This window comes from Vibrio sp. ES.051 (genome assembly GCF_002563795.1).
Taxonomy (GTDB): Bacteria; Pseudomonadota; Gammaproteobacteria; order Enterobacterales; family Vibrionaceae; genus Vibrio.
In genome coordinates, this window is sequence record NZ_PDJL01000003.1 from 691,920 (window position 1) to 807,262 (window position 115,343).

Consider the following 115,343-nt stretch of genomic DNA (forward strand, 5'->3'; position numbering starts at 1 on the left):
GCAAATGCAGACGTGTTGGCTTACTTAAACCTTTCTAATTTGACGGTCGCTCGTGATAACTTGCGTCAGAGTGTACTGGATGTACTAGGTTTACGCGCTAGCTTAGTGGTATCAGCGCAAGGTGGTCTGTTGGCTGACAGTCCTCTTCAAGGCTTCAACCCTGCTACTTCTAAAGTCAAAATGCTCGGTCACTCACTGGGCGGTATTGTTGCCACCTCAGCCGTTGCGGCTGCAAACAACACGCTTGGCAGCCCTACCGCAGATGCGCTTTACACGTTTAGCTCTGCATCCGTACATAACTCAGGTGGCCAAATTGGCAACTTACTCTTGGGATCGGACAATTATGGTCCTCAGATCAAGCATAATTTAGCTTACGCCGCGTCTTCAGACTACGCGAGTTACGCTGATTCCACGTGTACTAAATTGGCGTTAGAAGATAAAGCTTGTTACGAAGCATTTGAATCTGCGGCAACAGAAGCGCAATTGGCGGCATTAGAAACAGGGTTCTCACAATTTATCTATGCAGCACAAACCACGCTAGATACGGTTGACCCGTTTACAAATTCGGCTGATTTAATTGCTTCTGGTTCGCTAACAACCCCATTCCTGATGACGGAAGTGGATGGTGATGCAACGGTGCCAAATAACGTCACCACTGCGCCATTTGCGGGAACTGAACCACTGGCTGAGAAGCTGGGGCTGAAGAAAGTTCACAGCTCAGATACCGCTGTGAACGCGACTGCAAGCTTTGTACAGTTTAACGCAACGGCATCGCACAGTACCTTTGCTTCTCCTGCTGGATCATTGAACGATCTTGCCCATCATATTGAGATGCAAATGGAAAACTCTGACTTCTTAATGGATGATGCATTAACAGGTGTCACAGACACCTCTGTTCTGAAGTGATCGCCTAATCAATCCCCCGATGCCCAGTTTCGACTGGGCTTTTTTGTTCTATAGAATTCAACTCCCTTCATATTTCTTCTACTATGAAAAGTCGTTGCGTTCTCACTTTGTTATCGCGAGTATCTACTGCTTCTTTTGGATGTATCGGCAACTAAATCATCATTCTAGATAACGTCTATTCCTATTTACCTTTTAGGTCTTATTTGTTTAGCGAATATTTTACACCTTCCGTCTAATCAGGTTGGAGTGTTGTAAAATCTCAGCTTTAATTCGATAACACCCTTTTATTTCTCAGGATAAAGTGGATAATATCGCCACAAAATAACACTTCTAAGGTGAGTCCTTATGTCTATTGAAGCTACTCTGCTTGCGCGCTGCGAGTCAAAATGTGAACTGTGTTCTTCTGAATCTCAATTAACGGCTTACGCTGTACCACCACACAGTAACATAACCGTCGATACCGCGATCATGGTATGTGACAAATGCCACGGTGAGATTGAAGAACCTAAAGACATTAATCACTGGCGCTGTCTAAATGACAGCATGTGGAGTCAGGTTCCTGCAGTACAAGTGACGGCATGGCGCCAACTAACTCGCCTAAACACTGAAAGCTGGGCTCAAGATGCTCTTGACATGATGTACATGGAAGAAGAGCAAATGAACTGGGCAATGAAAGGTATGTCTGACGATGACAAAACCTTAGATTGCAACGGCACTGAGCTCAAAAAAGGTGACGATGTCACTGTAATCAAAGATCTGCCAATCAAAGGCACAAGCCAAGTGATTAAACAAGGTACTGTTATTCGTGGTATCAGCCTTGGTAACGACCCAAAACTGGTTTCAGGCAAGGTAAATGGTGGTCAATCTATGTACGTGATCGCTGAATACTGTCGTAAAAAATAATATCGAATTACTTTCGAAGTTAAAACGGGGCTCCACTTGGAGCCCCGTTTTTTTGTTGCTTAAGCACGCTCATTGCTCTCATCACTCACATAACACACTTAATCTTCTCTTTTTCTCACGATTGTTTTCTATTAAGGTTTCATTAACTCGAACAAAAATGGATTGTTGTATGAAGAAGTTGACCATTCTTGATGGTGGCATGGGACGAGAGCTGAAACGTATGGGAGCCCCTTTTTCCCAACCACATTGGAGCGCCCAAGCTTTAATTGAATCTCCTGAGTTCGTGTATCAAGCGCATCGTAACTTTATCCAAGCCGGGGCAGAAATCATCATTGCCAATAGCTACGCATGCGTCCCATTTCATCTTGGGCAAGCGCTCTACGAGCAGCAAGGTGCTAAATTAGCATGCAAGGCAGCTAAAATTGCACGTGAGTGTGCAGATGAGCATGGAGATAAAGTCCAGGTCGCTGGCTGCATTCCTCCTGCATTCGGAAGTTATCGCCCTGACTTATTTGAATCAAAAAAAGGAGAAGCCATTTTTCGTGCTCTGTTCGAAGCTCAAGATGCGCATATCGACCTTTGGATAGCAGAAACTGTGACTAGTTTAGAAGAGCTCATGTGTTTACAAAAGGTCTTTGCGACAAGTACCAAGCCCGTTTGTTACGCGTTCTCTCTGCTTGACGAATTAAATCATAGCGCCCAGCTTCGCTCTAGAGAAAGTGTCATCTTGGCCATTAAACAGTTAATCACTGGATCAAATAAAAGTAATACTGCCGGTATCTACTTCAACTGCTCTATTCCAGAAGTGATGGGGCAAGCCGTGATGGAGACTAAGTCAATCTTAACCAGTCATCACAGTGACATCGAGATCGGAGTTTACGCGAATAGCTTCACGGCGATAAAAGCGAATCACGAAGCCAACAACACCATTCAAGAGACCCGTGAACTCTCTCCCGAAGAATATTTAAGTTTTGCTAAACAATGGTATGCCAACGGGGCGAACGTCATTGGAGGTTGCTGCGGAATTGGCCCAGAGCACCTCCAATTACTCACCCACTGGAAACACTCTTAGTAAATAGTCATTGATTAGCAAAATACCTAGATAAAAAAATACCGGCTCTAAGCCGGTATTTGAATTCAAACTGTTAAGATTAGCGGTATATCCCGACATCTTTTTGCATGTGTGCAGACAAGTCTTCTGTGCTGTAACGGTGTGGTGCCGTATTATCAACAAAAAGAATGTCTAGTAAGTGAGCAATCAATCCTTTGAAGTTAACCGCGTAGGTTTTCTGTTCCATAGAGGTTGGTAAAGCTACATTTGTCATTTGCATTGCTTGTGCCATGATTGCCTCTCTTTAAAGCAGTAATATATTTTATTGGTCATATATTAGTCACTCTATCGTAGTTTAAAAAGTGACAAAATTTACTCATTCAAATTACTTTTTCTAATAAAACAATTTCATTACAACCCATAAAAATACAAATGAATATATTACGTATAATTATTCAAAAATATCAAAAAATATTGAATACCCTCACTTTAAATGTACAGCCTAACCTCAAATTGCAACATTTTATTAACCATGACATTCATAGTCACGACATGATCCTTCTCAAAATTTAAAGTTTTTGATTAGTAATAGTAACGCTAGTTTGACTAAGTTGATTGTCTAATCTGTTTTTATACATCGAAGCAATGGTTGCTGACGTCATAACAACAATCAAAAATGTCAGTGACCAAATTGTCGGGATTTCATACTCTGTTCCGACCAATAACATCTTTACACCGATGAACATCATGATCACCGATAATGCTGGCTTTAAGTACACGAACTTATCCAGCATCGCTTGAAGTACAAAGTACAGAGAGCGTAAGCCTAATAAAGCGAATACATTCGCTGCAAGCACTAGAAATGGCTCACGTGTTACCGCAAAAATTGCAGGAATAGAGTCCAATGCGAACATCACATCCATTACGGCTATCACACCAACAACTATCAGCATAGGAGTTGCTACCCACTTACCGGCTTGCTTCAGGATCAAGTGGTTGTCTTGGTACTCTTCAGTTACTGGTAAAAACTTACGGATGAATTGTTCTGGGTATGGGTTTACTTCCTCTTCACCTTTGTCCCGTGCCAGCTTGATCCCCGTCCAAATGAGGAATGCCGCGAACAAGTAAAGTACCCAATGATATTGAGCCAGTAATTGGGCCCCCACAGCAATCATCATGGCACGAAGTACCAATGCGCCAATCACACCCCATAACAACGCGCGTGGGCGTAAATGTTCCGGTACTTTGTATTGCGCAAAGATAATAGCAAACACAAACAAGTTATCCACGCTAAGCGACTTCTCTAGCAAGTAACCTGTCAAGAATGAAATCGTAGCTTTGTCGTTTGTGTAAGTGCTATGTGGGGCGTAAAAATCCCAGAAAAAATAGATTGATCCTGCAAAGACAAACGCAAGTAAGAACCAAAAAACACTCCAAACCATGGCTTTTTTCATGGTAATGATGCCACCGCGAGTTTGGTAAATGTCGAGCGCCACCAACGCGAGTGTAAACAGACCAAAGGCACCATACATAGTGAGTGATTCTTGAAATTGGGTAGTATTTTCGATAAGAGACATGCTTCCTCCCTAAGCGGAAGGACATGACTTGGGTGACCTTCCGCATATAATATCAACAGCGGTCACATAACAATGTATCCGCCAGTCATAAATGCGTTGGTCTCGTTGAAGTGAAGCGTGACTAAACCACACGACACCTTTACTTACCGGATAAGCTGCTGCTTAACGAGATGACGATAAGTAAACTTGCGCTAACTACTCCCCAAACGCCGCCATACTAACGCCGACCGAAACGGTGTCAAACAAAAAAGATTTATCATTCCGAATTGGAATTTTTATTAACAATCAAAAGAGAAAGTCGACTGGGAATAAAAACATTGGATGGAACTTAATGGATATTTGATGCGCCTCGGAAATCAAAAAAGGAGCGAAGTCGCTCCTTTTGAAACATCCTTATTGCTAGCAATTACAATCCACTGGAAGGTACAAAGTACACTAACGTTGACCATACAGCGACCCATGCAACAACCACAGCAGCATCCGCCCAACCTTTCTTCCACATCCTTCCATCCTCTCATCACATCTAGCGTAGAGATGAAAGCAAAATCGATACCAACTGATTTTATTTATGTTGCTGCTTGTAAAGTTTGTGACTTTGGTTCAAACAGTTTGGCTCATCCGTTAGTAATTCGATGAAACAATCCGCCATTGATAAGTTGGTTATACGTCCTTCACCTTTCATTTCCAGTAACGCATCGTAACCTTCTTTGCCTTTCATCGTATAGGCGGAAGAAGTGCCGCGGTACCAAGTATTATCTTCAACATCAACCCACTGGCTACCATCAAAAATCTCTAAAGATTTTATTCTTTCACCTTTTGCTGAATCGGCATGGTACTCAAAGCTCAAGTTATACGTATAGGGGTAGCTGCCCGATCCCGTCCCCTCAACACCATTATTTAATGCGTTATTGATTGCCCCCTCAAGAGCACGACGAATCGCACTGCCTTGTACATCATAAAAACCAATAGGAACGGCAAAAGGCAATAACCGTCCGGCAACATCTGCCACCGTAATATATCCAGGGTTTAATGATGTTCTTACACCGCCAGCATTGTGAATGGCAAATTGAACCTTATGACCACGCTTATTCAAACTGTGTAAGAATGATCGCGCAACTGAGGGCGCTAATTCACTCTCACCAAACTCATCAGGGATGCGAACATGGCGTTTTTTTGCATCCACATTCGCAATCACTTGCGACTGCAGCTGCCTTACACGAGGGATATACTTTTCGTTTAGGATTGCTTGCGTCTCTAGGTGTTTTTTACAAACAACAACATTAGGTTGACCATGAATAAAATCACATGCCGTTTCAAATACACCTTGGTCTAATTGCTGGTTTAACTTCGAATCCCAAAAAATACGGCGCCCTAGTAATAACTCATTTTGACCATTCAGCATGGTCGCTTTGCCGTCTTGATCAAACTCGATCACACAATGTCCCATGGTTAATGCGTGATACCCCGCCTGCACAACGTAAGTGTCCTTCACTTTAACCCCGTAAGGGTCATCCTGACCTAGCCCGATAGAAGAGAAATCCCCTTGGAGTCTGTGGCTATGTCCTCCGACAATAATACCGATCCCTTGGACCTTTTCAGCTAGTTCCAAATCGCCCTCATAGCCCAAATGACTAAGAAGAATGATATTGTTAATACCAGCGGAATGGATTTGCTCTATCGTTGCCCTAGCCGTATCGATTGCAGTCATGAAAGGGGTGTCTGCATCAGGGTTAGCAATATCGCTCATTTTATCTATAGATAGGCCGAAAATCGCAACCTGTTCACCTTGAAATTCTTTCACGATGTATTGTGCGCTCTGTGTCTCTTTTTGAAAGCTATAAACATTATTACAGTCGCTGATACGGTGCTGTTTGGACAGAGACTCGCTTGATAAGTCCCAGTTACCAGCAAGTAATGGGAATTGAGTACGTTGACAAAATAGCGCGACAGGCTCATTGCCCATATCCAGTTCATGATTTCCCAAAGCCATAGCATCGATGTTCAACGCATTCAACAAATCCGCGTTCGCTTTTCCCTTAAATAAAGAGAAATAAAGCGTGCCTTGAAAGCAGTCGCCCGCATGAAGGAAGAGCATTCCTTGACGTTGGCGTTTTGCATCTTCCCGCAACTGATCCACACGTGTTGCAATACGCGAGAAGCCACCAGCACTCACATAAGGTTCCAGTATGAGATCGTTATTAATTTTTAATTTTAGCTGTAATGACGTTGGCTCAAAATAGGAATGAGTGTCATTGATGTGTGCCAGTTTTATTCTTACTGGCTTATGATTTTTATTCATTTTCATCGTCTCTCTTTTCATTCCTTATAATAATAAGAAGGGAATCATGACAGAATCATGAATTTTATGAAACATTGAATTTTTTATTTCATATTTACGTGATCCCGATGTTTCTAGGTTGTCGATGAAAGCGCTTCAAGCTTATTACGGTCTCTATTCATAAGGAGGTTGGTGGTGATTTTGTGAACTGAGGTGAATTCGATAAACCTGAATTCATATATGCTTAGAGATAGCAAAATAACGCTCTATAATTCAAACAATTGCAAGGAGGATTGAGATGAGACTAGAACGCATCGAAATCTCCGGATTTAGAGGCATCAAACGCCTTTCGCTCTCTTTTGATGAGCTCACCACACTCATTGGTGAGAACACTTGGGGCAAATCTTCATTATTGGACGCCCTTTCAATCGCACTGCCTGCTGATGGTTCGCTGTATCAATTTGAACTGAAGGACTTTCATGTCGATTACTCCATCTCTCACCCGCAGTCTCAACACCTACAAATTATTGTTTGCTTTAAAGCACAAGATAAACACGAAGTAAAAGCGGGCCGTTATCGCCGCATTAAGCCAACATGGTGCACGAATAACAATGGTGAGCACGTCATTTATTACCGCATTAGCGCGTCACGTAATGGGCATGATATTGAAACCAAATATGCGTTTCTGGACCAGAATGGTATTCCTAAGCTTCTCCATCATTCAGAAAAACTGGCGATAGAGTTAATGACGCTTCACCCTGTCATCCGTTTACGAGACTCTCGACGCTTCCCTCACTTAAATCACGTTAATGGCAATAGCATCAATGCCCGGATTGAGAAACGAATTAACAATACATGCCGACGCTTATTAGCGATGCCAGGTCATGTAAACAAAGGAGAAATCCGCAGCAGTCTTGACTCGATGCAAACCTTAGTCGAGCACTATTTTGCTTTTCGAAGCGTCAGTAAAGGTAGCCCGAGAAAACCAAGAGACGGACTTTTTTACACGAGCCCATCCTCTGACAAAGGGTTGAGTCAGTTTCTTAAAGAGACGAATGACAAACAAAGTCGCTTATTATTGATGGGGCTACTGAACGCTTACCTTCAAGCAAAAGGACCTACCGACTTAAGACGCTGCGCAAGGCCGATACTGATCATTGAAGACCCTGAAGGTCGTCTGCATCCAACTCACCTTGCGAGAGCATGGTCCTTATTACAACTTTTACCAATGCAGAAGATTTTAACAACGAATAGTGGGAGCATGTTAGGTTCTGTTCCTTTGTATTCTATTCGACGTTTAATTCGTTTATCAGACCGTACGATCGCTAAAAGCCTAAATACTTCAAAATTTGGGATTGATGAGTTAAGGAGAATCGGCTTTCACATTCGTTTCCACCGTTCAGGTGCTTTATTTGCACGCTGTTGGCTATTAGTAGAGGGTGAAACAGAGGTTTGGCTGTTCAATGAACTCGCGCGCCAGTGCGGTTATGATTTAGCGGCTGAAGGCGTTCAGATAGTGGAGTTTGCGCAGTCAGGGCTAAAGTCACTGGTCAAAGTAGCAAAAGAGTTTGGAATCGACTGGCATGTCGTGACGGATGGCGACCCAGCGGGGAAAAAATACGCTCACGCGGTTAGATCACAACTCGGGCATGATCAAGAAAGACATAGACTGACCGAGTTGCCCGATCGCGACATCGAGCACTTTCTGTATAACCATGGTTTTGAACTTTTCTTTAAAGACATTATCAAAGTTCCTCATGATCACCCTATCCCAGCCAAAAAAGTCGTTAACCGCGTGCTAAAAAAACATGCAAAACCTGATCTGGCGTTAGCCATTGTTTCTTATTGTGAATCACAAGGGGTCGAATGCATTCCAGTATTACTCCGCTGGACACTAAAGCGGATCGTGACGATGGCAAACGGCAATACCTAAGGCAGTAAGCGCCAACGTTTAGTTCTGGAAACAAAAAAAGCACACCAACTTGGTGTGCTCGTATCAAACATCACTAATTTTGATTAACGGTATGAGCGGAGTAAACTCAATACACAGCGGATACAAATAAGATTGGGGGCCACTACTGAGCTTGCTCGGCAAGCGAAGATGTCGTGGTTGATTTCGTATGTAACCAAAGTCCGGTTGCTTTCATCAGGTAACCAAATATTCCCCCCACCAACAAGGATGGGATGACAAGTTGCCAGTTTCCATCAGCGGCAAAGGTCGCGCATGCTCCGATGAAAGTACCAGGAATGTACGCTAACCAAGCTTGCTTGGCTTGAATACACATGAAAAATGCCACAATAGCGGTAATGACATAACCTAGAATTTCAAGCCCCACATAAGTCGAAGCATAAATTATTACCATTGCCCAAAACACACCGGTCATATTGGTAACTAGGCTAGTCCCTAACCCTCTCAATCCGCCAGTCGGGATCGCAAAATAACTCGTGCAGCCAAGGAAACCAGCCCAAGACAGCAGACCTAAAGAAATGGCAATCCAACCCCATACGCCAGATAAAATTCCAGTAGTGATAGAGATAGCTAAAAGTGTCGTCATGTTAGTCGTACCTACTTGGCTATTACCGCACTCTTTTGGTTCGATAACTGCCTTCATACATTGAAATCAAGGACACATATTAGAGATATCAGCCCAACTTATCGGTGACATTGATCACAATAAGATGTCGTACATTTCACCCCTTGCATTAAAAGTTTGACGCAACCGATAAATCAACAGGTTTAGGGAGTAATGAACGTAGCAAGTAAAGAGTGTTAGTGGCAATAAACGAGACTTTGCTATACAAAACTGATTAACCTAACGGTTAGAAGACCGATGGTTTACCCTTCATCATTCGCAAGCCCTCACGCTTAATGCAGTCAACCAATGGATTCTCTGCCATATCTGCACGCCATATAAATGACAGCGTTCTCTCCATTTTCAATTCAGGTACATTTAATGCGACAAGATGACCAACTTCGATGTAACGCTCTACGTCTAAATACGGTAAGCAAGTAAGATATTGACCGTTTGCAACGAGACTGCGTAATACAGGAACGTGCTCGTACTCGCGCCACACATCCAAATCTTCGATAAGATGGTGAATAGAGCTATCAAATGTTTTGCGAGTACCAGACCCATGCTCTCTAAGCACCCATTTTGCCTGTTCTAATTGCGCGAGACTCACCGATTGATTTCGAGCAAAAGGATGGTGGGAAGATGCAACAACCGTAAGGTGATCTCGACACCATACTTCTTGGTGCAGACGATTATCATCACAACGGCCTTCAATGATACCTAAATCATATTTATAACCTAAAACACCATCAATAACGCCTTTCGTACTCTGTACTCCAAGGGAGATTCTCATCTCCGGAAAGTCATTATCAATGATACTGATAAGGTCTGGCACCAAATGTTCAGCTGGGGTTTGACTTGCCCCCATGCGAATCTCTCCACTCAACAAATGTTGCTCATAAAATCCCATTTCGATCTGCAATGCGTCTTGTAATAAGCGCTTCGCTTTCGGCCTTAGCCACATTCCCCAATGAGTCAACGCCATTTGCTTGCCTTGCCTTTCAAACAAAGGCCTGCCGAGCATTTTTTCTAATTGCGCGAGCGACATACTTGTCGCCGATTGTGTCAGTGCCAATTTATCTGCGGCCTGGCTTACACTGCCGGTATCTGCAACTGCGTCAAAAACCGCCAGTTGCTTTAGTGAGTAGCGCAAAGTGTCCTCCTTCATCGGCGAGTATTTTCATACTCTCACAATCTTAAAAAACATGCCTTTATAAGCAATAGAGTTCATTTTACCGAGTCTCATAAAGTTATCAATTTATTTGATGAAACTTCTAAATATTATCAATTTTACCTAGCTATTACTTCCCTCTTATTCTGGATGTGCGGTTCGGGAACACCGCATGCCCAAACCATGTCATCGAGATTGACACTATTTGGGGCATAGATAAAAACGACAATTTCATTTTTGAATTAATAACCAAGGAGTTTTTATGGGACGACAAATTAAGGAGTCGATATGGCGGTGACCAGCACTCAACATCACCAGTACTTTTCTCCTAAAGAAATGATGTCAGAAGCTGAAAAGTTTGCGCTAAGTAAAGCCAACAAAACCAGCGGTATGACATTAAGCCTTGCCGTAATGGCTGGAGCATTTATCGGGCTAGCATTCTTGTTTTACATCACAGTGACGACCGGCAGTGCTGGCGCAGGTTGGGGGTTAAGCCGCCTTGCTGGTGGGGTGGTGTTCAGTATGGGATTAATTCTTATCGTCATATGTGGCGGTGAATTATTTACCAGCTCGGTACTTTCCAGTATCTCGTGGGCAAACAAGCAAATCTCTTTCGGCAAAATGCTATCAATTTGGGGAAAAGTTTACATTGGTAACTTTATCGGAGCCATGCTCTTACTGGCACTTGTTACCGCCGCGGGTCTTTATCAAATGGATAGCGGTCAGTGGGGACTGAATGCGCTGAACATCGCGCAGCATAAACTTCACCACACATTCCTTCAGGCATTTGCGCTCGGCATACTCTGTAACCTATTAGTTTGTCTTGCCATTTGGTTAACGTTTAGCTCTGCAAATGCCATGACCAAAGCAGCCATGACAATTATGCCTGTCGCCATGTTTGTCAGCAGCGGTTTTGAACACTGTGTGGCAAATATGTTTATGGTTCCGCTTGGCATTGTTATCGCAAACTTCGCCCCAGAATCATTTTGGACAGCGGTCGGTGTACCCGCTTCGCAGTACGCAGACTTGAATATAGGACACTTTGTCACTGCCAACTTAATCCCTGTCACCCTTGGCAATATCGTCGGGGGAGCCGTGTTAGTTGGCCTCGCAAACTGGTGTATTTTTCGTCGACCAGAACTAAAAGCAGCGAATATTTCTTCTATCACAACAACGACAACACTCTCGTCAGTTAAGGATTTCACCATGAAAAACGCATCTTGTGTTAAAGACATCATGAACCCAGCCCCGGTTACTATCAGCGCTGAAACTCCGGTTGCCGCCGCACTTGATACGTTAATCGATCACAACGCAACCAGCGCGCCTGTTGTTGATGTTCACAACCGCTTAGTGGGTTTCTTTTCTGCTCACGATATGATGGTGGAACTATGGTGTGAGGACTACATTCCCGTTAAGGAGCAAAAAGTCGTTGATATTATGAGCCGCGATGTCGTCGCAATCGATGCGGGCGATCGCTTAGTCGACGTAGTGGAGTTCTTATGTATCGATAAAGAACAGCTCTACCCAACCAGCAGCATGGGCATTGCAACTCGTATGACGTCTTTATCTGTTGAAGAGCGTGCGAAAAGCATCAGAGTAAGTAAACCACAAGTACTTCCTGTACTTGAAAATGGTCAGCTGATCGGTGTGGTCACACGTACAGAAGTTTTAAAAGCACTTCGCCCAATTTTCGGTGAGCGCTTAAACCTCGTTGAGAAAAACGCGTTGGAAACAGCGTAACGATTTTTGTAGTTCTATTATTAATATAAACAACGTCTGTTGGCTGTTATAAAAAAGCGCTCTTAATCGTAAGAGCGCTTTTCATATTTTTTAAAGGGGTGAATTATTGCTTAACACCTTCGATATGAAGCTCCATATCAACATAGCTTGATGCCCCCATAACTGGGATATCGAAATCAGCCAGCTCAAGACGAGTTTGACCGACAAAGCCTGCTCGCTCTCCCCCCCACGGGTCACTGCCAGCACCAACAAATTCCGCTTCAATAGTGATTGGTTTTGTTACGCCATGAAGTGTTAGATCCCCTGTCACGTCCAGCTTACCATTGCCTTTATCGACAACCTTTGTACTCTTGAACGTGGCTTGGCTGTATTTGCTCGCATCGATAAAATCACCACTACGAATATGTTTATCACGCTCTGCGTGGTTCGAATCCAAACTGGTGGTATCCACGACAACATTAACTTTTGAATCTGTGATGTTATTTTCATCGAACGAAAAGTCACCAGAAAAAGTATTAAAACGACCTTTGATGAAGCTATAACCAAGGTGACTTACTTTAAAGTTAACGGAAGCATGTGCGCCTTTCGTATCGATGACATAATCTGCAGCTTGAGCACCAACCGGCAGTGCCATAGCGATTGCTAATCCTGTAGCGAAGAGTGACTTTTTCATTATGAAGCTCCTAACATTTTTTTTAATGTGTTGTCTTTATCGATAAAGTGATGTTTGAGTGCTGCAGCAGCATGTAAGCCTGCAATGAGGATCACCGCCCAAGCTGCGTAAAAGTGAATTTCACCTGCAAGGTCTGATTGTCCAGGAAACAACTCACCCGCTCCCGGTACGATAAACCAGTTAAACACTTCGATACCGCGACCATCAGACGTTGAAATGAGGTAGCCTGAACCAAAGATAGTGAATAACAGCAGATACATCACACCATGTGCTGCTTTTGCGGCAACAATCTCGTAAGGTTTGCCTTCGACCCTTGGTGCTGCAGTAACATGTTTCCACACGATGCGTACCAAAGTTAAGATGGCGAGTAAAATACCGACAGAGCGGTGGTAGTGTGGTGCAGTTTGGTACCATTCACTGTAATAACTCAGATCGACCATCCACAAACCCACTGCAAATAGACCAATAATGCACAGTGCAGATACCCAATGCATCATGCGTGCAGGAAAGTTGTACTTCTTTACCAGTGAATCCATCTCACGTTCCTAGATATATGCCTAAGTTAATGTTGAGCAAGAAACACTACATTAACCTATTTGCCTCAAATGAAACAGATTATTTACCATCCTTTACACCCAGCCAATACCACCGTCTCTACCAACTTATTCGATTTTTTCGATGGAGACTTACATTATTTTTAAAACTGGCACTTACAGTTGTACTGGTTGTTCTATTTCGTACAGTTCATCGGAGGCTTCAAGCAGGCGGCGTTCAATCACAAATTTTGCATCCTCAATGCCTTTGTTGTAATAAATCGCACCAAGTTTTTCTGTAATAAAATCAACAAGAAATTCACTATCAAACTGACCAATTTCAACACTAAGTTCATCCTGCATGTAATCTTGTATTGCTACTGCGAGTGTTTCTTTTTGTGCACGTTCTAATTTTATCATCCCTATCCCTTTTAAGCGTATTGTTCATATGACCACCGGGTAACTCCTCTCATTCTCATCAGCTTAAAATCAATAGAGTGAAATTGAGAGCGCCACCAATGAGAGTAAGAACGACGATGCCTAACAATTTTGATTTTTAGATCAAGAAGTTGCTGAACTAAATTAGTCCATCCCCATAAACTATGCTAACCTTTCTCGGTTCGTTTTGTTAATGATTAAGGGATATTCTTTGCTACTCGATCTAGTAATTCAAAGTGTCAATGATTTTCAAGACGATTGCCTTAAACTGTGCGAAAAGCATTATCCTGCGGTCCATAACCAAGGCATGAGTGAGCACCACTTAGGGCTCGCATTTTCTAGGCGTATGGAGCACACTTTTCGTCACTTTGGATACCATAGTGTTACCAAACCCATCGAGGTATTAGAGGCACCAGCGCTTCCACATCACTACCGCATCTCTTCGGAACTCGGCACCGTGTGGGTTTTAACTCATCATATGGTCAGTGCCGGTACGTCCTGCCGCGAAAATTTACTCTCTTCGATTACCGAATGGCAAAGCGAGTACGGTTACGCATTACAACCCAACGACCTACTCTTTTTGGTTTCTGATCATTGGATTAGTCGTAGTAAAACAAGCAGGGAATTACTCCATTGGTGGATGGGAGAATTACCAGATCCGATAAATGAATATACCGAACAAGGCATCACGCTATACACCAGCGAGTCGCTGCTGACTCAATCTCTTGACACCCGCTTTGGTATTAGCCCTTGCTATATTAAGTTTGGTCACCCTCTCCGACGTTCTAACAAGCAGCAATTGGTCAGGAAATACTTACAGCTGTACGCCGTATTGCAGTGGTAACATCAAATTAATGATAAAAAGCTCTGTTTCAATAGGTGTCAAGGTTATCGGTTCGCTATACCTCCAAACTTAGAGGTATATGCAGAAGTAAAACAACCCTCTCGGTTCGAGGAGTTTGGGTCAGCGAGAGCGTCTTGATTTACCACGGTTTTTGTGGATAGCGAGTTTGGCTTTTAGCTTACGCTTTTCTGAGGAACGACTCTTTCGACAAGCGCCGCCGTTGCTCTCTACTTCTCTTGCTTCGACCAAGCTTGGTTCAAAACCTGCTAGCCATTCTTGTGGCAAACGTTGATCAAGTAAGTTCTCGATTGCATGTAGCAAATATTCTTCATCTCGGCTCATCAAAGACACCGCTAAACCAGACTTTCCAGCGCGTCCTGTCCGTCCAATACGATGAACATAATCTTCAGCTTTAAACGGCATATCAAAATTAATCACTTGCTCGAGCTCTTGGATATCGAGACCACGCGCTGCAACATCGGTCGCGATCAACGCACGAACCTTACCTTGTTTAAACTCGTTCAAAGCTCGCTGACGAGCGCCTTGCGACTTATCTCCATTGATGGAGACAGCTTTAATACCATCCAATTTTAGCTCTTTGGCAAGTTCGTCGCTGCCTTGCTTTGTTTTCGTAAAAACGAGGACTTGCTGCCAATTACGCGAGCCGATTAAATATGCCAGTAATTCACGTTTACGCTTTTTATCTACGGGATAAACAATCTGCTTGACGGTTTCAGCCGTTGTATTAGCAGGAGAAACTTCGACCTCGACGGGCGTGTCCATCAATTTATAAGCGATGGTTTTAATGCGTTTTTCAAATGTTGCAGAAAACAGCATAACCTGTTTCTCTGTCGGCAAGCGTCGCAAGATGCGTTGTAAGTCCGGCCAAAATCCCATATCTAACATACGATCTGCTTCATCTAGAACTAACGTGGCTGTCTTTGAGATGTTTACATTGCCATTAAACAAGTGATCCAACAGTCGACCAGGCGTCGCAATCAGAATATCTGCACCTTCTTCGAGCTTTTTCTTTTGGACACTCATACTCGTACCGCCATACACACAGACAAGGCGCAGCTCAGTTTGAGCTGAGTATTGCACCAAGTGGTCAAATACCTGCTGTGCCAACTCGCGGGTCGGAACCAAAATCAATGCTTGAGGAGTTCCGTTACGTTTCTTTTGCTGAACGGCTTGGATAATCGGCAAACCAAATGCCGCCGTCTTCCCCGTTCCCGTTTGCGCTGCAGCGAGAAGGTTCTTTCCTTCTAGAACATGTGGGATAGACTTTTCTTGTACAGGTGTCGGCGTCACGATATTCAGACTACTCAGCGTCTCTATTAGCTTTTGTTCGATGCCTAGATCAGCAAAATTCACGGACATGTTAAACCTCATAATTTTTGGATCGCAGAGTTTAACAGAGCCCTCAGGGCCATACTACCTTTCTATCTCAGCGACTCTTTACCGTTTAACTGTTGTTGATACTCATACGACTGGCGCAAAACGTCTTGATAAAGTGAAGAAAACTTATCCTCCAAGAACAAGTATTCTTGCTCAATGACTGAAAATGTCGTTGTGAGGTCGGCCATTCTAGGACTTCTTTGCGACATTCGATGTAGCGCAAATTCGATATTGTTAAGATCTTGATATGACTGCAGCCAATGACCGCTCCACATGCGGTTGTGTAGTAATAAGAATCGTGACGGTAAGCTGTCGTGAACATCTCGATCCACTCGTAGGTAAGCGGAATGCACAAAACTGTCGAGGGAAAGAGTATGAAAATCTTGCCAATGTTTCGCTAAGCAATGATCCCAAAACATATCTAGAGCAATAGGGGCAAAACGGCGCGCAACCCCCGTGAAATGAGGTTTGCACTCATCGACAATAGAGTGGTGGTCAGTAATACGATCCACAAAACGATGCAGTTTGATGCCATTCGAGATATCAGCGCTATACTGTTTGCTTGGATCTCCTTTGACGAAGTCTCCAAGCAAGTTTCCCAATAAATGACTTTTACAATGTTCTGCGATATGCAGGTGGGCTAGAAAGTTCATTCGACGTTTAGGCTTGGTGTGACATGCCTTATTATAACGTTAATTAAGCCGCGATGAGAGTACTCTCCTATTCGGCTTCGTTGTCTGAGCCAACGTACTCCGACAAGGTAATGCCAATTTCAAGCGCATCTAGCAGCTCAAGGCTCTCGTCGTTTTGGTATTGGTCGCTCATTGTGACCTCCTGTATTTAAGCTATCTTGCTTTAACTTACTGATGCTCTGTCTTTCTATCTCCGCACCAGCACTCCTTTTTATAATCTTTATATGACATATTCATGACGGCGAGAAGCCTAGATTTAAAAACCTATGAGCAAAATCAAAAGTAAACGATTGCACGAAAATTTCACTCCTACCGCATCTTTTTTATAGGGGTAGATTTTTCAAAAAACTGGTCACTCAAAAGGCATGGCGCTTTGCCATAACCTACCCTACCTCACATTTTTTAAAATAAACACATTCTTCGTTACATATTTTGCTGATTAACATCGCATATTTTGTTTCGATAGAACCATAGATTGGTTCAATATTTTTTATCTCAAATGGAGCTTTAAATGAGAGAAGTTGAGTTTAGAACGATAGACAGGTTGTTTATCAAGATGTCTATCAACGACAAAATGTGGGTTATTTTCCTCCTGTTTATGGTGGCGCTCACTTCTGTGGCAGGAAGCCGTTATATGAATGAAATGCAACAATTTGAACAACAGGCGATTGCAACAACCCAAGCACGGCTGTCTGGGCTTATCGATGCGCAGACAAAGGATGTGTTAAAAATTGATGGCATATCTAAAGTGAGCGCATTAAAAACAAGCGAATTTATGCAAGGCGCTGCAACCGCTTACGCCACTTTACAATCCGGTGAGATTGTAAAGCTCACTCATAACATGTCAGCACAATACCAATCGGCCAAATCAGCCGCCCTCACCTCTTTGTTGCTGAGCTTTTTATGGGCAGTGCCATTTGCAATTTTCTCATACTGGGTGGCTACATTTATCGGTGGCGCGCTGTGGGTTTTATACACAACCACTGAGAAGATTGGTGCTGGCGATTTAACGTCTCGTCTGGGGTTTCATCCGGGTAGAGACGAGTTTGGAACCATTGGCTGTGCGTTAGATAACTCTATGGATACCCTGACGGAATTGGTCAACAGCGTGAAAGATAACGCAAATACATTAAGTGAAACCTCAGCAGCATTTGAAAAAGATATGCAGCTAAGTGAGACGCAAATATCGCATCAATACCAAACTCTGGATTCAGTCGCGACAGCGATGGAAGAAATGACAGCATCAGCGAAAGAAGTTTCAAGTATTTCAGAACAAGCCACGACTCAGTCTGATCAAGATGCTAAAAAAATCGAATTGAGCCGTAATCGCGTTCAAAACGTGATTGGCGAAATCGAAACCTTATCGGGTTATATTGAGCAAGCGTCTACATCTGTAACGAACTTAAATGTGAACACGACTCAAATTAATGACGTTATTACCACAATTAACGCGATATCAGAACAAACCAATCTGCTCGCACTGAATGCAGCTATTGAGGCGGCTCGAGCAGGTGAACAAGGACGTGGCTTTGCTGTCGTGGCGGACGAAGTTCGTACCCTTGCAAGTCGAACCCAACAAGCAACGGTAGAAATTCAATCAATGATTGAGAAGCTGCAAACAGAAAGTCAAAGCATCGCTTCAATAACCGATCGCACCGTACAACAAGCTCAAGCAAGCAGTCAGCTTATTAATGAGGTTGGCCATGACGTCACGGCGATTGCAGAATCTGCGCGCTCATTGATGGACATGAGTATTCAAATTTCTACTTCAGCAGAAGAACAAAGTGCAGTGGCGAATGATATTGCGTCTGAGCTCTCAGAGATCCGAACCCAATCAAGCAAAATCCGTGAAGTGGCAGAGCAATCCACCTCTGGCGTTACAAACCTAACTAAAGCATCACTCTCGCTTGGAGAAGTGTTAAAACGCTACCGAACCGCTTAACTCAGTAAATATCGATACACAAAGGGCTCCTAAAGAGCCCTTTTTTGTTATTTTTAAACGTCGACATTCTTGGCTTCGAACAACTGGATATTTGAAGTGAATCTCAAGTTCTCGTTGTACCTGATGAAATAATATTCATAAACAAGACGTTCCGCTATGCTTAATCTGCTAGTTCCAATTTGCTGCTGGAAAATAATATGAATAATAACAAAGATACAAAAGACATTGAAAACTTGAGTTGTCCACTCTGTCAGGGAGACGAATATTTAATCTCATCAGATGGCGAAAAATTTACTTGTGCTGCTTGCGGGTTCCACACGAAAAATTTCTCATCCATTCAATGCTTACACCAAACTCCATATTTACAGTCTAAATGTAAACATATTCATAGTCTAAGTAGGGTTTGCCATTAAAAGTTAAACAGAGCAGCTAAATAGCTGCTCTTTTAATTCATCTAGATGTTGAATACGGATAACACGCTCATCATCAACACGGTTAATCGCTTCGCCATTAAATAACTGTATCGTCTTAATACCTGCATTTATTCCTGCTTCTACGCCTTTCGGCGTGTCATCGATATACAGACAGTCACTTGGTAAAAAGCCCATACTCATTGCACTGTACATCAGCAAATCTGGCTCTGGTTTCCAACTGTTTGCATCAAAAGCCGAAAACACTTTTCCTTGAAACGCATCCAATAAACCTGTTAGCTCAAGTGCATATTCGATTTTATCTTTTGGTCCATTTGACGCAACGCAGTACTCGATATTGTGAGAGTCAAGCAACTGAATTAAGCGCTTTACACCATCCATCGGTTGTAAGTGGCGAACAAAAAGAGATTGTACTTCTTCTCGATATTGCGGCTCTAATTCATCAATAGGGACTTCGATTTTTTTTAATTCTTTGGTATCTAAGAGAATATCCGCTAGCTTCCCACCTTTAAAATGAGAAACACATTCTTCTATGGTTAACTCAGCGCCATGTTGGTTAAATACATTCACTAATGCCTGACAACACAAACGCTCACTATCGACCAACGTTCCATCACAATCAAAGATCACGCACTTAATATTGGTAATTGCCATAGCCGTCCCCCAAGCACATTATAAATGTCGCTGACCAAACTGAGTTTATTCAAAAATATTTAGTTTAATCATATTTGAGTTTGGGATTGTTTAAACGACGAGCTTGGCATTTCGCAGAAATGAAGGTGAGGAATTACAGTTTTTCTAAGCAAGATCACCGATTGTTATCTTGCTTGACTCTTTATGCATCTGAACACTCAATCTAGTTTTCAATTATGATTGCATCACACAATTTATGTTCTCTCGCTAATTTTTTCGCAAGATCGATGACAAATTGGCTCTTTTCAGAATTAGAAACCGCCACATCAGATATCAGCGTGCTACTTTCAAAATGACTGATAATAGCGACACCAGCCGGACTACCGTCCTTAAAACCGACATACAATTCAAAGTCAGGTGTTAAAATAATTTGAGTCAGATACTCTACCACCATGTCTTGATCGTATTTTTCTTCCCAGCGTTGCGCTTGCAAAATAGAAAACATGATGGTTAACCGATGAAAGTCGACCAGAAAGATCTCGTCAGGTTCAATCTCTGAGTTACCGTCAAGTAAGCTGGTTTTTTTGATCACTCGATAAGTGTGTTCATCTAATGCTTTGAAGTAGACGTCTCGTCCTATCAAGCTTTCTGGTGTAGGGAATTCTACTTCAACCAAATTATATAGCCACGCATTTTTACGCTCTATACTGGCTCGCTGTTGTTCGTTCATTTGAGTACCTTAATCACAAGCTACAAAGTAGTAGCAAAACAAAAATTTATGCCGAGTAGCCTACTCATTTAAGAGAATGCATCGGCTCCAGTCTCCTTAAGAAACCTAACACTTCAACATCGTTTGGCCAGCAGGCAAGATCACGAATAGAAACACGGTGTTTTGAGTCAAAGGTCTTAAAACACACGCGGCAAGACCTATTTTTGTTTGGAGCCGTACATTAGCATGAATGCCTATTACAAACCTAGAACATGTAAACCTTAGAGGCTAAATTTTGTTTTAGTGGCAAACGTCTGATAGATTTCATCAATATCTTTCCTAGTTAAGGACAAAATAATGAAAAAAATGCTGTTAAGTGCATTACTTGTAACTGCGTTGGCGGGTTGCTCAGATAATGACGTGGCTGACGTAGGGCTTGGCTGGTTTACACTGAAAGACATAAAAGTAGGTGAATTAAAGGACGATACTGTTACTGGTGTCACTTGTCATATTGCGTCTATAGAAGATGATTTCAGCTTAGCCGACCCAAGTGACAGCTCTATCTCTTGTCGTCAGACGGGTGAAATCACATCTGAAATGATTGCACAAATAGATAAAAGTAAGTCCGGCGAAATCGTATTTAAGAAATCGAAAAGTATTTTCTTCAAAACAATGAAGGTAAGACGCATCTACGATCCAGAGAATCAAACCCTACTCTACCTTTCTTACACCACAAAAGAGACCGAAGGTAGCTTCAAGCACAGTTTATCAACCGTACCTCTTTGGGGCACCAAGGCTTATGTACAACCGACTGAGATAAAATAGCGATTCCGCTATTGGGTTACAATTACCACCGCCCGCTGCATTTTTAGCGGGCGAACTTCGTGTAATAAACACCACGAGTTGCATTTTTTTGTGATATAATCACGCCTCTTTTTTTCCTCAATCAAGAACAAGCATGAAGTTTCCTGGTCAGCGTACATCTAAACACTACTTCCCAACTCACGCTCGTGATCCATTAGTTAACCAAATCCGACAAGCGCCCAAACTATACCGCCCAACGATTGTTGGCGTTGGTCAAACCATCGTAGATATCGAAGCTCGTGTAGATGATGCGTTTTTAGAAAAATACAATCTAAGCAAAGGGCACTCTCTCGTTCTTGAAGAAAGCAAAGCTGATGCACTCTATGAAGAGCTTGTTGAACAAGGCTTGATCACTCACCAGTATCCTGGTGACACCATTGGCAACACACTGCATAACTACTCTGTGTTAGCTGATAGCAAATCGGTATTGTTGGGGGTAATGTCAAAGAACATCCAAGTTGGTTCATTTGCGTATCGCTACCTTTGTCGTACCTCTTCACGCATGAACTTGAACCACCTTCAAATCGTTGATGGTCCAATTGGTCGCTGTTACACCTTAATTACTCAAGACGGTGAGCGCACATTTGCGATCAACGAAGGTCATATGAATCAATTACTTCCAGAAAGTATTCCTGAAGAAGTTTTTGAGAAAGCCTCTGCTCTCGTGGTCTCATCTTACCTTATGCGTGGTAATGAAGAAGATCCGATGCCTAAAGCGGTTCAGAAGGCAATTGACTTTGCGAAGAAGCATGATGTTCCTGTCGTACTCACCTTAGGAACAAAATATGTCATCGAAGGCAATGTCGAATGGTGGCAAGAGTACATTCGCGAAAATATTTCTGTGGTTGCGATGAATGAGGAAGAAGGCGCAGCATTAACGGGAGAAACGAACCCGCTAACAGCAGCAGACAAAGCCTTAGAATGGGTTGACCTCGTACTGTGTACCGCTGGTCCAAACGGGCTATACATGGCTGGGTACACCGACGAAAAAGTAAAACGTGAAACCACACACGGCATTCTAGAAGGCTCGATTAAAGCATTCAACCAATACGAATTTAGTCGTGCCATGCGCAAAGCTGATTGTAAAAAGCCAATGAAGGTTTATTCGTATATTGGCCCTTACCTTGGTGGCCCTTTGGAAATTAAAAATACCAACGGCGCTGGTGATGCTGCACTCTCTGCCCTTTTACATGACATGGCAGCAAACTCTTTCCATCAAAAAGAAGTACCAAATTCAGAAAAGCACCAAGTACGCTGCCTGACCTACTCGTCACTTTCGCAGATCTGTAAATATGCGAACCGAGTGAGTTACGAAGTGCTAACACAACACTCTCCTCGCCTTTCTCGTGCTCTCCCAGAACGCGAAGATAGCTTGGAAGAAGCCTATTGGGATCGTTAAGATCAATAGCTTAAGAGCAAGAAATATACTGAGGTCACCATTTGGTGGCCTTTTTATTTTGATATGGCGCAGTATTTAGTAGATTCTGTTAATCTCTAGCACACTATGACGCACGAACGCCTTTACACTTCAAACGTAAACAAGGTTACTTGTGCGCAAACCTTTACTCAAAGGCAGTATAGCTCGCTACTCGCAGCTCAATATTGAAACGCCATTTGTAAGTCATTTCGGGGAATATCCATGCGGTCTGATATTGAAATTTGTCGACACACACCATTGTCATCTATTGATGTTATCGCGAATAGAGCGGGTTTGTTACCTCAAGAGTACGATACTCATGGAAGGCATAAAGCGAAGGTTCATCCCAAATGCCTCGATCGTCTTCGTACAAATAAAGACGGCAAACTTGTTCTCGTTACCGCGATTACTCCGACCCCTCTAGGGGAAGGAAAAACCGTGACAACCGTCGGGTTAGCGCAAGGGTTAGCAAAACTAAATCAGTCAGTGTTTGCTTGTATTAGACAGCCTTCAATGGGACCTGTGTTTGGCATTAAAGGCGGTGCAGCTGGGGGCGGCTACTCTCAAGTTGCCCCAATGGAAGAGCTCAACTTACATCTCACTGGTGATATTCATGCCGTCACGGCAGCTCACAACCTAGCCTCGGCAGCGTTAGACGCACGTTTGTTTCATGAGCAACGCGAAGGATACGATGCCTTTGAGGCACGAACCGGATTGAAAGCACTTAAAATCGCCGTAGAAAGCATTACTTGGAAACGGGTGATGGACCATAATGACCGAGCACTACGCAAGGTCAAGATTGGTTTGAATGAACCAGGAAAAATCATTAATGGCTATGAACGCAATGAAGGTTTCGACATTTCGGCCGCTTCTGAGTTGATGGCAATTATTGCTTTGGCTAAAAACTTAAAAGATCTTCGTCAGCGAATCGGGAAAATAGTCGTTGCTTACGATTTAGCAGGCAATCCTATCACGACTGAGCATCTGCAAGTTGCAGGCGCAATGGCGGTAACGCTCAAAGAGGCTATTGCCCCTACTCTGATGCAAACCTTAGAAGGTGTGCCGACTCTTATTCATGCGGGCCCTTTTGCGAACATCGCCCATGGTAATTCATCCATCATCGCTGACAAAATTGCATTAAAACTATCAAGTTACACGGTCACTGAAGCCGGGTTCGGATCCGATATGGGGTTTGAGAAAGCGTGTAATATTAAAGCTGAAGCTGCAAACAAGGCGCCAGATTGCGTGGTCATTGTTGCAACTTTGCGAGGCTTAAAAGCCAATTCAGGTCACTACGATTTACGCCCTGGTGCGACGTTCCCAGAGTCCATTTTCGATCCAGCCCCCAAAGCACTAGAAGCAGGGTTCGAAAATTTAAAATGGCATATTAATAACGTCCACAAGTATGGGGTTCCAGCGGTTGTGGCTATTAATCAATTTCCCCAAGATAGTGCAACGGAATTGAAAGCGCTCCAAACGCTGATTCACGAATTCAACCCTGACGTTAAAGTGGCGATTAGTACGGCTTTTACCAATGGTGGAGAAGGTAGCGCAACATTGGCACAACAGGTTATTGATGCCTGTGAAAACCGCTCCGACTTCCGGCCTCTTTACCAAAAGCAACATGCTCTGAAAGAAAAACTGATGGCCGTTTGTGAAGCTGGTTATGGCGCAGCAAATATTGAAATGAGCGAACTGGCTAAAGAGCAACTTGCGCACTTTGAAAGGCTTGGCTTTAACGACTTGGCGGTTTGTATCGCGAAAACACCACTATCAATCACCACTGACTCATCCATCAAAGGGGCCCCAACAGGATTCACGATCCCTATCCGAGAATTACGCTTATGCGCCGGAGCTGGGTTTATTTACGCCTTATCAGGCAACGTAATGACAATGCCGGGGCTTCCTGACAAACCCGCTTTTATGAACCTCGATCTTGATGATGACGGTAATATTATTGGTCTCTCCTAATCAAACCCGTTAGTAGCTTGTATCACCACTTATATATTTTAGGGAGCGAGTTCGCTCCTTTTATCTTATTGTTTTAGATTAACTTTACATTGTAAATTCACTTTACTCCCTCACTTAAACCACTTTGCTTTGCGCCAATATAAAGCAATGTTTCTCTACCACCTCCCCAATATGGTGCATGTATTAACTAATCATAGTTTAATCTCCTTGATTTATAAGGATATATTCTATGGAACGATTTTTGTACTACAGTTGGCAGTAATAAACACACCAGCACATGTCGTTCAAAACCTCTGCGTTGTATACCTCCTCCTCCGGATAAGCACTGTTTTGAGGCATGCAAGATAAGGAAAAGGGAAGACTATGGAAGATGCACTCGCCGTAATTTTAGCCGGAGGGATGGGCTCAAGGCTCAGTCCACTGACCGACGATAGAACCAAGCCTGCTGTACCATTTGGTGGAAAGTATAGAATCATCGATTTTACTTTGACTAACTGCCTGCATTCTGGCTTGCGGAAAATATTGGTTTTAACTCAATACAAATCCCACTCATTACAAAAACACTTACGAGACGGCTGGTCAATATTCAATCCCGAACTTGGTGAATATATTACTGCCGTTCCCCCACAAATGCGCAAAGGTGGTGCCTGGTATGAAGGCACCGCAGACGCGATTTACCACAACATGTGGTTGTTATCTCGCAATGATGCCAAATACGTCGTTGTATTGTCCGGTGATCATATCTACCGGATGGATTACGCAGCAATGCTTGAGGAACACAAAGAGAAAGGAGCGAAACTCACTGTTGCCTGTATGGATGTCCCAGTAGAGGATGCATCGGCATTCGGTGTCATGGATACAGCCGAAAATGGCCTAGTCACCTCTTTTATCGAAAAGCCAGAGCACCCACCCACTCTTCCTGAAAATAAAGCAAGAAGTCTCGTATCCATGGGCATTTACATTTTTGATATGGATGTACTTCAAGACGCTCTCGAAGAAGACGCAAAGCTCGACTCATCGAGCCATGATTTCGGCAAAGACATCATCCCTAAATTAATTGATACAGAATCTGTGTACGCTTATCAGTTCTGCGGCAGTAAAGGCCGGGTAGATAAAGATTGTTACTGGCGTGACGTAGGGACGATTGACTCTTTCTATGAAGCAAATATGGATTTGCTAGAACCTATTCCTTCAATGAACCTCTACCAACCTAACTGGGCCATTCGTACTTATGAGCCTCAGTTCCCACCAGCTCGTACCGTATCTTCTGCGACTGGCAATGAAGGGATTTTTATCAACTCTCTTATCGCAAACGGGGTGATTAATTCTGGCGGTTCTGTACAGCACTCCGTCATCGCTTCAAATGTGCGCATTCATGACAGTGCAACCGTGGTTGATAGTATTATTTTTGATGACGTAGAAGTAGGAGAAGGCAGCCAGTTAATCAACTGTATCGTCGATAAGCACGTCCGTATTCCTCCCAACACTCAAGTTGGAATAAATAAACTTGAAGACGAAAAACGCTTTCATATTTCAGATAAAGGCATCGTCGTTATTCCAGAAAGCTATCAATTTTAAGTAAACTCTGCCAACTAACACAAAAAAGCGCACGATGAACATCGTGCGCTTTGGTTTCGTCGTGATAACTATTTTACTAGTATGTTCACTCTTAGATATTACAAACTGTCGCCCAGCTACCATCACTGCCTGGCTCAGAAGACGTCCACCAGTTCGCTTGGTAAACCACACCATTATGGATCACTTTGTCACCTTGGTTTGCGTGGCTTGCATTACCCGCCCAGTCTGTTTGTGGCAAGTCTGGGTATGTGGCTAAACCAGTCGTATCACAAGAACTAGGCTCCGTTGTACCGCTATCACCAGTGTTTAGGTCACCAATTGGTAGATCTGGTTGTTCAAATTTAAACGCAAACTCTTTACCACCAGAGATGACTGAGTAGTTAGCTGGACCAGATATTGGTAGGTAGTAAACCATATCAAGTTCGTAAACTCCGCCCGCTGGTAGGTCTTTCCACGCTGGTAAAGAGAAAGAGACACGATGCATCACTCCGTCTAAACCCCCAATGTTGTCTGCACGAGTATGACCTGATGCAATAACTGTCAGACCACCACCCGACTGATCTTTCGCGTTATCCGGCGCTGATACTGGAATATCGAACTGGAACTCCGTACCGCCAGGGATGGATTGACCCGTGTTGTTCGTGAACGTGATCTTAGGGTTAATTGGGTAGTTTTGGTCACCCACTTTAAAGCCGCCAACACTGACCGTAATATCAACGGCTTCCGTTGGTGTTGCACCCATCGCTACTTTGTTACCGTAAGGTGTTGCAGACTTAAACTTGTCGTAGATAGCTTTGGTCATGGTGTTACCCATGTGGTACTCACCATTGCCTGCTGCACAAGCTTGCTCAGTAGCATCAACCGCCGTACGGTTACCATTTGCATCGAGTACGTAACAGTTGTAGTCACCTGCTAACTCCCAGAACATGATACCGCCAATTTCTTTGTCGATAACGTAATCCGCTTTCACCTCAATAGACGCTTTATCTTCCGTGGATAAGAATACGCTCTTCTCTGCATTCCACAGCCAAGGGGCGACTGCAACATCATCATAATGGCGCGTGTACGTACCGACAAACTTATCCGAGGGATCATTTACAGGATCAAGACCGTAGGCTGCAGCGTAAGAGCCCCAAATGCCATTTTCTAAGTTCTTCGCGTGCCACATTGGGTTTGAGCCTGCGCCCATTTCAGTGCCTTTAGGGTCAGTATCATGCCACATATTGTCGATACCGATAGCACCGTAACCACAATTATTCTTTTCACCTTCACCAGTTCCTGGCTGGCAATCAGCTTGGTTTGGTAATGCTGCTCGCCCCCAAAGACCATTATCACCACCAGTTACACCTTGCCAGCCACGGGTGTAATAAGGGACACCAATGTTGATACGACCTGCAGGCATAGAACCACGGAAGTAATGATAAGCCCAGTCCGTATTCAAGTAACCAATACCACCGTATGCAGCCGTACCATAAACATTCCACTGTGTTAGCTCAGAGTCTTTGCCTGTGTCAAACAGCGCAGCGTTATGACCAACGTGGTCATTCCATGCTCCGTGTAAATCGTAAGACATGATGTTTACGTAATCGAGGTATTTGGTCACATCGAAGGTTTCCATACCACGTAACAAGTAGCCTGAAGATGGTGCGGCGATGGTCAACATGTAATGGGTACCATCTTGTGCAGATGCTACATCCACTTTTTCGCGCAGTACTTTCATTAGCTCTTGATAAGACGCCCATAGGTACTCGCGACGAGGCTCCATAAACTCTTTATCGTATGGGTTACCTGCACCAGCCATTGACGTTGGGTATTCGTAGTCGATATCTAAGCCATCGAATTTATACGTACGCATCATTTCTACTGCAGACACCGCGAATTTCTCGATACCTGCATGGTTGATAGAACCGTCAGCGTTGGTCGTCATGGTATAGAAACCACCGTCAGCAACGCGATCACCGTTCGTACCGAAATGACCACCCGTTTCTGCCCAACCACCGATTGAGATTAACGTTTTAACATCGTGTTTTTGTTTATACGTTGCAAGCGCACCGAAGTGCCCTTTAAAGCCTAATGTCGGGTCAACTTCTACGCCAGGCCAAGTTTTGCCTGTCGCCGGGTTGTTTGGATCATTAACGTCGCCAACATTCACTTTACCGTCAGAGCCAATGCTGACAAAAGCGTAGTTAATATGAGTCAACTGCTCCCAAGGAATATCTTTTACAAGGTAGGTCGATTGTGGGTCTTCGCCCGCACGCCAACTTGTAAAGTAACCAATCACTCGTCGTGGATGATCCGCCCCCATCTTCTCACGACCTTCTTCGTCGTAAACTGAACAATAAGGAACATCTACACCTGTTGTTTGATATAAACCGTCAGGACGGCAGTTCGATGTCATCGCGCCATCATTGACGGTTAAAGTAACCAGCGCAGAGTCTGCCGTTGCACCCGCATCATCCGTTGCTTTTGCGTATACAGCTAAAGAACCTACTTGAGCAGGCGTAATATCAAGCGTGTAAGGTGCTGTTGTAGCCGTACCTGCAAGCACACCCGCAACATAGAAGTCGACTTTCGCAACGCTACCGTCAGCGTCCGATGCATTTGCAGTCAACACGACAGCGCCACCGAGATCGATTGAAGTAGCAGAGAGCGCAACATCTACTGTCGGCGCTTCATTGCCAGGCTGAGCAGGCACTACGGTTAAAGTCACAGAGCTTGCCGTGCTGACTGCACCTACGTCATCATGCGCTTTTGTAGAGAATTCGTGCTGACCTTCTGTTGCAGTCCATGAAGCCGCATAAGGCGCCGAAGTTGCCTGACCAACTAATTCGCCATCCACAAAGAATTCAACTTTACTGACAGTTCCATCTGTATCCGTCGCATCTGCGGTTAGGTTTACCACTTCACCCGCAGTAACTGAAGCCGACGAAGAAGGTGATGTAAGAGTAATCGTCGGGATCTCGTTTTGTGGTGGGTCAACAGGGCCAGTACTGTCACAAGCACCAAGCGTTTCCCACTCCCCCCATTCACCGGATTGTGCTGGGTTACTATTTTGCGTCCAGTAACGCGCTTTATAGGCACTACCTTCGTACTGAATTTGATCACCACCGTTATAAACTTTTGATGATTCCCAAACTTCTAGAGGGGCACAATCAACTGCTGCGTAGCTGCTGAAGGCCATAAGACAAGATGCCGTGAGTGTGCTTAATGTAAACACATTTTTCACTGCGTTCCCGTTTTTAAGGTGCATAATTGCTCTTCCTTAAGTTATTGTTAAAACAATATTAAACACGCTAGGTTAAGCGCGTTTATACTTTTATTTCGACGTAAAATAACTTAAGCTCAAGTTGGAATTTTCACACTACCTATTTAGGTTTTTTCGAAACCACCTCTCAACAATCCACCAAATGATTGCAACGACATACCGCTTATTTGGCACCGGCAACTCACTTTATAAATCGAAAAAATACGTCACTCGCAAATTAGTAAAAAGGTCAAAAAAAGCACTATTTTGATATAAAAGTCACTAGGCTTTTGTTGACCTTGGGGTTTCATTAAAATGTCGTTTGTACTCGCGACTAAATTGTGACGGACTGGTATAGCCAACCAGTCGAGCGGCATCATTTACTCGTCTTCCCTCTAACTGAATGAGTTCACGAGCTTTATTAAGCCTAACTTTTTTGATGTATTGCAAAGGCGACTCGAGCGTCACACTACGAAATGCTTGATGAAACGCCGATACACTCATGTTTGCTTCTTCGGCTAAAGTTTGCACATTGAGCTGCTCATAATATGCCTGATGTACACGGTTTAACGCTTTAGCGACTCTGGCATAAGAGCCCTCTTGGTGGGCCAATTCAAATAAAACGTACCCTTCCTTACTCACTAAGGTTCGGTAGACTATTTCTTCAAGCAACAACTCACCTAACATTGCAGCATCGAGATCGTTACATAACACACTCATTAACCTCTTACAGACATCGAGCATGTTGTCATTCATTCGCACAGATTTAAGCCCACAACGCGTTGAGTCTGAACAAATATTACTGAATTTTGCTTCTTCCAGTTTTTTTACGAGTTTATGAAGTAAAGTGGGTGAAATATCGATCGAGATACCAAGCAAGGGTTCATTATTCGTCGCGAACGCTTCGCACTCTAACGGCATTGGTACGCCGACAACCAGATAATCATCAGGGCCATATTGGACGGGTGTATCTCCGATATGAATATTCTTATGTCCTTGCCCTAAAACAATAATGCCGGACTGATAAACGAATGGCTGACGGTTATTTCCTTTACTACTACGGTAAAACCATACTCCTTCTATCGCCGTTTTCTTCATCCCTTCTAAATCATGCAATCCATGTTTGTCTACGTACTGCTGCATAATGTTAGCGAGTGAGTTCATTTGAATACTCCATTCATGCCTCATTAATTTTTAGGTCTTTATGTTCTTTTGCGCACTATACTTGCTCTTTACTTTAACTTTCTAGTTTTAAAAGCAGAGTTTTGTAGGAATAGGCAAACAATTTGCACAAATCGACCTGTTACAGATTAAAAAGTAAGACTAATATGTACGTATTCAATCTCCTTCACTGGAAGCAAGAGGTCTAATAATGAACTTTTCTTATGTAAACCCAACTAAAATTTTCTTTGGTCAGAAACAAATCGCTGCAATCAAAGACGCTATCCCTGCCGATCAAAAAGTCTTGGTCGTTTACGGTGGTGGCTCAATCAAAAAAAATGGCGTGTATGACCAAGTAGCAGAAGCACTTGAAGGCCGTGAATGGTTAGAGTTTTCTGGCGTTGAGCCAAATCCAACCAAAGAAACACTCGATAAAGCAGTCGCAATGGTAAAAGAGCATGGCATTGACTTTATTCTTGCTGTTGGCGGTGGCTCAGTTATTGATGGCTCTAAATACGTTGCAGCAGCATCTAAATACGATGGTGACGGTTGGGATATCATGATTGGTAAACATCAAGTTATTGAAGCCACGCCTCTGGCTGCAATTTTGACACTGCCAGCAACAGGATCAGAGTCGAACATGGGTGCCGTTATCACCAAAAAAGAAACGCAAGATAAACTTCCGTTCATGTCGCCTGCAGTGCAACCAAAGTTTGCAGTTCTTGACCCTGACGTGATGAAAACATTGCCTGAGCGCCAGCTGATCAACGGCATCGTTGATGCGTGGGTGCATGTGTGTGAACAATACTTGACGCTTCCTACTGGTGCAATGGTTCAAGACGGCTACGCAGAAACCCTGTTAAAGACGCTGAAAACCCTCGGTGAACAGTTTGATCAACGAGATGACGATCTTTGGCGTGCGAACCTAATGTGGTCTGCCAACCAAGCACTAAATGGTCTGATTGGTAGTGGTGTTCCTCAGGATTGGGCGACACACATGATTGGTCACGAGCTCACAGCACTTTGGAGCGTTGACCACGCCCGCTCTCTAGCCATCATTCAACCATCTTTACTGCGCAATCAAATGCAATTTAAGCGCCCGAAATTGGAACAAATGGGCCGTAATGTATTTGGTCTTGAAGCGAGTGATGATCTTGCAGAACGCACAATTGAAGCGATTGAAACGTTTTATCACCAACTTGGTGTGGCAACCAAACTTGAAGACTTTGGTGACAACCGCGACAAGGCGATTGATGCTGTTATCGATCAACTTAATAAACATGGAATGACAGTACTTGGCGAAAACCAAACAATCAGTCTAGAACGTAGCCGCGAAATCCTTGAATTAGCCGTCGCATAACGTAATAACCACTACATAGCCTCTTCTTAGGTTTACGGTATTGTGCCCTATCGGTCACAATACCGTTTTTTTTGATTAGTAATGCTCTTGATCAGACGGCCTGAATTCTGAGTTTTGGTATTTGAATATTAGGCTTTTCTTAATGAAATCATATTCACAACTTGCTATTGTAGAAGTACATTTTCCTTTTTAGCGTGCACTTTTTGAAAGAGAATAGCCCTATCGTTGAATTCAGCAACGTGAACAAGTGGTACGGTGATTACCACGCTCTAAAAGATATTAACTTTTCTGTACACTCTGGCGAAATTGTTGTCGTTTGTGGCCCTTCTGGCTCAGGTAAATCAACGCTCATTCGTTGCATTAACCACCTAGAGTCGATTCAAGAAGGTCAACTCACTGTGTTCGAACAACCAGCTCAAGCAAAGTCTCTTAAGCCCGGTAAAATCGGCATGGTATTCCAACACTTTCATCTTTTCCCTCATTTGACGGTATTGGAAAACCTGACATTGGCTCCGATTCGTACGCTCAAGTTATCCAAGCAAGAAGCAGAAAAGCGCGCCAAACATTATCTCAAACGCGTCAACATTGAAGAACAAGCCCACAAATACCCAATTCAGCTCTCTGGCGGACAACAGCAGCGTGTTGCGATTGCCCGTTCCCTATGTATGGAGCCGGCTCTGCTACTCTTTGATGAGCCAACCTCTGCTCTGGACCCCGAGATGATCAATGAGGTTCTGGATGTGATGGTGGAACTGGCACAAAGTGGGATGACCATGATTTGTGTGACTCACGAGATGGGGTTTGCAAAGAAAGTCGCTAACCGCGTGGTGTTTATGGATGAAGGGAAAATTGTGGAAATGAACGCCCCCATCGCCTTGTTTGAAACGCCGCAACATCCTCGAACCCAAGCCTTTTTGAACCAAATTTTAAGCTACTGATGATAGTTCGAGTACTCAAACCTATATTCCAAGCATTATTGCAAATGACGATTCTATTTCTCGCGATTGTGTGGGTATTGGACTCAGGAGCACAAGCCATGGGTTATCAATGGCAATGGGAACGTGTACCCGATTACATCGCTTTTTATGAAGATGGTGAATGGTGGTCAGCTGAACTCATCGATGGGTTGTTGATCACACTTAAAATCTCTGTCATTAGTCTATTCTTTACCTTAGTGCTGGGCTTGCTTACTGCGTTACTCAGGCTCAGCGATTCAAAAGTAGGCAACATCATCGGTACCACGTACGTCGAGGTGATTCGCAATACGCCATTGTTGGTGCAAATCTATTTGCTCTACTTTGTGTTTGGCCCGGTGATCGGCTTGGACCGATTCAGCACCGCTGTTTTGGCGTTATCACTGTTCCAAGGCGCATACACCGCGGAGATATTCCGCGCGGGTTTGAACAGTATCCCCAAAGGGCAATTTGAAGCAGCGCAAACACTTGGGCTATCGCCATTTTATACTTACAAAGACGTGGTGTTACCTCAAGTTTTACAACGTACATTGCCGCCATTAACCAATGAAGTGGTTTCGCTGATTAAAAACTCTTCTATTGTCAGTGTGATGGCGATTTTTGACTTAACGACACAAGCGCGGAATATCGTATCAGAGACCGCCATGCCATTTGAAATTTGGTTTACCGTGGCAGCAATTTATCTTGCTCTCACACTATCACTTTCTGGCTTATCTGCATGGCTAGAACACAAACTCGGAGCCAGTTGGCGCAAATTATAAGGAAATAATATGAAGTTATTCAAAGCGACCACCACTGCATTGTTGGGGCTAGCCATCGCTATGCCCTCGCTCGCGAAAGACACTTCTGCCACCCCCAATTTAGATCAAATCAAAGACAGAGGGACATTACGCGTTGGCATGTCAACATTTGTTCCTTGGGCTATGCGCAACAAACAAGGCGAGCTGATCGGCTTTGAAATAGACGTGGCGAAACGCTTAGCACAAGATTCAGGATTAGAAGTGGAATTTGTACCTACGGCGTGGGACGGCATTATCCCAGCACTGTTGGCGAAAAAGTTTGATGTAATCATCGGGGGAATGTCGATCACACCTGAACGTTCCAAGAGCGTGCAGTTTACCCAGCCGTATTCTCACTCCGGCGTTCAAATTGCGGCTAACAAACAGCTTGCCGCTGGCTTTAGCACATTCTCGGACTTTAACTCTCGACGTATAAAAATCGCTGCACGTCGCGGCGCATTCACGGTTCAGGTAGCGCGAGAAACGTTCCCAAAAGCTAAGATCCTGCAATTTGACGACGATGCACAAGCCTTTCAAGAAGTACTCAACGGCAACGCTCACGCGGTCATCGCTTCCAGTCCAAAACCCGAACATGAAACCGTAAAACACGATAACAAACTGTTCCTTCCATTCTCTGAGCGTTTATCAAAAGGTAATGAAGCCTTTGCAGTACGCCTAGGTGAAGACGATAAAAAAGCCTTCTTCAATAAGTGGATTGAAGCACGCACACAAGACGGTTGGTTAACACAGCGTTACGAATACTGGTTTTCAACGCTAGATTGGCAAGATCAAATCGCACAAGGTCAATAATGTTAAAGGCTCGCTGTAGGTGCGAGCCTTTGCTTAGTTCAACATGGAGTTAAACTTTGAACGAACACACGACAACTTGTATTGCCCCTAACAAAACCAAGACAGGGGCTCTTCTATCTCGGCTGAACCTGCTTGACTGGGCTCTGTTGGTTATCTGTGGGGTTGTCGGCATTTGGTTATATCATCGCTCTACTGCTGGCGTACATTATATCTGGCACTGGACTTCTGCTTTGGACTTGCTATTTACACCTCGCGCCGATGGCAGTTTACCTTATTTTTTTCAAGGTTTACTTTCTACGCTCAGATTAAGCTTGTGGGGGATCTCTTTTGCACTTATTTGGGGGACTTTACTCGGTTTAGCCCGTTTTTCGACAAAAGTCTGGTTACGGACACCAGCTAATGCTTTTATCCAGTTAATAAGAAACATTCCGCCGTTAGTGTTTGTTTTTATATTCTATTTTTTCATTTCAAACCAATTGATCCCATTATTGGGATTAGAAGACCTCCTACGTAACTATCGTAGTGAACCAAATGCATTGCAGCATTTCCTCTTTGGCCCAGCCAATTTATGGGAAAACCTCGCCTCCGGCGTTTTATGTGTTGGCTTGCTTTCTTCCGCCTACATCGCCGAGGTGGTGCGTGCGGGTTTGCAAGGCATCGAACAAGGCCAATGGGAAGCCGCAGATTCTCTCGGTTTGTCACGCTGGGTAAAATATCGATTTGTCATCGCACCACAAGTGCTGAAAGCCATTACCCCAGCACTGGCTGGTCAAACGATTTCTTTGGTCAAAGACACCTCGATTGTCTCCTTAATTTCTATTCAAGAGATGACTTTTGTCGGAACAGAAATGGCAAATTCATCAGGTTACATCTTTGAAGTTTGGTTAATTGTAGGGTTTGCCTACTTTTTGCTTTGTTTTGCCCTGTCACTTTTTTTTCGCTATGTTGAAGCAAAATCGGAATCCATTCCAAATTGACAAAACTCTGAGCTATTTATCAGAATTTGACCCCATACATATAAAAACTTTGCACAGTATAGACATTCGCAGTCATCTCAACCTCCTATAATACGCGCCGATATAAATAGAGGTTATTGTTATGCATCTAAAAACAGTGTCAGTTTGTGCGCTTTTGGTTTTGCTTGCTGGTTGTCAGCAGGAAACCCCAAACGACTCGACACAATCAAAAACCTCGGTAGCGGTATGCACGACACAAGACAACATACCTGGTGGGTGGAACGAATTTCATGTGACCCCAGACGCAGAGAAGGCGATGGATTTTGTTCTGAAAAAGATGAATTCTCTTGCATCATTTCAACAAATACTCAATGTTTATGCGCAGATCGTCAGCGGCGTAAACTACGCCATTGAGTTTGAACTCGATGATGGGTCGGTTTGGAATACTGTGGTTTATCGTAACCTCGACGGAGATTATGCAATAACGCAATCACCAAAAAAGGGCCTCTTTTGCGAACAGTGATGACCAAACGAAAAAGCCCCGGTTAAAGGGCTTTGGTATTTTAAAAACTGAATCGCACACACTAACTAACGAAAGTTCCTTGGGACTTCACCGACACAGTAGAACCAAGCCTTGAAGGTTCCACATCAATTCGCTGTGCCATTTGCTCTTTTAGTTCAGATACGTGAGATATGACCCCGATCATACGTCCTGTCTGCTGTAGATCGACCAAGGTTTGAATAGCCAGCTCCAAAGATTCTGGATCTAAGCTACCGAAACCTTCATCGATGAATAAGGTGTCCAAACGAATGCCGCCACTGTACGACTGCACAACATCAGACAAGCCGAGCGCCAACGCCAGTGCAGCCATAAAAGACTCGCCACCAGAGAGTGTCGCAACATCTCGAGTTTTCCCTGTATAACCATCTTCTACCATCAAATCGAGACCACGACCTGCAGCGCCTTTGAATCCGTCCGTTTTACGGACCAGAATATACCGTCCTTTACTCATAAGACTTAAGCGCTGAGAAGCTTGAATCAAGACATCATCTAGCAGAACACCTAAGACAAAGCGATGCAGACTGACACGACTGCCCGTTTTGCCGCTGGCCACGTCGTATAATGTACCAAAGACTTTGTATTCATCTTCCAGTTTGCTGTTTTTCTCGTGCAAACTAGCAATATCTTTGCGAACTTTATCAATGCGCTCAAATGTTGAACGTGTCGTATCGAGTTGATTTCTTACTTCGACATAATGTTTCTGATGAATATTTAAATTGTCGTTAAGCGAGTTTAGATCGGGTTTTTCAAGGTTTTTCAAGGTTTGGTTCAAGTCATATAATGTTTGCTCTAACTTGGTTTGAGTCTGTTTGAACTGTTCAACTTCTTGTTGCCAAGCTTGAGTGTCTTGTTCCGCCACTCGGCTGTTGAGGTAGCTGTTTTCATCCGAAAAATGACTTGTTTCTAACGCTTTTTGCCAATTCAATTCCGCTTGTTTCAGTTTTTGTTCTGATTCAACCAACCACTGCTTATTAGTAGTTAATTGACTCTCAACATTCGACTTCGCCAATAGTGCATGTTGTAACTCTTTTTGCGCATTCTCCAAACCACTATTTAGGCTCTTAATTTGGTCTTGTGTAACCGTCACTTCTCGTTCAAGTACTTCAACCGAGCTGTATTTCGGCTCAATGGCAGTCTGCAATTGCGTCAGTTGTTCTTGATTGGCCTTGGTTGTCGACTCATTCGCCGCCATTTGGTTTTGCAGATCATGGATTTTATTTTCGCCGACTGAGCAACGCTGATTCAATTGCTCGACGTTTTTTTCTAACAATCCAATATCAATCGCCTTCAAGCGTTGCAACTGTTCGTTTAATGACTGCAAGTCGGCTTGAATCTGTTTCTCATCCGTTGTCGCATGCTCGCCAAGCTCTGCTTGCAACTGGTTGATCTGAGATTGATATTGCCCTATCACAACATAATGTTGCTCCAGCTGGTTGTTTAGCTGGTTACAGGATACTTGGGCTTCTCTTTCCTTTGCGCGTTCTGCTTGAACTTGCTCTTTGGTGACTTCTTCTTCAATAAACTGAGCAGGATAAGGGTGCGCTTGGCTACCACATACCGGACAAGCTTCACCCGTTTTCAACCGCTGCGCCAATACTGCCGCTTGTGCATTGTGCCACTTGAGTTCGACCGAATCTGCGGCCTGTTGACACTGTTGGTATAACTTGTGCGCCTGCTCAAGCGCTTGCTGTTTACTCGAGGTCAACGCTGTCAGTTTTGTATGCTCTTGCTTTAATCCAAGTAGCTTTTGAACATCTTGTAACAAACGTTGTTTTTGTTTTATTTCAGCATCAACACTACCGATCAGAGCAACATCGATACGCGCTTTATCCAGAGACTTTTGCCCTTGTTGCGCTTCTAACGTCAGCTTATCTTTCAACGTGACATATTGCTGTAAAGTCGCTTCTAATTGCTGTTTTTGTTGAATCCCAGCCGCCACTTTTCGTTCTAAGTTCGCTTTTTCAACTAACTTATCTTTCATGCCTTCTAACTGATACTGATACTGCGTTAGTTGGGGGATTTTCCCAGCACTCTCTTTCGCTGTGTGCAGTAACGCTTCTTTTTCTTTTACAACCAAGCCAGCCTTACTAAGGCTTTCTGTTAGCACCGTAATTTTTTGATTGAGCTCTTGCGCCTGCTCTTTTGCATTCTGTAGTGAGACATATTGAAGTTCAATTTTGCTCGCACTTTTAGCGTTCTTCAATTGCTCCTGGCGCACTCTTATCGCATCTGAATGTTCTAAATGTCGTTTAAGCGCAGTCTCTGCGTTATCTCGCTTAATAAACTCTTCATTGAGTGCTTCAGCTTTTTGTAACTTAGATTTGGCGTTATTGAGATTATCTAGTGACGCTTTTTCGGATTGTTGGTCAGACTCAAACTGTTTTGCAACCTCATCACGTTGTTGTGAAAGCTCTTCTTCCGAACTGGCTCCTGCCACTTGTAACGCCCCACGAATTTGATTATCAAATTCGTTCTTCGCTTTACTGATCGCGCTCGCCCTATCTTTTAGGGCGTACTCAATTTTTTTGTAGATATCGGTTTGAAAGAGTTGGCCAAAAATCTCTTCACGCTCTTTAGAACTGGCTAACAATAGTTCACGAAATTTGCCTTGGGGCAAGACCATGACTTGGCGAAATTGAGTTTCGTTTAAACCAATAATGTTCGTGACTTCTGTTTTAACTTGAGTGGTTTTGCTGGTAATGAGTTTTTCTGCTTCCCCCAATTCATAAAGTGATGCGGTATGTTTTCTTGTCGTCATCCCTTCACCGCGAGCTTTTGGTGCCTCTTGCTCTGGAGCACGAATCACACGGTATTGCTTCTGATGTAAGGAAAATTCTAGCGTGACTTCCGTTGGTAAGTCGGGTGCCGACAAATCACATCTCATTTGGATGCCTTGGCGCTCATTTCCCGTCGTTTCACCATACAGGGCGAAACAAATAGCATCTAAAATTGATGTCTTTCCCGAACCAGTCGGGCCATTGATCAAAAACAGTGGATTACGACCAAGCTTTTCGAACTCAATAGTCTCTGTTCTCGCAAACGGACCAAAGGCTTGCATTGTTAGTTTGATTGGTTTCATCTCTGGCCTCTATTGCTGTGATAATTGCTTGATAATATCGGTGATCGCGTGCTCTTGTTCTTGCGAAAGCTGGCTATCTTGCGCTTCTATAAAAAAATCACGAAACATATCAATTTCACTTCGAGCTAGCTTTGCTTTTGCCATCTCTTGCTCAACACCAATTAGCATTCCTGGTTTTTCTAAGTGCAGTACATTGGGATAAACCGCTCGAAGCTTTTCCATTGGATTTAAAATGGCGTGCTTATCCATCAAACGTACTAACAAATAATCTTCTTTTTTGGGATCGGTCTTACCCAATTCGATGACTTTATCCAGCTCCCCTTCGACAATGCGCATTTCATGAGGGGCGCTGAGATTAACGTGCTCGGCTGAGATAAATCCACTTTGATCAATCTCCACCACCGTAAACCCTTTCTTTTGGTTCTGTTCGCCAAAGCTGTACTTCATCAGTGAGCCTGAATAGCGAATATACTCTTCGCCTTTCTTTTGCGGCTGATGCAAATGACCAAGAGCTACGTAATCGAAATCTAAAAAATGTTCATGACTCACACGATCAGATCCCCCGATTGAAAGCGGTCGCTCAGAATCAGATTCAATCGCGCCATCAACTAAGCAATGGCTGATAAGCACTTGTTTTTGCTCAGGCTGAAAAGACTCTTTGATTTTATCAATGAGTAAGCGATGCGCTTCATCGTGCGTCGATACCGAGGTTTTATAGGCAAATCTAACTTGTTCAGGGTCGTGATACGGCATACCATAAAATGCCACCTCGCCAGCTGACTCTGTTTTGATAATGATAGGAGTCAACATATCTTCAAAATTACTGACGATATGCAAGCCAGCATTTTTCATTTGTTCTGAGCCAAAGCCTAATCGCTCTGCACCATCATGGTTACCTGATATAAGAATCATTGGTGTTTTTAACTCAGTGCAAATGCGTTTTACGACTTGGTTTAGTAACTCAATCGCAATGGTTGGTGGCACAGAACGGTCGTAAATATCACCAGCAACAACAACAGCATCAACAGGATTAAGCTTAATATAGTTGATGAGCTGCTCTAGCACAGCCTGTTGATCTTCCAGTAATGATACGTTGTGGAATTGTCGGCCAAGGTGCCAATCAGAGGTGTGGATAAACTTCATTCGACTTCACTTTCTACCATATCAATAATTATGCATGTACCAGCATAAGCTCAGGTGACTTTATTAACCTGTTAGGATATCGTGAGTAGGTGAGCTTTTCATGTTGTTTGTGTTTTATGATCGATTATTTCATCGGAAATCACTAAGGGTGACACTGATACTGGCATAGACAGTAGCCACGCGCTCGTTATCGGCGTCATGCTCCTTAGGCGGCAATGAGATGTTTTAATGCAGTATGTTACTCACTGACGTCTCATTTCTAAAACGATTATAATCTTCGGCTAACAGTTGGTGTTGATAACGAGTATAAGACAACGCCTCATTGGAGATTAATATCTGACGTTCTTTTTCTATTAATTGGCTTTGAAGTTTTTCAATCTGTTTATTCTGTTGCTTGTCATTAAGGTACAGCGTAACCACTCCAAAGATCGAGACCATTAACAGTGCTATTAGAACGTTATTGATAGTTTTGACTTGCATTTTCATCACCTCTCCTGTCTTGTGCTCGACTCCGCCAGAATGAAAAAACGCCTACAAACGAAGAGCTCTCGCCCTAAAACGCATCGAAGCCAATTGAGGTTATTGTTTAACCAATTATAGGTGATGAGTGAGAAAATAAGAACAAATGTGAAGTGTTTGAATATCTTTCACGGAGTTCACAGCAGACAAACCTGTTCTCTGCTTAATGATTTAAGGTTGAAATGCTGGTCGAGCTGCGAGTTGTTTATACCATCGAGCGATATTAGGTGTCGTTGAAAACACATCCACTTCTAAACCATTCATCGCAAAACCAATCAAGATAAAACCTGTTATATCAACAATAGTAAAATGGTCAATTGCAATGAATTCACTCTCAGCAAGTCGCTCATCAAGACGCGGCAAAAACTCAAGAACACGTTTTTTAGACTCTTCCCCCCACGCTTTAATGCAACGTTCACGATCTTCATAAATAGCCGTGATGTTTCTGAATGCCTGAAAAGCAGCGTAGAGCCCTTGAAACTCAACCACACGATGCCACATTTCAATTTGGGCACGCTCTAATGGACTTCCTCCAAAAAGATTTAAATCGTTAGTGAATACCTCATCTAAATAACGACAAATCGCCACGCTTTCACAAATTGTCGTACCATCTTCAAGCTCGAGTACAGGGACTTTACCATTTACGCTTTTTTGCTTGAACGTATCCGACAAATTATCACCATCACGTACATTTAATGCGACCCGTTCAATTCCACCACCGATTTCCTTCAAAAAAATGCTAACCCTTTTGCAGCTTGGCGTCATTGCCGTTTCGTAGAGCTTCATAAGTATCCTTTCTCTTTTTCTAACTGATTGGTTAGCATATACTGTAGTCAGTGTATAAACGCTCAGTCAAGAACTTCCTTTATTAAAAGCCGTTCAATAAATTTAGAGGCGATTTGCATCAAGCAGCCTCAGGTAGGTAGACATATGGCCAGAAAAGCCAACTTCGATCGAGAAGAGAAACTCGTAGTCGCAATGAATGTATTTTGGCGTAAGGGTTTTGCAAATACATCGATTTCCGATCTCACCAATGAGTTAAACATCAACCGCTTTAGTCTTTATAATACCTATGGTGACAAGCAGCGATTGTATTATGAAGCGCTAGATACCTATTTGAAAAAGGTCTCACTCCCCTCACTCATCGACTTAGAGAAAGATAACGCGTCATTACCAGAGTTAGAGTCGTTTTTAACATCCTTTGCTGGGTTACAGCGTCAACGCAACTGCGGTTGTTTCATCCAAAACGCTCTCGTAGAGCATGCGGGGGAAGATGATGACGTGTTGCGTAAGGGGCATTTTTTGTTTGATCACTTGATCGGTGTTATCACGGACGCACTAAAAAACGCACAACAAGAGACTCTGGTTGCGAAAGGCTTAAAACCTGAAGATCTCGCTCGCTTTGTTCTCAACAACATGCAAGGCATGCGAGTGCTGGGCAAAGCGAAACGTTATGCCGATTTGGATACCGCGTTATCTTGTTTACTGAACTTAATTAGGAAGTAATATGTCGATTCAAATAATTGCGACTCGCCTAACCCAAGGCATGGATTTGAAACAAACGCTTGCGCAATTGGTGCAGAAACATGACATCAAAGCAGGTTCAATCGCTTCTTGTGTGGGTTGTGTTTCTGATCTCAAACTTCGTTTGGCAGGCGCACAAAGCACCTTATTTAAGCAAGAACCTTTTGAGATTGTGTCGGTAATGGGGACACTAACGCCAGAACATCAGCACATTCATATCTCGGTTTCTGACCGCAACGGACAGGTTTTTGGGGGGCATTTAATGGAAGGAACCATCATCGATACGACTGCTGAGTTGATCATTCATTCTTACTCAGAGCTGCTCTTTACGCGAGCGATGGACACATCTACAGGCTACACCGAATTGCAGATCCATTCGATAAACAACGATTAAAAAGAAGGCCAGCGTATTCGCTGGCCTTGTCTCGTCATCGGTTGGTTAATCGAATTTATTTTAACTTAAATTGCTCAACGACCGATTTTAGTTGACTGTTTGCGGCGGCAAGATTGATGGCTTCGTCGCTGGTATCCCTACCATTTTGAGATATTTTCATAACCAAATCACGTATATTTGACATGTTACAGCTCACTTCATGAGTGGTCGCATTCTGCTGCTCTGTCGCAGTGGCAATTTGAACACTAATATCACTAACATGCACGACTGAGTCACCAACAGAATTAAGCGATTCAACTATCCTTCTAGACTGTTGCTCGGTTTGATTGCAGCTTTCTTTGGTTATTTGCATGTCTTCAATTGCATCATTTGAGCTTTGTCGTAACTGTTGAACAGTTTGTTCAATCTCAACAGTACTGGCTTGTGTTCGCGCCGCTAACGCTCGGACCTCATCAGCAACGACAGCAAATCCACGTCCTTGTTCGCCAGCTCGAGCAGCCTCTATCGCCGCATTTAAAGCTAATAAATTCGTTTGATCAGCGATCTCTCCAATGATGTCGAGGATACGATTTATCTCTTGTGTTTCTTTATTGATGTTAATAATTCTTTCAGAAACCTGATCAACATCGTCAATCATTTTTCTTGCAGTTGTCGCTGCTTCATTAACCGTGACACTGATTTCGGTCACTTGAGAATGCGTTGACTGAGTCAATTGTGAAGCTTGAGCAGTATTATTGGCTACGTCACTCGCAGTTGAACTCATTTCCTCAACCGCGGTAACGATCTGCTCCGTTTCTATTGAGTGACCATCCAATAACTTAGTGCTTGTTTCTGTTTGCAGTTTTAACTCGTTGACACTTTGGGAAATGGATTGCGAGGACTGAGAAATATCTAGCATCATTTCTTGTAATCTTGAGACAAACGTATTTATACCTTGTGAAATTTGCCCCAAATCATCATCATTATCTACCGGTAACCGTTTAGTTAGATCACCATTTCCTTGAGATAAATCGATAACTAGCGACTTTAAATTAAGGATTGGTTGATACAATACTTTAAGTAACCCCAACACAATCGTGACGGAGAGTAATACCATGATAATAGAGGAAATAATCGATTCGGTGAGCGCTTTATTAGCGGCTGAGTAAGCGACTGATTTATCAATATTAACGAAAAGATACCAACGCTGGTCATTAGATAAGTTTATAGCCCTCGTGTAGGCAACCATCTCTTTACCTTGAAAGGTATACTCCATCATATTGGTCTCTTCCGTGCTCATCATTCTTTGCACATCAGATAAACCGGCATCGTTGAGCGTGGTTCCAAAACTTAAAGCCGAAAAATTAGACGCTAACGTATTACCTGCCTCATCTACAATGGCAGCGTGTGAACCAGGAATTTTAACATTAGCAATGACTTCCGATAATATGTCTAGCTCTATATCGCCAAGAATAGCACCGCCGCTGATGCTCTTTACTAATGAAATAACGTACTTACCGGTGGTTGAATCTGTGTAAACATCGGTAAATTCAACATGGTCAGCCGTTTTAGCTTGTGAATACCAAGGTCTTGAACGAGGATCGTAGTGGTTTGGATCAGCAACACCATTATTCCAACCTTTACCAGACAAAGTAGAGTATGCAATGCCATTGTCGAAGCCATAGAGAACGGTTGCTAGGTTACTCGTCTGCTGAGCTAACCTAGCAGTCTCGAGTAAACGTTTTGCATTATGTTCAACTTGATAATCCTTGGTGAGAACATCGATAGCTTGAGCTTTCTGTTTAAACCACCCTTCTATTCTATTCGCTTGATCGTTTACCGTGGCACTCGATCTTTGGCCAATATTATCAATGATTTGTTGTTTGATTTTTACATAAGACAACCAGTTTGATACTAGCAAACTAAGGATTACTAGTATAATAACCGATAGAGTAAGCTTTGCTTTGAAGCCAATTTTTTTCACTGTAAACCCTAATAGCCATTAAAATTGTAAGCTCAACTAGTTTGTCAAGCATCGTAACTGGCAACTTTATCACTAAAAAGAATCACACGGTAACCTAATGTTAAAAAAACAAATTAAAAACTAACAAACAACTTTAAAGATCAGAGACCTAATTTTTTATTGTGATAATTAAACAGTTTTCGTATTTTCCAACCGAGTTTTGTGAGTGACAAGGACCATTTCATATGCCGCACTGATTGAGGCCCAATCAAACTCATATCGTGTAGCATTACTTCACTAATTCCATAACCAACCTAGACTCTTCATCACCAAAATAATTCGCCTCCTCCTCCAGAACTTTGAAACCGAGAGAGAGGTAGAGCGATAAGGCGGGTTGGTTATTTGGTTCGACAGTCAATTTAACTCTTGAGCTTGGTTTTAGCTGAGCCACGGCGCTTTCAATCAGAGCTCGAGCAATACCTTTACCGCGATGTTGAGTATCAACAGCCAGTGACATAATCCAATACTGCTGCTCTGTCGAACTCGGTGTTAACAGAACATAACCTGTGACTTGTTCCCCCTCCTTCGCAACCAATAAGCTCTCTCCCCAGCAGTCGAAGGCTTGCCGAAAGAAAAATTGAGGGTAAGCATGTTCTCCAAACAAGGTATTTTCTAGTGTGAACACCGTTAATAGGTCGTCTTTACGTGCAGATAAAATGTCCATTAAATTGTTTCTCCTTTCGCATCGGTGGCAGAAGTATACCTAAATAGCATCAAGATTCAGAGAAACACGCTGTTATCCTTGATGCTTTGAGGTGTTGGTTTACACCCGCCCATCGCGTATTTTTTCTTAACGCACACCAATGCATAATCTTCACCCGCAATATCAAAAACCAACTATCAAATAAAATTCAGAATATAAGACTGCAAAATAGACATAAAATTGAAACTAAACACCAGATTTTGAAAAAACTCATAGTTTGATAAGTTACAACACCTGTCAATTCATAGCATGATTCACCCCATTGTAGATGTGATCACAAACACTAAAACCTATACCATCCGCCATATTATTATTTTTATAAAGACGAGTATGAAGTGAAAGAATCTCGAAATACGTTAAATTCCAGTGAATTAGACAAAACTACCTCTTGGTCAAAACACGACACACATTGGGTTCTTAGCTTATTTGGTACCGCCGTAGGTGCTGGTATTTTGTTTCTGCCAATCAATCTTGGTATTGGCGGTTTTTGGCCATTGGTCGCGATGGCTACGTTAGCCTTCCCAATGACTTATCTCGCGCATCGTGGTCTCGCTCGATTCGTACTCTCATCTAAGATAAAAAATGCAGACTTTACCGATGTAGTAGAAGAACACTTTGGTGCCAAGACAGGTCGTTCGATTTCACTGCTGTATTTTCTTTCTATCTTTCCGATCCTTTTGATTTACGGTGTTGGTATTACCAATACTGTTGACAGTTTTATGGTTCACCAAGCCAATATGGCGTCCTTGCCTCGTCCATTACTCTCTGGCGTCCTGGTTTTTGCATTGATTGCTATTATGATGGCTGGCGAAACAGTCATGTTGCGTGCTTTTGCCATCATGGTTTATCCATTAGTCGCGATTCTGGCCTTTCTCTCTTTTTATTTAATACCCAACTGGACCTTGCCTGTCATTGATGCGCCAGACGCTGCTACTTTTGCTAGCACCATATGGCTAGCAGTTCCTGTGGTTATTTTCTCATTTAGTCATGCCGCTGCGATTTCAAGCTTTTCCAATGTACAACGTCGCCATTATGGTGAAAACGCGGAAGCTAAAACCGAAACGATTCTCCGACGCACGAGTATCATGTTGATTGCGTTTGTGCTTCTTTTTGTTTTCTCATGTATTTTGGCTTTATCCCCTGAGCAACTGGCTCAAGCCAAAGAGCAAAACGTGTCAGTGCTGTCTTATTTAGCGAACGCGACAGATAATCCATTTATTGCCACACTCGGTCCTTTGGTGGCTTTTGTTGCTATTACCTCCTCTTTTTTGGGGCACTTTCTAGGCGCACGAGAGAGTTTAAATGGTTTGATTACAAAACATTCTAATTTGCCAAAACAACGCGTTGAATGCATCAGTGTTGTTATCCTGTTTTTCTCCATTTGGGCAACGGCGATTATGAACCCTAGTATCCTTGGCATGATGGAAGCATTATCCGGCCCTGTTATCGCTATGATCTTATTTATTATGCCAATGTTAGCGGTATATAAGATCGACGCGTTGAAGCAATATCGTAACAATCGTTCGACTTACTTTGTGTTAATGACGGGAATTATTGCGGTAAGCGCGTTGGTTTTTAGTCTGTTTAGCTAAGAAGAAAAGATTAAGCTGCATATTCAGGGGAATACCTTACAGAGATTAAGGTGGCCCCTGATTTTCTGTTGCTTTATATAAGACTGTTCATTCCTGTTTTCGATTAGAGCAGGAAAAACACCTACGCTCGTCAATACTCAATCGATGCAAATACGCCCCATAATGCCAAAGCGTGAAGGTGATTTATTTCTTAAACAAAATGACCTCTGTGCGTAAATTCATACCTTCTGTTTCTTTTCGGTTATTCAGATAACGCTCAATACCTAACGGGTTGCTCTTCACTTTTATCCCACTTTGACGAGTCAAAGTCATGGCTAACGACCACGCGTTACCCAAAAATTGATACTCACCTCGATGTTCAACCACAAATGTGTCGCACTTTGGTATGGTTCCAACGACAAAACCCTGTGGCGCAGTAACCGGATTATCAAGCGGAAAACAGGTGATGAATTCAAGCACTCCCTGCTGCATATCCATCGACTGGTAATAGCAAAATAACTCTCCGTTTACAGAGATACCTTCTTTCTTTGTTAACTGCTTCAACTGTTGAAGATGACCTTCTATCATCGACCCGAGTTCGGTAATGGTGCCCACCCCCTTTACCCCAATGTAATGCATCTTAGACTGAGTTCGATTACCGATTTCAACTAAATCAGAGAATACTTGCCCCGTTTCGAGCCGACTTTTGAGCATTCGCAGTCCGCGTTGATAATCCATCTCAAGCATCGACTTAAACATGTTTTTGAGGAAGAACAGATACCACGGAACACGTGATTGCATTTGCCATTCAACTGAGCAACCAATTTGTGACGGCATCACAATGAGAGTCACCTTGCCGTGACGTTTAATCGGATGAAAAAAGTGAAGCTCCATATCTAAACGATGCTCTTGGGTACTTTCTAGCACGATAGCACCAGTACCGATACGCTGACCATCCCATTGAAATCCTGCCCCGACATGACCTTGGTTATCACTAAACGTCAGTTCACAGCTCGGTTCAAGAATGAGCCACGGTGACCACTCAGGCCAATTGTTAAAATCCTTGAGATAGTCAATGATCTCGCTTTGAGTCTTATTAATTTCAATGCTTTTGCTGACCTGATAAGAAAGCATGGCGGCTCCTCAAGTTTCCGCTGGACTAACTTTAGTCTAATTCAATTCCCAGTTTTTTCTTGTTTCACTGTGAGTTAGCGAGGAAAAAGCAAAAGAGCGTCAATCGACGCTCTTTTTTATCTGAACCAACCTATTTATCTGAACCTATACATCTCAGTTAGGCGACTTCCGCTTGACCAATCCAATGATAATGATGATTGGCTTTTTTGCCGACTAAGCCAAGCTCCGCTAACTCTTCAAACACCTTATCCACCTCTTCGGCGGACAGTCTAAATTGTTTGGCAACGGCTTTCTTAGTACACGTAATTTGATGCGTTGTGAGGGCATCGCTGACTTGTTCTAATAACGTCGTTGGCGCTTGAGGTGGTTCCGGTGGGGTTGGCATTTTTTGCTCTTCCTCTGCTTTGATATGTGGAAGATAACCTGCTGGTTCGGGTTCAATATCACGGAGCGTTTCTAAAGTCCCCCCTTCATGGCGACGATAAAAATAGCGAAAGCGCTGTTCTTCTCCAATCAAGCCAACAAAAAAGGCAGCAAAGAAATCCAATAGAATCGATAAAAACACAACCAAACCAAGCTGGGCTTGTTGAGACGTCGTGCCGAACGCTTTGGCTAGGCTGTCGATCAAACCGATCACAGAACCTTGGGTTACGGGTGGTAAGTTATCTCGCTCCATCGCTAATCGCTGCTGTTCTTTACGCAGCTTTTTGTTCTGCCCTTGAATACGACTCACGCCTGTTGCAATACGTTCCATCTCGATATACTTCTGAGCCGCCATATTGTTGAGATCAATCTGTTTATCAATCGCCGCAATCTGGCGATTAAACGCTTCCACCTTTGCTTGCTCGACAGAAATATGACTTTGTGCACTGTTCGTTGCGCTATTGATGCCGCCAATACTGCCACCGATAGAGATGGCGGCCAACACCGAGTAAAATGTCAACGCCGTTATCGCGCCTGCGTAGTTACGGTGTGCTCGACGTTCACCATATTCATACCAAGCATAGAACTTACCCGCTTCAAAAATAATCGCTAAGCCACCAAATAAGGCCTGCATCATGGGGTTTTCATCGATCGACAAAAATAGCAGTAAAGAAAAAATAGTCGATGCTAAAATCGCAGCACCAGTGAATGTATAAACACTCACCATCGCAAATCGACCTTTAGGGTATCGATATCCAATCTGTTGTTCGTATTTCATTTGAGAAATTTCTTAAGATTAATCGTCCCTCCCATTAAGCAGGACGGACGTTCAGGCATGTACAAAGGCGCGGAGAATACCGTATCCTTTATTAAATTACTGTCATAATTACGTTAATCGAAAACAAGTGAATGCTCTGCGTACATTTTGAGCCCATATCGGCCAAGGCTAGCGCATAAAAACACCAATTTATTACCAGAATGCTATGGTTAAATCGCATGAGCGGAAAACTTTGCCTTACCCAAGTGATGCACACTTGTATCACTTTTTAGCAAACTCGCAATTACATTATTTAGGTAATTTGTTAATATCTTGCACCGAATAAAACAAACATCCAATCGTATGGAAACCGTCCGACTACCGCATAAAAAGCAACATATCACCGCTTTAGCGATCATATTCGCGGTGTTGTTTCAACTGTACCTTGCTTCCACTGCGGTACTTAATCCGACGCAACTCCACAGTAAAAACTGGCTTCATACAGTACAGAGTGAAAAAGTACTGCTTTGTACCGCTGACGGATTTAAATGGGTGGATATCAACACGCTGATTAAAGCCAACGCCCAATCTTCTTCTGGGTTCATTCAAAGTCTCCATTTACATGAAGGCTTTCAGTTTGAATGCCCATTACTCCAAGCCATACAGTTCTTTCTGCTGGTTGTTATTGGGCTCTACCTAGCGACCGTTCTCTGGTTACGACGTGTCAAGCATACCTTCAATCCTTACCGTTTCGCGAAATGCGACAAGCTCGTGTATAAACACATCGCCCCAAAACACTCCCCACCCAATGTTTTTCCTGCTTAATCATTACGAATTTTGGTTCAAAAACGACAACCATCTGATCAGCTTACGATCAGAATTGCTATATATTCAAAAGGAAAAACAGATGCTTAAACAAATGAAAACCGTCGCGATTGCTCTTGTTGCGCTTGTCGCCAGCCCAGTTAGTCTTGCTGACGATTATGAAGTGGGAGAGATCCATATTGCTCACCCATGGAGTCGAGAAGCGCCACCTAATGCCCCTGTGATTGGTGGTTTTTTCCAATTGACTAACCATGGTGATATCGAAGACGCTTTAATCGCAGCGGAAAGTCCGATTGCGGGACACGTTGAGATTCATACTCATAAAAAAGAAGACGGTGTGATGAAAATGATTAAGATCGATGAGGTTCGCGTCCCTGCCAGTGGCTCTGTATTATTTAAGCCGGGCAGCTTCCACTTGATGATTTTTAATCCAACTCAAATTCTAAAAGAAGGAAACCGTTTCCCTATGACGTTGACGTTTAAAAACGCCGGGAAAGTGCAAGTAGAAATGGTGGTAGAAAAGCAAGATCGTATGAAAAAGAACATGCATCATTAATTTTCTTTTCCGCTTTCTGGGATGTCTTAACTCAAAAGTCACAGGAGCCGAGTATATACTCGGCTCCTTTTTTATTTTCTACCCATATATTAAGTCACTATTTCGATGGTTATAACGAGCTCAAACCTAGTGAGGTGCACACTAAAAGAAGGTTTAACACGCTAATTGAAATAATGACCGCTATGAGCTATGGATAAAGTCACGACTCCAAGCGGTCGGGCATTTACGGGTTGTGATTATTTCTCAAGCTTTTCTTCAAATACGCCAAGCTCTCTACCTAACCAAATTGCACGTTCCGTATGATCAAGCAATTCTTCTTCACTCACAGGATGAATCAATACAGAAAAGTCGCCTCGGATAGTATCGAGCCAAGCAAGGAACTCTTCACTCAATGATTCCAAGTGAAGTTCAAACATCGGCATTTTATGTGGACCAACCAACCTTCCGACTAAAGGATACACACGCAACACATCTTGCCGTTCTTGGCGAATGATCTCATTCAAAGCCTGCGCTTTATCTTGTTGTCTTAAAGGAAAATAAACATGGGCGTGGTACATAACTTCTCCATAATACTTCTGCTTGAGTACCGTTTACACGATGCGAACTCAAGAATCGCCAAGGTTATACATTTATGATTCGTCACCCTACCTTGATTCCACTCTGTTGAAAAGAAGTTATCCCTTCCTCCAACCAGAGCTCGGGGTCTCCCCGCTATCACGAGTCCTCGCTCAAGCAACAACAACCAATTTACATACATAAATTAATAATGGTTCAGTTTGTCACATTTTACAGGCTAATTTTGGTGCAAACACACTTCAAGCCTCGTGATTACATTCGAGATTTAAAATAGACAAGCGCAAAGATTTACCTATTACTACGCCACATAATCAAGTTGTAAGTAAAAATTTACTGTTGAGAGAAAGTCAAAATAGAGCGCAAATTAACAATTTGATTACACTTATTGTATCTAGCCTTACTGCGATTAAATTAAAGGTCTAGGCATTGAATGTGGTCTTCATATTGCCTTGTGTTTGAACAAACACCCTGTATTAACGGGAGGCAATCCAAAAGACCCGCTGCGTCAAAAGGAGCTTGAGATGAACGTTCAAGCATTACCCATGTATCGGTTTATCGACCATCATGGGAACCTAGTCGGCCAACTACCCAACTGGGCTGATATTGAAACTTTAGTCGGGTTTTACCGTGACATGGTATTAACTCGCACCTACGACAACAAAGCTGTTGCGCTACAACGTACTGGTAAACTCGGTACCTACCCCTCGCATCTTGGTGCAGAAGCCATCGGAGTAGCTGTCGGTCGTGCGCTAAAACCTGACGATGTCCTTGTCCCTTACTACCGTGATATGCCTGCGATGTGGTGCCGTGGTATTGGTATGGAAAAAAACCTTCAATACTGGGGGGGAGACGAGTCTGGTAGCGACTTTGCACCAGCGGGCAGTCTCACTCCAAGTCGAGATCTGCCATTTTGTGTGCCTATCGCAACACAATGCACACACGCCGTTGGTGTTGCCTCTGCATTGAAAATTCAGGGCAATCATGAAGCGGCATTAGTTATGTGTGGTGATGGTGGTACGTCAAAAGGTGACTTTCTTGAGTCCATAAACTGTGCGGGCGCTTGGAACATTCCTCTGGTTTTCGTTGTAAACAACAATCAATGGGCAATTTCGGTGCCTCGCAGCCTGCAATGTGCTGCCGAATTTTTGTCAGAAAAAGCCCAAGGCGCAGGTATACCTGGTATCACAGTGGATGGTAATGATGTGGTTGCCGTTTACGATGCCACCATGACGGCACTAGAGCGGGCACGAAAAGGAAAAGGCGCAACCCTGATTGAAGCGGTCAGTTATCGGTTAAGCGATCACACAACCGCTGATGATGCCACTCGTTATCGTAAAGAAGAAGAGGTTCAAACCGCATGGCGATTTGAACCCGTGGCACGCCTTAAAGCTTACTTAATCAATCAGGGTGCTTGGAGTGACACACAAGAACAGCAATGGCTCGACTATTGCAAAGAACAAGTCGACCTCGCCGTTGAACGCTATCTCAGCTTACCTCAACAAGCGCCAGAAACTGGGTTTGATTATCTTTATGAATCTCTCCCTACAGAGCTTCATCCGCAAAGAGATGAGCTCATCAACAAAGCAGTGCGAATGCAGGAAGGCAAACATGGCTGAGCTAACGTTAGTTGAAGCGGTAAACCTCGCTCTGCACTATGAAATGCAGTACGACCCGAATGTAATTGTGCTTGGCGAAGACGTGGGCGATAACGGCGGGGTATTCCGCGCCACTGTGGGGCTAAAACAAGAATTTGGGCTTAAACGCGTGATTGATACTCCACTCGCAGAAGCGTTAATCGGCGGGGTCGCGGTCGGTATGGCGACGCAAGGACTTCGCCCAGTCGCAGAGTTCCAATTCCAAGGTTTTATCTTCCCTGCCATGGAACATTTGATGTGTCATGCCGCTCGAATGCGTAACCGAACTCGCGGGCGCCTCACTTGCCCAGCCGTGTTTCGTGCGCCATTTGGTGGCGGCATTCATGCTCCAGAGCATCACTCGGAGAGTATCGAAGCACTTTTTGCTCATATCGCTGGCTTTAAAGTCGTGATCCCTTCCTCTCCTCAACGTGCGTATGGTCTGCTTCTCGCTTCTATTCGCAGCAACGATCCAGTGATGTTCTTTGAGCCAAAACGTATTTATCGCACCGTAAAATCTGAAGTGACCGATAACGGTGAAGCGCTCCCACTCGATACCTGCTTTACGCTACGTAAAGGGCGCGATATTACGCTCGTGACTTGGGGCGCATGTGTTTTGGAGTCACTGCAAGCGGCACAAACGTTGTCGAGTCAAGGAATTGAAGTGGAACTCATTGATTTAGCAAGCATCAAACCTATTGATATGGCCACTGTCTTCCGCTCACTAGAAAAAACCGGGCGCCTCCTTGTCGTACATGAAGCGAGCCGGACCTGCGGGGTGGGTTCAGAGCTTTTAGCACGAACAGCTGAGCACGCTATGTGCTTATTAAAAGCCCCTCCTAAACGCGTCACTGGGATGGACACCATTATGCCTTATTACCGTAACGAAGATTATTTCATGGTTCAGGAAGAAGACATTGTGACAGCAGCACGTGAGCTCGTGGAGGGTTGGAAATGAAAACATTTCACTTACCTGATCTCGGCGAAGGCCTCGCTGAGTCAGAAATTGTCACATGGCACGTCAATGTCGGCGATATGGTTCAGTTAGATCAAGTGATCTTAACCGTAGAGACGGCAAAGGCGACGGTCGATGTTCCCGCGCCTTACTCGGGTCGAGTGGTGAGTCGTCATGGGGAAGAAGGCGATATCGTTAACATTGGTGCATTACTACTCGAAATCGATGAGACGGGCGCGGAGCACGAAGCAACCACAGAGAAAGAACAAAGCGTAGATGCCGCGACGGTGGTCGGTCATGTTTCTCATCAGGCCCATCACGTTAACCTCGATGATTTTTGGGTGGGCGGGAATCACAGCACGACAAAAGACAACTTGATTACCGCACTTCCCTCTGCTCGTTTATTAGCGAAAAAGCTGGGTGTAGACCTCAATCTCGTATCCGGTCGTGGCCCAAACGGCCTCATTGTTGATGCTGATATTTACGACGAAGCCAGAAAACAACGCCCAGGCACTGAAGTGCTGAAAGGTGCCCGACGCACCATGGTTTCGACCATGACCGAATCACACAAGAGTGTTGCAGCGGTAACCATTACCGAAGAAGCATTGCTGGAAGATTGGCTGCCAAGCGAAGACATCAGCATTCGTCTTGTTCAAGCGATTGTTCACGCTTGTCAGAAGGAGCCAGCTCTAAACGCTTGGTTTGATGCCGAGACTATGACGCGTTGCATACATAACACCGTCAACTTGGGAATTGCCGTCGATAGTCGTCACGGCTTATACGTCCCCGTGCTACGCCATGCAGACGAGTATGAACCACTAGATGTTCGTCGCTGGCTTGATCAAACTGCCAAAGAGATCAGAGAGAGAAAAATTGGCCGTGAGCAATTGCAGCATGCGACTATCACACTTTCTAACTTCGGGGCCATTGGTGGCCTTTTCGCGACACCAGTGGTATCACCGCCGCAAGTGGCCATTGTCGGTGCGGGTCGCCTCGTTGACCGAGTGGTGATAAGAAACGGCCAAGTGATAGCAGTAAAAGCAATGCCGTTATCCATAACATTCGATCATCGCGCTTGCACTGGTGGTGAGGCCGCAAAGTTCACCAAAATACTGGCTGAGCATTTGCAACTCCCCAGTGAGAAGTGACGATGAAAAAGGCTTCCATGACGGCAGCCTTTCATTCCTACCATAGTGCTGAATGACCAACATGGGTAACTAAGAACACGCATCGTTCACTTTTTATCCTAACAAGCCTTAGCAGACTTGAAGTGTAGTTGCAGTGCTTTAAAGCTTATCCAGCAATTCAGGCATAACCTCAAATAAATCACCCACCAAACCATAATCCGCGATGTCGAAAATTGGCGCATCGGGGTCGCGATTAATTGCGACAATCACCTTAGAGTCCTTCATCCCTGCCAAATGCTGAATGGCACCAGAAATACCCACCGCAATATACAACTCAGGAGCCACAATTTTACCGGTTTGCCCGACTTGGTGATCATTGGACACGTAACCCGCATCAACCGCTGCGCGAGAAGCCCCCACCGCTCCACCCAACTTATCCGCCAGTTGTTCAACCAAGGCGAAGCTCTCTTTACTTCCAAAGCCACGGCCACCAGAAACCACCACGCGCGCTGCAGGCAATTCTGGACGCTCACTTTCAGGCTTCAGCTGTGAAACAAACTCACAACGCTCGGCAGCAATCATTGTATCCACTTGAGTCACTTTAGGCACGACCACTGTGTCGGACAATCCTACCGCCTCAAACACTGTGCTTCGTACTGTCATGACTTTAATTGCATCACTGGACACAACTCTGGCCAATGCGTTCCCAGCATAAATCGGGCGGATCACCGTATCAAGTGACTCGATTGCCATCACATCAGACAGTTGCCCGACATCAAGTAGGGCGGCGACGCGAGGCATTACGTTCTTACCAAACGTGCTGGCTGGCGCGAGAAGATGTGAGAAATCTTGCCCGACTTGCGAGATCAATACAGCTAAGTTTTCTGCTAACCCATGCTCGTATTCTTTCGCATCCACCCAGATGATTTCTGCGATTTCTTTAATACGTTTTAGATCATCGACAACCAAGGAACACTGATGCCCTACAACTAAAACTGAAATTGGCAGTGGCACCCCATTATCCTTTATGCATGCGGCGGCTTGGATCGTGCGTAAAGTATCGACTGCCAGCGCCTTGTTATCGTGCTCAGCGATGACAAGTGTTGCTAATGGTCTACTGTCCATGACGGGCCTCTTATCACACGTCGGAGATTTTACTTGAGCTTAGTTTAATTCACGTTAACGTCAACTGAGCTATAGTCCTGTATATACACTAAGAATGGTCACATCGATGACGACAGTAGAAAGGATGCCTATACATGGAACGAGAATGCATGGAATTTGACGTCGTGATCGTAGGTGCAGGACCAGCAGGATTAAGTGCAGCCTGTCGATTAGCACAGTTAAACCCTGCACGTGAGAGCGAAGCATTATCCATTTGTGTCATAGAAAAAGGGGCTGAAGTTGGCGCGCATATTTTGTCTGGCGCCGTGTTTGAGACTCACGCGTTAGATGAGCTTTTCCCTGATTGGAAAAAGATGGACGCGCCACTGTCAGCCTCTGTGCAACAGGATGATTTCCTTTATCTGACTACCGCTATCAATCATGTCCGAGTGCCTCACTTTATTACGCCAAAACCCATGAAAAATGACCAAAATAATTATGTTATTAGCCTCGCTAACCTCTGCCGCTGGCTTGCGACCCAAGCAGAGAGCCTTGGCGTGGACATTTTCCCGGGCTTTGCTGCTGCGAGTATCAATTACGACCACTCTGGTAGCGTCACTGGCATCACTACCAGTGACATGGGGCTGGATAAACAGGGGCAAGCGAAGCCAACTTTTGAGCCCGGAATAGAACTCAAAGCCAAATACACCATCTTTGCTGAAGGCTGTCGAGGGCACTTGGGTAAAGAGTTAATCCAAAGGTTTGACTTAGATGCAGGAAAATCACCGCAGCATTACGCTCTGGGATTAAAAGAGATATGGGATCTGCCAACTGATAGTGACAACCTCTCTGGCAGTGTACTCCATTCGATTGGCTGGCCATTACGCGAGACTCAGACCACCGGTGGCGGTTTTTTATATCATATGGAAAACAACCAAATCGCTGTCGGTTTAATCGTCGACTTGGATTACAGTAATGCCTACCTAAGCCCTTTCGACGAATTCCAACGCTTTAAGCATCACCCTGCAATCAAAAAACATTTGCAAGGTGCTCATCGTGTCGCGTATGGCGCAAGAGCGCTCGCTAAAGGTGGGCTATCTTCCTTGCCTAAACAACAATTTGCTGGTGGGCTGCTTATTGGTTGTGATGCAGGCACGCTCAACGTAGCGAAAATCAAAGGCAGCCATACGGCAATGAAATCGGGGTTACTCGCGGCAGAAGCCGTCAATACCGCACTGCAACGCGCCTCTTCTGAGCCAGATTACCAAACATTGTTTGAATCATCATGGCTGTATGAAGAATTATCCGAAACACGTAACTTTGGTGCCAATATTCATACGTTCGGCTCCCTTCTTGGTGGTGCGCTCTCAACCTTTGAGCACAATTTATGGCAACCACTAGTTAAAAAGCCGTTACCATGGGCGGTGACAAATCACTCCCACGATCACGAGCAACTGCTCCTTAAAGATGAATGTCAGCCTATCGAATATCCGAAACCGGATGGTGAAATCAGTTTTGATAAGGCTTCATCGGTATTCTTATCGGGAACGCAACATGAAGAGAACCAGCCCTGTCACCTTGTCCTGACTTACCCTCACATTCCGATTGATGTTCACTTAGACAAGTACGATGAACCAAGCCAACGCTACTGCCCCGCAGGTGTTTACGAGGTGTTAGAAGTGGAAGGTAAATTCAGGTTTCAGATAAATGCGGCAAACTGCGTGCACTGTAAAACTTGCGATATTAAAGATCCTTCGCAAAATATCACATGGAAAACGCCTGAAGGCGGTGGCGGACCGAGTTATCAGAATATGTAATGACTCGGTGCCTGAACGTCCGAAGTAACGCTTGTTGATTGGCAATCTCACTCCTGCCAATCGGCAAAATGAGACAACAAAAAATCGATCACAAACCTTGCTCTTTGTGGCAGAAAGTGGCGATTTTGATAGACAATCCAACTACTTGCACCGCTTCCCCAATACGGTTCTAATACTGGGATCAAACGCCCTGAGACTAATGCATCATTAAAGCTGCTTTTAGGTAAATACGCGATCCCTAACCCCTCCTCACACGCCTGCAAGACCGTATTGGTATTATTACTTCGCCATCGACCCTGAACTTTTACGCCATTCAATGGTTTACCATCGCATTCGAACTGCCAGAGATCTTTGTTAGTGATAATGCAACTGTGGCGTTTTAATTGTTCTGGATGCGTTGGAAGACCATGTTCATTAATGTATTCCTGACTCGCCGCTGCCGCCATGGAACGGTCCACCAGTTTTCTCGCCACTAAGCCAGAATCGTTAAGTCGCCCATAACGAATGGCAAAGTCAAAGCCGTCTTCGATGAAGTTAACCATGTTAGTGTTGAAGTTCATCTCCACCGTTAAGTTGGGATGATTCTTAGCAAACGCCATTAGCGCCGGCGCGACATGATTCTCCGACAATGCACCAGCGGCACTCACACGCAATGTGCCACTTAACTGAGTTTGTTGTGTGGTCAATTGTTCATTCGCTTGTTGAAGCCCAATCACTAACTCTTTGCACTGTCGATAATAACTTTGCCCCTCTTCCGTCAAGCTTACCATTCGTGTGGAGCGCGCGAGCAGCGCGACACCCAAACGCTCTTCTAATCTGGTGACTTGTCGACTTACGTGACTGGTACTACAATCCAATTGTTTTGCTGCGGCAGAAAACCCTAAGCACTCCGCGACCGTAACAAACTCGTTAATACCTTCAAAACTGTCCATGCTCACCTTTGCCATATAGCAATAATGTTTTGTCAATTAACCCTATTATCACTCATTTGTTTAGCAATTAGTATGAAGGGGTGAAACAAATACCAACGAACCAATAAGGAAAGCACATGAAGAAAGTACTCATTGTTGTTACTAACCATGCGACTCTTGGTGACACTGATCAAGCAAACGGAACTTACGCTCCGGAGCTGACTCACGCTCTAAACGAGCTTCTCAATGCTGGTTTGGATTACGACATCGCTTCTCTTAAAGGCGGTAAAGCCCCACTTTACGGAACCGACATTGATGGTGACGAAGTCAACGCAAAAATATTAGCGGATGACGATTTCCAAAACCGCATCAACAATACGATTCCTGTATCACAGGTTAACGGTGATAACTACGACGCGATTTTCTACCCAGGTGGTTTCGGCTTGCTCTCAGACTTAGCAAGCAGTGAAGAGTTTGCCAAAATCTCGGCTAAACATTACGAAAATGGCGGTATCATTGCAGCGGTGTGCCATGGTCCGGCCGCATTACTACCGATTACGTTAAGCAATGGCGAAAAGTTGCTGGCGTCTAAGTCAGTCACTGGTTTTACACGTGAAGAAGAGATTGACTTTGGTACCATCGAATACATCCCATTCCTATTAGAAGAGTCTCTGGCTCGCAATGCCGCCCGTTATACGAAAGTACAACCTTGGCAAGAGTTTGTGATTGTTGATGACCGCCTCATTACTGGGCAAAACCCAACAAGCGCTCACGGTGTGGGCAAAGCGCTCGTAGATTTACTCGCTTAAGCACGGAACAACAAGGAAAACGGGGTATATCCTGTTTTCCTTAGTCCACCCCTTTCCCAGCGTTAGTCTCCTCCCACTACTTAATACAAATGGCCGCCATCAGTAAGTTAAGTTTGTGCTGATATAAGACATTAAGTAATCACAAAAGTGAACGTTCCAACTAGTCGTTCATCCACTTTTATTGGCTTAAATTGCAAATGATCACGCGCTTTTCCGCCCCACCATTCATTACCCGTTTGCCCTTTCAAATACAGCTGAGTAGTTAACAATTCTTGCTTACCACGCCAAAGCTTAACGTGAATATGTGGTGGCCTTGAACTGTATGGCACTGGATACAAGGTTTGAAAAAAGTAGCGTCCATCGGCTCTGGTTAATGCTGCTCCGAAACCGGCAAAATTAGGGTCGAAATTGTTATTGCTTGTCTGGTTCGGGTGATCGTAAATACCTTGTCCGTCACATTGCCAAATTTCTATTTTTACGCCAGACATTGGACGCCCTGCCGTATTAAGCACCTGCCCTTGAAGGATAATAGACTCGCCAATCAAACCATCCGGCTGTAAAACCAAATTTTGGCGGATAGGAATAGCGGATACGGGATAAAACGGACCTTCGGTTTGAGCTGGTGTTGGTTTCATTGAGCTAGACGCTTTTAACGAGGGCGCGAAGATCAAAGACCATAAGGCTAAGAAATGTCGGCGTTCCATAATGTCACCTGCCGTTATAATCCTTCCTTAAGTTTGGTGAATCTGAACCAATTTGCCAGCTAACGCACTGGCTAAAACAACAATGCCCTTGTTCGAGAGTCCGAAAACAGAGGCATTATAAATAGATAAGTTGCTGAAATTTGAGTTACACGGCTTCAAACGCCAATGCTTTTTTCTCAACTTGACGGAAAATCAACGTCAGGATGCCATTGACGCCCAAGTAAAATGCCCCTGCAATGCCAAACACGGTTAGCGTATCGTAAGTTTGTGCGTTAATGCGCTGAGCATACCCCATTAAGTCCATGATAGTGATGGTGCTTGCCAACGATGTACCTTTAAACACCAAAATCACTTCATTTGAGTAAGCGGGGACCGCACGGCGAATCGCATATGGCAGCAGCACTTTCAGCGTCGCGGTTTTATTCATCCCCAAAGCACGACACGCTTGCCACTGGCCTGAAGGAATCGCGTTAAACGCCCCTTTGAACAACTGAGTACTGTACGCCGCCGTATTCAGTGCCAAGGCCAACATGGCACAAAACCAAGGTTGGCTAAACCAATTCCAAAGAAAGCTTTCTCTTACTGCATCGAACTGACCCGGACCATAGTACACCAAGAAAATTTGAACCAACAAAGGCGTACCTGTGAACAGAGTAATAATACCGCGACTCATCCAATGCAAACCCGGAGTACGTAAGATCAGGGTAAACGTCATCAGCAGAGCAAGGATACAACCGACCACTAAAGATGCGACGGTCAATTGTAAGCTTGTACCTAAGCCATCGAGCATCTGCCAAACGTGTTGTTCGTTCATGCGGTTGTCTCCTGTCCCATGCTCATCCCTTGGATGGAGAATTTTTTATCAATGCGCTTCACGGCGCGTTGCGTCACTAACGTAATTACCAAATAAATTGCTGCTGCTGTTGCGTACCAGGTAAAGGCTTCATGCGTTGCAGCAGACGTTAGTTGTGCCTGTTTTAGTAAGTCCGTTACACCGATCAGAGAAACCAGCGCCGTATCTTTTAGCAATACAAGCCATTGGTTAGTCAAACCTGGTAGTGCGTGTCTGACCGCTTGTGGCAAAACAATACGAACAAATGCGTGAGATTGGCTGATACCAAGCGCGCTTGCCGCCTCTCTCTGCCCTCTTCCCACCGCTTTTAATGCTCCGCGTAACGTTTGAGAAGCGTAAGAAGCAAAGATCAGAGACAATGCCACCACGCCAGATAAAAACGGGCTAACCTCAATAAAGTCTCCGGTGATCAAAAACAGAACCTGAGTCGAACCAAAATAAATGAACAACACGACAAGGATCTCTGGCAAGCCTCGTACAATCGTAACAAACGCCGTCATTGGCCATTTCACGACTGCACGACGAGACATTTCACCACTGGCGAATACCACCGCCAGGATCAAACCGACCAAAAGGCTTGTGAATGCCAGCTGAACCGTCATCCAGCTAGCTTGAACAAGCGACAGAGAGTAACCCGTTAATACCATATTACTTACCGAAGTACTTGTTGTAGATTACGTCATATTGACCATTCGCTTTTACTGCTTTTAGTGCCGTGTTCAGCTTGCTCACTAGCTCGTCGTTATCTTTGTTGACTGCGATACCGAAACCGTTACCAAAGTATTTAGGATTAGTCACGTGTTCACCAACGTACGCTAGGTTGTCTTCTTTCTTAAACCACTCTGCAACGACTGCGGTATCACCGAAGACTGAATCAATACGACCATTCTTCATATCGATGAATGCATCTTGATAGCTTGAGTAAGGTACTGCTGTGACACCCGGCATTTGATCGATTAGGTAGCTTTGGTGGGTAGAGCCGTTTTGCACGCCCACACGTTTATCTTTTAATGCTTGTTGGTCTGCTACTTTGTCTTTGATAGAAACAAATGCCGCAGAGTTATCATAGTAAGCGTCGGAGAAATTGACTTGTTCAAGACGCGCTTCAGTAATGTCCATTGCAGAAATCGCCGCGTCGTAACGTTTGAATTTTAATGCAGGAATTAAGCTGTCAAAAGATTGGTTGTGAAAGCTACATTTCGCTTCTATTTCTTTACATAGAGCGTTCGCTAAGTCCACATCAAAACCTTGAATTTGGTTGTTTTCATCCATGTATTCGAATGGTGCGTACGTCGCTTCCATTGCGAATTTAATCTCTTCTTGTGCCGCTACGTTTACTGATACAAGGCCGATTAGTGAAGCCAGTAGAATCTTTTTCATTGCAATACTCCGTGTGTATGTCTTAGGCTGACACTCGCAATGACAGCCGAGCTTATCTGTGATTGGTAAAGCCAATTGTTTTAGTGTTTTAAATAGTCCGCAAACTGAGTCGTTTGTGGATTAGAAAATGAATCGTGTGTGCCATGTTCAACAATGAAGCCTTTTTCAAGGTATAAAACATGGCTGGCGATCTTTTTAGCAAATTCAACTTCATGAGTGACAACAACTTGAGTAATCCCCGTACCACTTAAATCTTTAATAATCTTAACTACTTGGTTGGTTATCTCTGGGTCAAGCGCCGCTGTAGGCTCATCAAAAAGCAAAATTTCTGGTTTCATCATCAGGGCACGAGCAATCGCAACACGTTGTTGCTGACCACCAGATAATTGCATTGGCCATGCGTCTGCTTTATCAGCCAAATGCAACGTCGTAAGAATTTGCATTGCCTGCTTTCTAGCTTCGTCTTTATCCATGCCAGCCACTTTAATTGGAGCCTCAAGCAGATTCCCCATCACTGTCATATGTGGCCACAAATTGTACTGTTGAAACACCATACCCACTTTACGACGAAGCGCTAAACCTTGCTTTTCTTTAATTTCAGTTGAGAAATCGAAAACGTCGTTCGCGATGTTTAACTTTCCGTTATCTGCTCCTTCTAGAAGGTTAAGAACACGCAGAAGAGAACTCTTCCCTGCACCACTTGGGCCCAGTAACACCAACGCTTCACCGCTTTCACAATTAAAACTGACATCGTGAAGAACCTGTGTATCGCCATAGGATTTATTGACTCCGCTTACCTGAATACTCATGCTGTCATACCGCATTAATTGTCAACTTGGCATTTATATTACCAATACGGATTTTTTATGCAATAAAAATGTATAAAAATTTGATTTGTTACTTTTTTGTATAAGCATTGAGCAGCATAACAGAGCATATAACTGGTTTGATAAGTAGTATTCCTGTTCGGGTCATCATGTAGTCAGATGCCTGTGACAAACTTAAAATTCTGCCTCGCTCATGATCAAATAAGGCTGCCAAACGGCAGCCTTATACATTAATTGTCACCACTATATTTATTTACGCAAAGTTAAACACGTATTTGTCCATCATGTTCACCATACGGCCTATTTCTGGCTTCGTGATGGTATCATTCGCCCCAAGCGAGAGTGCTTTTGAGCGGTTATCTTCACTCATTAGTGATGAGAACATGATAATTGGCATTTCTCGGAACGCTTCAGTATCACGTAACCGTTTTACTAAGTGCATCCCGTCCATTCGAGGCATTTCTACATCCGTAACGACCGCATCCAATAACTCTCGGACTGGCAAGTTTTCTTCTTTTGCTACTTCAATCAGGTTCATCAATTTCTCGTGAGCTTCACCGCCATCTTTACACGTGATCACGTTGTAGCCTGAAGACGCCAATGTGTCTTGGATTAAAGAACGGATAAAAGCAGAATCATCAACAACCATGACTGTTTTGGCATTACGTTTGCCAACTATTCTCTGATTTAAATCTACCGACTTGTCCCCTTTCACATCGTACTTTTCCATACTCAGTTCAGGGTTAATATCGGCAATGATCTTCTCAAAATCGAGGATCATGATCAGATTCCCTTCTTTGCGGACCACGGCCACCACGCAATCTTGCTCACCCGCTTCGAGGAACTGGCTTGGCGATTCCACATCATTCCAAGAAATACGGTGAATGCGCGAAATGCTATCAATAAGAAAGCCATTGGTCATTTTGTTGAAGTCAGTCACGATGACAAATTTGTGCTCGAGATCTTGTCGTGTAGGAACACCCAACCAACCGGCTAAGTCGACTAACGGTGTCAACACCTCTCTAGATGAAAATACACCTACCATATGAGGCTGTGCATTTGGATAATCGGTTGTTTCTGGTACGCGGATAACTTCTCGTACTTTTGCTACGTTAATACCGTAATAACACGTTTTCGTGCTGCCATCAGGCAATTGTTTTTCTAAATGGAACTCAATAATTTCAAGCTCATTGGTACCACTTTCTGTCAAAATAGTGCTGGTTACGTTACTCATAAACCCAATTATCCAACCAAAATACGCATCAGGAAAAAGTTTGATGCAAACGCCATGAGAAGCCATTCTCTGGCTAAAAATCCAAGAATCCTTTTTAGTCGTTACAACTAAATTTGTAAACCATCAAAAGGACGGTCACCGCACATTTCTATATCAAACAGTGAAAAAATGTCTCATTTTTGAACACGATAGAATGAGCCTTCTTGGGTGCGAATTTACTTTCCCACTTTTAACGACCATTTTTCTGAATAGTTTAGAGGTAATAGCGATCTCCCTGCTTTTTTTGTTGAACATAGTATTAATGCTCAACAAATAACTCAGTCTACACTTTAAGAAGTAATAGGCATGGTTCGAACTACAAGGATGGATTGAATTACTACAGACATTGAGCATGCGACTAAGGCAAGCCGCTTTTTATTCTCATCTTGAATGCTTACCACAAATTCCATGATAAACTAGACAATTAATACAAAAGAGACGCTCAACTTTTCGAGACAGGGCAAACAAAGTAGACACCGTTTTAGTGCTCCTCGCCATAACAACATGTGTTACCCGATGCTCGTATTACTACTCGAATCCCGTTGCAGCAGTGAAAAACTAAGGCATTAAATTCAAATGGTTAATAACTCTATCCAGTGGTTTCCGGGCCACATGCACAAAGCACGTAAAGAGATCGAAGAAGCGATTCCACAAGTGGATGTGATCATCGAAGTACTGGATGCTCGTATTCCTTTCAGTAGTGAAAACCCTTTGATTTCTCAAATTCGTGGCGATAAGCCTGTCGTTAAAGTGTTGAATAAGCGAGACTTAGCCGACCCAGAACTAACCCAACTCTGGATTGAACACTTAGAGCAAGAGCAAAACGTGAAAGCGATGGCGATCACCACTTCCGAGCCTCAAGAAGTTCATCGCATTATGGAACTTTGCCGAAAGCTCGCCCCACACCGTGAAGAAGTTGGTAAAAACATTCGCACCATGATCATGGGTATACCAAATGTGGGTAAATCCACGATCATCAATACGCTAGCTGGCCGAACCATTGCCGTAACCGGCAACCAGCCTGCTGTAACGCGTCGCCAGCAACGCATCAACCTACAAAACGGTATCGTACTGTCTGATACTCCAGGGATTTTGTGGCCAAAAGTGGAAAATCCACATAGTGGTTTCCGTCTCGCGGCGACCGGCGCAGTAAAAGATACAGCGATGGAGTATGACGAGGTTGCGTTCTACACCATTGAGTATCTCGCCGCTCACTATGCTGACAAACTCAAAGAACGTTACCAAATCGAAGAGCTGCCAGAGTCCGATATAGAGATCATGGAAGAAATTGGTCGCCGCCGCGGCGCATTGCGCGCAGGTGGACGTGTTGACCTACACAAAGTATCGGAGATTTTGTTACACGAGCTTCGACAAGGCACTCTGGGGCAAATCACACTAGAACGCCCAGAAATGATTACTCAAGAGTTGATTGAAGTTGAAATTGAAGCCGCTCGTAAAGAAGAAGAAAAAGCAAAACGCAAAGAAGACCGCCGCAAGCGATACCTTCGTAACAAGCGATAAACTAACGCTGTTACATTAAAATCGAACCACGGCAATGTATACTGGCTTCATCTTTGTGGTAATTTTGAATACTAAGGCGCGATTTTCGCGTCTTTTTTTCGCTCTCTCAAACTCAAATCTCTCCCCTTTTCAAACCGAATACTACTCATGACTCCATTGTGCATAAAACAAAGAAAGCATCTGAAACTCAACGTTTTTATTTAAATAACAACGCATGTAGAGCCCGGCCCCTTAAGGAATTACAGCCCACATCCAACCCTCAAATTCTGAGTTTGCAAGGCCTCGCAAACTTGTGCAACTAGGTTAGTGCAACTCTCCTCAAAATCCGCAATATGAATATTCGTCAGCGCTGGCGTTTTTTCCATATGACGAAGAGATTTATTATGAGTGAAGCAACACAAACAAAACCACTTCCTTCCTTTATCGAAGAACGCCTAGATTTTCATATTCAAGATCTAATCGAACCAAATGAGAACCAAAAGCACCTTGTTCTTGGCAAACGTCCGCCCTGTAATGCCGTTGTAATGCAGAGCAACGACTACCTTGCACTATCACACAATAAAGAGATTCAAAATGCACATCGCAATGCCATTATTCAGCACGATGATAACGTAGTGATGTCTGCAATTTTCTTGCAAGATGATGAGTCAAAGCCGGAGTTTGAAACTCAACTTGCACGTTTCGTTGGCATGCCAAGCTGCTTACTTTCACAATCCGGCTGGGCAGCTAATGTCGGCTTGCTACAGACCATTTGTGCACCAAACATCCCGGTATACATTGACTTCTTCGCGCATATGTCTTTGTGGGAAGGTGCACGTATTGCGGGGGCGCAAATTCATCCTTTCATGCACAACAATACAAACCATTTACGAAAACAGATTAAGCGCCATGGCGCAGGTGTGATTGTCGTGGATTCGGTTTACAGCACCATCGGAACACTGGCTCCTTTACGTGATATTTGCGAAATAGCACAAGAACTTGACTGCGGTTTAGTCGTGGATGAATCGCACTCTTTAGGTACGCACGGCCCACAAGGTGCAGGGCTGCTGAAATCACTCAACTTAACCCACATGGTGGACTTTGTTACCGTCAGTCTCGCGAAGACTTTTGCTTATCGTGCAGGCGCGATTTTAGGTCCAGAAAAATTAGCCAAGACACTTCCATTTATCGCGTATCCAGCGATTTTCAGCTCAACGGTACTACCTCAAGAAATCGTTCGTTTAGAAAAAACTCTAGACGTTATTAAAAAAGCCGATGATAAACGAAAGGTTCTGTTTAAACGTGCTAAAGCGCTGACCATTGGGTTAAAACGAATTGGATTCACCATCCGTAGTGAGTCTCAAATTGTCGCGCTGGAATGCGGGAATGAAAGAAATACTGAGCGAGTTCGTGACTTTCTAGAAGAAAAAGACGTGTTTGGCGCCGTTTTCTGTCGCCCAGCCACAGGCAAAAACAAAAATATCATTCGCTTTTCGATAAATGCCGATATGACCGAAGCGGATGTCGAACACGTACTGACCGTATGCCAACAAGCGTTTGTTCATCCTGACCTTGAGTTTGTTTGATTCATAGTCGGAGTTAACACGTAAACAAAAAAGAGCTCAGGTATTTGCTGAGCTCTTATACCACGCTAAATAACGGCAGGATAAATATGATGTAGCAACACTTAAATCCAGTTTGCAATCTTATCAAATAAACGATTTTTATCCGCAGGTTTAACAATAAAATCAGACATGCCAGAAGTCCCTATTTTATCTAATGTTACCTGTGAACTATCCCCGGTATGAGCGATAATTGGTATCGACGCGTAATGCTTGCCTGAACTTCGGATCCGTTTTGATGCTTCAACACCATCCATAATTGGCATTTCTATATCCATCAGAATTAAGTCAATATTCTCTTGTTCTAATGTATCAAGCGCCTGCTGTCCATCTTCTCTCTGAACAACCTCAAAACCCTGCTTTTCGAGTAACAACGCGGTAAACTTACGAAGAGATTCATTATCATCCACAACCATAATGGTACGTTTGTTTGATGCGTCTAATGGCACTAACAACGTTGGCGTCGAGACATAATTTGAATTATACAGCAGGCGATCAATGGCAAGCTTAGTATTGAGCAGCCAAGCTTGAGTCTCCATCCAAATTGGTTCATAAGCCGCTTTACGAGCCCTTTGAACCGGGTGCTGTTGAAAGAGGTAGACAATACGAGCTTCAGTAAAAGATAAGAGAGACTCGATACGGTCCAAATGGTTTGCTCTCGCGTCTAAACTCTCTAAATCTATAAAAATCAGATCAAATTCGAACTCATACTCTTTCTTTTTGAGCATCTGGTTCAGATCTAAAATTGTCAGTTCAAATCCCATAAACCGGCTGGTATCTGTCATTTTTGACACGATAACATTTTGATTTGTAACAGTAAGAATGGTCTTGAATTTAGTCAGTTCATTTTTTATTTCCGTCACCACTTCTGAATGAATTGAAGGAAACGTCAAAGTAAATTGAGACCATTCGCCCTGCTGAGATTGGCATTCAATATTACCACCAAAAGAGCGCATTACTTTTTTACAAAATGGCAAACCGAGCCCATAGCTGCCTGATTTTCCGGTGGTGTAAAAGTCATGGAAAATACTACGCAATACAGCTGGCTCAATGCCCGCACCATTATCTGTCACAACAATTTGATTCGAACGTTTGTTACCGTTCATGGATACATGAATGTGAAACTCTTCAGAAGTACGATGATGAAAAGCGTTCTTGAAAAGGTTGTACATGACGTATTTCAACAGTGTATCGCTACCGAAGAAATCAAACTCATTTCTCGCATCAAGAGAGATGGAGGAACGATCTGTCGCGCGTTTGTAGCTAAAACTCTCTATCGCCTTTTCAACCACGGCTTGCGCCGAGTGTTTTTTAAAAGTCGAGCGAGATACACGGTTTTCATCAATGGAAGTTAGCAGTAAATCTATAGTCTCATTTCCGGACTGGATGATTTTCATGGCATCTTCGCTGACTTCACGCAACAACGTAACGTCTTCCCAACTCATTTGGTACGGTTCTTTCTCTAACGCTTTCTTATTCGGCAAAATAGACTGGATGACATCAATCGAGGTGCAAAGACCACTCAGGGGGTTACGCATCTCATGGGCAATGCCGGCACCAAATGATTTAGCGAGTGAAACTTTCGCTTCATGCTCCACTTGGTTTCTAAAATAGAATAAATTGCCAAACACATAGATGAAAAAAAAGATGGGGACATGCGTCCAATCCATGGTTAAGTCAAGGTAAAACCCTTTCGAAACCCAAGCGAAAAACGTCGCCAGCCCAACCCCTACAAAAGTCTGAGCAAACATAACTCTAGTGACATGAACCAAAAGAATATGAAGAAAAATAGCAGACATGAATGACATCACCCAAACATTGGACCAATCATTCATCAGAAGCATATAGAAGAAAAAAAACGGTAAACAAGCCGTAATAGCAACTTGGTAATAAAGGTGGATATACTGTCGCCATCTTGCCGACAGACGGTTTCTCACAATGATCCCAAAGAACAATAACGAGCAAAACAATCTTAACGGCAAATTTTCATAAGCCTGTGGGAAGATAAACTCCCAAACAACATAGTAAAATGGAAAGCCAAGAAATCCCATCCAACCGACGAGCGTCAGGTTTGGTTCGGCATACTGGTAAACCTTACGTATCGCATCCATATTATTTATCTTGCCTACTCCACCTTAATGCTACAACCGTGTGATTTGCATTCATTCTTAGCATTTTATTATCTAGTAATGATGTCTTACTTATCCTCATGATCAGCGCGAAACTCATCAAATAATTCACGGTGCTTACCTTTTATTTCAAATATTTATGATTGATTAAATCGTTTAGGACTTACAATAATCTAGCATAGTTGCATATGCTTAGTGTCATTTTGCGAGTATCGCGTCGCATAAGAAAGCAGCGATGGGAGGTTACTCTCATTTGGCTTCGGAAGTGCTTACCTTCTAGCAGATTTAAAAATCTTTAGCTATAAGTTCAACTTGGCAAATATATTCATTTGGCACAAAAAAGAGCAACGTTTACGCTGCTCTTGTCGTATTCACTCAATTCGATTGTCTACGAGTAAATAACGTTTTCTTCTATACCACTCACGAGCGATTGCGCATTTTTCCAGCGAAACACTTTTTCCAAGACTTCTGTTCCGCCAGGCGCGAGCCAAGTACGCTCTTGACACTCTTGGCCACCGATGCGTCGATAGAATTCGACAGCAGACATATTTTTCGACACGACTTCTAAGTATAGGCCGGTGTCCTGAAAGTACTGTTGTTGCCACTCTGCCACAGCAAGTAACAGTTGCTTTCCGATACCACGGCTACGATAGCTATCATCGACATGCAGCGCATCAATAAACGTCCCACGCTCAAAATCATGATTGCCAAACACACAAACCACCCCAATTAAAAGGTCGCCTTCTTCTGCAAGAACAATATGTTGATTGAACGGTGGATTGGTTAGGCGGGTTTGCCAAATCAGTAACTTATCACCAATCGCCTCGGTATCTAGATAGTTATCACTTAGGATACCTCGATAATGACGTTTCCAACTATCCGCATGTAGATGCGCAATACGCTCATAATCCTTATATTCCGCTAATCGTAAATCCATTACGTATTCCTATTTTCTTACATTTTTGCTGGTTTATAGATTCTCGGCATATTTCACTCTTATAAACCTTATTTATTGGCAGACTTTATACGCTTTACGCCAGAGATCATTTTTTAATACTACTCATTATTCAATTAAAAGCAAAATCTCCCATTAAGATTACCGATTCACTTCAATAAGAATTATCACATTTGTCTAACTTTAATTTGACTTACAACTGTACGCTGATATTCTAGCGTACAGTTGTAAGTCCAAAGTTAGGAACACATTGTGACTCCAAATAAACCACCTCTTATCTGGCTGAATGTATTGGTTTTTTCTGCCAGCTTCATTCTTGCACTCATCGTAACCCCTTGGTATGCCTATCATTACAGCTTGGGTTGGGAACACTTAGTCTGGGGCGTTATCGCCTTTAGTTTCACCAATCTATCGATTACTGCGGGGTATCATCGTCTCTGGAGTCACAAAACTTACGAAGCTCATCCAATGCTTCGTTATCTATTCGCGATTGGTGGGGCATTTTCACTGCAAAATAGTGCCTTACACTGGTCTTCGGATCATCGAGTACACCATAAGCATGTCGATAACAATCAGAAAGATCCCTATTCGGCTAAACGAGGCTTTTGGTATTCACATATAGGCTGGATGTTGCGTGACCACAACAACTCAAAAGAAAACGAATACACTAACTGCCGTGATCTTAAACGTGACAAAGTCGTAATGTGGCAACATAAATACTATGTGCCGCTCGCACTCGTAACGAACATCGGCTTTCCCGTCGCTCTTGGCTTTATATATGGTGATATCTGGGGAATGCTGTTAGTGGTTGGGGCCGCTCGCTTGTTTTTGAGTCACCATACAACTTTCTTCATAAACTCTCTAGCACATGTTTGGGGTAAACAGACTTTCACAGATAAGAACACGGCGCGAGACAACGGAATTTTAGCGTTTTTTACTTTTGGTGAGGGCTACCATAATTTCCACCACATTTTTGAGAATGATTATCGCAACGGCGTGTATTGGTGGCATTATGATCCTACAAAATGGTTAATCAAACTGTGCTCTTGGTTAGGGCTAGCCTGTAATCTCCGAACAACTCCTACGTTTAGAATCGAAAAAGCGCGTGCAGCGCAGCTGTTGAAAAAAGCAAAAGAGAAACTGGAGCGAAAACCAAATACTCAAACGATCCTCGATCAGCTTCAGCAAGAGTTTGATGCCTTGGTACATCACATGCAGGAGTATTATGAAGTGCGCAAAGAAGTATTAGGAGAAAAAACCGCAAGTGTGGTTAAAAGGTACGAATGTTCGATAACAAAATTGAAGTATCAACAGATAAAAACAGAGTTTGAACGACAACAACGCAGTTGGAACCTCATGATCCGCCGATACGCCTAGAACCAGATATTACCCAAAGAGCCCGCTCCGCTTCGGCGGAGCTTTTTGTTTGACAAAGCGGTTCCTCCTCTTTCTTAACCGAATGAACACTTTTCCTTATTTTGAATAAATCTGCTTATTATTTGCTCAAAATCGACTCGTATTTTCCTTCCATTAAACTGAATAAAACCAGCAAATAACACTTACAAAACCAAATTCCAACAATACAATCTAACGAATTTTATTATTAAATCATTATTTGTCTTAGATCATGCTTGCCCTATATTTACCTCGTGCCACAGATGATAATTCTGTAAATTCCATGTCATAAACTGAAATCGTTTCTTTCTTTTTTTCATAACATCTGGAGCCCCTATGTTAGAACTCTTAATTGGCTTAGTAGTCACCATTGCGGTTGGTTATTTCATTGTCAAAGGCTATAAAGCGACTGGCGTGCTTTTGACTGCTGGTATTGGTTTGCTGCTTATGACGGGAGTGTTGGGACACGATATTCTGCCATCGAAAGTGGCCTCTACTGGTAATATGGTGACGGACTCGTTGGAATATGTGAAATATATGCTTCAATACCGAGGCGGCGGCTTGGGTATGCAGATCATGTTATTGTGTGGCTTCGCTTCTTACATGACTCATATTGGCGCCAACAATGTCGTGGTCAAACAGTTCTCTAAACCGCTGTCTGTTATCAAGTCTCCTTATGTCCTTTTGGTAGCGGCTTACATTGTGGCCTGTTTGATGTCTCTCGCAGTAAGTTCTGCGACGGGTCTTGGCGTTCTATTGATGGCGACGCTATTTCCAATGATGGTCGCGATGGGCATTTCTCGCCCAGCAGCAGTGGCAGTATGTGCATCTCCAGCAGCGATAATTCTCTCTCCAACATCCGGTGACGTGGTCATTGCGGCAGAAAAGTCTGGGCTTGCTCTTGACGTTTTTGCAGTACAAACCGTTTTACCCGTTTCTATTTCTGCGATCATAGTGATGGCGGCCGCAGCTTTCTTCTGGAACAAATACCTCGATAAAAAAGAAAATACACCAATGGAAAAAATCGACGTGTCAGAAATAAAAGCAGATGCCCCTGCGTTTTATGCCGCACTGCCATTTTTACCGATCATCGGTGTGTTCTTATTCAATGGCCGCACTATTCCTGGCCTAAGCCTAGATATCTATACGATCGTTGTAGGCTCAATATTTATTGGGGCGCTTATCCACTATGTGGTGAATAAATTTGATGGTAGAAAATCACTGGAAGACTTAGATTCATGCTATGCGGGTATGGCAGAAGCCTTTAAAGGCGTGGTCATGCTGTTGGTTGCAGCAGGCGTTTTCGCACAAGGTTTGATGTCAATCGGCGCTATTGATAACCTGCTTCACTTGGCAGACAATGCAGGCGCTGGCGGTATTGCATTGATGCTAATTCTTACAGCGTTAACCGTAGCAGCGGCTATCGCTACGGGCTCTGGTAATGCGCCATTCTACGCATTTGTTGAACTTGCGCCTTCTTTGGCCGCTAAAATGGGCCTTAACCCAGCGTTCTTAATCATTCCAATGCTTCAAGCATCCAACCTAGGCCGTACCATATCTCCTGTATCTGGTGTAATCGTGGCGACTTCTGGTATGGCAAAAATCAGCCCGTTTGAAGTCGTTAAGCGTACATCCGTTCCTGTGCTAGCCGGTCTTATCACTGTGATCATTGGTACTGTGATTCTTGTTCCGATGAGCGCATAGTCACCTCATTGTTAACTTCAAGCATCTGACTTCCTTGAAAGTTTCATGAGTATCTAAACGCCTGAACTTAGTGGCTATAAAGAAAAAACGCCAGCATGAATGCTGGCGTTTTTTCTTTTGGGTTTTATTTGGCTTATGCCGACTTGAATTGCTCTGGAATCGATGTAATACGATCACGGTAGCTAAACCACAAATAAGTTACCACTAAGGAAAAAAACAAGTAAGAAAGCGCAAAAATGATTGGCGAAGTGATCAACTCAGCTGACATGCCCCACATCACACCAACGGTGGTAATCGATAATTTAGATAACATGCCGCACATTAACAAGAACAAAGCAAGTTGAGGAAAACGCGAGCTACGAAACGTAAAGAAGTAACAGCTACCTACTGCTAACGAAGCAATAAATAGACCTAACATAAAGGAATGGATGTGCTCTGCAGATGCAACACCAGCAGAAACAGAAGCCATGAGTAATAGGAACAATTTCATCAGTCACCTCATAACAAATTTTGAAAGTATCCATTCATAAATGAAAACTCATTTTTCACTTCATTTTGCTCATCTGATTGACAATTACAAGCACATTCACCACTCACTTTGCGTACAAACCATTCACTTTAGACTAGCCATTACAAAAAGGTAACAAATCTAATTTTCTTGTCCCTTCACATCCGGCACTTACATGCCAGTTCAACTACCCAACTCATTTTGCTACAAAAAATTAACACCTCAATATTTTAAAACTTTTTATATAAAATGTGAGCATGCATCTAACTGCACTGACTTCGCTGTTTGTATTTCGTTTTTTAGGATCAGAAATAAAGAACATTACTTTGAGTTAGCATCTTATCTACATTTTAAACCATACCGTTACAACCACTTTAAATATTTCAAATTATTTTTATCCGTCGCGGTAAAAAGAGATTCCAATCACATATTTATTGGTTATAATCCGCGCCAATTACGTTATGCGTTGAAAAGTGCAAACTAATTTTGAGAAAACGCATCTTTAAACCAAACCTCTTTGCCTTTGAGCCAAGAGGCAACATTGAGAATAAAAATGAGCAAGATTGATAAAGCAATGCGCATCCTGCTTGCAGGGTTCTGCATCAACCTTTGTCTTGGCATCCTGTATGCTTGGAGTGTATTCAATAAGGCATTGGTAACTGAATCAGGCTGGAGTGCTGCAGAAGCATCTGCACCTTACGCAACTGCAACCATCACTTTCTCTGTCTGTCTTCTTGTTGCAGGTATTCTTCAAGACCGTATGGGTCCACGTTTGATTCTTATCCTAGGCACGGTTTTAACAGGCTTAGGCATGATCGCGTCAGGCTTTGTTAACACACCAATGATGCTAAACATCACGTTTGGTGTAATGACGGGAGCAGGTATCGGTTTTGGTTACGCATGTCTATCACCTTCTGCAATGAAGTGGTTCCATACATCTAAGAAAGGCATGGTTAACGGCATCATCGCGGCTGGTTTTGGCCTAGCCGCTATCTATCTAGCCCCCGTGACGTCTTCGCTAATCGATAGCATGGGCATCCAGTCCAGTTTTATGGTTCTTGGTGTAGGTATCCTTGCGATTGCCGTACCTTTAGCAGCAACCATCAATAACCCACCAGCCGATTACACGCCAGCAGAACCTAAAGTAAAAGAAGGTCAAGCACCTAAAGCGTTGAAAAAATCTGACGATCTCACTTGGAAAGCAATGCTAAAAACGCCTCAGTTCTACTCGTTGTGGATCATGTACGCGTTTGCTGCCTCTGTAGGCCTAATGATCATCGGTAACATCACAACAATCGCTAGCGTTCAAGCTAATTTGCCAAACGCGGTTTACTTAGCGTCTATCCTTGCTGTATTCAACTCAGGCGGCCGTGTGGCGGCAGGTATGCTTGCAGACAAGATCGGCGGTGTTCGTACACTGCTTCTCGCTTTTGTTCTACAAGGCGTAAACATGGTGCTGTTCGCAACATTCGATTCGGAGTTCACGTTGATCATCGGTACAGCAATCGCAGCCGTTGGTTATGGCACACTTCTCGCGGTATTCCCGACTCTGACGGCTGAGTTCTACGGTCTGAAAAACTATGGAACTAACTATGGCGTGCTTTATACGGCATGGGGTATCGGTGGCGCAATCGGCGCCGCAGTGGTTGGTTTTTCAATGACGAGCGGCGAGGGTTATACCCTAGCTTACACTGTTTCAGCAGTTATGATGGCAGTATGTATCGTACTGGCTTTCGTCACTAAACCACTGACCGAAACGAAACTCGCACAGCTGAAAAACGCATAATTGCGAATTGATTTGACAACAAAAAGGCTTAATCTACGGGTTAAGCCTTTTTTGTTACGTCGTTTATGGAAAGCTCTATCGAACTCGCCCCAGATGACTATTTAAAGAACTTCTTCAAATTGCCCTGCCACGCAAATGCCGTGGTATCGCGTTCTGCTTACAGCAGAAAAGCATATTCTCTGGCTATAGTGGAAAACTCTCCCCATTTTAGTGCGCGACGCATGGACAGTTTTCAGGCAGCACTAACCTCAAGCTCTTTGACTGTATTTCAAATCGTATTTTTCTTGAGTGATATGGTTCACCATCCAAGTTAAGAGGTAATGGACTCGGGAAATCAATCTCTAACCGGCTTGCACGGGTATGTTTTACAAATTCGCCCTTTTCGCTAGGGTTGTTGACCTCTTCAATAACTTTAGGTAATTCATGTGGCAAAAAAGGACGCACTAAGGTCACGTCCATCATACCATCATCAATCATCGCTTGAGAGGCGAGCTCCTGCCCTCCCCCAGCTAAACGCCCGTTACAAAAAGCCCCAAGCACCATTTCACCCTGATAGGTTTCACCTTCAATCGTAATGGTTCCGTCATAGGGTTTAAATCCGAGAGCTTTTACCACGCCAGTAAGTGTATAAGCCCCGCCACCTAAAAAGTTTTTAAGTTCGACTGGCGTTTCTGCTGTAACTTCAGCGCCAAAACCTGCAGTCGCCACATTAATGAAATAACGATCATTCGCTTTGACACAATCCACTAAGACCGGTTGTCCATTTACGGCTAGCGCTAAAGATTCCTCGATAGCAACAGGCACTCGATTCGCTGTTGCAAAGTCATTTGCCGTCCCAAGCGGAATAATGGCTAACTCTGGACGCTGATCTTCATCAACCCGCATCAGTGCCGAGACCGCCTCATTGACCGTTCCATCCCCACCTGCAATCACGATACGCGTAATGCCTTCATTGACGGCTTCTTTTACCAAACGCGGCATGTCTTGAGGCTCCCAGGTCACTCGAACTTGCATGTCGACGCCTTGTTCTCTCATTTTCATGATTGCGTTTCTTAACTCCGGATTACCCGCTTTTTTACCGTTAAGAATGGCACGTATTGTCTTCACCATTGAGCTCCCTATTTGTTGATGGCTTGTCTTGCTTAATTTTAGCTCGCGACTGCTAGGCGCTGTCGTTTGTAAAACTAAAATGACATATCGCTCAGAGCTCTCTTGTTCAACCGCGACTTAATAATATTCACCATATGAACAATCGTGCAAATCGGAAATGCTGTAGTTTTTCAGTGAATTGATCTTAAAGTTAAACACCACTTCTTTGCATACCACCCCTTCACGGTTGGTATAGGTGATAAAACCTTCACTATAAGCGCGCTTTCCATCAGACGACTTAACGTCAGCAACAAGCTCCAAGTAGCCCTGATGAGCCTCTACGCGATTCATCATCTCAAACACATCAACCCACTCTTCGCGATTTGCCATTTGTATCAACATGGATTTGGCTTGTGTTTCCAACTGCTTCGGGTAAACGTGATAACGGTTGTAAGCAAAATATGCGCACACCACTACTAACACCAGTACAAATGAGGTTGTTCTTGTCATGCAAGCGGCCTCTTGTTGTTATACAAAACTCTGCTTCGTTAATTTATTATAGGAAGCGGGCAAAGTTTAGGTTATGGGACTTACCCAAATAACAGAGGATCGTCAGAGAGCGTCAATTCTATGAAAAGCTCATCACAAATTTTAACCATGTAACAACATCGACCATACGCATGAGTTTAATCAGTACGGACCGCTACCTGTGTTGACCATTCGATGATCAGATCTGCCCCGCAAAGCGACGATTCACTATTCAGTCCGTTTTTTCTGAGAAGGGGTCAACCATGAGATAAAAATGTGGCGATGGCAAAACGATGGCACTCATAACCCATTGGCAAACAATATAAAAGCCGAGTGAGTGCAAGATAGGGCAAACACAATAAGGGCGGAAATCGAAGTCAGATTTCCGCCCTTCAAATACAATCAAATTATCTAGCCAGCCGCCGTCGTCTCATTGATTTCAACTTTCACCGCTGCGACTTTGAACTCAGGAATTTTCGCATGAGGGTCCGTCGCTGTGGTCGTCAAGCGGTTTACTGGAGACTCTACAAAATGGAATGGGATGAACACCACCCCTTTTTGCATTCGTTTGGTCACAAACGCATCGATGTCGATGCTGCCACGTCGGGTCGACACTTTCAGACGTTGACCATTACGGATACCAATCGCTTCCGCATCTTCAACACTGATCATCGCTCTTGGTCCTGCAAGGTTATCCAGCCCTTTTGTTTTACGCGTCATCGTGCCAGTGTGGAATTGCTCTAACACACGCCCGGTTGTGAGTACTAGCGGATATTCTTCATCTGGTAGCTCAGCCGCATAACGGAACGGAATGCCCACCATTTGCCCTTTGCCACGGGTAAATTGGGTTTGGTGCATGATACGCGTACCATTCGGATTATTCTTATTACTTGGCCACTGAACACCGTTTGGCGTAATCGCCCCCCAACGTAAACCAGCGTACTGAGGTGTTAAACGGGCAATCTCACTAGTGATGTCCGACACACCTTGGTAGCGCCAATCACTGCCCATTGCATTGGCGATTTCTTGGATGATCCACCAATCTTCCTTCGCCTCGCCCGGCGCAATAACCGCAGCATTGACACGTTGTACACGACGTTCAGTATTGGTGAAATGCCCTGATTTTTCTGCGAACGAACAAGAAGGTAGAACTACATCCGCATACTGAGCGGTCTCGGTAAGAAAGATATCTTGAACCACAAGGAAGTCCAATGCTTCTAACCCTTCGATGACATGCGCTTGGTTCGGATCGCTCAACACTGGGTTTTCCCCCATGATGTACATACTGCGAACTTCGCGCTTGCACGCCGCATCTATGATCTCTGTCAGGGTAAGCCCTTGCTCAGAAGACAAATTCGGTGCATTCCACTCAATAGTAAACTTCTGACGAACCATCGGGTTATACACTTTTTGATAGCCCGGATAACAGTTTGGCAACGCGCCCATATCACACGCACCTTGTACGTTTGATTGGCCGCGTAATGGATTAATCCCGCCCCCTTCAATACCGATGTTGCCACACAGCAACTGCAGGTTCGCTATCGAACGCACGTTGTCGTGACCAGTGATATGCTGGGTAATCCCCATCGAGTAATACACCGCGGTCCGTTTCGCCGTGCCAATCATGCGCGCCATGGCGAAAATATCGTCCGCCTTAACCCCTGTGACGAGCTCGACTTTATCCAAGCTATATGCTGGCGACATGACCTCTTGAAGTAAGGTGTCAAAGCCGTCTACACGCTCTTCTATGTACTCTTGGTCATACCAACCGTTTTTGATGATCTGCTGCATTACACCGTTGAGCAACATGACATCAGTACCAGGGCGATGCGCTAAGTACAGTTCCGCATGCTCAGCCATATCGACACGTTTCGGATCAGCGACAATCAAGCGCGCACCGTGGTGACGAATCGCTTGTTTGATATGAGAGGCGATGATCGGGTGCGCAGAAGTGGTGTCCGAGCCAATAATAAAGATCACATCCGAATGCTTGATACTCGGAATGTCGTTGGTCATGGCGCCACTACCCAGTGATGCCTCCAGCCCAGTGACACTTGAAGCGTGACACAAACGTGCACAGTGGTCGACGTTGTTAGTGCCTAGCTCGCGACGTATAAATTTCTGGAACACGTAGTTATCTTCGTTGGTCGTTTTCGCTGAGGAGAACCCCGCCAACGCATTACTACCAAAATCTTGTTTGGTAGCAGTAAACTTCGAAGCGATCAATTGAATCGCTTCTTTCCAACTGGCAGGTTGTAGCCATCCGTCTTTGCGAATGAGTGGCGTGGTCAAACGCTCTTGACTGCCGACAAAGTCAAAGCCAAAGCGGCCTTTCACACACAGCATGCCTTGGTTCACGGGCGAATCCGCACCTTTCACGTAACGGATTTCGTTCTCTTGTTCGTCGACAAACATGGTCAACTTACAGCCCACGCCACAGTACGTACAAATGGTGTCCACGGCTTTCAAATGCTCGATTCGACCTTGAGAACGGTCGCGGCTATCCACCATCGCACCAGTCGGACACGCTTGAACGCACGCCCCACACTGCACGCATTTTGAGTCACCCATCAAGGTTAAACCACGGTAGCTAGCGCCTTTCTCATCGGAGCGAAATCGAGGGCGATCATCGGGCCTTAACGCGGGACGGCCTTGTTTATCCGAGACAAAGCTCAACACCCCATGTACGGCTTGCTCGCGGCACGCTTGAATACACTGACCACAGCTGATGCAGCGGTTGGCGTCAAACTCAATAAACTCGGAGCTGCGGTCTACTTCGTATTTATGGCGAAGATCTTTCGCTCGCAGATCAACCCAATCTTGATGGCCAATCACACTGGTTGAGGAGACTTCTAATGAAGAATCAAAATGTTGCTCTGCATGGTACTCCGTTGAGTAATCGCGCAAGGCGCAGTCCGTATTCGCTTGGCAACCACACTCAAGGCAGCGCGCCGCCTCTTGCATCGCTTCTTCATTATCGAAGCCAAGTTCTACTTCGGCAAAGCTCTGCTCACGCTGCTCTGGTGTTAATTCCGGCATGATTGAACGAGCCACTTTCTGAATATTTTCAAAATGAAGTGGATCAACCTGAGCTAACTTCTTTTCTTTACGTGAATTGAACGCTGGTGTAGGCATATCCGCCATGTCGCCATTAAGGAACAAGTCGATCGCTTTTGCCGCCACTCGTCCATCACCCACCGCTTCTACCGCAGTCGCAGGGCCACGGCGAAAATCGCCAATACTGAAGATATTTCCCGTACCAGTATGCATGGTTTGAATATCGGATTCAGAGGTGTTCCAACGTGTCAAAGGAATCGACAACTCATCACTTGCTAAAAAGCTCAAATCCGGCTTTTGTGACACCGCAGCTATCACGGTATCGAACGCTTGAGTAAAGAACTCACCCGTCGGTTGTGGGCGGCGGCGACCTGAAGCATCCGGTTCACCGAGAACCATACGTTCTAAACGAATCGCACTCACACGGCCGCTTTCATCGGCAATGTTTTCTGCCGGATTGGTTAAGAAATGGAATTTCACCCCTTCATGTTCAGCTTCGACGATTTCGTAATCTTCTGCTGGCATTTCATCTCGGGTTCGACGGTAAATCAGTGTGGTATCGGCTCCTGCACGGCGTGCGGTACGAGCACAGTCTATCGCGGTGTTGCCTCCCCCGATCACCGCCACTTTTTCACCTGTCACGTAGCTTTGTTCCGTGACGTAATCCTTTAAATAATCAACGCCAAGGTAGCAACGGGCTAAATCACTGCCCGGATAATTCATCTCCACCGCTTGCGAAGCACCGACAGCCAAACACACCGCATCGAAATCTTCACTAAGTTGAGAAAGCGTGAAATCAACCCCAAGCTTTTTGTTGGTTTCGATCTGCATGCCGTTGCGACACATCAATTCAATTTCTTTATCTAAAATGGCTTTTGGTAGGCGATACTCCGGAATGCCATAGCGCAACCAACCACCCGCTTTTGGCATCGACTCAAATACGCTAACCTCGTACCCTTCGTTCGATAAATAATAACCTGCCGTTAAGCCGCCAGGGCCACTACCAACGACGGCGACCTTACGATGCTTGGCCAGCTTTTGCTCTGGGGCATACGCTTCATGCGCGGCTAAATCAGCGTCCGCAGCATGGCGTTTGAGTTGACGAATCGCAATCGGCTCATCCACCAAAGCACGGCGACACTCACTTTCACAAAATGCCGGACACACGCGCCCAATAGACAACGGCATTGGCAGCGTGCGCTTGATCACTTCAATGGCTTGTTGATGATCGTTTTGCGAGATATGGTAAAGATAGGATTGGATGTCCACCCCTGCAGGGCAAGCGATTTTGCACGGCGCTTCACAATCGGCGTAATGGTCTGTCATGATGCGGTTCAGCGCTTTTCGGCGGTGTTCGCTCAGTTGTTCTGATTGCGTCACCACGTTTAAACCGCGGTAAACTTTAAGTTCACAGGCCCGCTTTGTTACGCCGCTTTCGACTTCGACAGCGCACAAATCACACGGAATTTTCTCGTTACTTTTATTCATTCCGCACAGTGATGGGATTTCGACCCCACACACTTTGGCTGCTTCCAAAAGGGTCAGCCCCTCTTCTACAATTCTATATTTCCCATCGATGACAATTTCAATCATACAAACCCCGGAGCAGGCACTCTATTCCTTATATTCTATAAGGATACCTCCTAGCATGGAAAATTCGTGTGACAAAAAACTCAATAACGAATTTTTTATTGGCTAATATGTTTAAATACTTTGAGGCTACTTGGGTATATTACCCCTTGACTCTCCCCTAAGGGTAACCTTTATTATTAAAGGGTTACTTGACCTCTACACTCATTATTTAATGGAAACCGTATGCGCCTGAAACCATTGCATACAATTTGGCTAACGTTATGTACAACGCTGATACTGCTGGTATCTAGCGTAGTGAATAGCGCGCCTTTAATGAGCCTAAAAATGATGTCGGGCAACAACATAATGTCCAAACAGATAACCAGTATGACAAGCGGAAGCGAACACTGCGGCTCCCCTAGCATAAAGGTGGAGGTGCCTGTATCTTCAGAGTCACACTCCGCTGAAATGAGTATGGCTTGTTCCGATGGTTCTGGCATAGCCCACAATTGCTGCACGGCTTCTTGTTCATTCGTTTTTGTTCCATTACCCGCTCCTGTAAACCAACTCTCTCCGATGGCTCATCGTGCCTCTGTCTTGCCAGAAATCATGACGCCAATAGTACAAATTAGCCTCGATTTGTATCGACCTCCTATCGTTTAGTTTATTCAAAGCATTCGACCCTGCACGATTTGCAGGCAGTTTCTTTGCGCCTAATTGATGATGTACTTACCTTAGCTATGTGTTGGTGGATGTGACTCGTCGCAGATACCTTAGCCATCTCAAAGTGCTTCATCCGTTTGGCAAATACCAACTTCTTCCTTCTCGCGCGTAAATACGAGCCTGACGAGTAGCGAGCTTGGTATCAATTTGGATGTAAACTATGGAATTCACCCCAAATCGTTTAGTGGCACCAATTTGCTCACTGACTATGGTTGCCCTACCTGCCTTTAATGTCATGGCACACTCGCCATCGGACACCAAGGCTCAACAAGAAGAAGCCTACGCTCAATCAACCCAAGAGCTAGCACAACTTATTAACGTTGCTTTAAGTAACGATGGAAATCGTAAGCAATTCTTTGCCCAATCCGAAGCCATGCGCGAAACGGGTGTCGCGAGCGCGACGTTAATGGATCCGAAACTGAAAGTGGGTTTTGGTGGTCTGCCTGTCGACAGCTTTAAATTCGACGAAGATCCTATGACGAATCTCTCTGTCGGTTTGATGCAACAATTCGAACGAGGCTCCACACTCGACCTGCAGCAAAAGAAAGCCAACCAACAAGCGGACGGGTTGTCGTTACAAATCGACGCACGAGAACTCGAAGTAGCCAACAGCATGACTCAACTCTGGCTTGAGCTCGGTTATCAACAAAAGGCCGAGCAGATTATGCTCGAAAACCGCCGTCTCATGGCAGAAATGGAAAACTTCATTCAAACCAATTACTCAATCGGAAAAAGTGAAGCGCAAGATCTGCTTAATGCACAACTTCAAGTCAGTAAATTGGATGAAAAATTGCAAGCTAACACTCAAATGCAGCGTCGTTTGGTTTCGCAGTTATCTGAATGGTTAGGTTCTGACTGGCTTAATACCCATACACCAAGTGGACGTTTGTCACTTCAAGCAAGTAACCAACTAACTTGGGGAGTGTTAAAGCAAAAACTATCCGCGAATACCGAGACGACCAAACATTACCAACAGCTGAGTCAACACCCAATGGTAAAAATGGTGGATGCCAGCATTTCTACCAAAGAAACCCAAGTGGAAATTACCGAACAAGCTTATACACCACAGTTCGGTGTGGAAGTGATGTATGCCTATCGTCAAGCCGACAATATGAAAGGTGAACCCGCATCCGATTTAGTCAGTGCGTATTTGACGATGGATATCCCGCTCTTCACCGGTAATCGCCAAGACCGAAACCTCGCCGCAGCTCAGTATCAAGTCGGTGCCGCTCGCTCACAGAAAGACACTTTACTGACGCAAATGAATGCGAAAGTAAACACACTGTTGGTTGATCGTGCCAATTTGAGTCAGCGCTTAGAGCGTTATCAATCCACCTTACTTCCCCAAGTTAAAGCTCGTATCCATGCGGTAGAACGGGGCTATCAGAATAACACCGCTCAATTTAACGATGTGATCTTGGCAAGTACCGATGAACTCGCGCTAAAGCTCGAACAACAACGCTTAATCACTGATTTAAGCATTGTAAACAGCAATTTATCGGCATTACTTGGCGGCTTTGAATATCATGTATCCAAGCCAGACATAACGCCAGAAGCCAAGACGAACTAGACCAACAAAGCATCAAGAATCCAAACATTGGGCGCACCGCTTTATGCTCGCTGGCAACGTAAAAACCAGCCTCGCAAGTCGCCCACTGGGGAAATAAGGAATTAGAAATGAATTCAAACTCGATAAAAGTCGCAACCATTGCTCTGCTCGTCGGAGGAGCATTAGGGTTTAGCGTCAATAAATTTATCACCGATAGTAATCACGAGATGAGTAGCGCTGACAATAACGCCTCAAGCAGTGTCAATGAGCCACTTTATTGGGTCGCACCAATGGATCCAAACTACAAACGTGATAAGCCAGGTCAGTCACCGATGGGAATGGATTTAATCCCAGTGTATACCGAAGATGTCGCCGGTGAAAAAGAAAAACCTGGCACAGTAACGATAGACCCGTCGGTCGAAAACAACTTAGGTGTAAAAACGACGACCGTGTCAGTGGAGCAGTTATCACCACGGATTGAAACCGTCGGTTATATCGCTTTTGATGAGAGTCATTTATGGCAAACCAACGTTCGCGTCGCAGGCTGGGTCGAGAAACTCTACATTAATGCTGTGGGTGAAAAAGTCGAAAAAGGCGATGTGTTGTTTACACTCTACTCCCCTGATCTTGTCAAAGCACAAGAGGAGCTGCTGAATGCTTACCGAACGGGGCGCAGTGGCTTGGTAAAAGGGGCGACAGAACGCTTGGTCACACTGGGTGTCGATCGTTCACAAATCCAAACCATCACTCAACGTGGTAAAGCATCCCAAACGATTGAAATTAAAGCGCCTGCTGGTGGCATCATCGCAAGTTTGAATGTCCGCGAAGGCGGTTATTTATCTCCAGCTCAAGCCGTTATCAGTGCAGGCCCACTCGATAACGTTTGGGTAGATGCAGAAGTGTTTGAACGTCAAGCGCAATGGATGAAAGCAGGAAGCAGCGCGACCATGACGCTTGATGCGATTCCAGGTAGTGAGTGGCAAGGCGTTGTTGACTATGTATACCCGATCCTCGACCCCAAAACGCGGACTTTACGTGTACGCCTTAAGTTCCCTAACCCAAACGGCGAACTAAAACCCAACATGTTCGCCAACATCGCATTGCAACCGGTGACTGATAAGGCAGTCATGACGATCCCTAAATCTTCCGTTATTCGTTCAGGCGGCATGACTCGGGTCGTCCTTGCGGAAGGTGAAGGCAAGTATCGCTCGAGCCGAATTAAAGTAGGACGCGAAGCAGACGACAGAATTGAGGTGTTACAAGGGTTAACCAAAGATGACCGAATTGTCACTTCAGCACACTTCATGCTCGATTCTGAATCAAGCCAAACAGCAGATCTTGCCCGTATTTCTTCATCCAAGTCAGCAGCTGCAGCCACTGTATGGGCTAAGGGAGAAGTGACTGATGTCATGAAAGATCATCGCATGCTAACGATTAATCACCAACCCGTTCCTGAGTGGGAATGGCCTGGCATGGTGATGAACTTTACATTTTCAGATGACATTGAAATTGGCGAGCTTAAAAAAGGCCAAGCCATTGAGTTCGAAATCAAAAAAACAGAGTCTGGTCAATACCAGATCGTGGACTACAAAGCAGATGACCGCGTCATTGCCACCAACGTGTGGGTGACAGGCGATATCAGTATGCTCATGGCCGATTTCGGTATGGTCACCCTTCGCCACCAGCCCGTTTCTGAATGGCGTTGGGATGCAGGAGAAATGAATTTTTCTGTGGGTGATAACGTGGATCTATCCGGATTCAAAGAGGGCCAAAAAGTTCGGTTTTTAGTTGAAAAACAAGGTGCCGACTACTTATTGAAGCAACTTGAAGCGGTCGAGGGCTAACTATGATTGGAGCAATTATCCGTTGGTCGATCAATAATCGCTTTATGGTTTTGATCGCAACTTTAGTTCTTGTTTTGGCAGGACTTTATAGTGTAAAGAACACGCCCGTCGACGCCATTCCAGATCTTTCTGATGTTCAGGTGATCATTAAGACCAGCTATCCGGGTCAAGCACCGCAAGTGGTTGAAGATCAGGTTACTTATCCATTAACAACGGCGATGCTGGCGGTTCCTGGAGCGGAAACCGTTCGCGGTTACTCTTTCTTTGGCGACTCGTACGTTTACATTATTTTTAATGATGATACCGACATGTACTGGGCACGTTCACGTGTTTTGGAATACTTAAGTCAGGTTGCACCTAAATTACCGCCAAGCGCAAAACCGACCTTAGGGCCAGATGCGACTGGTGTGGGTTGGGTGTACAGCTATGTATTGCAAGATAAGACCGGAAACCATGATCTCGCGGAGCTACGCAGTATCCAAGATTGGTTCTTAAAGTATGAATTGCAAACCGTCGATGGCGTCTCCGAGGTGGCAACGGTCGGCGGCATGGTCAAACAGTATCAAGTTCAGATCGACCCAGCTAAATTGCGCGCTTATAACCTGACGCTGCAGCAAGTGAATCTAGCTATCCAAAACGGCAACCAAGAAATTGGTGCATCCGTTGTCGAAATTGCGGAAGCAGAACACATGGTTCGCACTACGGGCTACCTCACGAGTATAGAAGACATTAAGTCACTGCCACTTAAAGTAACAGAGAAAGGGACACCACTTCTTTTGGGTGATATTGCCGATATCAACCTAGGACCACAAATGCGTCGTGGTATCTCGGAATTGAATGGTGAAGGTGAAGCCGTTGGCGGCGTGATCGTGATGCGCTTTGGCGAAAACGCCAGTGAGGTTATAAGCAAAGTAAAAAGTAAGCTGGAGGATTTACAACGTAGTCTCCCTGATGGTGTCGACATCGTTCCAACTTACGACCGTTCAACACTGATCGACGCTGCCGTTGAAAATTTATGGAAGAAACTAGCAGAAGAATTCATCGTTGTCGCCGTTGTTTGCGCGCTGTTCTTATTCCACATTCGCTCGTCTTTGGTGATTGCACTGAGCTTACCTGTTGGTATTTTAGCGGCTTTTATCGTGATGCACTCGCAAGGGATTAATGCCAACATTATGTCACTCGGAGGGATAGCGATTGCCATCGGGGCGATGGTGGACGGTGCCATTGTGATGATAGAAAACGTCCACAAACACATCGAGCGAACCCCCTTAACCGATAAAAACCGCTGGCAGGTGATAGGTAAAGCGGCCGAAGAAGTTGGGGCTCCCCTATTCTTCTCATTGCTTATTATTACGCTGAGTTTTGTTCCCGTGTTCGCCTTGGAAGGTCAAGAAGGCAAGATGTTTTCGCCATTGGCGTTTACCAAAACTTATGCGATGGCGGCAGCGGCTGGTTTGGCGATTACGCTTGTGCCTGTGCTCATGGGTTACTTTATTCGCGGTAAGGTTCTTCCGGAGCATAAAAATCCGGTAAACCGTGGCTTAGTCGCGCTATATCGTCCGCTACTTAATATCAGCCTCAAGTATCCTAAGAGCATGATTATCATCGCTTTAGGTTTAATGGCTTCGGCTTATTACCCTACCAGCAAACTTGGCAGCGAGTTCATTCCACCATTGGATGAAGGCGATTTGATGTACATGCCAACGACCTATCCGGGTATTTCGATTGGTAAAGCGCGAGAGCTGGTTCAGCAAACCAACAAGCTGATCAAAACCGTACCGGAAGTGAAAACGGTATGGGGCAAAATTGGCCGTGCAGAAACCGCAACCGATCCTGCCCCACTGACCATGATCGAAACGGTCATTCAGTTCAAACCGCGCAATGAATGGCGTGAAGGTGTGACAACAGAGTCTTTACGTAAAGAGTTCGATGAACTTGTCCAGTTCCCAGGTCTGACTAACGCTTGGGTGATGCCGATTAAGACACGTATCGACATGCTGGCTACCGGTATTAAAACGCCTATCGGGATCAAGATCGCCGGCCCCGACCTAAAAGAGATCGAAAAAATTGGTGCGCAGCTTGAACCCATTCTTGGTGGCGTTCGTGGTACCTCATCGGTTTACGCAGAGCGCGTTGCAGGTGGTCGCTATGTCACCATCGATATTAAACGCCGTGTTGCGGCTCGTTACGGGTTGAGCATTAAAGATGTGCAACAAGTCATTTCGACTGCGGTCGGTGGTATGAACGTAGGCGAAACCATTGAAGGATTAGAACGCTATCCGATTAATGTTCGTTATCCACAGGACTACCGTGATTCAGTGGTAAAACTGCAAAACTTGCCGCTCGTCACGCCAAATGGCGCTCGTATCGCCCTCGCAGATGTGGCAGACATCCGTTATGAAGATGGCCCACCGATGATCAAAACCGAAAACGCTCGTCCGAATGGTTGGGTATTCGTTGACATCGAAGGACGAGACCTTGGTTCATACGTAGTGGAAGCACAACAGGTAGTAGCGGACCAATTAGAATTACCTGCAGGTTATTCACTGGCGTGGTCAGGTCAGTACGAATATATGGAGCGTGCAAAAGACCGCTTAAGCGTAGTAGTGCCGATCACCATCGCCATCATCATGATGTTGCTTTATTTCAGCTTCCGTCGAGTTGGCGAAGTGCTGATCATTATGTTGACGTTACCTTTGTCGATGGTCGGTGGTTTGTGGCTGATGCACTATCTCGGCTACAACTTCTCGATCGCAGTCGGCGTCGGGTTTATCGCCCTCGCTGGTGTGGCCGTGGAAATTGGAGTCATCATGTTGGTGTACCTCAACCAAGCATGGCATTACAAAAAGCTCAACGCGGAAGAGAAACAGCAATCACTTCACGCTCGGGATCTCACTGACGCAATACGTGAAGGTGCCGGATTACGCGTACGCCCAGTCATGATGACTGTATTAACCGTGATCATCGGCCTTATCCCTATCATGTATGGTGAAGGCACTGGCTCTCAAGTAATGCAACGCATTGCCGCTCCGATGATTGGGGGGATGGCCTCTGCCCTACTACTCACACTGCTGGTGTTACCAGCTATTTTCAAACTTTGGAAACAACGCGAAGTTAAACCCAACAACCCATTAGAGAAATAATCATTAAGCGCCACTGGATACCGTGCAGTGGCGCATAACCTTGTTGACGTAAAAGGAAAACACTATGAAAAAGACATTTATCGCTCTTGCTCTAACTATCGCATCCGGCAGCGTTTTCGCTCACACGGACAACTTAGCGACGAACCACAACAACATGGAACATGGTCAAATGGATCATGGCTCTATGTCGATGGATCACGACTCGATGCCGATGGATAACATGTCGATGGACCACGGCGAAATGGATCATTCGAAAATGGACCACTCTGGAATGCAGGGGATGACCGGAATGTCGGCTGTCGGCATGCCAGCAAATGGCGCAAAACCGGATAAAGTGGTTCACGTCCTCTTAACCGATGATATGAAAATCACGTTCAAAAAAGACGTCAATATTGAACCGGACGACGTGGTTCAATTCGTGGTAATGAATACAGGCAAAATTAATCACGAGTTTACGATTGGTTCCGCAACAGAACAGCTCAAACATCGTGAAATGATGAAGAATATATCTGGCAATCATATGCATGATTCAGGTAACGCCGTTACGGTTGAACCGGGTAAAGCCAAACAGCTCCTTTGGCACTTCCATGGTGACAACAAAGTGGAGTTCGCTTGTAATATTCCAGGTCACGCCGAAGCCGGAATGGTGAATAAGATAGAGTTATAATCATCTTTCATATCGCGAGTCTAGAACCTAGGCATTAATGAAATAGGAGCCGTGATCGGCTCCTATATTTATATTATCTAACAGTGTCTTGCTATCTCATTACAAACAATTCTTCATGATAATGATGGTCAATATCGATTCGATAAGCCTTTAATTCTTGCTTCAATGTTTGAGAAAATACCTCTGGTCCACAGAAATAAAACTCGTATTGTGACAAGTCACCACACTGCTTAGCAATACGTTCGACATTAAGTCGCGGAGACGTCGCCGTATCAATCACGCTTAACTCAACCCCGGCTTTGTGCGCCGCACTCCACAACTCATCCACTAAATGGCTGTCGAGGCCACGTGTACAATAAAACAAATGCACGGGTTGATGCGTCTTTCTCTCTCTTAGAAAATCCATAACTGCAAAAAATGACGCCACACCCACTCCACCCGCGATCCAGATTTGCGGCTGGTTTAAATTGAATGTTAAGCCGCCATAAGGGCCTTCTACTATTACTTCATCGCCCGCTTTCACCCGGTTGTATAGGTTTGTTGTGAAATCGCCCAGCTCCTTGATCAAAAATCGTAACTCAGGCTCACCTTCACCAGAAACAATCGTGAACGGATGCGGATCTTCATCGCCAAAACGCACATACGCGAATTGCCCTGATTTGTGCCCTTGCCAAGTATCACTAATGGTCAATACCAGCTCCATGACATGCGCTTGAGGAAAATATCGTGTAGACCTCACTTGCGCTAAGTGTCGATTTGCATGACCAACTCGCCCCAACAAACTGTAAACGGCAGCGACGGAACCGACGACAGCAAAACCGATAGCGACAAAGTAAATCGGAGTTCCCCAGTAAGCATGCTTGATAAGCAGTACAGAGTGTATTGCAATCATCAGATAAGCCACCGCCATCAAGCGATGCGACAACTTAAAGGGTTTGTATTTCACTGCCGTCCAAAGGGAAAGACAAACCAATATCAGCAATAAGTAAAATCCCCACTCCCCAATACTCAAGCCAAAATCACGTAAGTTTATTAGCCATAACTCCCAACCTGAGAAATTGTTAGCGACCGGACCTGCCCCTGTATGTTTGACGGGTTTGTCTAATGCACCATAAGCAACTAGCCATTTGGGAACGTTATAAAATAGCCAGTGAGTCACACCTAAACTGACGCCGGAAATTCCAAGCCATTTATGGACTCGATACGCTTTATCCATACCATGGACCCACTGCTCAACTACGGGCAAACGTAAAGCCAAAACCATTCCCATCGATATCAAGGTTAACGAAACCACACCAGAATATTGAATAAGGGCTGAACGCCAATGGAAAAATTGAGACGACGACAAAAGCTGTGGTTCGCTGATCCACCATAACGCAGACATCACAACAATGATTATCCATATGCAATTTCGTAATGTTTTCATGGGTAACACTCTTACCTTGACGATACTCTTATTCTAGTTTCCCTAGCGTAAAGCAGCGTCAATCCTCGTAAAATTGTGTAAGGTCAGTCTAGGTGATGTCGATGCATATTACCCACTGAGGGATATCTTGGTGAATGCAATACCGTTTATGCCCACGCAGCACTTAGAAACTTGATGAATCTCAGCATATGACGCTCATTACAAGGATTGAGTAATCCAAAATTTTCGCTTAAACGACACAATTAAGTACTCGTTAAAAGAGCCGATTGAATACTGTCTAACGCGAAAGGAAGGGAAAACCGTGTTGATAGGCATCACAGTGAAAATATTACACCTGAGTCATAAAGTATTAATAAAAAAGGTAGTAACCAAATGTGCTACCTTTTACGATACCTTGCGGTGAGTAAAACACTGCCTTATTCAAAATAAATAGGTATTATCTTAAGCTCACTAAGCAATGCAAATCAGCAAGTTAAATTATACTTTCTTAAGATCTTGAGCTGGATAAGTTAACGTTTTTTCACCTGCCTTTACGTGAGTGTAAAAACCACCACTGCTTAAACCTGTAACAATCATTTCACCCAGATCGATACCTTTAGTCGCTACTACTACGTCACCGATTAAAAACATATTGAATACCTTATTATTTTAATTAAGACACTAACTCATTGTTGTGAAGTATTTAATATGAAATTAGATAAAGCCGTCATTCCGCAGCCAATTTCAGAATTAAAATAATGTGATCCAGTGATCGTTTACAACTGTTAGTGCGACAGACATCTTGACCGCGATCCCCAGTTTTGATCTATTACTGTTATTTAACGGTCACTTATTATGTCTGCTGCTCAACCTGTCATTAAACGCCTAGACCACTTAGGGTTAATCGCTGCTTTCTGTCATGAAGTCGGTTTACCAGGCATTATTGATCGCATCATTCCCAAATACTCGGATCACAACGTCTCACACGGCGATGCAGTCTTAGCAATGATTCTTAATGGTCTTGGCTTTCACAGTAGAACGCTGCATATGTTCTCTGACTTCTTCGAGACGAAGCCTGTTGCCAAGTTGCTCGCTAAAGACATTGAAGCGCACCATTTAACTGACGATGTACTCGGACGTACGTTAGATGCTTTATATGAAGCAGATGTGTCCGCACTTTATCAAGCGATTGCAGAGCATGTCGTTGATAAGCTTGGGCTTAAAGCAGACTCTGTCCACCTTGATATCACGAGTTTTCATGTCGACGGTGAATACATCCAAGACGAAGATCTTAATGCCATCAAACTGGTAAAAGGCTACAGCCGAGACCACCGTCCAGAGCTAAATCAAGTGGTCCTTGAGTTGATTTGTGAAAACCAAGCCGGCCTACCTGTTTACATGCAAGCGCTCAGTGGCAACACCAATGATGCTAAGGCATTTTCAGAGGTCACTAAACGGCATATTCATTGCCTAAAGGCAGCTCAAAACAGTCGCTACTTCATCGCCGATGCCGCTCTATACACCGAGGAAAGCATTCGTTCACTGGATGAGCAACAACAGAAGTTTATTACGCGTGTTCCAATGACCATTAAGTCAGCCAAAGAAGCCTTAATGAACCTTGAGCCAGAGCAGTTGAGCCGTATCGGCAATGGTTACTCGGGTTGCTGGGTTGATGCTGACTATGGCTCGGTATCTCAGAAGTGGCTATTGGTTCATAGTGAACAAGCAACCAAGCGAGAAGAAGCAACGTTCTATAAGAACTTAGACAAAAATATCACCAAAGAGCTGAAAGCACTGGGACAACTAATGAAAAAGAAGTTTGCTTGCGCAGTGGATGCCGAGCAAGCAATGAGCGACTTCGCTAGCCAGTGTTATTTGCTTGGCTTTGCACAACCAACCATTGTTAAAGAGCCAATCTATTCAGGTCGCGGTCGGCCGAAGAAAGACGCAGAGCCAACGGGATACCACTATTTGATAGATGCTACGCCTTATACCGATCTAGAAAAAGTGAAGATGGCCAAGCTTAAAGTAGGTATGTTTATTCTCGCCACCAACGATACTGACTACGCCGATCTAACAATGGCTGCGTTACTTGAGCATTACAAGTCTCAGCAAAAGGTAGAGCGCGGATTTCGCTTCTTGAAGAGCCCTGAGTTCCTAACATCATCAATTTTCCTGAAGAAACCTCAGCGAATCGAGGCATTGCTGATGATCATGACGCTTAGCCTACTCGTTTACGCAAGCTTAGAGCACAAAATCCGAGAGAGTCTCACTAAGACCGAGGAATTCTTTCCTAGCATGGTAAAGAACAAGACGACAACCAAACCGACGGCACGTTGGGTATTCTTAAAATTCGAAGGTATCGACACACTCGAATTTGGCGGTCAAAGCTTCATCACGGGTGTTCAGGAGCATCAGACTCGGCTGCTTAAGCTTCTTGGCGTACTGTATGAAGCGGTTTATTCCTAAATTGGCTGCGGAATCTCGGATAAAGTACCTAATCAGATTTTTTATCGTAATGATTAATTTTTATTGGCGACCTTGTGTGCTACATCGGTATTGATAAAGGCACGATGTGCCCCAAAAATAGATGCGCTACTCTTTTAGAATATGTTTAAATTTTCTAGCATCTGTTGCGGAGTTGCTCTCCGCCCTCATTGGAGATATATGATGAAGAAAGGCCTAAAAATGCGAGCATTAGAACGCTCTGATCTGCGTTTTATTCACGAATTAAATAACAACCGCAATATCATGGCCTATTGGTTTGAAGAGCCTTACGAGTCGTATGATGAACTCGAAGAACTTTATCGTAAACACATTCACGATGACGCTGAAAGACGCTTTGTTGTTGAAGACGAACAAGGCATTGTGGTCGGCTTAGTTGAGCTTATCGAAATTAACTATATTCATCGAAGTGCTGAGTTTCAAATAATTATCGCGCCAGAGTATCAAGGCCGAGGTTATGCGACCGAAATGATTAACCGTGCGCTAGATTACTCTTTTTCTATTCTCAATCTACGTAAAATTTATTTACTTGTTGCGGTCGATAATGAAATCGCAATTCATTTATACAAAAAATGTGGTTTTATTGAAGAGGGTCATTTAGTTGAAGAATATTATATCGATGGTGCTTATCGTGATGTGAAACGTATGTATATTTTAAAGCATCAATACCAGAAAAGTATGGATGAGGAAAAATCGATTCATTAACTTTTCTCACTATCGAAGAAAAATAAAACGCAGCTTTATCGCTGCGTTTTATTTACCCGATTGATATGGATAAGAAAACCTACTTTTAGTTCTCTTCTATTTTCATCCAAACGCTCAGGTGAATCAGTTAGCCAGTTTGGTCAGCGCAGCACCTATTTAGCCCCACGACGCGCCTTTAAACGTTTCACCATCGCAAGACGGCGCTCTGCTGAGCCTTGGTCTGTTGCTGACTGGTTTGGATTATTACGGCGACCTTGGCGATTCTTAAACGCTGGTTTTGAATTCAGTTTTTCGATGTAAGACTCACGTTGTTTTGGCTCATAACCCGCCAGTTCTATACGACGAATACGTTGCTGGATTAAGTTTTCAACCTGAACTACTGTCAGCTCTTCGTCACGGTTTACGAACGAAACCGCATGGCCTTGCTTACCTGCGCGGCCGGTACGGCCAATGCGATGGACATAGTCTTCCGCTAAGAAAGGCATGTCGTAGTTAACTACATGAGGCAGATCTGCAATATCTAACCCACGAGCCGCAACATCCGTTGCTACCATCACACGCACTTTACCCGTTTTAAACTCTTCAAGCGCACGACGGCGAGCACTTTGGGCGCGGTCACCATGGCAAATTACGGCTTTGATACCATCGAGCTTAAGCTCTTTGACAACTTCATTTGCGGTTTCTTTGTAGTTCACAAAAACCAATACTTGTTGCCAGTTTTTACGACCTATCAATTCAGAAAGAAGCTCTGTCTTACGTTCTTGATCGACTGGGTAGAGCACGTGAGCAACCGTTTGTGCTGTTGTATTTGCACGCTCTACTTCAATACGCTTTGGTTTACGCAGAATATCATTCGCTAGCAGATTGAGTTGGCTAGACGTCGTTGCTGAGAACATCATGATTTGAGGATTTGTGTCCACATCTAACATGATCTTACGAACGGCATTAATAAAACCCATATCTAAAATACGGTCAGCTTCATCAAATACGAGAAATTCGAGATGGGCTACAGACACGTTACCTTGCTCAAGATGCTCTTCCAAACGGCCTGGGGTCGCGACAAGGATATCAACGCCATTCTCTAACGCCGTGACCTGAGAGGACATTTTACGGCCACCAAAAACCGCCGCCACCGAGAGGCTGGTGTACTTCGTGTATGCTTTGATGTTGTCCGCTATTTGCTCTGCAAGTTCTCGAGTAGGAGCCAGGATAAGCGCTCGCGCTGTCTTACGAGAGGCACTGCGGCCACTGTCTAGCAATTGCTGAATCATAGGCAACGAAAATGCCGCCGTTTTACCGGTACCTGTTTGTGCTGTAGCGAAAATATCATGGCCTTTACGAGCCATTGGAATCGCCTTCTGCTGAATTGGTGTTAACTTTTCATAACCGCATTCTGCCAGTGCTTTAACCACTTCTGGCGCAAAACCTTGAGATGAAAATGACATTGAGCGTATTCCTTAAACAAATCGCTTAAATAGCTTAAAAATTTTAGCCGTGCACTATACCCGAATTTTAGTGATATATCTCACTTTTCTCACTGATAGCGTTAACTTTACATGACGTCCTGAAATGGACAGTGAATGATTCTGTTTAATCTGTTCACCGCTGAAGTTGCACCTAGAGAAACCTTACAACTCAATACCTGATAATTTTAGTAGTATTCGTTCCAGTTCGTCCCACGGCAACAACTGTGAGTCAATCACTTCTATGCGTGACTCAAAACCTTCAAGACTCATTTCATTCACACTTACAACGCTATTTGCCACATTAAATGCATAACAACCTTGATTGGTGTTCACGACTGCTTTTACGCGCTCTGCTGTAAGATCAGAAATCATCGAGAAGAATTGGTCAAAGTCGAACTTATATTCTTGGCCAAACAACCAGCCACAGCTGAAATAATCCTGCCCTTCATTCTCTTTACGTACAAATGCGGCACCCGGAGGTAACTGAAACTGTGGTTCTTGATCTGCATGTTCGTGATGATGTAATTCGATACAAGAAGACGCGCTACCATGTACACGTTCAATATCTAATACTTCTAAAGGTAACTCGCCATTATGAATGAGCTTACTGAATACCTTTGCAGGGGATTGGTCCGTCACCCAGTCGTTAAATACATCGATATCGTGACTAGAACAAAGGTCCACTTTGTTACCAATCACTACATCTGCACTGTCTAATTGATCGATAAAATTCTGATTGAAGAGGTATTTCTCATCGCTCAAATTACGCGGGTCCACTAAAGCAATGGTCGCTTTGAGGTCGACATATGGCTGATATTGTTCCGAAGTAAGTGTCGCGATCACTTGTTTCGGATGGCCAAGCCCTGTAGGTTCAATCAATAAACGATCTGGTTTTTGACGCAATAACGCCGTGATACCTACAGACATAGGGACCCCTGCCGTACAACACATGCAGCCGCCCGGTACTTCCTTAATCAACGCACCTTGATCTGTCATTAACGCGCCATCAATGCCAATCTCACCGAATTCATTAACCAATACTGCCCAGTTTTCCTTCGCTGGTTTGTTCTTTAACAAACTTAGAATTGTCGTCGTTTTACCGACGCCTAAAAAACCAGTCAGTATGTTAGTAGGTACTCGATTTGACATGTTTTTCTCCGACACGTTTGTGCATTAATGCTGTCGCAAAGTATACGGAGAATGTGATTCGCTTCAACGCTTTTATTGTGGCATTTAGTGCCTTAACTGGATTGATTTGCTCTCCACTTTTTGGGAACAATCAGAATGGCTTATCGCTTCTGTTCGCTTAACGTCAGAAAGGCTGGCTGGCGTCAATAACAATAACTCTATCGTCCAACGTCGAAGCTTGGTTTCCCACCACAACTTAGGTAGAGTACCCGCCCACACAGTATCTACAATTCGAAGAGATTGAATACAATGAACATTGATAACCAAGTAATCGAAACCATTGAAGAGCTAGAGGCGTTTCTGCACTTAGTAGAAAGCGGAGCACTTGGTCTTGAAGGCGTGACTGGTGTTGCACTGGCGACGACAAACACTGACGGTCGTCCGTTTGTTGCCGTTTTAGGAGAAAAACACCACCTACTGCTAGGTCGTTGGGTTTCACAACACGTATACGACAATGGTAAAGATATCATTCGTAACGGTCCTACGCGTAAGCACTAAGGTCGCCAACCTTTCTTTCATAGTTGGCTGCTTTATACTCCAAGAGTATGGTTTGAAACTTATACTCTTGGGTCTCAAAGAAAAATTAAAAAGAAAAGGGTAGCCTTTATTAATTTTATAGGTATACTGCTCATCAGCTCTTAAGGAAAGAGCTATTATAAATGCAATTTAAGATCAAAGTTTCTCTCAGTTCCACATCGATTTCCTCGTTTACGTTCCTGCGACAAAATAGTTATCTCTAAATCATATAGTAGCACTTGATATTAGCTAAACAATCAATATTTAAAAATCAATATAGAGGTATCTATGTCTAATAAATTAACTGGTTCAGTAAAATGGTTCAACGAAACTAAAGGTTTTGGTTTTATTTCTCAAGACAATGGCGGTGATGACGTATTTGTTCATTTCAAATCTATTGTTTCTGAAGGTTTTAAAACGCTTACTGACGGCCAAAAAGTAACGTTCGTTGTTGAACAAGGTAATAAAGGTTTACAAGCAGCTCAAGTAACTGCAATGTAAATTTTTAAGTGGCATCAACCCAGTCGGTGCCACAATGTCCTCTCCCTCTATAGTTCGTTACTCACGTAACAATCCTATCACTCAAGTTTATATACCCAAATCACTTAAACATTAAAGTGCCAGTCTTAACCTTTAATGACGTTAATTAATAACACTCATCAAAGTCATTTCGGTATATAGTCTTTAGGCTACTAAATCGCCTATCTTACAATTCCAGTTCGGAATTAATTTATTCTGATCCATTTTTGGATCAACTTCGCCTCGTGCTTTGCTCATATAAACAGATTTATATATTGAAAGCGATTGGCGAATATAAGAGAACTACATGAAATTAGATATATCTGCCCAATCAATACAAAGTACTAACTACGAACATATTATTCCTAGCCGAGATTTTATTCTAAGTCTATTCGACAAATTCAAAAACTACTTGAGTCATGAGCAGATCTCCCGCTCCGCAGGTTTGGATGAAAAACCCCAAAAAGACGCACTAAAAAAACGTTTAAGAGCAATGGAACGCGACGGTCAACTCATTTTTACTCACCGTAGAGGCTATAAAAAAGTGGATCAAACTGCTTTGGTTTCCGGCAAGGTCAGCCTCCACACCGACGGTTTCGGCTTTGTAACCTATGACCGCAATGAAAAAGACCTTTTCTTACCTAAACATCAGCTGGCTCATGTGTTTGATGGCGATATCGTACAGGTTTTAAAAGGAAGCGCTCAGCAACAAGGTCGCTCAAATCATCGCTTAATTAAGATAATAGAACGTAAAACAACCCACATTGTCGGCTTGCTGAAGAAGAAAGGCGCAAACTTCTATTTGTCGCCAGAGAGTTCGAAACTCTCTCAAGCAATTCAGGTCAACCCGAATGAACTTACTGCCAAAAGCGTGGGTAAACTCGTCCACTCCAAAGTTACGGCTTATCCGGATCACAGACAATCAACCACTGTTGAGATAACTGAAGTGTTAGGCCGAGCTGGTGAGGCTGGTATTGAGATAAAACTGGCGTTACGCCGTCACGACATCAATGACAAGTGGGATGATGACGTACTTCATGCAGCCTCAGCTTTTGGCTCTCACGTTGCAGAAAAAGACAAAACATCACGAGTGGATTATCGAGACTTACCTTTCGTTACCATCGATGGTGACGATGCAAAAGACTTTGATGATGCGGTGTACGGCTACCAAATGGATAATGGTCAGTGGAAACTGTTCGTGGCGATTGCAGACGTCTCTCATTACGTTCAGCCAAACGACGACTTAGATCTTGAAGCGCAGTCTCGTGCAACATCGGTTTATTTCCCTGGGTACGTGGTACCAATGCTACCTGAGTCATTGTCTAACGGTTTATGCTCGCTCAATCCTCATGAAGATAGATTAGTCATGGTCTGCGAGATGACCTTTGACGATGAAGGCAACATGTTGGATTCGGAATTTTCTGAAGGGATCATCCACTCACACGCTCGATTAACTTACGATGAAGCTCACCGTATTGTTTTGCAATCAACTGGAACAACACACTATTCTGGTCAAAATCCAAAACAAAATATTGATCAGCATTTAGTGAATCTTTATCACTTATATTTGAATTTATCCAGTCAGCGTAAAGTTCGAGGTGCCATTGACTTTGACACGCAAGAACTCGCTTTTACGTTGAACAATAAAAAGAAAATCGATTCAATTGTTCCTGTTATTCGGAATGACGCTCACCGTATGGTCGAAGAATTTATGTTGTGTGCCAACGTTGCCACCGCGCAATTCTTGCAACAACATAAAATACCAAGCTTATACCGCGTGCACTCAGGTCCTCAAATGAAGAAGTTGTCTTCATTGAGAGTCATGCTTGCAGATAGAGGGCTCACTTTAACTGGCGGTGATGAACCAACCCCTCATGATTACAACTCACTATTAGCGCAAGTAAAAGGTTTGGATGAATGTGATGTCATACGTACCTTGCTATTGCGCTCTCAAAGCCAAGCTGAATACTCACCGAAAAATATGGGTCACTTTGGTTTAGCGTATGACGCCTATTCACACTTTACGTCTCCCATTCGTCGCTATCCGGATTTACTCGTTCACCGTGCTATTCGCGCCAAACTTCGCGAACAAAAAACAGGTAGGTTACGCAGTTTGCTGTTGAAGTTTAAACCAATCCGTCAACTAACGGGAGCGGCAAATAATTATCCTTATGACGCGAAAGACGTTGAGCAGTTAAGTTTATACTGCTCACAACAATCCCGTCAGGCTGATGAAGTGAGCCGTGAGGTAGAGAGTGCCCTAAAGTGCCACTACATGAAGCCATTTATTGGACAAAACTTCACGGGGACAGTTTCTGGTGTGACACACTTCGGCGTATTTGTTGAGCTAGACCAAAACCGAATTGAAGGTCTCGTACCATTATCAAGCTTTCAAAATGGAGGAGAGTTTGAATTTGATGGCGTTAAGCAGAAAATTTTCAGTCAAACTGCGACTTTCACGCTTGGCACCAAAGTAAACATTAACGTTAAAGACGTCGACTCTAAACAAAGAAGAATCATGTTTACCTTATCAGATCAAATAGAAGCAAACTAATAACCTTACACGGCATGCTTGGTAAGCCATTGTAAAAAAACTTTATAACAACGTGCTCTTTCTTGCACGCTGTTTGCCCCGAAAGATCCAGCATCTTTCGGGGCTTTTTGTCACTTTTCCTCGCACAACTCCCCCTCTTACGCCTAACTATATAAGTACTCATTAGCTCAAACAGAATGCACTTCCTTACTAGTTCGCGAGCTCAGCATCACAATTTAAGCAACTGGTCACACAATAAGTTTAAAATTTTGGGTATAAAAGTATCAGTACTTTCGTTAACTAGGATGTAAATAATGAAGAACTCTTTCGACCTCACCATGCCCAACGAAGATGGATACTTTGGTGAATATGGTGGCAGCTTTGTACCTCCAGAGCTTGAACAAATCATGCACGATATCAATGCGGCCTATGAGGCGTGCAGCAAAGACCCTGAATTTAAAGCTGAGTTGACTCGCCTCTATAAACACTTTGTTGGGCGGCCTAGCCCAATCTTTCATGCGGAAAACTTGTCTAAAAAATACGGCACAGATATCTATCTGAAACGCGAAGACCTCAACCACACAGGCGCACACAAAATTAACCACTGTTTAGGAGAAGCAATTCTCGCTAAAAAGATGGGAAAGAAGAAGTTAATTGCCGAAACTGGCGCAGGTCAACATGGCGTTGCTCTCGCTACCGCTGCCGCACTGGTTGGTTTAGAGTGCGATATTTACATGGGTGAAGTCGACATCGCGAAAGAACATCCCAATGTTGTTCGTATGAGAATTCTTGGCGCCAATGTTATTCCGGCTACGCATGGACGCAAAACGTTGAAAGAAGCGGTCGATGCTGCATTTGAGGCTTACTTAAAAGATCCAGACACGCAGCTTTACGCCATTGGCTCAGTAGTTGGCCCTCATCCATTCCCAAAAATGGTTCGAGACTTCCAATCTATCATCGGTAACGAAGCACGAGTGCAATTTAAAGACATGACCGGAACGTTACCCCACAACCTCGTGGCTTGTGTCGGGGGTGGCTCGAATGCTATGGGATTGTTCAGCGCATTCCTAGAAGATGACAACGTCGATATTCACGGTGTCGAACCTGCTGGCCGTTCTTTACAACAAGTCGGTGAACACGCTGCGACTCTAACACTGGGCGAGCCTGGCATCATGCACGGGTTTAAATCCTACATGCTGAAAGATGAGCAAGGCGAGCCGCAACAAGTTTATTCAGTGGCAAGTGGGCTGGATTACCCTTCAGTTGGCCCTCAACACAGTTATCTGAAAGACATCGGTCGTGTTAATTATGGCTCAATCTCCGATGATGAAGCCATTGATGCATTCTTTGAGTTGTCACGTGAAGAAGGGATCATTCCAGCGATTGAATCCGCTCATGCTGTCGCATACGCCATCAAACTCGCGAAACAAGGAGTGACTGGTTCGATTCTGCTTAATTTATCTGGCCGTGGCGATAAAGACATCGACTTTGTGGTTGAAAACTACGGCGCAAAATACGGCATTGAATCACTCATCTAAACCTTATCATCCTTTTTACTTATTAGAACAAAGCCACCTATTGTAAGGTGGCTTTGTTATTTGTCTTTAAGCGTACTCACATCCGTTTCAGTGGTTTCACCACACTATCTAAACCTTCAATTTTGAGAGCCAAACACAACTTGAGCTCCCCTAACTCACCACTTGGCCTGCCTTTCTTATCGATCAATAAAAAAACAAATTCCTAGGGGAGTTTCATTTATTGCTGTCACTCACTTTTGGACAAAACGTTGTTTGATCTCTTACATAAATTAGCATTACTTCAGGCAAGGTGGTCTAACCAGATAGATCTCGTGTCTAGCGGAATGGTGACTTTTCACCGACTCAACGCTGGAAAACAGTAATGTTAATAGGCGAGGAACACTTTACGCTCCCCAACTCAGTATGGGCCAATTGCGATCAACCCCAATGGTTCTTAATCTAAGAGATGGATTAACAAGGTAGGTATAGTCAGCATACTCACACAATGGTAAATCGTTAATGGAATCCGTAAAAAAGTGAATCTCCGAAAAGGACTGTGCCGTTTCATTCAGCCACTGCTCTAGTCGAGTAACCTTACCTTCACGATAAGTCGCTATTCCGTTTATTTCAGAACTGTAGCAAGCTTGCTGTTCGATCAGGTCGATTCCCAATGCAGTTTTAATACCTAAATGACGAGCGACAACTTCAACTAAAAAAGTGACGCTAGCTGAAACAATAATTATATCAACTTCATCCTGTATTAACCTCTCAATCAGGGACTTAGACTGAGTAAACTGCTTAGGTAGAATATAACGCTTCACACACTCTTCAACCAGCTCACTTATCTGTTTTTTTGGGATGGTAGCAAGAGGTTCCAGAGAAAAATCTAAGTAGCACTGAATGTCCATTTCCCCTTCTACGTAGAGGTTCATCAGACGCCTATCTTCTTCAATAAAATTACGATCAGTTACGATGCCTTTTTCGACTAAAAATTCGTTCCAAATCATAGAACAATCCGCTTTAATCAGTGTTTCATCCAAATCAAATACGTACAAAGGTTTAGACATTATTTTTCCAATTAATCATATCAGAGCGTTAATCAAACCAGAGACATCATTTATGAAATGTCGCTAATGAACAGTAGTCCCCAAAACTCACTCGATAAGGATGGCACATGCAGGAAAGCAGGCTGCCATGGTAAAAGCGAGCCCAGCAGAGTCTGAATTGCTTTTACCAAGGATGTTACAACCTGCATGGAGAACAGCAGAAAACACGACGAGACTAATCGCCAACAAATTCATTTCAATGTTCCTGCCTGAATAAAATAAAGGGCTCCGAAATGGGGCCTTAGATAATGAAAAAATCCACTTAACGATTGAGTTCCGCAAGAGATTCAATGCTGATGGCATCATGTCGCCAATACTCGATATCGCAATCAATCAACTCACCGTGTTGGTTGTAGTTGATACGTTCAACCACCATTGCAGGCGTACCAGACGTCGCGCGTAATGCCTGTGCCACCTCACCCAACAAAGTACTCGTCGAAATTCGGTAGCGAATTTTTTGATACGTCACCCCGTAGTGCTCACGATAAATGTCGGTTAACGAGTTTGATAAATCATAAGACAACAAGTTGGGAAAAATCTCTGGGCGAATATAGTTCGTGACATAAACCACTGGACGCTCTTCTAAGTAACGAACGCGGTCGACACGAAATACATCGGAAAACGGCTGAAGATCCAACAAACGAGCGGCCAATTTATTAGCCAACGTCCCTTTTGCTGCCACTAACTCCGTTTTTGGCACACGATTTTGCGCTTTCGCCATGTTCGGGAAATTCAATGTTTGGGTTGGGTCGTAACGCAATGGCTCGGGAGAGATAAACCAACCTCGACGATCTTCGCGATAGATTCGACCTTCCGCTTCCAGCAATGATAAGGCTTCACGCAGAGTGACACGCGTAGTATCGAATGACTCCGCCAATTTACGCTCTGCTGGCAGTTTTTGACGCGGCGATAGCATGCCCGCTTCAATCTGTTCAACAATCGAATCTTTAATTTTTACGTATTGCACGAAGTGTCCTTATCTTTTGCGCCAAGCTTGTGTGCGATTCTCTAACAATTTACCCAAAGTCATTTGAACAATCTTCGCAATCGCGGCAGCAATCATGATCATCACAGCCATTGCCGCTGCAGCGCCAGTTTGACCTGCATCGTCCATATTCAGAATCGAGACCGAAGCCGGAATCGTATCGGTTGAGTAAAGGAATACTACCGCAGAAGTGGTGGTCAATGCATTAACAAACAAGTAAGTCGCAATGTCCAAAATCGCGGGTAAACACACGGGTAATGTTACTTTAAAGAACAACTTGTATTGAGGAAGCTTCACCGATGCCGCCATAGCTTCAATCTCTGATGGCAACTGTTTTAGCGCTGTCAGCGCTGTCATATGACCCACTGTGTAGTAATGCACAACGGTATTAATCACCAAGAATGCCATGGTCCCATAAAGCACGTTCAAAGGATTATTCGCATCGTTGAAGTAAAAGATGTAGCCCAAACCAAGCACCATACCCGGAACCGTCATTGGCACTACGCTGAGCATTTGCATCGCTTGACGAATTGGACCAAACGCGCGCCCTTTCTCAATGCAGTAAGCACCGACAAAGATGATGGCTGTACCCATAACAGCTGTCCAACCTGCCAGCGTTAGCGAGTTGAAGAAAGGGCTCCAACCGTAAGTGCTCACCTCGGCAAAGTTGTAATTGTTCAGCGTTAGTGCCTTGTTCCATGGCCAGAATGTTACGAGTGAACCATATACAGCCATGCCCAACACCGCCAGCACTGCGATAGAAATAATGGTGCAGTATATCAAGCAAGTACTGTCACGCGCTTTATTGGGTTCTGGTTGATAAGTCACTGAACGTGTATCGAATAAGCTCTTTTGTTTTTTCTGTACCCAACGGTCTGCGCCAAATGCAATTACTGCAGGAAATAAAAGCATAATGCTGGTCACTGCCCCCATAGCAAAGTTTTGCTGTCCCACCACTTGCTTGAAGATGTCGGTCGCCAAAACGTTGTAGCTGCCACCGATCACTTTCGGCACACCAAAGTCCGTGATAACCAGCGTGAAGACCACGATAAGCGTACTGATCAAACCGAATTTCGCCGCAGGTAATGTCACCATAAAAAAGGTTTTCATTGGTGAGGTTTTAAGTGCATGGGCTGCTTCATACAATCGAGCATCCGAGGTGCGCAGAGAAGTAGTCAAAATCATCAATGCATGTGGGAATGTCCAGAAAATCAACCCAATCGCGATACCAATCACGCCGTAAACCGAGTTTCCTAGCAACATCTCTTTGGCAATGCCTTGATTACCGAAAAGGAAGATCAAACTGATTGCAGGCAACAGCGAGGGCGCAAGGATCGGCGCAGTACCTAGGATTTGAAACAAGCTTTTAAACGACATGCATGAGCGAGTTAACGCGTAGGCATAGCCAAACGCAAGCACACCCACTACCGAGGTAACAATCACGCCCAAAGTGAAGGTGTTGCTGACTGAAGCCCACAAGCTTGAAGAAGAAAAGTAAGTCGCAAAGTTGGCTAAACCAACAAACTCACCATCGCTGTTTTGTACACTCTTAGTCAACATTGCCCAAAGCGGCATTAAGATGAACAGCACCATCATGGTCGACAAGCCAGCGAGTAAACCAAACAACACAAGTTTGTCACGGCTGACACGTCCGAGTAAGGGTTTTGCTTTGTCTTGACTGGTGAAGCTATTCATCGTCATTGTCTTCGCATCCATGTTACACCTACGCTGCTAGCGATTTATCAACCGAGGGCACGGCGTAACCATGCAGCTCTTCTTCAGCAAACTGGATGTAACGTACATCGCCCGCCTTGATATTGAGTTTTTGAACCGTTTCCACAGGCACATCCACCACGATGGTTTTCGTTGAACTGTCGTTTTGCAATACACAGTCAATGCGGAAAAACGCCCCCAGAAACTCAGTTGCCGTAACACGTGCTGGTAAAGAGTTGCTGTAGTGTTCAACAAACTTGATGCTTTCAGGACGCACAGCAAGATCGAAGCGGTCGCCCCGTAGGATCTTACGATTGGTCAAGCTTGGCGCTGGCATCAAGGTTTCAGCAATACGTACTTGGGAATCCGTTGCGACTGACGTTTCTATAAAGTTCATGCTGCCGACAAACTCAGCAACAAAGCGTGTGGCTGGTTGTTGATAGATTTCTTGAGGAGTGCCGACTTGCTCAATCACGCCATGATTCATCACCACGATGCGATCGGCCATCGACAGCGCTTCATCCTGATCGTGCGTGACCATAATGGTCGTGATACCGAGCTTGCGTTGCAGCTTACAAATTTCATTACGCAAGTGTACGCGCACTTTTGCATCCAGCGCTGACAGCGGCTCATCAAGTAATAGTAGACCCGGAGACAACGCCAATGCACGAGCTAAAGCCACACGCTGCTGCTGACCACCAGAAAGTTGGTTAGGGAATTTCTCACCAGATGTAGGAAGACCAATGGTTTCTAACCAGTAATCCACTTTCTCTAGCGCTTCTTTGGTCGACATGCCTTGGTTCTTCAAACCCACCGCAATGTTCTCTTGCACGGTTAGGTTTGGAAACAGCGCGTAAGATTGGAATACGATGCCGAAATCGCGCTTCTCTGGTGGTAGGAATGTGGTCTCTTGACCGTTTTGAAAAATCGCACCAGACGTTGGTAGGTCTAAACCTGCAATGGCACGTAGTAGAGTGGTTTTACCGCAACCAGAAGGGCCAAGAAAACAAACAAACTCGCCCTTTTCAATCGCTAGCGAGATTTTCTTTAATGCAGTGAACTGTCCGAATTGCTTCACTACATTTTCAATATTTAGGTAATGTTGGTTAGTTGACATAGTACATGCTCCAAGTGGTATACACCAAATTTAGCTTTGGATTGTTACGTTCGAATGACAAATTTATAGAAAAAACACGAAAGTGACGGAATAACAAAAGAACAAGCGGCGCCTCTAGGAGTGCAGCTTCAAAAACGGAAAATGTTAACTGATTTTATCTGCTTTTCCTGCTGGGCCTGCTAACTTGGCTAACTGTTTATCTATCCAAAGTGGCGCTTTCTCGTTATCTTCTGCATTCTCTTTTCTTCGGACAGCATCCCGCACCAACATCGCACCGATCCAACGAAACGGCTCTGGCGGAAAATGACCTAATGGGCCATTTGTCATACCGCATCGTGTCCATGAACTATCAAGACCTAAAACTAATGACGATAGTATTTTTCCGCCAATACGTGTTTGAGCAACACCGTTACCTGAATAACCTAAGCCATAAAATATGTTTGATTGATTATTGAGCCTACCGAAAAATGGCAGACCGGAAACCGATCTATCTGAGCCGCCAGACCAATGATAGGCAAAAGACGATTGCTGCAACTTAGGAAATAGCTTTTGAAATGCTCGATTCAACAGAGGTAAATAATTGCTAGGCTGATTACACATTGGATCAACCTTGTTTGCGAACGAGAATTTATTTCCACCTTTTCCAAGCATTAAGCGTCCATCACGAGTGTCTCGATAGTAGTGCACGAATATCCTTGAATCGACAACTGCAACCCCCTTTTCTGGGCCATCTTTTTCAAGGCGTTTTGCGATTGGGTCGGTGATCACCATATCGGAAGACACAACCACGATGCTTCGTTTAAACTCTCTGAAATGTTCAACCATCCAAGCATTTAGTGCAATTACCACCTTATCGGCCACCAGCGCACCGTCGGGAGTCGTTAATTTGGCTGGTTGGCCATATTCAAGTTTGGTCATGGGGCTATTCTCAAAAACTTGGATCCCCATTTTTAATGCAACCTTACGCAGCCCTCGAGCTAAAAGAGCGGGTTGAACACTGCCTGCTGCTGGTGAGTAATAGCCCTCGATATGTCGATCAGAGCCAGCTTTCTTAGTAACCGCCTCCCCACACTTTTGCCAACTGTTGACCCCTAACCTCTTTAATTCATCAACAACAGGTTGCATCCCTCCTCTTTGTGCCTGATTGGTTGCTGTATAGTACGTGCCACTTCTGTTCAGATGTGCATCAATACCATGATGCTCACAAAATTCTTCAATTTCATAAATTACCTTTTCTGACTCCTCAACTAACCACTTGGCTTGCTGTTCACCATACAATTTTTTTAGAGTCGGGTACTTGGTCGACCACGTTAACATACAACCACCATTTGCCCCCGAAGCACCACTCCCACAGAGTGATTTTTCAATAATTGCGATATCTTTATCGGGTTGTTGTTGCTTTAATAGTATCGCGGTCCATAACCCTGTATACCCGCCACCAACAATAGCGATATCACAAGACCGCTCCTCTCTGAGCTGGGTGTAAGTGACTTGCTCGAAAGAGCCAAATTCTTGTTCAATGGCTTGTTTGAACCAATAAGAGTGGTGTTGTTTCATTGTATATTTCCTGGAGAGGTACTGAGTAATTGGTGACCCAATGACAAACAAAGGAAGACAATGTCTTCCTTTATCGGTAAAGGAGTTAAAGAGATCAATAACTACGATTTTGGCTCTGATTTCGCGTCGAACTTCTCAGACCATGCCGCTAGGATCTCTGCACGCTTGCTACCCATTTGCGCAAAATCCATCTTCGCCATATTCTCTTGAACGTTCGGGAAGTTAGAAACTTCAGCTTTCACTTCTTTATGTGCCACCACTGGGTACATTTCTATGTAAAGCTCATTTGCAGCTTTAGATATTGACCAGTCGACAACGCGTTTCGCTGCATCTGACTCTTTAATTAGACCAACCGCTTCTGATTCCCAGCCGATGCCTTTTGGTGTGATAACCGCTAGCGGTGCCCCTTGCGTTTTCAGCTTCGCGCCGCGGCTTGCCATCGAAATACCGATAGCCACTTCACCCATACCTGCTTGAACGCATGGCTTAGAGCCAGAGTGCGTATAGTGTGCAATGTTCTTGTCTAGGTCACGCATGTAGTTCCATGCCTGCTCTTCCCCCATGTTTTGTAGCCAAGCTGAAACCTGCATGTAGCCAGTACCAGAAGAAGCTGGGTTGGGCATTGCAATGTGCCCTTTGTAAACTGGCTTCGTTAGGTCTTCCCAAGACGTTGGTTTAGGCAGGTTAAGTTGTTTCGCTACCGCTTCGTTGAAACAGACGGCGTTAAAGAACGCATCATTACCAAACCAAGCTTGGTTTGATTGAGGGTCATTTAGGTTCGCGTGCAGCTCTTCCAAACCTTTTGGTGTGTAAGGCTTAAGAAGACCTTCATTTTTAAGCAGTGCCATTGACGAGCCCGCAAGGCCCCAAACCACTTCCGCTTGAGGGTTGTTCTTTTCTGCCAGCAATTTCGCCGTCATGATACCGGTTGAATCGCGAACCCACTTAATCTTGGTGTCTGGGTTGTCTTTCTCAAACGCAGACTTGTATTTAGCAAGAATGTCAGTTTCGAAAGCGGTGTAAACCGTGACTTCCTGTGCGGCCATTGCATTCGTTGCTAGCAGAGAGACAAGTACAGCCAGCGATCCTTTCATCAAACGGTTTTTCATCATTTTCTCCAGTTAATTTGGCTAGTGTCACCTTGGTATGTACCAGTTGACAATAACCACCCTACTGAGCCTTTGTGACGAAATCATGACCGTTAAATGGCAGTTTTACGAAAATTGGCGATCATTACTCGTTCAATTGATCCACCATTTTCTGGATATTAAAGTTTTATGAAATTGAATATTTGCCTATTTACTGCCCTTTCCTTCCTCGCTAGAGTGAACTTGAAATTTGGTATACACCAACTGACCTATTCTGATGGAAATCGAGATGAAAAACGAATATCTACTACTGACTCCAGGTCCTCTATCTACTTCTGAAACGGTACGTGAAGCCATGCTAAAAGACTGGTGTACTTGGGATGATGACTACAACAAAGACATTGTAGAAGTGATCCGCACTAAGCTCGTAAACTTAGCGACTGAACAAGGCGGTTACACTAGCGTGTTAATGCAAGGTAGCGGCACAGCATCAGTAGAAGCGACGATTGGCAGCGCCATTGGCAAAGATGGAAAGTTGTTGGTTGTCGACAACGGTGCCTACGGTGCACGTATCGCTCAGATCGCTGATTATCTAAATATTCCATGCCATGTAGTTTCCCCAGGCGAAACATCACAACCACACTTGAACGAAGTGGAAACTGCATTGGCATCGGATCCTGCTATCACACACGTGGCAATTGTTCACTGTGAGACAACCACTGGCATGCTTAACCCAATTGAGGCGTTTGCTTCTGCGGCAAAAGCACACGGTAAAGTGGTGATTCTCGATGCCATGTCGAGCTTCGGTGGCATCCCTATCGATATCGCGGAACTAGGCATCGATTTTATGATCAGCTCTGCAAACAAATGTATTCAAGGCGTACCGGGTTTTGGCTTTGTGATTGCGAAACAAACTGAACTCGAAAAGTGCCAAGGTCAGGCACGTTCTTTGAGCCTTGACCTTTACGACCAGTGGCACTGCATGGAAGTGAACCACGGCAAATGGCGTTTCACGTCTCCGACGCACACGGTTCGCGCTTTCTACCAAGCATTGCTAGAGCTAGAACAAGAAGGCGGCATCGAAGCTCGTCACAACCGTTACCAAACTAATCAGAAAACACTGGTTGCAGGTATGCGTGCCTTGGGTTTCGAGCCACTACTGAGTGATGACCTTCACTCGCCAATCATCACTTCTTTCTACTCTCCGACGCACAGTGATTACCAATTCAAAACGTTCTACACGCGTTTGAAAGAGCAAGGTTTCGTGATTTATCCGGGTAAAGTATCGAACGCAGACTGTTTCCGCATCGGCAACATTGGTGAAGTTTACCCAGCAGATATCGAGCGTTTAATCGGTGCGATTGAAAAAGCAATGTACTGGCAACACGAACCAGAGCAAGAGTTGACGAACTGAGATAAGTCACGATGAGCCAGAATATCAACCCGACCCATTTCCGCAGCGAAGGCGATGTCAACACGACGCCAGCTCGCCAAGCTTGGAATGCATCGATGGACGACGAACGCACGCAAGCATTGTTGAAGCGTGATTCGGAGGTCTTTCTTCATCAAGCCATGTCGACGCCTTGCTTAGATACCTTGGAAGCGGCAGAAGGCATCTATCTCCAAGATGCCACGGGCAAAAAGTACATGGATTTCCATGGCAATAACGTCCACCAGTTGGGCTACGGTCACCCACATGTGATTAAACGAGTGCAAGAGCAAATTGCCAAACTGCCGTTTTCACCACGTCGTTTTACCAACGAGACCGCGATTGAATGTGCCGAAAAACTCACCCAAATCTGTGGCGGCGAGTTGAACCGCGTGTTGTTTGCTCCGGGTGGCACATCTGCGGTTGGCATGGCACTTAAACTAGCGCGCCACATCACGGGCAACTACAAGGTGGTGTCTCTGTGGGATTCCTTCCACGGCGCATCGTTAGATGCCATTTCAGTGGGTGGCGAAGCGTGTTTCCGCCAAGGCATGGGACCATTAATGGCAGGTGTTGAGCGCATTCCACCAGCAATGTCTTATCGTGGCGCTTTCCCAGTTGCCGACGGTAGTGATGTGCATTACGCCGACTACCTTGAATACGTGATTGAGAAAGAAGGCGGCGTGGGCGCGTTTATCGCAGAAGCGGTTCGCAACACGGATGTTCAAGTGCCAAGTAAAGCCTACTGGAAACGCATCCGTGAAATCTGTGATAAACACAATATCATGTTGATCATCGACGACATCCCTAACGGCATGGGTCGCAGCGGTGAATGGTTTACCTACCAAGCCTACGACATCGAGCCAGATATGCTGTGCATCGGTAAAGGCTTGGGCGGAGGGTTAGTTCCTATCGCAGCCATGGTGACCAAAGACAAATACAACACTGCCGAGCAAATCTCCATGGGTCATTACACTCATGAGAAAAGCCCTATCGGTTGTGCTGCAGCACTGGCAACCATGGAAGCCATTGAGCAAGACGGCTTGTTAGATAAGGCTAAAGCCGACAACCAGTTCATGCGTGAAAAGCTGCTAGAGATGAAAGCCAAATACCCAGTGATTGGTGATGTACGTGGCATCGGCATGTTGTGGGGCATTGAGCTGGTCAGTGACCACGAGACCAAAGCGCGTGCGTATGACGAAGCAGAAGCCGTGTTGTACCAATGCCTCAACAATGGCGTGAGCTTCAAGGTATCGCAAGGCAATGTGATTCAACTCAGCCCACCGCTGATCATCACTCGCGAACAACTGATAGAAGCGCTGGCAATCTTCGAAGAAGCCATCGCCAAAGTGTGCAAAGACTTTAACTACTTCTAACCTCAAATCCAGAGCGCAGTTCCAACGTTTAGACAGCGCTCTGGCAAGCAAGAAAAAGGATTGAACATGAGCAACTCACCAATTCAAGCAGTGATCTTTGACTGGGCTGGCACTATCGTCGATTTCGGCTCTTTTGCACCCACCAGCATCTTTGTGGAAGCGTTTAAGCAAGGCTTTGATTTCGACATCGACCTTGAAGAAGCGCGCGAGCCAATGGGGCTTGGTAAATGGGATCACATCCAAGCTGTTGGTCGCATCCCTGCGGTTGATAAGCGTTGGAATGAGAAGTTTGGTCGCTCAATGACTAGCGAAGACATCGACGCTATCTATGCGGCGTTTATGCCTCTGCAAAAAGCCAAAGTTGCAGACCACGCCGAGCCCATTCTAAATGCCATTGAAGTCGTGAACGGTCTGAAAGACAGAGGCATCAAGATCGGTTCTTGTTCTGGTTACCCTCGCGAAGTGATGGATGTACTGATTCCAGTTGCGGAGGATTACGGCTACAAACCAGATTATGTAGTAGCAACGGATGACCTGCCTCAAGGTGGTCGCCCTGCACCATTTATGGTACTGAAGAACTTGATTGAGCTAAACGTGACCAGCGTTAACGCGTGTATCAAAGTGGATGACGCAGCACCGGGCATCGATGAAGGTCATAACGCCAGTATGTGGACTGTTGGTTTGCTGCTTTCTGGTAACGAAGCGGGTCTTACGTTTGAAGAATACCAAGCCGCGGATGAAGCAACGCTTAATGCCGCTCGTGAAAAAGCACGTGTAAAATTGATCAAGAGCTCACCGCATTACCTAATCGATACTATCGCTGACTTCCCAGAAGTAGTTGCAGATATCGAACGTCGCCTTGCGGCAGGTGAGCGTCCATAGGATTCATGTACAAAACCTCTAACTCAACTGAATTCTCAATTGAGTTAGAGGCAATTGTAGTGGCATAGTGAATTTGGTCACTTAGTTAGATAAGGAAAAGTAAATAAAAGATCGCTTTGGTGAAGTTTGTGTCGAATCGGTTGAAACAAAAAAGGGGGGCAAAGATGAGTTTCAAGTTGGCCTAGTGAATGTCCAGAAATGACACAGAATTACCGCCTTAGTAACTAAATCTCTCCTACGTTATGCCCCTGATAGTGATAGAATCCCCGCACCAGAATTACCGAGAAACTCTATGTTTATACATCATGTTAACGGCATCGACTGGCTGGTGATTACAGCTTTTGAAGAACTGAAACCTCTATTTATTGAAGAAGCTGGGTCTATTCCCACTTACTTCTCTAGCGATAGCGAATTGAGCCTGATTGATCAAGCCAAGCGCGCTTATGGATATTTGCCTACACTCCGCGGCGTCATCACCGATACTGGCACTTTTCAACGCCAGGATAACGAAGAAGATTTCCCCCCAATGCTTGCCTGTCTAGTGGAAGGGCGCGGCCGAGTATTTATCTATAATGCCGGTTATGTAGCTTTTGTGGATGACGAGCAAACCTTTATTACCCGAATGGACTGAAAATTATTCAGTAAGTTGAAATCGGCAAATTGGCATCCCTAGCCGTTCATTCGCAAGCGTTTCGCTTGTTAACAGGGCGTGAATTGAATGGAGCCGGCTCCTAACTTCAATAAGAAAAGCAATGTACATGCTTTGCGCATTAGCTGGTTCTATTACCACAACTATGTGTTCTAAAACGCTAGCGGGCAAAAAAACGATGATGGATTCTACCATTGCCTATAACTAAGAAAGACTCGTATTAATCTCAAGGTGAGAACTCCATAAGAGGAATATGAAAAGCCAATTGCGGTTGAAATTGGCTCAGTATGAAACAGTCAAAATTTTTAGAGCAACGTATCGACCAAAACAGTTAATTCGGAAAGTGTTGATTCAAGAAGTCTAAAATATGCGGGACGTATTTGTCTGTATCAAAGACTGATGCACTGTGCCCCACACCTTCCTCTATGAACAATTGGTTAGGTACCCCGTACTCATCCAGCTTTGCTTTTAAAATCTCGCTCTGAGATAGAGGAACTCGTTTATCCAAGGTGCCATGAAGCTGGATATATGGGGGGGCACTTTCGTTA

General features: G+C 44.3%; 95 protein-coding genes and 2 pseudogenes (2 of these 97 cut by a window edge). 47 read left to right on the forward strand and 50 right to left on the reverse strand.

Annotation, left to right across the window (positions count from 1 at the left end):
* From ATG66_RS03835 to ATG66_RS03845, 3 genes are all read left to right on the forward strand, one after another.
* A protein-coding gene (locus ATG66_RS03835) for a VolA/Pla-1 family phospholipase (protein ID WP_098414041.1) crosses the window boundary here: on the forward strand, positions 1–906 show its 3' end. The gene continues 1,530 nt to the left of window position 1, outside the view; the window shows 906 of its 2,436 coding nt (coding positions 1,531–2,436); its start codon lies off the left edge, out of view; its stop codon occupies positions 904–906.
* A 345-nt stretch (positions 907–1,251) separates the two neighbouring features.
* Positions 1,252–1,809, forward strand: a complete 558-nt coding sequence (locus ATG66_RS03840) for a PhnA domain-containing protein (protein ID WP_098414042.1) — start codon at positions 1,252–1,254, stop codon at positions 1,807–1,809.
* Between the two features lie 169 nt (positions 1,810–1,978).
* The gene (locus ATG66_RS03845) at positions 1,979–2,881 is read left to right on the forward strand and encodes a homocysteine S-methyltransferase family protein (RefSeq protein WP_098414043.1); all 903 of its coding nucleotides are present in this window, start codon (positions 1,979–1,981) and stop codon (positions 2,879–2,881) included.
* A gap of 79 nt (positions 2,882–2,960) precedes the next feature.
* Here the strand turns inward: ATG66_RS03845 and ATG66_RS03850 are convergent, their stop codons facing one another.
* The 3 genes from ATG66_RS03850 to ATG66_RS03860 all read right to left on the reverse strand — a co-directional run bounded on the left by ATG66_RS03850 (position 2,961) and on the right by ATG66_RS03860 (position 6,742).
* Positions 2,961–3,152 (reverse strand): hypothetical protein, encoded by a 192-nt coding sequence (locus ATG66_RS03850; RefSeq protein WP_098414044.1) that lies wholly within the window; start codon positions 3,150–3,152, stop codon positions 2,961–2,963.
* Positions 3,153–3,429: 277 nt separating this feature from the next.
* On the reverse strand, positions 3,430–4,437 hold the full coding sequence (locus ATG66_RS03855) for a TerC/Alx family metal homeostasis membrane protein (protein ID WP_098414045.1): 1,008 nt from the start codon (positions 4,435–4,437) through the stop codon (positions 3,430–3,432).
* Between the two features lie 562 nt (positions 4,438–4,999).
* Positions 5,000–6,742, reverse strand: coding sequence for a bifunctional metallophosphatase/5'-nucleotidase (locus ATG66_RS03860; protein ID WP_098414046.1), 1,743 nt, complete (start codon positions 6,740–6,742; stop codon positions 5,000–5,002).
* 271 nt (positions 6,743–7,013) lie between these two features.
* Between ATG66_RS03860 and ATG66_RS03865 the strand changes: the two genes are divergently transcribed.
* Positions 7,014–8,648, forward strand: a complete 1,635-nt coding sequence (locus ATG66_RS03865) for an ATP-dependent endonuclease (protein ID WP_098414047.1) — start codon at positions 7,014–7,016, stop codon at positions 8,646–8,648.
* A gap of 142 nt (positions 8,649–8,790) precedes the next feature.
* On the opposite strand, the gene ATG66_RS03870 is transcribed toward ATG66_RS03865, so the two are convergent.
* The gene (locus tag ATG66_RS03870) at positions 8,791–9,270 is read right to left on the reverse strand and encodes a DUF1097 domain-containing protein (RefSeq protein WP_098414512.1); all 480 of its coding nucleotides are present in this window, start codon (positions 9,268–9,270) and stop codon (positions 8,791–8,793) included.
* Between the two features lie 265 nt (positions 9,271–9,535).
* Positions 9,536–10,441, reverse strand: coding sequence for a LysR substrate-binding domain-containing protein (locus tag ATG66_RS03875; protein WP_098414048.1), 906 nt, complete (start codon positions 10,439–10,441; stop codon positions 9,536–9,538).
* Positions 10,442–10,747: 306 nt separating this feature from the next.
* On the opposite strand from ATG66_RS03875, the gene focA reads away from it, so the two are divergent.
* Positions 10,748–12,199 (forward strand): formate transporter FocA, encoded by a 1,452-nt coding sequence (gene focA, locus ATG66_RS03880; protein WP_098414049.1) that lies wholly within the window; start codon positions 10,748–10,750, stop codon positions 12,197–12,199.
* A gap of 103 nt (positions 12,200–12,302) precedes the next feature.
* Here the strand turns inward: focA and ATG66_RS03885 are convergent, their stop codons facing one another.
* The 3 genes from ATG66_RS03885 to ATG66_RS03895 form a co-directional block, all read right to left on the reverse strand.
* Positions 12,303–12,872 (reverse strand): YceI family protein, encoded by a 570-nt coding sequence (locus ATG66_RS03885; RefSeq protein WP_098414050.1) that lies wholly within the window; start codon positions 12,870–12,872, stop codon positions 12,303–12,305.
* A complete protein-coding gene (locus ATG66_RS03890; RefSeq protein WP_098414051.1) occupies positions 12,872–13,408 on the reverse strand; it encodes a cytochrome b in 537 nt (178 codons plus the stop codon). Before ATG66_RS03890 ends, ATG66_RS03885 begins: the two co-directional genes overlap by 1 nt.
* Positions 13,409–13,582: 174 nt before the next feature.
* Positions 13,583–13,825 carry a DUF2164 domain-containing protein gene (locus ATG66_RS03895; RefSeq protein WP_098414052.1) on the reverse strand — a complete coding sequence of 81 codons (243 nt, stop codon included), beginning with the start codon at positions 13,823–13,825 and terminating at the stop codon, positions 13,583–13,585.
* Between the two features lie 229 nt (positions 13,826–14,054).
* Between ATG66_RS03895 and ATG66_RS03900 the strand changes: the two genes are divergently transcribed.
* A complete protein-coding gene (locus ATG66_RS03900) occupies positions 14,055–14,687 on the forward strand; it encodes a hypothetical protein (protein WP_098414053.1) in 633 nt (210 codons plus the stop codon).
* Between the two features lie 120 nt (positions 14,688–14,807).
* Here the strand turns inward: ATG66_RS03900 and ATG66_RS03905 are convergent, their stop codons facing one another.
* Both ATG66_RS03905 and ATG66_RS03910 read right to left on the reverse strand, forming a co-directional pair.
* The gene (locus ATG66_RS03905) at positions 14,808–16,067 is read right to left on the reverse strand and encodes a DEAD/DEAH box helicase (protein WP_179885583.1); all 1,260 of its coding nucleotides are present in this window, start codon (positions 16,065–16,067) and stop codon (positions 14,808–14,810) included.
* A gap of 62 nt (positions 16,068–16,129) precedes the next feature.
* Entirely contained in the window at positions 16,130–16,738 is a 609-nt protein-coding gene (locus ATG66_RS03910; protein WP_098414055.1) for an acyl carrier protein phosphodiesterase, read from the reverse strand.
* Positions 16,739–17,288: 550 nt separating this feature from the next.
* Between ATG66_RS03910 and ATG66_RS03920 the strand changes: the two genes are divergently transcribed.
* Positions 17,289–18,719, forward strand: a complete 1,431-nt coding sequence (locus tag ATG66_RS03920; protein WP_098414057.1) for a methyl-accepting chemotaxis protein — start codon at positions 17,289–17,291, stop codon at positions 18,717–18,719.
* A gap of 416 nt (positions 18,720–19,135) precedes the next feature.
* Here ATG66_RS03920 and ATG66_RS03925 read toward each other — a convergent pair whose 3' ends face one another.
* Positions 19,136–19,804 carry an HAD-IA family hydrolase gene (locus tag ATG66_RS03925; protein ID WP_098414058.1) on the reverse strand — a complete coding sequence of 223 codons (669 nt, stop codon included), beginning with the start codon at positions 19,802–19,804 and terminating at the stop codon, positions 19,136–19,138.
* 202 nt (positions 19,805–20,006) lie between these two features.
* The gene (locus tag ATG66_RS03930) at positions 20,007–20,513 is read right to left on the reverse strand and encodes a flavodoxin (RefSeq protein ID WP_098414059.1); all 507 of its coding nucleotides are present in this window, start codon (positions 20,511–20,513) and stop codon (positions 20,007–20,009) included.
* 336 nt (positions 20,514–20,849) lie between these two features.
* On the opposite strand from ATG66_RS03930, the gene ATG66_RS03935 reads away from it, so the two are divergent.
* From ATG66_RS03935 to glgC, 4 genes are all read left to right on the forward strand, one after another.
* Positions 20,850–21,317 carry a CreA family protein gene (locus ATG66_RS03935; RefSeq protein WP_098414060.1) on the forward strand — a complete coding sequence of 156 codons (468 nt, stop codon included), beginning with the start codon at positions 20,850–20,852 and terminating at the stop codon, positions 21,315–21,317.
* A 133-nt stretch (positions 21,318–21,450) separates the two neighbouring features.
* Complete coding sequence (locus ATG66_RS03940; RefSeq protein ID WP_098414061.1) at positions 21,451–22,755, forward strand: inosine/guanosine kinase; 1,305 nt, start codon at positions 21,451–21,453, stop codon at positions 22,753–22,755.
* A 240-nt stretch (positions 22,756–22,995) separates the two neighbouring features.
* Positions 22,996–24,744: a formate--tetrahydrofolate ligase gene (locus ATG66_RS03945; protein ID WP_098414062.1), complete on the forward strand. Its 1,749-nt coding sequence runs from the start codon at positions 22,996–22,998 to the stop codon at positions 24,742–24,744.
* A gap of 363 nt (positions 24,745–25,107) precedes the next feature.
* Entirely contained in the window at positions 25,108–26,322 is a 1,215-nt protein-coding gene (gene glgC, locus ATG66_RS03950; RefSeq protein WP_098414063.1) for a glucose-1-phosphate adenylyltransferase, read from the forward strand.
* 91 nt (positions 26,323–26,413) lie between these two features.
* Here glgC and ATG66_RS03955 read toward each other — a convergent pair whose 3' ends face one another.
* Together ATG66_RS03955 and ATG66_RS03960 are read right to left on the reverse strand one after the other, a co-directional pair.
* Positions 26,414–29,572 carry a chitinase C-terminal domain-containing protein gene (locus ATG66_RS03955; protein ID WP_098414064.1) on the reverse strand — a complete coding sequence of 1,053 codons (3,159 nt, stop codon included), beginning with the start codon at positions 29,570–29,572 and terminating at the stop codon, positions 26,414–26,416.
* Between the two features lie 276 nt (positions 29,573–29,848).
* A complete protein-coding gene (locus tag ATG66_RS03960) occupies positions 29,849–30,730 on the reverse strand; it encodes an AraC family transcriptional regulator (RefSeq protein WP_098414065.1) in 882 nt (293 codons plus the stop codon).
* A 208-nt stretch (positions 30,731–30,938) separates the two neighbouring features.
* Between ATG66_RS03960 and ATG66_RS03965 the strand changes: the two genes are divergently transcribed.
* The 6 genes from ATG66_RS03965 to ATG66_RS03990 all read left to right on the forward strand — a co-directional run bounded on the left by ATG66_RS03965 (position 30,939) and on the right by ATG66_RS03990 (position 36,129).
* Positions 30,939–32,087 carry an iron-containing alcohol dehydrogenase gene (locus ATG66_RS03965; protein WP_098414066.1) on the forward strand — a complete coding sequence of 383 codons (1,149 nt, stop codon included), beginning with the start codon at positions 30,939–30,941 and terminating at the stop codon, positions 32,085–32,087.
* A gap of 203 nt (positions 32,088–32,290) precedes the next feature.
* Complete coding sequence (locus ATG66_RS03970) at positions 32,291–33,025, forward strand: amino acid ABC transporter ATP-binding protein (protein ID WP_098414067.1); 735 nt, start codon at positions 32,291–32,293, stop codon at positions 33,023–33,025.
* Positions 33,025–33,822, forward strand: a complete 798-nt coding sequence (locus tag ATG66_RS03975) for an amino acid ABC transporter permease (RefSeq protein ID WP_098414068.1) — start codon at positions 33,025–33,027, stop codon at positions 33,820–33,822. Before ATG66_RS03970 ends, ATG66_RS03975 begins: the two co-directional genes overlap by 1 nt.
* 9 nt (positions 33,823–33,831) lie before the next feature.
* On the forward strand, positions 33,832–34,650 hold the full coding sequence (locus ATG66_RS03980) for a transporter substrate-binding domain-containing protein (RefSeq protein WP_098414069.1): 819 nt from the start codon (positions 33,832–33,834) through the stop codon (positions 34,648–34,650).
* Between the two features lie 56 nt (positions 34,651–34,706).
* On the forward strand, positions 34,707–35,627 hold the full coding sequence (locus tag ATG66_RS03985) for an amino acid ABC transporter permease (protein ID WP_098414070.1): 921 nt from the start codon (positions 34,707–34,709) through the stop codon (positions 35,625–35,627).
* A 121-nt stretch (positions 35,628–35,748) separates the two neighbouring features.
* A complete protein-coding gene (locus tag ATG66_RS03990; RefSeq protein ID WP_098414071.1) occupies positions 35,749–36,129 on the forward strand; it encodes a cystatin domain-containing protein in 381 nt (126 codons plus the stop codon).
* Between the two features lie 61 nt (positions 36,130–36,190).
* Here the strand turns inward: ATG66_RS03990 and ATG66_RS03995 are convergent, their stop codons facing one another.
* From ATG66_RS03995 to ATG66_RS04010, 4 genes are all read right to left on the reverse strand, one after another.
* A complete protein-coding gene (locus ATG66_RS03995) occupies positions 36,191–39,247 on the reverse strand; it encodes an AAA family ATPase (RefSeq protein ID WP_098414072.1) in 3,057 nt (1,018 codons plus the stop codon).
* Positions 39,248–39,256: 9 nt separating this feature from the next.
* Positions 39,257–40,390 (reverse strand): exonuclease SbcCD subunit D, encoded by a 1,134-nt coding sequence (locus tag ATG66_RS04000; RefSeq protein WP_098414073.1) that lies wholly within the window; start codon positions 40,388–40,390, stop codon positions 39,257–39,259.
* Between the two features lie 225 nt (positions 40,391–40,615).
* The gene (locus ATG66_RS04005; protein WP_098414074.1) at positions 40,616–40,876 is read right to left on the reverse strand and encodes a hypothetical protein; all 261 of its coding nucleotides are present in this window, start codon (positions 40,874–40,876) and stop codon (positions 40,616–40,618) included.
* 204 nt (positions 40,877–41,080) lie between these two features.
* Positions 41,081–41,695 carry a glutathione S-transferase gene (locus ATG66_RS04010; RefSeq protein WP_098414075.1) on the reverse strand — a complete coding sequence of 205 codons (615 nt, stop codon included), beginning with the start codon at positions 41,693–41,695 and terminating at the stop codon, positions 41,081–41,083.
* Between the two features lie 144 nt (positions 41,696–41,839).
* Between ATG66_RS04010 and ATG66_RS04015 the strand changes: the two genes are divergently transcribed.
* Both ATG66_RS04015 and ATG66_RS04020 read left to right on the forward strand, forming a co-directional pair.
* Complete coding sequence (locus ATG66_RS04015) at positions 41,840–42,415, forward strand: TetR/AcrR family transcriptional regulator (RefSeq protein ID WP_098414076.1); 576 nt, start codon at positions 41,840–41,842, stop codon at positions 42,413–42,415.
* Position 42,416: 1 nt separating this feature from the next.
* Complete coding sequence (locus ATG66_RS04020) at positions 42,417–42,827, forward strand: PPC domain-containing DNA-binding protein (protein ID WP_098414077.1); 411 nt, start codon at positions 42,417–42,419, stop codon at positions 42,825–42,827.
* 55 nt (positions 42,828–42,882) lie between these two features.
* Here ATG66_RS04020 and ATG66_RS04025 read toward each other — a convergent pair whose 3' ends face one another.
* Together ATG66_RS04025 and ATG66_RS04030 are read right to left on the reverse strand one after the other, a co-directional pair.
* Positions 42,883–44,790, reverse strand: a complete 1,908-nt coding sequence (locus tag ATG66_RS04025) for a methyl-accepting chemotaxis protein (protein ID WP_098414078.1) — start codon at positions 44,788–44,790, stop codon at positions 42,883–42,885.
* Between the two features lie 268 nt (positions 44,791–45,058).
* Complete coding sequence (locus ATG66_RS04030) at positions 45,059–45,493, reverse strand: GNAT family N-acetyltransferase (protein WP_098414079.1); 435 nt, start codon at positions 45,491–45,493, stop codon at positions 45,059–45,061.
* Between the two features lie 374 nt (positions 45,494–45,867).
* Between ATG66_RS04030 and ATG66_RS04035 the strand changes: the two genes are divergently transcribed.
* The gene (locus tag ATG66_RS04035; RefSeq protein ID WP_098414080.1) at positions 45,868–47,124 is read left to right on the forward strand and encodes an aromatic amino acid transport family protein; all 1,257 of its coding nucleotides are present in this window, start codon (positions 45,868–45,870) and stop codon (positions 47,122–47,124) included.
* Between the two features lie 183 nt (positions 47,125–47,307).
* On the opposite strand, the gene ATG66_RS04040 is transcribed toward ATG66_RS04035, so the two are convergent.
* Positions 47,308–48,237, reverse strand: coding sequence for an SRPBCC family protein (locus ATG66_RS04040; protein ID WP_098414081.1), 930 nt, complete (start codon positions 48,235–48,237; stop codon positions 47,308–47,310).
* A 157-nt stretch (positions 48,238–48,394) separates the two neighbouring features.
* Entirely contained in the window at positions 48,395–49,438 is a 1,044-nt protein-coding gene (locus ATG66_RS04045; protein ID WP_098414082.1) for a Preprotein translocase subunit SecY, read from the reverse strand.
* A 342-nt stretch (positions 49,439–49,780) separates the two neighbouring features.
* Between ATG66_RS04045 and ATG66_RS04050 the strand changes: the two genes are divergently transcribed.
* Entirely contained in the window at positions 49,781–50,242 is a 462-nt protein-coding gene (locus ATG66_RS04050) for a hypothetical protein (RefSeq protein WP_098414083.1), read from the forward strand.
* Between the two features lie 82 nt (positions 50,243–50,324).
* Positions 50,325–50,798, forward strand: coding sequence for a copper chaperone PCu(A)C (locus tag ATG66_RS04055; protein ID WP_098414084.1), 474 nt, complete (start codon positions 50,325–50,327; stop codon positions 50,796–50,798).
* Positions 50,799–51,034: 236 nt separating this feature from the next.
* Here the strand turns inward: ATG66_RS04055 and ATG66_RS04060 are convergent, their stop codons facing one another.
* Entirely contained in the window at positions 51,035–51,355 is a 321-nt protein-coding gene (locus tag ATG66_RS04060) for a DOPA 4,5-dioxygenase family protein (RefSeq protein WP_098414085.1), read from the reverse strand.
* A 540-nt stretch (positions 51,356–51,895) separates the two neighbouring features.
* Between ATG66_RS04060 and pdhA the strand changes: the two genes are divergently transcribed.
* From pdhA to ATG66_RS04075, 3 genes are read left to right on the forward strand one after another with little or no spacing between them, the layout of a single operon-like run.
* Positions 51,896–52,990 (forward strand): pyruvate dehydrogenase (acetyl-transferring) E1 component subunit alpha, encoded by a 1,095-nt coding sequence (gene pdhA / locus ATG66_RS04065; RefSeq protein WP_098414086.1) that lies wholly within the window; start codon positions 51,896–51,898, stop codon positions 52,988–52,990.
* Entirely contained in the window at positions 52,983–53,966 is a 984-nt protein-coding gene (locus ATG66_RS04070) for an alpha-ketoacid dehydrogenase subunit beta (RefSeq protein ID WP_098414087.1), read from the forward strand. The genes pdhA and ATG66_RS04070 overlap by 8 nt, the downstream gene beginning before the upstream one ends.
* Positions 53,963–55,111 carry a dihydrolipoamide acetyltransferase family protein gene (locus tag ATG66_RS04075; RefSeq protein ID WP_179885584.1) on the forward strand — a complete coding sequence of 383 codons (1,149 nt, stop codon included), beginning with the start codon at positions 53,963–53,965 and terminating at the stop codon, positions 55,109–55,111. Before ATG66_RS04070 ends, ATG66_RS04075 begins: the two co-directional genes overlap by 4 nt.
* 138 nt (positions 55,112–55,249) lie before the next feature.
* Here ATG66_RS04075 and ATG66_RS04080 read toward each other — a convergent pair whose 3' ends face one another.
* Positions 55,250–56,215, reverse strand: coding sequence for an electron transfer flavoprotein subunit alpha/FixB family protein (locus tag ATG66_RS04080; protein WP_098414089.1), 966 nt, complete (start codon positions 56,213–56,215; stop codon positions 55,250–55,252).
* A gap of 134 nt (positions 56,216–56,349) precedes the next feature.
* On the opposite strand from ATG66_RS04080, the gene ATG66_RS04085 reads away from it, so the two are divergent.
* Positions 56,350–58,011, forward strand: coding sequence for an electron transfer flavoprotein-ubiquinone oxidoreductase (locus ATG66_RS04085; RefSeq protein ID WP_098414090.1), 1,662 nt, complete (start codon positions 56,350–56,352; stop codon positions 58,009–58,011).
* 47 nt (positions 58,012–58,058) lie between these two features.
* Here ATG66_RS04085 and ATG66_RS04090 read toward each other — a convergent pair whose 3' ends face one another.
* A complete protein-coding gene (locus ATG66_RS04090) occupies positions 58,059–58,943 on the reverse strand; it encodes a LysR family transcriptional regulator (RefSeq protein WP_098414091.1) in 885 nt (294 codons plus the stop codon).
* A gap of 116 nt (positions 58,944–59,059) precedes the next feature.
* Here ATG66_RS04090 and ATG66_RS04095 point away from each other — a divergent pair, with 116 nt between their 5' ends.
* Positions 59,060–59,731: a type 1 glutamine amidotransferase domain-containing protein gene (locus ATG66_RS04095; protein ID WP_098414092.1), complete on the forward strand. Its 672-nt coding sequence runs from the start codon at positions 59,060–59,062 to the stop codon at positions 59,729–59,731.
* Positions 59,732–59,862: 131 nt separating this feature from the next.
* On the opposite strand, the gene ATG66_RS04100 is transcribed toward ATG66_RS04095, so the two are convergent.
* The 6 genes from ATG66_RS04100 to ATG66_RS04125 all read right to left on the reverse strand — a co-directional run bounded on the left by ATG66_RS04100 (position 59,863) and on the right by ATG66_RS04125 (position 64,729).
* A complete protein-coding gene (locus ATG66_RS04100) occupies positions 59,863–60,435 on the reverse strand; it encodes a dioxygenase family protein (protein ID WP_098414093.1) in 573 nt (190 codons plus the stop codon).
* A gap of 145 nt (positions 60,436–60,580) precedes the next feature.
* On the reverse strand, positions 60,581–61,249 hold the full coding sequence (artM, locus tag ATG66_RS04105; RefSeq protein ID WP_098414094.1) for an arginine ABC transporter permease ArtM: 669 nt from the start codon (positions 61,247–61,249) through the stop codon (positions 60,581–60,583).
* The gene (gene artQ / locus ATG66_RS04110) at positions 61,246–61,935 is read right to left on the reverse strand and encodes an arginine ABC transporter permease ArtQ (protein WP_098414095.1); all 690 of its coding nucleotides are present in this window, start codon (positions 61,933–61,935) and stop codon (positions 61,246–61,248) included. The genes artM and artQ overlap by 4 nt, the downstream gene beginning before the upstream one ends.
* Position 61,936: 1 nt before the next feature.
* Positions 61,937–62,668 carry an arginine ABC transporter substrate-binding protein gene (locus ATG66_RS04115; protein WP_098414096.1) on the reverse strand — a complete coding sequence of 244 codons (732 nt, stop codon included), beginning with the start codon at positions 62,666–62,668 and terminating at the stop codon, positions 61,937–61,939.
* 80 nt (positions 62,669–62,748) lie between these two features.
* Complete coding sequence (gene artP / locus ATG66_RS04120; RefSeq protein ID WP_098414097.1) at positions 62,749–63,477, reverse strand: arginine ABC transporter ATP-binding protein ArtP; 729 nt, start codon at positions 63,475–63,477, stop codon at positions 62,749–62,751.
* Positions 63,478–63,748: 271 nt separating this feature from the next.
* Positions 63,749–64,729, reverse strand: coding sequence for a chemotaxis protein (locus tag ATG66_RS04125; protein WP_098414513.1), 981 nt, complete (start codon positions 64,727–64,729; stop codon positions 63,749–63,751).
* A gap of 615 nt (positions 64,730–65,344) precedes the next feature.
* Here ATG66_RS04125 and ylqF point away from each other — a divergent pair.
* Positions 65,345–66,289 (forward strand): ribosome biogenesis GTPase YlqF, encoded by a 945-nt coding sequence (gene ylqF / locus ATG66_RS04130; protein WP_098414098.1) that lies wholly within the window; start codon positions 65,345–65,347, stop codon positions 66,287–66,289.
* 383 nt (positions 66,290–66,672) lie between these two features.
* Positions 66,673–67,854: an alpha-hydroxyketone-type quorum-sensing autoinducer synthase gene (cqsA, locus tag ATG66_RS04135; protein WP_098414099.1), complete on the forward strand. Its 1,182-nt coding sequence runs from the start codon at positions 66,673–66,675 to the stop codon at positions 67,852–67,854.
* A 101-nt stretch (positions 67,855–67,955) separates the two neighbouring features.
* On the opposite strand, the gene ATG66_RS04140 is transcribed toward cqsA, so the two are convergent.
* Complete coding sequence (locus ATG66_RS04140) at positions 67,956–70,001, reverse strand: response regulator (RefSeq protein ID WP_098414100.1); 2,046 nt, start codon at positions 69,999–70,001, stop codon at positions 67,956–67,958.
* Between the two features lie 406 nt (positions 70,002–70,407).
* Entirely contained in the window at positions 70,408–70,956 is a 549-nt protein-coding gene (locus ATG66_RS04145) for a GNAT family N-acetyltransferase (protein WP_098414101.1), read from the reverse strand.
* Positions 70,957–71,226: 270 nt separating this feature from the next.
* Here ATG66_RS04145 and ATG66_RS04150 point away from each other — a divergent pair, with 270 nt between their 5' ends.
* On the forward strand, positions 71,227–72,351 hold the full coding sequence (locus tag ATG66_RS04150) for an acyl-CoA desaturase (protein ID WP_098414102.1): 1,125 nt from the start codon (positions 71,227–71,229) through the stop codon (positions 72,349–72,351).
* 354 nt (positions 72,352–72,705) lie between these two features.
* A complete protein-coding gene (gene dcuC, locus ATG66_RS04155; protein ID WP_098414103.1) occupies positions 72,706–74,073 on the forward strand; it encodes an anaerobic C4-dicarboxylate transporter DcuC in 1,368 nt (455 codons plus the stop codon).
* Between the two features lie 133 nt (positions 74,074–74,206).
* Here dcuC and ATG66_RS04160 read toward each other — a convergent pair whose 3' ends face one another.
* Positions 74,207–74,563: an NADH:ubiquinone oxidoreductase gene (locus ATG66_RS04160; protein WP_098414104.1), complete on the reverse strand. Its 357-nt coding sequence runs from the start codon at positions 74,561–74,563 to the stop codon at positions 74,207–74,209.
* Positions 74,564–75,134: 571 nt separating this feature from the next.
* Here ATG66_RS04160 and ATG66_RS04165 point away from each other — a divergent pair.
* The gene (locus tag ATG66_RS04165) at positions 75,135–76,367 is read left to right on the forward strand and encodes an L-lactate MFS transporter (RefSeq protein ID WP_098414105.1); all 1,233 of its coding nucleotides are present in this window, start codon (positions 75,135–75,137) and stop codon (positions 76,365–76,367) included.
* 207 nt (positions 76,368–76,574) lie between these two features.
* Here the strand turns inward: ATG66_RS04165 and yegS are convergent, their stop codons facing one another.
* The 3 genes from yegS to fdhF all read right to left on the reverse strand — a co-directional run bounded on the left by yegS (position 76,575) and on the right by fdhF (position 82,634).
* Positions 76,575–77,474 carry a lipid kinase YegS gene (gene yegS, locus ATG66_RS04170; protein WP_098414514.1) on the reverse strand — a complete coding sequence of 300 codons (900 nt, stop codon included), beginning with the start codon at positions 77,472–77,474 and terminating at the stop codon, positions 76,575–76,577.
* A 120-nt stretch (positions 77,475–77,594) separates the two neighbouring features.
* Positions 77,595–77,966, reverse strand: a complete 372-nt coding sequence (locus ATG66_RS04175; protein WP_098414106.1) for a hypothetical protein — start codon at positions 77,964–77,966, stop codon at positions 77,595–77,597.
* Positions 77,967–78,395: 429 nt separating this feature from the next.
* Positions 78,396–82,634: a formate dehydrogenase subunit alpha gene (gene fdhF / locus ATG66_RS04180; RefSeq protein ID WP_098414107.1), complete on the reverse strand. Its 4,239-nt coding sequence runs from the start codon at positions 82,632–82,634 to the stop codon at positions 78,396–78,398.
* Between the two features lie 222 nt (positions 82,635–82,856).
* On the opposite strand from fdhF, the gene ATG66_RS04185 reads away from it, so the two are divergent.
* The 5 genes from ATG66_RS04185 to copI all read left to right on the forward strand — a co-directional run bounded on the left by ATG66_RS04185 (position 82,857) and on the right by copI (position 90,539).
* Positions 82,857–83,276 (forward strand): hypothetical protein, encoded by a 420-nt coding sequence (locus tag ATG66_RS04185; RefSeq protein WP_098414108.1) that lies wholly within the window; start codon positions 82,857–82,859, stop codon positions 83,274–83,276.
* 295 nt (positions 83,277–83,571) lie between these two features.
* A complete protein-coding gene (locus ATG66_RS04190; RefSeq protein WP_373560822.1) occupies positions 83,572–84,906 on the forward strand; it encodes a TolC family protein in 1,335 nt (444 codons plus the stop codon).
* A gap of 107 nt (positions 84,907–85,013) precedes the next feature.
* Complete coding sequence (locus ATG66_RS04195) at positions 85,014–86,729, forward strand: efflux RND transporter periplasmic adaptor subunit (RefSeq protein WP_098414109.1); 1,716 nt, start codon at positions 85,014–85,016, stop codon at positions 86,727–86,729.
* Positions 86,730–86,731: 2 nt separating this feature from the next.
* A complete protein-coding gene (locus ATG66_RS04200) occupies positions 86,732–89,872 on the forward strand; it encodes an efflux RND transporter permease subunit (protein ID WP_098414110.1) in 3,141 nt (1,046 codons plus the stop codon).
* A gap of 64 nt (positions 89,873–89,936) precedes the next feature.
* Positions 89,937–90,539 carry a copper-resistant cuproprotein CopI gene (gene copI, locus ATG66_RS04205; RefSeq protein ID WP_098414111.1) on the forward strand — a complete coding sequence of 201 codons (603 nt, stop codon included), beginning with the start codon at positions 89,937–89,939 and terminating at the stop codon, positions 90,537–90,539.
* 91 nt (positions 90,540–90,630) lie between these two features.
* Here copI and ATG66_RS04210 read toward each other — a convergent pair whose 3' ends face one another.
* Together ATG66_RS04210 and ATG66_RS04215 are read right to left on the reverse strand one after the other, a co-directional pair.
* The gene (locus ATG66_RS04210) at positions 90,631–91,965 is read right to left on the reverse strand and encodes a ferredoxin reductase family protein (protein WP_098414112.1); all 1,335 of its coding nucleotides are present in this window, start codon (positions 91,963–91,965) and stop codon (positions 90,631–90,633) included.
* Positions 91,966–92,442: 477 nt separating this feature from the next.
* Positions 92,443–92,595 carry a hypothetical protein gene (locus ATG66_RS04215; RefSeq protein WP_098414113.1) on the reverse strand — a complete coding sequence of 51 codons (153 nt, stop codon included), beginning with the start codon at positions 92,593–92,595 and terminating at the stop codon, positions 92,443–92,445.
* 204 nt (positions 92,596–92,799) lie between these two features.
* Here ATG66_RS04215 and ATG66_RS04220 point away from each other — a divergent pair, with 204 nt between their 5' ends.
* Both ATG66_RS04220 and speG read left to right on the forward strand, forming a co-directional pair.
* Positions 92,800–94,413, forward strand: a complete 1,614-nt coding sequence (locus ATG66_RS04220; RefSeq protein WP_098414114.1) for an IS1634 family transposase — start codon at positions 92,800–92,802, stop codon at positions 94,411–94,413.
* 201 nt (positions 94,414–94,614) lie between these two features.
* Positions 94,615–95,154, forward strand: coding sequence for a spermidine N1-acetyltransferase (speG, locus tag ATG66_RS04225; protein ID WP_098414115.1), 540 nt, complete (start codon positions 94,615–94,617; stop codon positions 95,152–95,154).
* A gap of 152 nt (positions 95,155–95,306) precedes the next feature.
* Here the strand turns inward: speG and ATG66_RS04230 are convergent, their stop codons facing one another.
* A complete protein-coding gene (locus ATG66_RS04230) occupies positions 95,307–96,599 on the reverse strand; it encodes a DEAD/DEAH box helicase (RefSeq protein WP_098414116.1) in 1,293 nt (430 codons plus the stop codon).
* A gap of 183 nt (positions 96,600–96,782) precedes the next feature.
* Positions 96,783–97,769 carry a CobW family GTP-binding protein gene (locus ATG66_RS04235; RefSeq protein WP_098414117.1) on the reverse strand — a complete coding sequence of 329 codons (987 nt, stop codon included), beginning with the start codon at positions 97,767–97,769 and terminating at the stop codon, positions 96,783–96,785.
* A gap of 288 nt (positions 97,770–98,057) precedes the next feature.
* Here ATG66_RS04235 and ATG66_RS04240 point away from each other — a divergent pair, with 288 nt between their 5' ends.
* The 4 genes from ATG66_RS04240 to trpB all read left to right on the forward strand — a co-directional run bounded on the left by ATG66_RS04240 (position 98,058) and on the right by trpB (position 102,914).
* Positions 98,058–98,306 carry a hypothetical protein gene (locus ATG66_RS04240; RefSeq protein ID WP_098414118.1) on the forward strand — a complete coding sequence of 83 codons (249 nt, stop codon included), beginning with the start codon at positions 98,058–98,060 and terminating at the stop codon, positions 98,304–98,306.
* A 306-nt stretch (positions 98,307–98,612) separates the two neighbouring features.
* Positions 98,613–98,825 carry a cold-shock protein gene (locus tag ATG66_RS04245; protein WP_098414119.1) on the forward strand — a complete coding sequence of 71 codons (213 nt, stop codon included), beginning with the start codon at positions 98,613–98,615 and terminating at the stop codon, positions 98,823–98,825.
* Between the two features lie 325 nt (positions 98,826–99,150).
* On the forward strand, positions 99,151–101,397 hold the full coding sequence (gene rnr, locus ATG66_RS04250) for a ribonuclease R (protein WP_098414120.1): 2,247 nt from the start codon (positions 99,151–99,153) through the stop codon (positions 101,395–101,397).
* A 293-nt stretch (positions 101,398–101,690) separates the two neighbouring features.
* A complete protein-coding gene (gene trpB, locus ATG66_RS04255) occupies positions 101,691–102,914 on the forward strand; it encodes a tryptophan synthase subunit beta (protein WP_098414121.1) in 1,224 nt (407 codons plus the stop codon).
* A gap of 76 nt (positions 102,915–102,990) precedes the next feature.
* Here trpB and ATG66_RS04260 read toward each other — a convergent pair.
* The 8 genes and pseudogenes from ATG66_RS04260 to ATG66_RS04295 form a co-directional block, all read right to left on the reverse strand.
* Positions 102,991–103,104: pseudogene (locus ATG66_RS04260) on the reverse strand (putative quorum-sensing-regulated virulence factor); the annotation flags it as partial.
* 193 nt (positions 103,105–103,297) lie between these two features.
* Positions 103,298–103,960, reverse strand: coding sequence for an HAD family hydrolase (locus ATG66_RS04265; protein ID WP_098414122.1), 663 nt, complete (start codon positions 103,958–103,960; stop codon positions 103,298–103,300).
* Between the two features lie 53 nt (positions 103,961–104,013).
* Positions 104,014–104,194 (reverse strand): annotated as a pseudogene (locus ATG66_RS04270) (multidrug transporter); the annotation flags it as partial.
* 67 nt (positions 104,195–104,261) lie between these two features.
* Positions 104,262–104,966 (reverse strand): phosphonate utilization transcriptional regulator PhnR, encoded by a 705-nt coding sequence (phnR, locus tag ATG66_RS04275; protein ID WP_098414123.1) that lies wholly within the window; start codon positions 104,964–104,966, stop codon positions 104,262–104,264.
* Between the two features lie 9 nt (positions 104,967–104,975).
* Positions 104,976–106,700 carry a putative 2-aminoethylphosphonate ABC transporter permease subunit gene (locus ATG66_RS04280; protein WP_098414124.1) on the reverse strand — a complete coding sequence of 575 codons (1,725 nt, stop codon included), beginning with the start codon at positions 106,698–106,700 and terminating at the stop codon, positions 104,976–104,978.
* 7 nt (positions 106,701–106,707) lie between these two features.
* Positions 106,708–107,814 carry a putative 2-aminoethylphosphonate ABC transporter ATP-binding protein gene (locus ATG66_RS04285; protein ID WP_098414125.1) on the reverse strand — a complete coding sequence of 369 codons (1,107 nt, stop codon included), beginning with the start codon at positions 107,812–107,814 and terminating at the stop codon, positions 106,708–106,710.
* 144 nt (positions 107,815–107,958) lie between these two features.
* Positions 107,959–109,371, reverse strand: coding sequence for an FAD-dependent oxidoreductase (locus tag ATG66_RS04290; protein ID WP_098414126.1), 1,413 nt, complete (start codon positions 109,369–109,371; stop codon positions 107,959–107,961).
* 101 nt (positions 109,372–109,472) lie between these two features.
* Positions 109,473–110,483 carry a putative 2-aminoethylphosphonate ABC transporter substrate-binding protein gene (locus tag ATG66_RS04295; RefSeq protein ID WP_098414127.1) on the reverse strand — a complete coding sequence of 337 codons (1,011 nt, stop codon included), beginning with the start codon at positions 110,481–110,483 and terminating at the stop codon, positions 109,473–109,475.
* 265 nt (positions 110,484–110,748) lie between these two features.
* On the opposite strand from ATG66_RS04295, the gene phnW reads away from it, so the two are divergent.
* The 4 genes from phnW to ATG66_RS04315 all read left to right on the forward strand — a co-directional run bounded on the left by phnW (position 110,749) and on the right by ATG66_RS04315 (position 114,777).
* Positions 110,749–111,873, forward strand: coding sequence for a 2-aminoethylphosphonate--pyruvate transaminase (gene phnW, locus ATG66_RS04300; protein WP_098414128.1), 1,125 nt, complete (start codon positions 110,749–110,751; stop codon positions 111,871–111,873).
* Positions 111,874–111,884: 11 nt separating this feature from the next.
* Positions 111,885–113,264, forward strand: coding sequence for an aspartate aminotransferase family protein (locus tag ATG66_RS04305; RefSeq protein ID WP_098414129.1), 1,380 nt, complete (start codon positions 111,885–111,887; stop codon positions 113,262–113,264).
* Positions 113,265–113,330: 66 nt separating this feature from the next.
* On the forward strand, positions 113,331–114,146 hold the full coding sequence (gene phnX, locus ATG66_RS04310) for a phosphonoacetaldehyde hydrolase (RefSeq protein ID WP_098414130.1): 816 nt from the start codon (positions 113,331–113,333) through the stop codon (positions 114,144–114,146).
* A 292-nt stretch (positions 114,147–114,438) separates the two neighbouring features.
* Positions 114,439–114,777 carry a cytosolic protein gene (locus ATG66_RS04315; RefSeq protein ID WP_098414131.1) on the forward strand — a complete coding sequence of 113 codons (339 nt, stop codon included), beginning with the start codon at positions 114,439–114,441 and terminating at the stop codon, positions 114,775–114,777.
* A gap of 349 nt (positions 114,778–115,126) precedes the next feature.
* Here ATG66_RS04315 and ATG66_RS04320 read toward each other — a convergent pair whose 3' ends face one another.
* Positions 115,127–115,343, reverse strand: partial view of an alpha/beta hydrolase gene (locus ATG66_RS04320; RefSeq protein ID WP_098414132.1) — the 3' portion only. Its footprint extends 662 nt past the window's final position; the window shows 217 of its 879 coding nt (coding positions 663–879); the start codon falls outside the window, past its right edge; it ends in the stop codon at positions 115,127–115,129.

Bases quoted from the DNA above. Each gene is read 5' to 3' on its own strand.
- ATG66_RS03840 (WP_098414042.1), top strand. From the start codon at position 1,252: ATGTCTATTGAAGCTACTCTGCTTGCGCGCTGCGAGTCAAAATGTGAA.
- ATG66_RS03845 (WP_098414043.1), top strand. From the start codon at position 1,979: ATGAAGAAGTTGACCATTCTTGATGGTGGCATGGGACGAGAGCTGAAA.
- ATG66_RS03850 (WP_098414044.1), bottom strand. From the start codon at position 3,152: ATGGCACAAGCAATGCAAATGACAAATGTAGCTTTACCAACCTCTATG.
- ATG66_RS03855 (WP_098414045.1), bottom strand. From the start codon at position 4,437: ATGTCTCTTATCGAAAATACTACCCAATTTCAAGAATCACTCACTATG.
- ATG66_RS03860 (WP_098414046.1), bottom strand. From the start codon at position 6,742: ATGAAAATGAATAAAAATCATAAGCCAGTAAGAATAAAACTGGCACAC.
- ATG66_RS03865 (WP_098414047.1), top strand. From the start codon at position 7,014: ATGAGACTAGAACGCATCGAAATCTCCGGATTTAGAGGCATCAAACGC.
- ATG66_RS03870 (WP_098414512.1), bottom strand. From the start codon at position 9,270: ATGACGACACTTTTAGCTATCTCTATCACTACTGGAATTTTATCTGGC.
- focA (WP_098414049.1), top strand. From the start codon at position 10,748: ATGGCGGTGACCAGCACTCAACATCACCAGTACTTTTCTCCTAAAGAA.
- ATG66_RS03885 (WP_098414050.1), bottom strand. From the start codon at position 12,872: ATGAAAAAGTCACTCTTCGCTACAGGATTAGCAATCGCTATGGCACTG.
- ATG66_RS03890 (WP_098414051.1), bottom strand. From the start codon at position 13,408: ATGGATTCACTGGTAAAGAAGTACAACTTTCCTGCACGCATGATGCAT.
- ATG66_RS03895 (WP_098414052.1), bottom strand. From the start codon at position 13,825: ATGATAAAATTAGAACGTGCACAAAAAGAAACACTCGCAGTAGCAATA.
- ATG66_RS03905 (WP_179885583.1), bottom strand. From the start codon at position 16,067: ATGTCCGTGAATTTTGCTGATCTAGGCATCGAACAAAAGCTAATAGAG.
- ATG66_RS03910 (WP_098414055.1), bottom strand. From the start codon at position 16,738: ATGAACTTTCTAGCCCACCTGCATATCGCAGAACATTGTAAAAGTCAT.
- ATG66_RS03920 (WP_098414057.1), top strand. From the start codon at position 17,289: ATGAGAGAAGTTGAGTTTAGAACGATAGACAGGTTGTTTATCAAGATG.
- ATG66_RS03925 (WP_098414058.1), bottom strand. From the start codon at position 19,804: ATGGCAATTACCAATATTAAGTGCGTGATCTTTGATTGTGATGGAACG.
- ATG66_RS03930 (WP_098414059.1), bottom strand. From the start codon at position 20,513: ATGAACGAACAACAGCGAGCCAGTATAGAGCGTAAAAATGCGTGGCTA.
- ATG66_RS03935 (WP_098414060.1), top strand. From the start codon at position 20,850: ATGAAAAAAATGCTGTTAAGTGCATTACTTGTAACTGCGTTGGCGGGT.
- ATG66_RS03940 (WP_098414061.1), top strand. From the start codon at position 21,451: ATGAAGTTTCCTGGTCAGCGTACATCTAAACACTACTTCCCAACTCAC.
- ATG66_RS03945 (WP_098414062.1), top strand. From the start codon at position 22,996: ATGCGGTCTGATATTGAAATTTGTCGACACACACCATTGTCATCTATT.
- glgC (WP_098414063.1), top strand. From the start codon at position 25,108: ATGGAAGATGCACTCGCCGTAATTTTAGCCGGAGGGATGGGCTCAAGG.
- ATG66_RS03955 (WP_098414064.1), bottom strand. From the start codon at position 29,572: ATGCACCTTAAAAACGGGAACGCAGTGAAAAATGTGTTTACATTAAGC.
- ATG66_RS03960 (WP_098414065.1), bottom strand. From the start codon at position 30,730: ATGAACTCACTCGCTAACATTATGCAGCAGTACGTAGACAAACATGGA.
- ATG66_RS03965 (WP_098414066.1), top strand. From the start codon at position 30,939: ATGAACTTTTCTTATGTAAACCCAACTAAAATTTTCTTTGGTCAGAAA.
- ATG66_RS03975 (WP_098414068.1), top strand. From the start codon at position 33,025: ATGATAGTTCGAGTACTCAAACCTATATTCCAAGCATTATTGCAAATG.
- ATG66_RS03980 (WP_098414069.1), top strand. From the start codon at position 33,832: ATGAAGTTATTCAAAGCGACCACCACTGCATTGTTGGGGCTAGCCATC.
- ATG66_RS03990 (WP_098414071.1), top strand. From the start codon at position 35,749: ATGCATCTAAAAACAGTGTCAGTTTGTGCGCTTTTGGTTTTGCTTGCT.
- ATG66_RS03995 (WP_098414072.1), bottom strand. From the start codon at position 39,247: ATGAAACCAATCAAACTAACAATGCAAGCCTTTGGTCCGTTTGCGAGA.
- ATG66_RS04000 (WP_098414073.1), bottom strand. From the start codon at position 40,390: ATGAAGTTTATCCACACCTCTGATTGGCACCTTGGCCGACAATTCCAC.
- ATG66_RS04005 (WP_098414074.1), bottom strand. From the start codon at position 40,876: ATGAAAATGCAAGTCAAAACTATCAATAACGTTCTAATAGCACTGTTA.
- ATG66_RS04010 (WP_098414075.1), bottom strand. From the start codon at position 41,695: ATGAAGCTCTACGAAACGGCAATGACGCCAAGCTGCAAAAGGGTTAGC.
- ATG66_RS04015 (WP_098414076.1), top strand. From the start codon at position 41,840: ATGGCCAGAAAAGCCAACTTCGATCGAGAAGAGAAACTCGTAGTCGCA.
- ATG66_RS04020 (WP_098414077.1), top strand. From the start codon at position 42,417: ATGTCGATTCAAATAATTGCGACTCGCCTAACCCAAGGCATGGATTTG.
- ATG66_RS04030 (WP_098414079.1), bottom strand. From the start codon at position 45,493: ATGGACATTTTATCTGCACGTAAAGACGACCTATTAACGGTGTTCACA.
- ATG66_RS04040 (WP_098414081.1), bottom strand. From the start codon at position 48,237: ATGCTTTCTTATCAGGTCAGCAAAAGCATTGAAATTAATAAGACTCAA.
- ATG66_RS04045 (WP_098414082.1), bottom strand. From the start codon at position 49,438: ATGAAATACGAACAACAGATTGGATATCGATACCCTAAAGGTCGATTT.
- ATG66_RS04050 (WP_098414083.1), top strand. From the start codon at position 49,781: ATGGAAACCGTCCGACTACCGCATAAAAAGCAACATATCACCGCTTTA.
- ATG66_RS04055 (WP_098414084.1), top strand. From the start codon at position 50,325: ATGCTTAAACAAATGAAAACCGTCGCGATTGCTCTTGTTGCGCTTGTC.
- ATG66_RS04060 (WP_098414085.1), bottom strand. From the start codon at position 51,355: ATGTACCACGCCCATGTTTATTTTCCTTTAAGACAACAAGATAAAGCG.
- pdhA (WP_098414086.1), top strand. From the start codon at position 51,896: ATGAACGTTCAAGCATTACCCATGTATCGGTTTATCGACCATCATGGG.
- ATG66_RS04070 (WP_098414087.1), top strand. From the start codon at position 52,983: ATGGCTGAGCTAACGTTAGTTGAAGCGGTAAACCTCGCTCTGCACTAT.
- ATG66_RS04075 (WP_179885584.1), top strand. From the start codon at position 53,963: ATGAAAACATTTCACTTACCTGATCTCGGCGAAGGCCTCGCTGAGTCA.
- ATG66_RS04080 (WP_098414089.1), bottom strand. From the start codon at position 56,215: ATGGACAGTAGACCATTAGCAACACTTGTCATCGCTGAGCACGATAAC.
- ATG66_RS04085 (WP_098414090.1), top strand. From the start codon at position 56,350: ATGGAACGAGAATGCATGGAATTTGACGTCGTGATCGTAGGTGCAGGA.
- ATG66_RS04090 (WP_098414091.1), bottom strand. From the start codon at position 58,943: ATGGACAGTTTTGAAGGTATTAACGAGTTTGTTACGGTCGCGGAGTGC.
- ATG66_RS04095 (WP_098414092.1), top strand. From the start codon at position 59,060: ATGAAGAAAGTACTCATTGTTGTTACTAACCATGCGACTCTTGGTGAC.
- ATG66_RS04100 (WP_098414093.1), bottom strand. From the start codon at position 60,435: ATGGAACGCCGACATTTCTTAGCCTTATGGTCTTTGATCTTCGCGCCC.
- artM (WP_098414094.1), bottom strand. From the start codon at position 61,249: ATGAACGAACAACACGTTTGGCAGATGCTCGATGGCTTAGGTACAAGC.
- artQ (WP_098414095.1), bottom strand. From the start codon at position 61,935: ATGGTATTAACGGGTTACTCTCTGTCGCTTGTTCAAGCTAGCTGGATG.
- ATG66_RS04115 (WP_098414096.1), bottom strand. From the start codon at position 62,668: ATGAAAAAGATTCTACTGGCTTCACTAATCGGCCTTGTATCAGTAAAC.
- artP (WP_098414097.1), bottom strand. From the start codon at position 63,477: ATGAGTATTCAGGTAAGCGGAGTCAATAAATCCTATGGCGATACACAG.
- ATG66_RS04125 (WP_098414513.1), bottom strand. From the start codon at position 64,729: ATGAGTAACGTAACCAGCACTATTTTGACAGAAAGTGGTACCAATGAG.
- ylqF (WP_098414098.1), top strand. From the start codon at position 65,345: ATGGTTAATAACTCTATCCAGTGGTTTCCGGGCCACATGCACAAAGCA.
- cqsA (WP_098414099.1), top strand. From the start codon at position 66,673: ATGAGTGAAGCAACACAAACAAAACCACTTCCTTCCTTTATCGAAGAA.
- ATG66_RS04140 (WP_098414100.1), bottom strand. From the start codon at position 70,001: ATGGATGCGATACGTAAGGTTTACCAGTATGCCGAACCAAACCTGACG.
- ATG66_RS04145 (WP_098414101.1), bottom strand. From the start codon at position 70,956: ATGGATTTACGATTAGCGGAATATAAGGATTATGAGCGTATTGCGCAT.
- dcuC (WP_098414103.1), top strand. From the start codon at position 72,706: ATGTTAGAACTCTTAATTGGCTTAGTAGTCACCATTGCGGTTGGTTAT.
- ATG66_RS04160 (WP_098414104.1), bottom strand. From the start codon at position 74,563: ATGAAATTGTTCCTATTACTCATGGCTTCTGTTTCTGCTGGTGTTGCA.
- ATG66_RS04165 (WP_098414105.1), top strand. From the start codon at position 75,135: ATGAGCAAGATTGATAAAGCAATGCGCATCCTGCTTGCAGGGTTCTGC.
- ATG66_RS04175 (WP_098414106.1), bottom strand. From the start codon at position 77,966: ATGACAAGAACAACCTCATTTGTACTGGTGTTAGTAGTGGTGTGCGCA.
- fdhF (WP_098414107.1), bottom strand. From the start codon at position 82,634: ATGATTGAAATTGTCATCGATGGGAAATATAGAATTGTAGAAGAGGGG.
- ATG66_RS04185 (WP_098414108.1), top strand. From the start codon at position 82,857: ATGCGCCTGAAACCATTGCATACAATTTGGCTAACGTTATGTACAACG.
- ATG66_RS04190 (WP_373560822.1), top strand. From the start codon at position 83,572: ATGGCACACTCGCCATCGGACACCAAGGCTCAACAAGAAGAAGCCTAC.
- ATG66_RS04195 (WP_098414109.1), top strand. From the start codon at position 85,014: ATGAATTCAAACTCGATAAAAGTCGCAACCATTGCTCTGCTCGTCGGA.
- ATG66_RS04200 (WP_098414110.1), top strand. From the start codon at position 86,732: ATGATTGGAGCAATTATCCGTTGGTCGATCAATAATCGCTTTATGGTT.
- copI (WP_098414111.1), top strand. From the start codon at position 89,937: ATGAAAAAGACATTTATCGCTCTTGCTCTAACTATCGCATCCGGCAGC.
- ATG66_RS04210 (WP_098414112.1), bottom strand. From the start codon at position 91,965: ATGAAAACATTACGAAATTGCATATGGATAATCATTGTTGTGATGTCT.
- ATG66_RS04215 (WP_098414113.1), bottom strand. From the start codon at position 92,595: ATGTTTTTAATCGGTGACGTAGTAGTAGCGACTAAAGGTATCGATCTG.
- ATG66_RS04220 (WP_098414114.1), top strand. From the start codon at position 92,800: ATGTCTGCTGCTCAACCTGTCATTAAACGCCTAGACCACTTAGGGTTA.
- speG (WP_098414115.1), top strand. From the start codon at position 94,615: ATGAAGAAAGGCCTAAAAATGCGAGCATTAGAACGCTCTGATCTGCGT.
- ATG66_RS04230 (WP_098414116.1), bottom strand. From the start codon at position 96,599: ATGTCATTTTCATCTCAAGGTTTTGCGCCAGAAGTGGTTAAAGCACTG.
- ATG66_RS04235 (WP_098414117.1), bottom strand. From the start codon at position 97,769: ATGTCAAATCGAGTACCTACTAACATACTGACTGGTTTTTTAGGCGTC.
- ATG66_RS04240 (WP_098414118.1), top strand. From the start codon at position 98,058: ATGAACATTGATAACCAAGTAATCGAAACCATTGAAGAGCTAGAGGCG.
- ATG66_RS04245 (WP_098414119.1), top strand. From the start codon at position 98,613: ATGTCTAATAAATTAACTGGTTCAGTAAAATGGTTCAACGAAACTAAA.
- rnr (WP_098414120.1), top strand. From the start codon at position 99,151: ATGAAATTAGATATATCTGCCCAATCAATACAAAGTACTAACTACGAA.
- trpB (WP_098414121.1), top strand. From the start codon at position 101,691: ATGAAGAACTCTTTCGACCTCACCATGCCCAACGAAGATGGATACTTT.
- ATG66_RS04265 (WP_098414122.1), bottom strand. From the start codon at position 103,960: ATGTCTAAACCTTTGTACGTATTTGATTTGGATGAAACACTGATTAAA.
- ATG66_RS04280 (WP_098414124.1), bottom strand. From the start codon at position 106,700: ATGGATGCGAAGACAATGACGATGAATAGCTTCACCAGTCAAGACAAA.
- ATG66_RS04285 (WP_098414125.1), bottom strand. From the start codon at position 107,814: ATGTCAACTAACCAACATTACCTAAATATTGAAAATGTAGTGAAGCAA.
- ATG66_RS04290 (WP_098414126.1), bottom strand. From the start codon at position 109,371: ATGAAACAACACCACTCTTATTGGTTCAAACAAGCCATTGAACAAGAA.
- ATG66_RS04295 (WP_098414127.1), bottom strand. From the start codon at position 110,483: ATGATGAAAAACCGTTTGATGAAAGGATCGCTGGCTGTACTTGTCTCT.
- phnW (WP_098414128.1), top strand. From the start codon at position 110,749: ATGAAAAACGAATATCTACTACTGACTCCAGGTCCTCTATCTACTTCT.
- ATG66_RS04305 (WP_098414129.1), top strand. From the start codon at position 111,885: ATGAGCCAGAATATCAACCCGACCCATTTCCGCAGCGAAGGCGATGTC.
- phnX (WP_098414130.1), top strand. From the start codon at position 113,331: ATGAGCAACTCACCAATTCAAGCAGTGATCTTTGACTGGGCTGGCACT.
- ATG66_RS04315 (WP_098414131.1), top strand. From the start codon at position 114,439: ATGTTTATACATCATGTTAACGGCATCGACTGGCTGGTGATTACAGCT.